This is a genomic window from Spirosoma sp. KUDC1026 (assembly GCF_013375035.1).
Taxonomy (GTDB): domain Bacteria; phylum Bacteroidota; class Bacteroidia; order Cytophagales; family Spirosomataceae; genus Spirosoma.
In genome coordinates this window covers 3522057-3637399 of record NZ_CP056032.1, presented here as the reverse complement: position 1 = coordinate 3637399, position 115343 = coordinate 3522057, and the positions used below count along the sequence as shown (strand labels likewise).

97 protein-coding genes, 1 tRNA gene and 1 pseudogene (1 of these 99 only partly in view) are annotated in these 115343 nt (G+C 52.5%); 55 read left to right on the top strand and 44 right to left on the bottom strand.

From position 1 onward, the window contains the following. Positions 1–154: 154 nt before the first annotated feature. The 3 genes from HU175_RS15220 (at position 155) to HU175_RS15210 (ending at position 3413) form a co-directional block, all read left to right on the top strand. Positions 155–1822: an MFS transporter gene (locus tag HU175_RS15220; protein ID WP_176567408.1), complete on the top strand. Its 1668-nt coding sequence runs from the start codon at positions 155–157 to the stop codon at positions 1820–1822. A gap of 65 nt (positions 1823–1887) precedes the next feature. Continuing rightward, a complete protein-coding gene (locus tag HU175_RS15215) occupies positions 1888–2205 on the top strand; it encodes a hypothetical protein (protein ID WP_176567407.1) in 318 nt (105 codons plus the stop codon). A 32-nt stretch (positions 2206–2237) separates the two neighbouring features. Further along, positions 2238–3413: a glycoside hydrolase family 172 protein gene (locus HU175_RS15210; protein ID WP_176567406.1), complete on the top strand. Its 1176-nt coding sequence runs from the start codon at positions 2238–2240 to the stop codon at positions 3411–3413. 73 nt (positions 3414–3486) lie between these two features. On the opposite strand, the gene HU175_RS15205 is transcribed toward HU175_RS15210, so the two are convergent. After that, a complete protein-coding gene (locus HU175_RS15205; protein ID WP_176567405.1) occupies positions 3487–4995 on the bottom strand; it encodes a DUF4832 domain-containing protein in 1509 nt (502 codons plus the stop codon). A gap of 284 nt (positions 4996–5279) precedes the next feature. On the opposite strand from HU175_RS15205, the gene treF reads away from it, so the two are divergent. The 5 genes from treF (at position 5280) to hemF (ending at position 10842) form a co-directional block, all read left to right on the top strand. Next, a complete protein-coding gene (gene treF, locus HU175_RS15200; RefSeq protein WP_176567404.1) occupies positions 5280–6899 on the top strand; it encodes an alpha,alpha-trehalase TreF in 1620 nt (539 codons plus the stop codon). Positions 6900–7035: 136 nt separating this feature from the next. Continuing rightward, a complete protein-coding gene (locus tag HU175_RS15195) occupies positions 7036–7335 on the top strand; it encodes a hypothetical protein (protein WP_176567403.1) in 300 nt (99 codons plus the stop codon). A gap of 1316 nt (positions 7336–8651) precedes the next feature. Further along, positions 8652–9128: a hypothetical protein gene (locus HU175_RS15190; RefSeq protein WP_176567402.1), complete on the top strand. Its 477-nt coding sequence runs from the start codon at positions 8652–8654 to the stop codon at positions 9126–9128. 128 nt (positions 9129–9256) lie between these two features. After that, positions 9257–9883, top strand: a complete 627-nt coding sequence (locus HU175_RS15185) for an ATP-binding protein (protein ID WP_176567401.1) — start codon at positions 9257–9259, stop codon at positions 9881–9883. 26 nt (positions 9884–9909) lie between these two features. Further along, entirely contained in the window at positions 9910–10842 is a 933-nt protein-coding gene (gene hemF, locus HU175_RS15180; RefSeq protein WP_176569232.1) for an oxygen-dependent coproporphyrinogen oxidase, read from the top strand. Positions 10843–10851: 9 nt separating this feature from the next. Here hemF and HU175_RS15175 read toward each other — a convergent pair whose 3' ends face one another. After that, positions 10852–11958, bottom strand: a complete 1107-nt coding sequence (locus HU175_RS15175) for an o-succinylbenzoate synthase (protein ID WP_176567400.1) — start codon at positions 11956–11958, stop codon at positions 10852–10854. 97 nt (positions 11959–12055) lie between these two features. Between HU175_RS15175 and lpxK the strand changes: the two genes are divergently transcribed. After that, positions 12056–13216, top strand: coding sequence for a tetraacyldisaccharide 4'-kinase (lpxK, locus tag HU175_RS15170; RefSeq protein ID WP_176567399.1), 1161 nt, complete (start codon positions 12056–12058; stop codon positions 13214–13216). On the opposite strand, the gene HU175_RS15165 is transcribed toward lpxK, so the two are convergent. Next, on the bottom strand, positions 13211–13438 hold the full coding sequence (locus HU175_RS15165) for a hypothetical protein (RefSeq protein WP_176567398.1): 228 nt from the start codon (positions 13436–13438) through the stop codon (positions 13211–13213). The two genes, lpxK and HU175_RS15165, sit on opposite strands and share 6 nt — an antisense overlap. A 272-nt stretch (positions 13439–13710) precedes the next feature. On the opposite strand from HU175_RS15165, the gene HU175_RS15160 reads away from it, so the two are divergent. Together HU175_RS15160 and HU175_RS15155 are read left to right on the top strand one after the other, a co-directional pair. Then, a complete protein-coding gene (locus tag HU175_RS15160) occupies positions 13711–15540 on the top strand; it encodes a glycoside hydrolase family 2 protein (protein WP_176567397.1) in 1830 nt (609 codons plus the stop codon). 70 nt (positions 15541–15610) lie between these two features. Then, a complete protein-coding gene (locus HU175_RS15155; RefSeq protein ID WP_176567396.1) occupies positions 15611–17602 on the top strand; it encodes a putative porin in 1992 nt (663 codons plus the stop codon). Here the strand turns inward: HU175_RS15155 and HU175_RS15150 are convergent. Continuing rightward, on the bottom strand, positions 17599–20313 hold the full coding sequence (locus tag HU175_RS15150; RefSeq protein ID WP_176567395.1) for an MGH1-like glycoside hydrolase domain-containing protein: 2715 nt from the start codon (positions 20311–20313) through the stop codon (positions 17599–17601). The two genes, HU175_RS15155 and HU175_RS15150, sit on opposite strands and share 4 nt — an antisense overlap. Before the next feature lie 134 nt (positions 20314–20447). Beyond that, a complete protein-coding gene (locus HU175_RS15145) occupies positions 20448–21257 on the bottom strand; it encodes a glucose 1-dehydrogenase (RefSeq protein WP_176567394.1) in 810 nt (269 codons plus the stop codon). A gap of 457 nt (positions 21258–21714) precedes the next feature. Between HU175_RS15145 and HU175_RS15140 the strand changes: the two genes are divergently transcribed. After that, positions 21715–22323 (top strand): T9SS C-terminal target domain-containing protein, encoded by a 609-nt coding sequence (locus tag HU175_RS15140; RefSeq protein ID WP_176567393.1) that lies wholly within the window; start codon positions 21715–21717, stop codon positions 22321–22323. Between the two features lie 272 nt (positions 22324–22595). Here the strand turns inward: HU175_RS15140 and uvsE are convergent, their stop codons facing one another. Beyond that, on the bottom strand, positions 22596–23537 hold the full coding sequence (uvsE, locus tag HU175_RS15135; protein ID WP_176567392.1) for a UV DNA damage repair endonuclease UvsE: 942 nt from the start codon (positions 23535–23537) through the stop codon (positions 22596–22598). 119 nt (positions 23538–23656) lie between these two features. Here uvsE and HU175_RS15130 point away from each other — a divergent pair, with 119 nt between their 5' ends. Both HU175_RS15130 and HU175_RS15125 read left to right on the top strand, forming a co-directional pair. Beyond that, positions 23657–24562: a hypothetical protein gene (locus HU175_RS15130; protein ID WP_176567391.1), complete on the top strand. Its 906-nt coding sequence runs from the start codon at positions 23657–23659 to the stop codon at positions 24560–24562. Then, a complete protein-coding gene (locus HU175_RS15125; protein ID WP_176567390.1) occupies positions 24543–24941 on the top strand; it encodes a hypothetical protein in 399 nt (132 codons plus the stop codon). Before HU175_RS15130 ends, HU175_RS15125 begins: the two co-directional genes overlap by 20 nt. Positions 24942–25001: 60 nt before the next feature. On the opposite strand, the gene HU175_RS15120 is transcribed toward HU175_RS15125, so the two are convergent. Further along, a complete protein-coding gene (locus HU175_RS15120; protein ID WP_176567389.1) occupies positions 25002–25433 on the bottom strand; it encodes a peptidylprolyl isomerase in 432 nt (143 codons plus the stop codon). Between the two features lie 59 nt (positions 25434–25492). Further along, entirely contained in the window at positions 25493–26128 is a 636-nt protein-coding gene (locus HU175_RS15115) for a thioredoxin family protein (RefSeq protein ID WP_176567388.1), read from the bottom strand. A gap of 147 nt (positions 26129–26275) precedes the next feature. Between HU175_RS15115 and HU175_RS15110 the strand changes: the two genes are divergently transcribed. Continuing rightward, the gene (locus HU175_RS15110) at positions 26276–26644 is read left to right on the top strand and encodes a PadR family transcriptional regulator (RefSeq protein WP_176567387.1); all 369 of its coding nucleotides are present in this window, start codon (positions 26276–26278) and stop codon (positions 26642–26644) included. 37 nt (positions 26645–26681) lie between these two features. Beyond that, positions 26682–27203: a hypothetical protein gene (locus HU175_RS15105; protein WP_176567386.1), complete on the top strand. Its 522-nt coding sequence runs from the start codon at positions 26682–26684 to the stop codon at positions 27201–27203. Between the two features lie 109 nt (positions 27204–27312). On the opposite strand, the gene proS is transcribed toward HU175_RS15105, so the two are convergent. After that, positions 27313–28785 carry a proline--tRNA ligase gene (gene proS, locus HU175_RS15100; RefSeq protein ID WP_176567385.1) on the bottom strand — a complete coding sequence of 491 codons (1473 nt, stop codon included), beginning with the start codon at positions 28783–28785 and terminating at the stop codon, positions 27313–27315. A 265-nt stretch (positions 28786–29050) separates the two neighbouring features. Here proS and HU175_RS15095 point away from each other — a divergent pair, with 265 nt between their 5' ends. Together HU175_RS15095 and HU175_RS15090 are read left to right on the top strand one after the other, a co-directional pair. Further along, positions 29051–30319, top strand: a complete 1269-nt coding sequence (locus tag HU175_RS15095; protein ID WP_176567384.1) for a hypothetical protein — start codon at positions 29051–29053, stop codon at positions 30317–30319. Positions 30320–30473: 154 nt separating this feature from the next. After that, the gene (locus tag HU175_RS15090; protein WP_176567383.1) at positions 30474–32081 is read left to right on the top strand and encodes a hypothetical protein; all 1608 of its coding nucleotides are present in this window, start codon (positions 30474–30476) and stop codon (positions 32079–32081) included. A gap of 93 nt (positions 32082–32174) precedes the next feature. On the opposite strand, the gene HU175_RS15085 is transcribed toward HU175_RS15090, so the two are convergent. The 3 genes from HU175_RS15085 to HU175_RS15075 form a co-directional block, all read right to left on the bottom strand. Next, positions 32175–32681 carry a shikimate kinase gene (locus HU175_RS15085; protein WP_176567382.1) on the bottom strand — a complete coding sequence of 169 codons (507 nt, stop codon included), beginning with the start codon at positions 32679–32681 and terminating at the stop codon, positions 32175–32177. Positions 32682–32804: 123 nt separating this feature from the next. Then, complete coding sequence (locus HU175_RS15080) at positions 32805–33962, bottom strand: BT_3928 family protein (protein WP_228724173.1); 1158 nt, start codon at positions 33960–33962, stop codon at positions 32805–32807. A 92-nt stretch (positions 33963–34054) separates the two neighbouring features. Next, positions 34055–34600 (bottom strand): DUF1599 domain-containing protein, encoded by a 546-nt coding sequence (locus HU175_RS15075; RefSeq protein ID WP_176567381.1) that lies wholly within the window; start codon positions 34598–34600, stop codon positions 34055–34057. Between the two features lie 94 nt (positions 34601–34694). On the opposite strand from HU175_RS15075, the gene folP reads away from it, so the two are divergent. The 6 genes from folP (at position 34695) to HU175_RS15050 (ending at position 42809) form a co-directional block, all read left to right on the top strand. Beyond that, positions 34695–35549, top strand: a complete 855-nt coding sequence (gene folP / locus HU175_RS15070) for a dihydropteroate synthase (RefSeq protein ID WP_176567380.1) — start codon at positions 34695–34697, stop codon at positions 35547–35549. Between the two features lie 79 nt (positions 35550–35628). Beyond that, positions 35629–35701: transfer RNA gene (locus HU175_RS15065), tRNA-Lys, on the top strand. 396 nt (positions 35702–36097) lie between these two features. After that, entirely contained in the window at positions 36098–40726 is a 4629-nt protein-coding gene (gene gltB, locus HU175_RS15060) for a glutamate synthase large subunit (RefSeq protein ID WP_176567379.1), read from the top strand. A 3-nt stretch (positions 40727–40729) separates the two neighbouring features. After that, entirely contained in the window at positions 40730–41059 is a 330-nt protein-coding gene (locus HU175_RS25125; protein WP_410528564.1) for a DUF6883 domain-containing protein, read from the top strand. Positions 41060–41062: 3 nt separating this feature from the next. After that, positions 41063–41308: a DUF4926 domain-containing protein gene (locus tag HU175_RS15055; protein WP_176567378.1), complete on the top strand. Its 246-nt coding sequence runs from the start codon at positions 41063–41065 to the stop codon at positions 41306–41308. A gap of 10 nt (positions 41309–41318) precedes the next feature. Then, positions 41319–42809 (top strand): glutamate synthase subunit beta, encoded by a 1491-nt coding sequence (locus HU175_RS15050; protein ID WP_176567377.1) that lies wholly within the window; start codon positions 41319–41321, stop codon positions 42807–42809. 57 nt (positions 42810–42866) lie between these two features. Here the strand turns inward: HU175_RS15050 and HU175_RS15045 are convergent, their stop codons facing one another. From HU175_RS15045 to HU175_RS15035, 3 genes are all read right to left on the bottom strand, one after another. After that, positions 42867–43316: a RidA family protein gene (locus HU175_RS15045; RefSeq protein ID WP_176567376.1), complete on the bottom strand. Its 450-nt coding sequence runs from the start codon at positions 43314–43316 to the stop codon at positions 42867–42869. A 13-nt stretch (positions 43317–43329) separates the two neighbouring features. Continuing rightward, on the bottom strand, positions 43330–44040 hold the full coding sequence (locus HU175_RS15040) for a DUF2461 domain-containing protein (RefSeq protein ID WP_176567375.1): 711 nt from the start codon (positions 44038–44040) through the stop codon (positions 43330–43332). Positions 44041–44223: 183 nt separating this feature from the next. Beyond that, a complete protein-coding gene (locus tag HU175_RS15035) occupies positions 44224–45156 on the bottom strand; it encodes an AraC family transcriptional regulator (RefSeq protein WP_176567374.1) in 933 nt (310 codons plus the stop codon). A 118-nt stretch (positions 45157–45274) separates the two neighbouring features. Here HU175_RS15035 and HU175_RS15030 point away from each other — a divergent pair, with 118 nt between their 5' ends. The 4 genes from HU175_RS15030 (at position 45275) to HU175_RS15015 (ending at position 48172) form a co-directional block, all read left to right on the top strand. Continuing rightward, a complete protein-coding gene (locus HU175_RS15030) occupies positions 45275–46801 on the top strand; it encodes an aldehyde dehydrogenase family protein (protein WP_176567373.1) in 1527 nt (508 codons plus the stop codon). A gap of 99 nt (positions 46802–46900) precedes the next feature. Further along, positions 46901–47284, top strand: a complete 384-nt coding sequence (locus HU175_RS15025; RefSeq protein WP_176567372.1) for a DUF779 domain-containing protein — start codon at positions 46901–46903, stop codon at positions 47282–47284. A 197-nt stretch (positions 47285–47481) separates the two neighbouring features. Continuing rightward, on the top strand, positions 47482–47676 hold the full coding sequence (locus HU175_RS15020; protein ID WP_176567371.1) for a hypothetical protein: 195 nt from the start codon (positions 47482–47484) through the stop codon (positions 47674–47676). A 79-nt stretch (positions 47677–47755) separates the two neighbouring features. Continuing rightward, entirely contained in the window at positions 47756–48172 is a 417-nt protein-coding gene (locus tag HU175_RS15015) for a DoxX family protein (protein WP_176567370.1), read from the top strand. Between the two features lie 8 nt (positions 48173–48180). Here HU175_RS15015 and HU175_RS15010 read toward each other — a convergent pair whose 3' ends face one another. The 4 genes from HU175_RS15010 to HU175_RS14995 form a co-directional block, all read right to left on the bottom strand. Then, positions 48181–49233: a spore photoproduct lyase family protein gene (locus tag HU175_RS15010; protein ID WP_176567369.1), complete on the bottom strand. Its 1053-nt coding sequence runs from the start codon at positions 49231–49233 to the stop codon at positions 48181–48183. Positions 49234–49415: 182 nt separating this feature from the next. Further along, positions 49416–52619: an efflux RND transporter permease subunit gene (locus HU175_RS15005; protein ID WP_176567368.1), complete on the bottom strand. Its 3204-nt coding sequence runs from the start codon at positions 52617–52619 to the stop codon at positions 49416–49418. Positions 52620–52700: 81 nt separating this feature from the next. Continuing rightward, complete coding sequence (locus HU175_RS15000; RefSeq protein ID WP_176567367.1) at positions 52701–53831, bottom strand: efflux RND transporter periplasmic adaptor subunit; 1131 nt, start codon at positions 53829–53831, stop codon at positions 52701–52703. Positions 53832–53906: 75 nt separating this feature from the next. Beyond that, positions 53907–55247, bottom strand: coding sequence for a TolC family protein (locus HU175_RS14995; protein ID WP_176567366.1), 1341 nt, complete (start codon positions 55245–55247; stop codon positions 53907–53909). 898 nt (positions 55248–56145) lie between these two features. Between HU175_RS14995 and dnaB the strand changes: the two genes are divergently transcribed. The 3 genes from dnaB (at position 56146) to HU175_RS14980 (ending at position 60825) form a co-directional block, all read left to right on the top strand. After that, on the top strand, positions 56146–58788 hold the full coding sequence (gene dnaB, locus HU175_RS14990; RefSeq protein ID WP_176567365.1) for a replicative DNA helicase: 2643 nt from the start codon (positions 56146–56148) through the stop codon (positions 58786–58788). Between the two features lie 91 nt (positions 58789–58879). Next, entirely contained in the window at positions 58880–59455 is a 576-nt protein-coding gene (locus tag HU175_RS14985; protein ID WP_176567364.1) for a DUF2911 domain-containing protein, read from the top strand. A gap of 239 nt (positions 59456–59694) precedes the next feature. After that, a complete protein-coding gene (locus HU175_RS14980) occupies positions 59695–60825 on the top strand; it encodes an erythromycin esterase family protein (protein ID WP_176567363.1) in 1131 nt (376 codons plus the stop codon). A gap of 19 nt (positions 60826–60844) precedes the next feature. On the opposite strand, the gene HU175_RS14975 is transcribed toward HU175_RS14980, so the two are convergent. Continuing rightward, the gene (locus HU175_RS14975) at positions 60845–61435 is read right to left on the bottom strand and encodes an IS630 family transposase (protein ID WP_228724426.1); all 591 of its coding nucleotides are present in this window, start codon (positions 61433–61435) and stop codon (positions 60845–60847) included. Beyond that, positions 61432–61857 (bottom strand): helix-turn-helix domain-containing protein, encoded by a 426-nt coding sequence (locus HU175_RS14970; RefSeq protein ID WP_176567169.1) that lies wholly within the window; start codon positions 61855–61857, stop codon positions 61432–61434. The genes HU175_RS14975 and HU175_RS14970 overlap by 4 nt, the downstream gene beginning before the upstream one ends. Positions 61858–62071: 214 nt before the next feature. Between HU175_RS14970 and HU175_RS14965 the strand changes: the two genes are divergently transcribed. Together HU175_RS14965 and HU175_RS14960 are read left to right on the top strand one after the other, a co-directional pair. Continuing rightward, positions 62072–62443 carry a hypothetical protein gene (locus tag HU175_RS14965; RefSeq protein WP_176567362.1) on the top strand — a complete coding sequence of 124 codons (372 nt, stop codon included), beginning with the start codon at positions 62072–62074 and terminating at the stop codon, positions 62441–62443. 115 nt (positions 62444–62558) lie between these two features. Continuing rightward, positions 62559–63536, top strand: coding sequence for a DUF4238 domain-containing protein (locus tag HU175_RS14960; RefSeq protein WP_176567361.1), 978 nt, complete (start codon positions 62559–62561; stop codon positions 63534–63536). Positions 63537–63696: 160 nt separating this feature from the next. On the opposite strand, the gene HU175_RS14955 is transcribed toward HU175_RS14960, so the two are convergent. Further along, entirely contained in the window at positions 63697–64497 is an 801-nt protein-coding gene (locus HU175_RS14955) for a TIGR00730 family Rossman fold protein (protein ID WP_176567360.1), read from the bottom strand. A gap of 294 nt (positions 64498–64791) precedes the next feature. Here HU175_RS14955 and HU175_RS14950 point away from each other — a divergent pair, with 294 nt between their 5' ends. The 12 genes from HU175_RS14950 (at position 64792) to HU175_RS14895 (ending at position 77899) form a co-directional block, all read left to right on the top strand. Continuing rightward, a complete protein-coding gene (locus HU175_RS14950) occupies positions 64792–66300 on the top strand; it encodes a DUF1593 domain-containing protein (RefSeq protein ID WP_176567359.1) in 1509 nt (502 codons plus the stop codon). A 64-nt stretch (positions 66301–66364) separates the two neighbouring features. Beyond that, positions 66365–67213, top strand: coding sequence for a helix-turn-helix domain-containing protein (locus HU175_RS14945; protein ID WP_176567358.1), 849 nt, complete (start codon positions 66365–66367; stop codon positions 67211–67213). Positions 67214–67378: 165 nt separating this feature from the next. After that, positions 67379–68170 carry a glucose 1-dehydrogenase gene (locus HU175_RS14940; protein ID WP_176567357.1) on the top strand — a complete coding sequence of 264 codons (792 nt, stop codon included), beginning with the start codon at positions 67379–67381 and terminating at the stop codon, positions 68168–68170. A gap of 270 nt (positions 68171–68440) precedes the next feature. Continuing rightward, a complete protein-coding gene (locus HU175_RS14935; protein ID WP_176567356.1) occupies positions 68441–69268 on the top strand; it encodes an alpha/beta fold hydrolase in 828 nt (275 codons plus the stop codon). Positions 69269–69389: 121 nt separating this feature from the next. Next, positions 69390–70127, top strand: a complete 738-nt coding sequence (locus HU175_RS14930; protein ID WP_228724172.1) for an alpha/beta hydrolase — start codon at positions 69390–69392, stop codon at positions 70125–70127. Positions 70128–70241: 114 nt separating this feature from the next. Next, the gene (locus HU175_RS14925) at positions 70242–71183 is read left to right on the top strand and encodes a ring-cleaving dioxygenase (RefSeq protein ID WP_176567354.1); all 942 of its coding nucleotides are present in this window, start codon (positions 70242–70244) and stop codon (positions 71181–71183) included. 311 nt (positions 71184–71494) lie between these two features. Beyond that, entirely contained in the window at positions 71495–72499 is a 1005-nt protein-coding gene (locus HU175_RS14920; protein ID WP_176567353.1) for a type I glyceraldehyde-3-phosphate dehydrogenase, read from the top strand. A gap of 26 nt (positions 72500–72525) precedes the next feature. Then, positions 72526–72819, top strand: a complete 294-nt coding sequence (locus HU175_RS14915) for a hypothetical protein (RefSeq protein ID WP_176567352.1) — start codon at positions 72526–72528, stop codon at positions 72817–72819. A gap of 67 nt (positions 72820–72886) precedes the next feature. Then, complete coding sequence (locus HU175_RS14910; RefSeq protein WP_176567351.1) at positions 72887–73858, top strand: zinc-binding alcohol dehydrogenase family protein; 972 nt, start codon at positions 72887–72889, stop codon at positions 73856–73858. A gap of 69 nt (positions 73859–73927) precedes the next feature. After that, positions 73928–74869 (top strand): DUF5996 family protein, encoded by a 942-nt coding sequence (locus HU175_RS14905; RefSeq protein ID WP_176567350.1) that lies wholly within the window; start codon positions 73928–73930, stop codon positions 74867–74869. A gap of 13 nt (positions 74870–74882) precedes the next feature. After that, the gene (locus HU175_RS14900; RefSeq protein WP_176567349.1) at positions 74883–75452 is read left to right on the top strand and encodes an antibiotic biosynthesis monooxygenase; all 570 of its coding nucleotides are present in this window, start codon (positions 74883–74885) and stop codon (positions 75450–75452) included. 107 nt (positions 75453–75559) lie between these two features. After that, positions 75560–77899, top strand: coding sequence for a histidine kinase dimerization/phosphoacceptor domain -containing protein (locus HU175_RS14895; protein WP_176567348.1), 2340 nt, complete (start codon positions 75560–75562; stop codon positions 77897–77899). Positions 77900–77915: 16 nt separating this feature from the next. On the opposite strand, the gene HU175_RS14890 is transcribed toward HU175_RS14895, so the two are convergent. Next, positions 77916–79493, bottom strand: coding sequence for a Na+/H+ antiporter (locus HU175_RS14890; protein WP_176567347.1), 1578 nt, complete (start codon positions 79491–79493; stop codon positions 77916–77918). Positions 79494–79679: 186 nt separating this feature from the next. Between HU175_RS14890 and HU175_RS14885 the strand changes: the two genes are divergently transcribed. Continuing rightward, a complete protein-coding gene (locus tag HU175_RS14885; protein WP_176567346.1) occupies positions 79680–81992 on the top strand; it encodes a histidine kinase dimerization/phosphoacceptor domain -containing protein in 2313 nt (770 codons plus the stop codon). Positions 81993–81998: 6 nt separating this feature from the next. Here HU175_RS14885 and HU175_RS14880 read toward each other — a convergent pair whose 3' ends face one another. Next, complete coding sequence (locus tag HU175_RS14880) at positions 81999–83423, bottom strand: alpha-L-fucosidase (RefSeq protein ID WP_176567345.1); 1425 nt, start codon at positions 83421–83423, stop codon at positions 81999–82001. Positions 83424–83604: 181 nt separating this feature from the next. Then, on the bottom strand, positions 83605–86133 hold the full coding sequence (locus tag HU175_RS14875) for a sigma 54-interacting transcriptional regulator (RefSeq protein ID WP_176567344.1): 2529 nt from the start codon (positions 86131–86133) through the stop codon (positions 83605–83607). Between the two features lie 231 nt (positions 86134–86364). Here HU175_RS14875 and HU175_RS14870 point away from each other — a divergent pair, with 231 nt between their 5' ends. Then, complete coding sequence (locus HU175_RS14870) at positions 86365–87207, top strand: helix-turn-helix domain-containing protein (protein WP_176567343.1); 843 nt, start codon at positions 86365–86367, stop codon at positions 87205–87207. A 93-nt stretch (positions 87208–87300) separates the two neighbouring features. On the opposite strand, the gene HU175_RS14865 is transcribed toward HU175_RS14870, so the two are convergent. The 3 genes from HU175_RS14865 to HU175_RS14855 are packed head-to-tail and all read right to left on the bottom strand — an operon-like array spanning position 87301 to position 91054. Next, positions 87301–88794: a serine hydrolase gene (locus HU175_RS14865; RefSeq protein ID WP_176567342.1), complete on the bottom strand. Its 1494-nt coding sequence runs from the start codon at positions 88792–88794 to the stop codon at positions 87301–87303. A 1-nt stretch (position 88795) separates the two neighbouring features. Next, positions 88796–89845 (bottom strand): class A beta-lactamase, encoded by a 1050-nt coding sequence (gene bla, locus HU175_RS14860; RefSeq protein ID WP_176567341.1) that lies wholly within the window; start codon positions 89843–89845, stop codon positions 88796–88798. A gap of 21 nt (positions 89846–89866) precedes the next feature. Then, on the bottom strand, positions 89867–91054 hold the full coding sequence (locus tag HU175_RS14855) for a cystathionine gamma-synthase family protein (RefSeq protein ID WP_176567340.1): 1188 nt from the start codon (positions 91052–91054) through the stop codon (positions 89867–89869). 237 nt (positions 91055–91291) lie between these two features. Between HU175_RS14855 and HU175_RS14850 the strand changes: the two genes are divergently transcribed. Continuing rightward, entirely contained in the window at positions 91292–91585 is a 294-nt protein-coding gene (locus tag HU175_RS14850) for a DUF3861 domain-containing protein (protein WP_176567339.1), read from the top strand. Between the two features lie 71 nt (positions 91586–91656). On the opposite strand, the pseudogene HU175_RS14845 reads toward HU175_RS14850, so the two are convergent. From HU175_RS14845 to HU175_RS14820, 6 genes and pseudogenes are all read right to left on the bottom strand, one after another. Continuing rightward, positions 91657–92867 (bottom strand): annotated as a pseudogene (locus HU175_RS14845) (pyridoxal phosphate-dependent aminotransferase). 54 nt (positions 92868–92921) lie between these two features. Further along, entirely contained in the window at positions 92922–93428 is a 507-nt protein-coding gene (locus HU175_RS14840) for a c-type cytochrome (RefSeq protein ID WP_176567338.1), read from the bottom strand. Between the two features lie 72 nt (positions 93429–93500). Then, entirely contained in the window at positions 93501–94532 is a 1032-nt protein-coding gene (locus tag HU175_RS14835; RefSeq protein ID WP_176567337.1) for an MBL fold metallo-hydrolase, read from the bottom strand. A gap of 19 nt (positions 94533–94551) precedes the next feature. Then, complete coding sequence (locus tag HU175_RS14830; protein ID WP_176567336.1) at positions 94552–95076, bottom strand: methylated-DNA--[protein]-cysteine S-methyltransferase; 525 nt, start codon at positions 95074–95076, stop codon at positions 94552–94554. Between the two features lie 69 nt (positions 95077–95145). Next, positions 95146–96291 carry an epoxide hydrolase family protein gene (locus HU175_RS14825; protein WP_176567335.1) on the bottom strand — a complete coding sequence of 382 codons (1146 nt, stop codon included), beginning with the start codon at positions 96289–96291 and terminating at the stop codon, positions 95146–95148. 284 nt (positions 96292–96575) lie between these two features. Then, positions 96576–96806, bottom strand: coding sequence for a hypothetical protein (locus HU175_RS14820; protein WP_176567334.1), 231 nt, complete (start codon positions 96804–96806; stop codon positions 96576–96578). A 335-nt stretch (positions 96807–97141) separates the two neighbouring features. On the opposite strand from HU175_RS14820, the gene HU175_RS14815 reads away from it, so the two are divergent. From HU175_RS14815 to HU175_RS24850, 4 genes are all read left to right on the top strand, one after another. Continuing rightward, complete coding sequence (locus tag HU175_RS14815) at positions 97142–99379, top strand: ATP-binding protein (protein WP_176567333.1); 2238 nt, start codon at positions 97142–97144, stop codon at positions 99377–99379. A 124-nt stretch (positions 99380–99503) separates the two neighbouring features. After that, entirely contained in the window at positions 99504–100538 is a 1035-nt protein-coding gene (locus HU175_RS14810) for an SDR family oxidoreductase (protein ID WP_176567332.1), read from the top strand. Positions 100539–100566: 28 nt separating this feature from the next. Then, positions 100567–101100, top strand: coding sequence for an AraC family ligand binding domain-containing protein (locus HU175_RS24855; RefSeq protein ID WP_228724171.1), 534 nt, complete (start codon positions 100567–100569; stop codon positions 101098–101100). Between the two features lie 9 nt (positions 101101–101109). Continuing rightward, positions 101110–101391 (top strand): helix-turn-helix domain-containing protein, encoded by a 282-nt coding sequence (locus HU175_RS24850; protein ID WP_228724170.1) that lies wholly within the window; start codon positions 101110–101112, stop codon positions 101389–101391. 473 nt (positions 101392–101864) lie between these two features. Here HU175_RS24850 and HU175_RS14800 read toward each other — a convergent pair whose 3' ends face one another. The 4 genes from HU175_RS14800 to HU175_RS14785 all read right to left on the bottom strand — a co-directional run bounded on the left by HU175_RS14800 (position 101865) and on the right by HU175_RS14785 (position 104973). After that, the gene (locus HU175_RS14800; protein ID WP_176567331.1) at positions 101865–102431 is read right to left on the bottom strand and encodes a DUF421 domain-containing protein; all 567 of its coding nucleotides are present in this window, start codon (positions 102429–102431) and stop codon (positions 101865–101867) included. Then, the gene (locus HU175_RS14795; protein WP_176567330.1) at positions 102428–103408 is read right to left on the bottom strand and encodes a mechanosensitive ion channel family protein; all 981 of its coding nucleotides are present in this window, start codon (positions 103406–103408) and stop codon (positions 102428–102430) included. Before HU175_RS14795 ends, HU175_RS14800 begins: the two co-directional genes overlap by 4 nt. Positions 103409–103512: 104 nt before the next feature. Further along, positions 103513–104472 carry a sterol desaturase family protein gene (locus HU175_RS14790; RefSeq protein ID WP_176567329.1) on the bottom strand — a complete coding sequence of 320 codons (960 nt, stop codon included), beginning with the start codon at positions 104470–104472 and terminating at the stop codon, positions 103513–103515. An 18-nt stretch (positions 104473–104490) separates the two neighbouring features. Continuing rightward, the gene (locus HU175_RS14785; RefSeq protein WP_176567328.1) at positions 104491–104973 is read right to left on the bottom strand and encodes a hypothetical protein; all 483 of its coding nucleotides are present in this window, start codon (positions 104971–104973) and stop codon (positions 104491–104493) included. Between the two features lie 190 nt (positions 104974–105163). Between HU175_RS14785 and HU175_RS14780 the strand changes: the two genes are divergently transcribed. Both HU175_RS14780 and HU175_RS14775 read left to right on the top strand, forming a co-directional pair. Then, a complete protein-coding gene (locus HU175_RS14780) occupies positions 105164–105475 on the top strand; it encodes a transposase (RefSeq protein WP_176566244.1) in 312 nt (103 codons plus the stop codon). Positions 105476–105480: 5 nt separating this feature from the next. Continuing rightward, positions 105481–106368, top strand: a complete 888-nt coding sequence (locus tag HU175_RS14775) for an IS3 family transposase (protein WP_176566243.1) — start codon at positions 105481–105483, stop codon at positions 106366–106368. A 77-nt stretch (positions 106369–106445) separates the two neighbouring features. Here the strand turns inward: HU175_RS14775 and HU175_RS14770 are convergent, their stop codons facing one another. The 6 genes from HU175_RS14770 to HU175_RS14745 all read right to left on the bottom strand — a co-directional run bounded on the left by HU175_RS14770 (position 106446) and on the right by HU175_RS14745 (position 114490). Next, the gene (locus HU175_RS14770) at positions 106446–107300 is read right to left on the bottom strand and encodes a YsnF/AvaK domain-containing protein (RefSeq protein ID WP_176567327.1); all 855 of its coding nucleotides are present in this window, start codon (positions 107298–107300) and stop codon (positions 106446–106448) included. Between the two features lie 82 nt (positions 107301–107382). After that, positions 107383–107853 (bottom strand): YsnF/AvaK domain-containing protein, encoded by a 471-nt coding sequence (locus tag HU175_RS14765; RefSeq protein ID WP_176567326.1) that lies wholly within the window; start codon positions 107851–107853, stop codon positions 107383–107385. Positions 107854–108036: 183 nt separating this feature from the next. Continuing rightward, positions 108037–109074 carry a YrzE family protein gene (locus HU175_RS14760; RefSeq protein WP_176567325.1) on the bottom strand — a complete coding sequence of 346 codons (1038 nt, stop codon included), beginning with the start codon at positions 109072–109074 and terminating at the stop codon, positions 108037–108039. Between the two features lie 530 nt (positions 109075–109604). After that, positions 109605–111320 carry an OmpA family protein gene (locus HU175_RS14755; protein ID WP_176567324.1) on the bottom strand — a complete coding sequence of 572 codons (1716 nt, stop codon included), beginning with the start codon at positions 111318–111320 and terminating at the stop codon, positions 109605–109607. A gap of 200 nt (positions 111321–111520) precedes the next feature. After that, complete coding sequence (locus tag HU175_RS14750) at positions 111521–111808, bottom strand: hypothetical protein (protein WP_176567323.1); 288 nt, start codon at positions 111806–111808, stop codon at positions 111521–111523. 195 nt (positions 111809–112003) lie between these two features. Beyond that, entirely contained in the window at positions 112004–114490 is a 2487-nt protein-coding gene (locus tag HU175_RS14745) for a PAS domain S-box protein (RefSeq protein WP_176567322.1), read from the bottom strand. A 533-nt stretch (positions 114491–115023) separates the two neighbouring features. On the opposite strand from HU175_RS14745, the gene HU175_RS14740 reads away from it, so the two are divergent. Then, a protein-coding gene (locus HU175_RS14740) for a chemotaxis protein CheB (RefSeq protein ID WP_176567321.1) crosses the window boundary here: on the top strand, positions 115024–115343 show its beginning. Its footprint extends 790 nt past the window's final position; only the first 320 of its 1110 coding nucleotides appear in the window; its start codon is at positions 115024–115026; its stop codon lies off the right edge, out of view.

Sequence of the window (115343 nt, the reverse complement as noted above, 5' to 3'; positions counted from 1 at the left end):
TATAAGGACCCTGATAAACTCATTTACCACCTAGAACAACTGACCCGCTTCAGTGTTTTTCCGATAGCCCGGTTCCGTTAGCCAACGGGCAGGCCCTTACGACAGGCCATCAGGCAATAGAATCAGGCTGTTACTACCAGTTTTCATCGATTACATGCCACGTATTCAAACGGACGCAACGCTCGAACCCCCGCCTTCCATCTGGGAAGCCTTTCACATTACACTGTTCCGGGCCGTCTGGATTGCCGCCTTCGTTTCCAACATTGGCACCTGGATGCAGAACACCGCCGGGGTCTGGCTGCTGACTACACTGTCTACGTCATCGGTACTGGTTGCCATGATGCAGACAGCCACCAGCCTGCCGGTCTTTCTGCTCAGCGTCCCGTCTGGCGTTATTGCCGACCTCCTCGACCGGCGTCGGTTGCTGCTGGTTACCCAGGCGTTCATGGCGGTTATGGCGCTGACGCTAGCGGTAACGACACTGATGGGCGTAGCCACGGCTTGGTCTACGCTTTTTCTGACCTTCATGCTCGGGGTTGGGGCCGCCTTTAACGCCCCTGCCTGGCAAACCATAGCGTCGGAGCTGGTACCGCGTCGGCTTCTTCCGGCAGCCCTTACGCTCAACGGCGTCAGCATGAACGCAGCCCGCGCCATCGGCCCCGCCCTGGGTGGACTTATCATTGCCTATTTCTCTCCGGGTTACGTTTTCCTGCTCAACAGCCTCTCGTTTCTGGGCACCTGCCTGGTACTTTACCAATGGAAGCGCCCCATTGCGGAGTCGAGCCTGCCCGGCGAAAACTTCGTTAGTGCCCTGCGGGCCGGGATTCGTTACGTCCAGTTTTCGCCGGCGATTCACGCCATTATGATCCGGGCGTCGGCCTTTACGTTCGGGGCCAGCGCGCTCTGGGCGTTGCTGTCGCTGGTGATTGCCCAGCGGCTCCACTTAAGTTCGGGGACGTACGGTATCATGTTATCTTGCCTGGGTACGGGGGCCGTCACGGCGGCACTGCTGATGAATACTATTCAGCAATACCTGGTTATTAGTCAGCGGATCCTGGTTGGCATGATCGGTTTCGCCCTGGCCGAACTGGCGCTGGCAACGTTCACGACTATTTATTTTCTGTACCCGGTCATGTTTATGGCGGGGGTATCGTGGTTGCTGACCCTGACCAGCTTCAACATTTCCGTACAACTCAATCTGCCCAAATGGGTGCAGGCGCGGGTGCTCAGCCTGTACCTACTTGTTTTTCAAGGTGGTACAGCCTTTGGAAGCCTGATTTGGGGAAGCGTAGCGAGTCAGTTTGGGCTGACTACGGCCCTAGTTAGCGCGGCTGGTGCGCTGGTCATCGCCATGCTACTGGCGATCTGGTTTCCTATCCAGCAAACGGCCTCCCTCGATCTGGCGCCCGCCGGGACATGGGATGAACCCGATAATCGCGCCCATGTCGCGCCCGACGACGGGCCGGTCGTTGTTATGATCGAATACCGTATTGATCCCCAGACGCTGGCCGCTTTTCTGCAGGCCACCGAAGCACTCAAGCGGGTTCGGCTCCGCGATGGTGCCCTGCGGGTTGGCGTATTCACCGACATCACCCAGCCCGAGCGGCAGGTTGAGTTCTTTATGGTAGCTTCCTGGGCCGATCACCTCCGCCAGCACCAGCGGTTTACCCAGGAGGATATTGCCGTACAGGAAATGGTGGAACAGTTTCATATCGCCCCGACTCCACCCAAAGTAAGTCACTTCGTCGCGCAGACAGATACGTACAGCGCTATTCCAGCACCGCTGCAGCCCCCCAGCCCGACGACGCTGGAAAGTCAGTAGGAAGCTAAACGGGCTGACTTTCTGAGGTAGTTTTCTCTTACGGTCAACTACCAACGTTAGAAACGATGTCAGAAACGAACCTGTACTCCAATCTACACCAGCTCCGCTGGACAACGCAGTGTTATTGGGCGGCTCTCCTCAACGGAGGAATCTGGCTGCTGGTCCTTGGCGGACTATTCCAGGCTGTCCGGGCCGATACCCTTCCGGATTATTTTGCGTTTTGTCTGCTGCCGTTTTCTTTACTAACAATGCCGCTGGCCGCTATCCTGCTGCTCATCACCCTGCGAAGCCGGAAACACTGGCCTGATCCGCGAAAACGATTCGTTACGCTGTTTTGCACTGGCAGTATGTTGGTTTCCTTCCTGGCCGTACTGACGATGTGATATCCGGTCTGTTATTTCCTGCCTTTATTCCTATGAAATACGTCTTTCTTTGCTGGCTGACTCTTTGCACAACGTACAGCGCGCTGGCACAGCGCTTACCTGGTTTCGACGGGCTGGACATGAATCTCAGTACTCTGTCACGTCTGTCCAACGCGAAGACCCGCTCGATTAGTCCCGAGAATTTTACGGGTGAGCGGGGCAAGGGCGGTATGGCCGACCCTGTTAAGCAGAAAGGGCAACGCAACGTAGCCAATGCTGCCAACGAAGCCCGCGATCTGGGGCAGGGCTGGAAAGTAAATCCGTTTATCATTGTTGAAAAAGGAGAAACGGTCACTATTGCTGAGATGGAAGGTCCTGGTGCCATTCAGCAGATCTGGATGACGCCCACCGGCAACTGGCGCTACTCGATTCTGCGCTTTTACTGGGACGATGAGAAAGAGCCCTCTGTCGAGGTACCCGTCGGCGATTTTTTCGGCATGGCCTGGAACGAATACGCGCTCCTAAACTCGCTGGCCGTTACGGTCAATCCCGGCAGCGCTTTCAACTGCTACTGGAAGATGCCGTTCCGCAAAAGGTGTAAGATCACGCTGGAGAACCAGAACCCCGACGAGTCAATGCGGCTTTACTACCAGATCAACTACACACTGACGGCCATTGGCGAGGACGAAGCGTATTTTCACGCCCAGTTTCGCCGGTCGAATCCCACAAAGGGATCGCTGCACACAATTCTGGACGGCGTGCAGGGCAAAGGGCAATACGTGGGTACATTCATGGCCGTAGGTACCCGTAACAATGGCTGGTGGGGCGAGGGCGAAATTAAGTTCTTCATGGATGGCGATCAGCAGTTTCCGACCATTTCAGGCACCGGAACGGAAGATTATTTCTGCGGCTCGTACAATTTCGAGAACAAGAAAACGCACCAGTACGAAGCGTTCTCAACGCCCTACGCCGGTCTGCACCAGGTTATACGGCCCGACGGTCTGTACAAATCCCAGCAGGCATTTGGTATGTACCGCTGGCACATCATGGACCCTGTTCGCTTCGAAAAAGAACTGAAAGTCAACATTCAGGATCTGGGCTGGCGTAGCGGTGGGCGGTATTATCCGCAGCAGTCCGATATTGCCACGGTGGCTTACTGGTATCAGCGCGAGCCCCACGCCCGCTTCCCTAAACTCCCCTCGCGAGACGAGCTGGAGGTACCGCGCTAAAGCGCAAAAAAAGCCCCGTTCTAATCTGTCCACTACTTTGACAGGTTATTCATCGGTTTTCTAATCGATGTCGTCAGGGCTCCACAACCAGCGTATGATTCAGGCGATTGTACCCAGTAGTCGCTTCCCAGACCGCTTCGTTGGCCAGGCGAATACTGTATTCAGATCGGTTGGCCAGCGACGCGTAGGCATCGGGTAAATTTAGCAGCAGTTCGTATTGACCCGTCTGTAAACCAGCAGGTAACGTAATCGATTCCCGCCACTGAATCGGGCCGCTGAACCATTTCCGAACGTCGGTCTGGCTGTTCAGAACGGTCACCGCTTTCGTCGTTGTGTGTCGCAGCAAAAGCTGAAGGGGGCGCGGGTTATAAGGCGAAGCGTATCCCACGTTTTTCAGGTTGATTTCACAAGTGAGTGCCTGCCCGGCCCGCACCTTTGTGGGTAGGGTTGCTCCTTCCAGCACAAAGCGATAACCCAGGTTCCGGCGGATTTTTGCCATGCATCCGTCCGTATGCCAGTCGTTGTTGACGTCATTATTATACGCAGCATTTAAGTAGCTGTAATGCATAGCAGCCATTTCCTGCTCGGCCCGGCCAATCGGCGCGCAATCGTTTTGCGGGCTGAACGCATCGTCGCACGTTTCTCCGCCAACGGCCGTGTACCGGCTATCGGCTTCAAAATACCGCCGGAGCCACTCGTTGGCGGGGCCGCGTTTAGAGGACGAATTACCGTAATCGTAAAAGGTCCCGTAATCGTCGGCGCTCGCCAGAAAGCAGTCATTGTGAAACCCGATCCGGGCCGTAGTCGATTGACTAAACGCTTCCTTTTCGCTCATTGGTGACATAGCTACCGGTGCCTGCGGGCCGCTCACAAACCGCTGTTTGATCTGCGGAGTGCGAACCTGCACCATGCGCTCTTTGGGGAGCGCATCTAGCAGGGCATTTAACACCTCGTTCCGATCGCGCCAGCTACTATCAGGAACTACGCCCAGGTGATTGAGCGACGCATCGCCAAAGTAATCGGTAAAGTAGTTTTCGCCCCAGATACCAATAAAACCCATCTGCAAAACCGCAATAACATCGGCATTCTTCTGTAACAGCGGCTTGAGCTGGGCAATATGTGCCAGCACCACCGGTTTGCTGGCATCACCGTAGGGCGGACAGATTTTGTACTCATCGGGGCAGTCGCCGGAATGGGTTTTATCGGTGTAGGAAAAACGTAAGATCAACTTCACTCCGGCCGATCGGGCGGTATTGGCATCAGCCTGAATCTTTTGCAGGAAATCGGCGTCAATCGGCGACGTTTTGAAGCGTTCGAGCCGGTAAGCCCGGTAAATCAGCGAGCAGAAAAACGAATAACTGGCTTTGCTGGATTGTTGAGGTTGTCGTCGATAATTCAGCAGAACGGCTTTGTCCAGCGGTTTGAAGTTTTCGGTGCTGGTACCGAATGGAATATAGAAGCCCCGTTCAGGATTCGGGAAATCGGCCAGGCTTTCTTTATATACGATGTGTTTAGTCTGGGAAAAACTGGCATTCCACACCAGAAGTCCACCTAAAACCAGAAATTTTGCTCGGTTCTTCACAGAGTTGAAGGTATAGCGTAACGAAATAGAGAATAAAACATGATCTCGCCCAAATGTAAAGCTCAACTGGACAAGTAGGTACAACCAATTGAGGATTACTGCATATGGCGATCCGGCCAATCATTTTAACCCGTTACCGTGAGCCAGTAGGAGCTCGCCTTGACATGGCTGAATGCCCCATTAGCTTCACCGCGTTCAGGAATGCCTTTTTGAAAAATCCCCCGCCTGTGTATTAGCCGCCCCCAACTGATTCGTTCTACCTAGAATCAGGTTACCCTCAGTTTATGTTTTCCTATAGTCACCGCGTTAGTATTCCCGTTCTTGTCAGTACGTTTTTTCTAGTCAGTTTACTGCTGCCCGATCGTCCGTCGTCGGTAGGCGTCCCTGAACCGGCCGTCGAGTCGTTACAGGGGCCCGATGAGCAGTTTGGCAAGTTATTCGAAGCGGTGCAGATGGGCCGCATTTTTCCGGATTCCAAAACTTTTGCCGACTGTACCCCCAAATTTGCTACGGCTACGATCCTGACCAGCTACGAGCGGGAGCGCACCCAGCCGAATTTCAACTTAAAGACCTTTGTCGACCAAAATTTCACCCGCCCCGTCACGCCGGCTACAGGTTATACCAGCGAAGCGAATCAGTCGGCCGAGGAGCACATCACAGCGCTTTGGCCTGTACTGACCCGCCCCGCCGACGCCCGGCCCAAAGCGGGTGGCCCAACGGGGTCACTGATTCCGTTACCCAAACCATACGTAGTGCCCGGCGGGCGTTTCGGCGAGATTTATTACTGGGACAGTTATTTTACCATGCTGGGCCTGCAGGTATCCGGTCGATCGCAGCAGATCCAGCACATGATCGACAATTTTGCGTACCTCATCGACCGTTTTGGTTTCATCCCCAACGGAAACCGGACCTACTTCCTGGGTCGATCACAGCCGCCGTTTTTTTCGTACATGGTTGGTCTGCTCAGCGAAGTCCGCGGGCGTCGGGTACTACTTCAATACCTGCCTCAGCTCCAGAAAGAACACGATTTCTGGATGGACGGCGAGGATCAACTCACGACCCAGCAACCCGCATTTCGGCGCGTAGTCCGGCTGGCTGATGGTGTATTCCTCAACCGTTATTACGACGACAAAACAAGCCCCCGCCCCGAGTCCTACCGCGAAGACGTCGAATTGGGCCGGCGCAGCAAAGACCCGCAGGTGTTGTACCGCCACCTGCGCGCCGGGGCCGAATCGGGCTGGGATTACAGTTCCCGCTGGTTCCGCGACGGCAAACAGCTTCGTACTATTCACACCACCGATTTCATTCCTGTCGATCTCAATTGTCTGCTCGTTAACCTGGAGCGAACGCTGGCCCAGGCGTACCGTTTAAAGGGCGATGCAAACCGGGAAAAGCTCTACACCCAGCTGGCCAATCAACGGCAGGCCGCTATTCAGCATTATTGCTGGAACGCTAAACGTCAGTTCTTTTTTGACTACGATTTTGTGGCCCGCAAACAGGCAACAGTTTATTCCCTGGCGGCCGTTTTTCCCCTGTTCGCCAACGTAGCAACCACGGCGCAGTCAGTGGCGGTGGCCCGGATGCTGGAACGCAGTTTTCTGAAAACCGGCGGTCTTACGACAACGCTGGTCCGGACGGGACAGCAGTGGGATGCTCCTAATGGCTGGGCCCCCTTGCAGTGGGTAGCTATCCGCGGCTTGCGCAATTATCGACAAACGGCTCTGGCCAATCGGATCAAACGCCAGTGGATGACCGAAAACCTGCGGGTATACAAAGCCTCGGGAAAAATGGTTGAAAAATATGACGTCGTTAATACAGTTTCTGCTAAGGGCGGAGAATACCCTAATCAGGATGGTTTCGGCTGGACCAATGGGGTTTTGCTGCGACTGCTGAAAGAAAAATAAATCGAGAGAGAAAGTCAGTTCAATTAAACGGAAATTAAAGAGCAGCTTCGATCGAAACAAAGCGGTTGAGTTCGGAGTACTATTGTCAGTTCTGATAGTTTATCAGCTTTTTGTCTACTCAACCTTGTGAACAGCTATGCTTAAAATATTGCTCGGTGCCCTGCTGATTTCAACGACATCCCTGGCCCAAACAACCAAACCAGCGTCAAAAACTCCATTAACCGGCTCCAAATCGACCAGACCGGTATCCAAAGCAGAGGCTAAAAAACCAATTCCACAAACCTCGCTCAACGAGAAAATGACGAGTAAAGACAATGCCATTCCCAGCTACCGGATGGCTAAGGAACGGGACAAAGACGCCAGAATGGGAAAAGGACGGCAATTTGAACCCCGCCGAACTTCGTCCGGTGCCCGGAAAGACACCATGAGACACTAACCGTCAGCGGTCGTCTTTCCAAACGAGCCATTGTACATATAACGTTACACCGATGCCGGGGGATTCCAGATTGCTTCGTTTCGAATCTTTTCCAATCTAGGCGCGAATACAGTTGGGCGTACCTCGCAGAATAAAATCGGGGCTGCAGCTCAGCAAAAACTGCAACAATCCCAGCGACAGACGAGCAACTGATTTCATTCGTTTCACGGCTTTAACAGCCGGTTCATTTCAGATTACAACGTAGAAACTAATAGGCATTGCTATGGGCCTTCGCATTTAATGCGAAGGCCCATATTTTTTGTTTGAGTTGAAACGGTTTTTCTGGATAGCCGTTTCTCGCTTATCCATTCGTGGCACTAAATTTACAACTCCCGGTAAACTATTTCCCCTAACGTTCAAGCGCTGCTTTTTTGGGCTTAGTTTAATTCCCAACGTTCGTGGAGCTCATTTGCTTTACTCTGTACAGCCGGCTTGTCGATACGTACTCAATCTATGTGTCAATGCCTACCCGGTACGTGGGTAATGACGTTTAAAACGTTGAAATTATTACGTTCATTACCAGCCATGCAACGTACGGGTCAACCCAAATGTAAAATTAGAATAGACTACTAGGCAGTCTGCGACAAAAAATACAGGCAGTACCTTCAGTTATTTTATAAATAGTAGTAGTTGGCAGACAGTCTCCTCCGTTGATGACAACAGAATAGCCGGGTGATTCATTATTTGATTCATAGCTGGCAGGTGCGTAAAGGCGAGCTCGTGCCCTATAGGTTTATTATTTCCTCCCAGAAACACTACACCTTCATGATCATGTTTTGGTCAAATAAACTTATTTCTTCTTACAATAGCGTACTCAACAAGTTCATCTCATGAAACTGGCGGAACGTCTTCTCGCTTCATTTCCGACCCTCTTACCAATGGCATTGTCATCTGTTCTGAAAAAACGTTTAGTCGTGTTATTCTTGCGTTAGATTAATTCACCTTCATTGCAGGAATAATCACCTGAACAACAAGCTCCTACACACTAGAATAATCCAAATAAATGATTCTCTGTTTCGAAATAATAACCTTTTGATTCAGCTTCTCCGTCCGATTAAGCAAGTTAAGTTTTATCAGTTAACCGGTGTTAGACCAAGACGTACCAGCTAAATTAGTATTCATTTTTATCAAAAAACATAGATACCTACCTTGCTTTTCAGAATGACTTCAAAATATTTTCGCCTATTTTTTTATCAATAAATTGTAATAGCTCATAGGAGTTATTAGTTGATCCCTATATTTGCAAAGAAAGAACATCAATCACTAAGACTCTGAAAATGAAGGCACCTAAAATTCATTTCTTCAAACAGGAAGACAACAGCGAAACGCCAGCAAAGAGTACTCCTAAAGCAAAGGAGGTTCCTGCAACCGGCTATATTTCGTCGACAGGAAAGTTAGTTTTTCCAATAAAATCCGTTACGCAACTGGGCCTTGAACCAGATGGTATTTCTTTTCAAATTGGTACGCAGGAAGGTAAGCGCAAAATTAAATCGTTGTACGTAGTTCCTACTTCGGAAGAAACGAACGAAACCTTCCAGATGGAAAAAGGGGCTAAAAGTTACACGATTCCCCTGCCCGTTATTCTGCAAAAAGGCAAAATTGATTATAGCGGCACAAAATACGTTTTCACCATCAAACCATTTGATTACGAAGGTGATATCACTGGCTATGAACTACAGCTGGAACCCGAAACTAAACCAGAATATACGGGAAAACCACGCGGGCGGAAAAAATCGGTAGCAACGGAAGAGTAATCACCGGGCCTGATTTTACAGCCTCCTTTTATGCTCCGGAAACGTCCATTTCCGGAGCGTTTTTTATGACCGGTACGGAACGATTCAGGGAATTGAAATATTTTTCCGATCTTTCTGTTGAAAAGAATATGACGCGTACCGAACTCGACGATTTGATTATAAAAGGGGAAAGTAATACCCTGGAATTTAAACGCTCCCTTTCATCAGCCCACCGGATTGCCCGCACGCTGGCGGCTTTTGCCAACTGCTCGGGCGGCACGTTAGTAATTGGCGTGTCCGACGACGGTAAAATACTGGGCGTCCCTTCTGAAATCCGCGAACTCCGCAAACTGGAAGAGGCCTCGGATGAACTGGTAGAACCGGCCTTGACTATCAGCTACGAAACGTTGTCGCTTGACGGACGGAAGATCCTGGCGGTGACTATCTCGAAAAGCGACGAAAAACCTCACTATGCCATTGATGAATCGGGCAAACGAATTATCTACGTCCGGTCACGCGATAAAACGGTTCCAACCAATAAGTTCATCATTGGCGATGAATCGGTCGACGCGCGGCTCATCAAATCCCCAACGGCCCGTACGCTGATCCAATACCTGCGTAAGAACGACCATATCACGGCCGATAAATTTGCCAAGCTAATTAACATCTCAGAATACCGGGCTGGTAAACTCCTGCGCCAGCTGACAGAACAGGGATTATTGCTGCTCATCGATAAACCGCGCCCAACGCGCTACGCCCTAAAACTAGCAGAATAATAATTTCCTGCGACCTTTGCGCCATGATGACTTCGGATCAACTCATTACCCAGAATACCATAACTCACTTTTTTCAGGACCTTCAGGACCGAATCTGCCAGGCCCTAGTCGACACAGACCGGGCGGTCGGCCCGCAGCTAACCCCAGATTTTCGGGAAGATACCTGGCAGCGGCCCGGCGGTGGCGGGGGCCGTTCCCGCACGCTTTCGGGGGGCAACGTCATTGAAAAAGGGGGCGTTGGTTTTTCGGCGGTGCATGGCGAGGCTACCGAAGCCACGTTACGGTCGCTGAACCTGACAGAGCCCGCTCAGTTCTTTGCGACGGGGGTGTCTATCGTCATTCACCCGCACAGCCCGATGGTCCCGATTATTCACATGAATGTCCGGTATTTCGAGATGAGCAGTGGCCACAGCTGGTTTGGCGGGGGCATCGACCTGACGCCCCATTACGTAGTGGCCGAAGACGCCCACTGGTTTCATCAGCAACTGAAAACCGTTTGCGACCGGCACGATCCAGCGTATTATGACCGGTTCAAACCCTGGGCCGACGACTATTTCTACATCCCCCACCGACAGGAAACCCGTGGTATTGGCGGTATTTTCTTCGATTATCTGAAACCCGACAGTCCGGCCCATAAAGCTGACCTGTTTGCGTTCGTGCAGGATGTTGGCAACGCGTTCGCGCCAATTTATACGCATTTTATGCGGCAGAATCAGTCGATACCCTACGGTGAACGCGAAAAACAATGGCAGTTTCAGCGCCGGGGACGCTACGTTGAGTTTAATCTCGTCTGGGACCGGGGCACCAAATTTGGCCTGGAAACCAACGGACGTACCGAATCCATACTGATGAGTATGCCCCCACAGGCCAACTGGACCTACGATTTTCGACCTGAAGCAGGAAGCCGGGAAGAAGAAACGCTGGGATTACTGAAAAAAGGCAATAACTGGGCTAACTAAACCAATTAGTCAGGGCAGTTGCAGGTTACTGGTGAGCAGCGGCCCCAGCTGCCAGGGGCGCTCGGGATTGAAGTGGAGATGCCCCTGCTCAATACGGAGCGGGCTTTCGAAATTATTGTGGTATAACTGACCCGTTCCCAGCCCCTGCGGCATCAGGTTCTTAAACTGAGCGGTGTATTGAGCAATGGCGTTCAGGCCAATATTTGATTCAAGCGCCGACGTAATCCACCAGCCGATATTGAGTCGTCCGGCCACTTCGATCCACTCATTGCAGTGGGTAAATCCGCCAAGAAGCCCAGGTTTCAGGATAATGTACTGGGGTTGAATTTTCTTCAACAGCCGGAATTTGTTGACGTATTCCATATGCCCGATCAGTTCTTCGTCGAGGGCAATGGGTACGGGCGAATGCTGGCACAGTTCGGCCATGAGATCGTGCTGACCAGCTTTGATGGGTTGCTCAATCGAGTGAAGGTTGTAACCCGCCAGCCGTTCGAGCTTCTGCATGGCTTCATCCGGCCGAAATGCCCCATTGGCATCGACTCGCAACGTGATTTGTTCGGGTGTGTACCGGTCCCGGATCATGTCCAGCAGCGCACACTCCTGGTCAAAGTCAATCGCCCCGATTTTAAGCTTAATAGTCGTGTACCCCGTCTGTAGTTTTTCTTCAATCTGCTCACGCATGAACTGCGGGCTGCCCATCCAGATCAGGCCATTGATGGGCAGTTCGCGCTCACCAGTTGTGAAGTCCGACGCATAAATGACCCGCTGCCCACCGGCCAGAAAATCGAGCATGGCCGTTTCGAAGCCAAACAGAATACTGGGAAAGTCACGTCCGAAAATCTGGTCTAAAATAATCGATACGTTCCAGCTGAAAATTTCCAGATCAAGCTCGGTAAACTCCCGGCAGGCCCGTTGCAGACAGGCTTCAAAATCAGGCCGGTCGTCGATGCTGAGTCCGGCCAGCGGACCACACTCACCGTAGCCAACGAGTTGTGGGTTTGTTGTGTCGCAAAGCCGAATCAGATAGATCGTCCGTTCTGTGAGGGTGCCGCGCGACGTACCCGCTTCGAAGCGAAAATGCAGCGTGTATTTCAGGTAATCGGCTTTCAGACTCATTGGACCGGTAAACGATGGCGGGCTTTCGGAACCCTAAAAGTACTACTTTTGACCACTTAGTAAAGATGTTATTTCGAAATAATTCCTGCGTTTCTGTATGCTTTCCTGGTTGCTCCTTCCCTTTAGTGGTCTGTACGGATTTATCCTTACTATCCGGAACTGGCTATACGACAATAACTTATTTAAAAGCGTACAGCCCGAAACCTATACCCTCAGCGTTGGCAACTTAACCGTAGGAGGCACCGGAAAAACGCCCATGATTGAGTTTTTAATAGAACGGCAGCGCACGATTTTTGGTCAAATTCCGGATCAAACCGGCCACGACCCAGCCAAACGCCCCCTGGCCACGGTCAGTCGGGGATACGGACGACAAACACGAGGATTTCGCATTGCGACCGACAGCGATACAGCTACTACTATTGGCGATGAACCCCTGCAAATCTACCGCAAATTCAGGGCTGAGGTGCGTGTCTGTGTGGGTGAACGCCGGGTTGCCGCCATTCAGCAGCTGACAGAGCAACATCCGGAAACCCAACTTGTTCTGCTCGACGATGCCTTTCAGCACCGGGCAGTCCGGCCGCATCTCAGCCTAATGCTAATGGATATTAACCGGCCTTTTTACGAGGATCATCCGTTTCCGGCCGGTCGCCTGCGCGAACGCCGACAGGGAGCAAACCGGGCCGACGCGATCATTGTCACAAAGAGTCCACTGGATTTATCTACCGGCAGACAGCAACGTATCACCGAACAAATACGTCGCTACACCCGGCCTGGTACACCGGTATTCTTTTCGGGACTACAGTACGGAAAACCGGCGGCATTTACTGGTACCGTATCATTCCCCTCGTTCAGCTCCGAAGTGGATGCGTCATACATAGGCGCGTTCCGCGAAGCTACGTTCGGTAGCACGTTCCCCGAACGGGTCAGACTGGTTAGCGGGCTTGCCAACGCGGATCCGCTGGAACGTTACGTTCGGCAGCATTTTACGCTGGTAACGCATGATCGCTTTGCCGACCATTATGCGTACACCCGCGCCGATGTTACGCGGCTGATCCGTGATCTGAAGCCGGGAGAAGCAATTCTTACGACCGAAAAAGATTGGGTTAAACTGGCGGCCCTGCTGACACCTGCCGAATGGCAGTTTGTACCGTTCTTTTACCTGCCCATAACCGTGCAGTTCCTGCCGGCTTCTGCAGCGGCCTTCGAGCAGTTTCTTCGCCAGACCGTTGATCTCAGCGCAGATGAGCAAGCCTTATAGATAGCCTTTTTTGGCTTCGTCCAGATCCATCTCGGTCAACTCTCCCATTTGCCCCAGGGTCGTTAGTGCTTCTACCGTGTGCGCCCGGTCGGGGTCCTTTGATTTGTCGGGTTCAATGTCACCGTAAACAACCTGTTCTACGGCGTCCCGAAGCTGCTGAACATTACTTTCCGCAAAAACCTCGTCGGAGTGCTTTTCGTCTGCTTGCTGTCCTGTCTTCATTTTCGTTGAGTCTATGGTGTCATGCTTCGGTTTGAAACCCGCCTGCGTCAGGGTAATAACTGACTTATTACGGTGGGTGTTTGCTCATTTTTGGTCCTTGTTGGTCTGTATGTTGCGAAATATCCGTCGATTATTACCCGCCAAAGCGTTGAGAACCGGGTTGACTGCCGGACAGGCTGTGGCAGCTGGCCAGGATTATTCGCCCGTTCAGCAGTATTTTTGAGTAATGCATCGAGCCACATCACTTTTCGAATAAACCCTGCCAACGCAGTATGTTAAAGCCTTTTCAGTACGTCTATCTAGCCCTTCTTACCGGGATCAACACGTTTATCCCACTACCAGCCTGCTGCCAGAACGCAGATTTACCAACCCGCTGGACAAAAGCGGCCATGACGGCGCCGGTGCCCCTTAGCGACTATCCGCGCCCACAACTTCAGCGAAATGACTGGCTTTGCCTGAACGGACTCTGGAATTATCAGGGTGGTTCGGCAGCTGCTTCCGCCGAGAATCCGGTAACGGCAATAACTTTTTCGGCTAAAGCAGAACAGATACGGGTCCCCTACTGTCCCGAATCAGTGCTGTCAGGTATCAAGCGAAAGCAGGAAATTAATATGTGGTACCAGCGTTCGTTTACACTTCCCGCAGGCTGGAAAGGCAGACAAATCATTCTTCACTTTGATGCTGTAGACCATAATGCTACTGTCTTTATAAACGGCCAGAAAGCAGGCAGCCACTCGGGCGGTTACGATGCCTTTTCATTCGACATCACCGAACTGCTGAAACAGAGCGAAAACAGCATCATAGTAGCCGCTTATGATGCCAATGATGGGCGTACTCCTTCGGGAAAGAACGGTCCGCGTGGTGATTATACCTTTACGTCCGGCATCTGGCAAACGGTCTGGCTGGAACCGGTTTCCAAAGAGCACATTGAAACGATACGGTTACTGCCGGATCTGGCCCGCCGGAGACTGAAACTAGACGTAAATGCCAGCTCTGCGGCCCGCGTAACAGCCGTTGTTTTTGACGGCAAGAAAGAAGTGGCCCGGGCAAACGGCAATTCTGGAACGGCTATTTATCTACCAATCACACACCCAAAATCGTGGTCGCCGGATTCACCCTTTCTCTATGATCTGAAGATTACACTGCAGTCGGCCAATGGCCGGGTAACAGATGAGGTAACGAGCTATTTTGGCATGCGGGATGTTGCCCTCGGCAACGTAGGCGGGGTTATCCGGCCTCTGCTGAATGGTCGGTTTGTAATGCAGCTGGGTCTGCTCGATCAGGGGTACTGGCCCGATGGCATTTTAACTGCACCGACGGAGGAAGCACTGAAATCGGACATCGAGTTTACCAAAAAAGCCGGTTATAACCTGATTCGGAAGCACATGAAAACCGAACCCCAGCGATTTTACTACTGGGCCGACAAACTGGGTCTATTAGTCTGGCAGGACATGCCCGCGATCTGGTACCCTGATGAAGACACGTTAAAAACCAGAACTGCTTTTCGGAAAGAACTTAAAGCCGTGATCGATGATCATTACAATTCGCCGTCCGTTGTTTGCTGGGTTCCCTTCAATGAAAACTGGGGAGCGTTCGACGTAAAGAACATTACCAGCTGGGTTAAAAACTATGACCCGTCCCGACTGGTCAACGGAAACTCGGGATTCAACAATAATCCGTCCTACCAGAAAGCGTATGGCGATCCTAAAAACGGCGACTTTGTGGATACCCACATTTACGTAGGCCCTTACAAAGCCTCGGAACCGGATAGCCAGCGGGCTGCTTCGCTGGGGGAATTTGGCGGAGTAGGTCTGTTCGTGCGGGGACACATGTGGCCGGTCGAAAACAACGCGTATGCCTACGAGCCAACAACGGCTGCCCTTACCGACCGCTACGTTTTTTTATTGGATCAGGTGGAGCAATTAATGCGGTACCGGGGGCTGAGTGTAGCCATCTACACGCAGACAACGGATGTTGAGCATGAAGTCAACGGCCTGCTCACCTATGACCGGGCGGTTGAGAAAATGGACGCAGGCCGTATTCGTGCCGTAAATCAGGCGGTCATCCAGGCAGGTAATACGCTGGCTTCCCCAAAGGACTGACAGGCGTTAAAAATCGTTAAGGGGTAACCAGCCATTTCGGGTATTCGGGTTTTGGCGTATTTTTGACCCGATGAAGTGGAGTTTTCTTGTTCTTACGCTCTTGAGCCTGGTCAGTGCCGCCGTCCGGGCTCAGGTACCCACGGGTTTCCCGAGTGGGTTCGGTGGTCAGCAGAGCCGACCCGGTAGCACGACCGGCGTTACTGGCAACAACGGTATCGACGATTCGACCAAAGTTATTTACGGTCCCAAATCCACTCGCTACGTCCTGGAAGAGGACATTTTCAACAACCGCCGGAAACTGTATACCGTCGATACGACCCTGGACGACGCGCACAAATACACCTACGTGCAACGAAGTAACTTCCTCTACCAGGATCTGGGCAACCTGGGCACGCCCATGCACCCGGTATTTGTATCCATGCCCGATCAACTGGGTACGCAGACGGGCTACTCGGTTTTTGCTCCCTTTGCTTACCAGACCATGGGGGTAAAATATTTCGATACCAAGTCGCCGTTTACCGACATGTATCTGGCCCTGGGGGGGCGCAACCGGAACATCCTGCGTTTCGACTTCTCCCAGAACATCACCCCCCGCTGGAACGTGGGCTTCAATGTACAGCGGTTTACTTCTCAGAAGCAGTTCGGCACCAGCGGCAGCAACGATGCCAACAAACTCCTGGCGCAGAACTGGGGCTTTGTGGGGCACACTAACTACCGGTCGAAAAACGAAAAATACACGATGCTCCTTCATTTTATCAACATGAACCACTCGCTGGCCGAGCAGGGGGGTGTGTTGCCGGGGGTTCGGCTGACCGAGGAAGGCGACTCGATCATCAATCGGTACGACTATGAAGGCAATGCCCGACTCACGAGCGTGAACGGACGCGAAATCCGGAACGACTGGCACCTGTACCACCAGTACGTACTGGGGAATGGCTTTCAGTTGTTCCAGCGACTCGACTACCAGCGGCATAAAAACTACTACCAGGACGATACCCTCCGGCTGAACCAGTCGACCAAAATTATTGGCGACCTCGTTTATCCCGGCTTCTATCCCACGATTCTGGGCGACACGTCACGCATCGAACAGGACGCCCGATTCCGGCTGGTCGAGAACATGGCTGGTATCAAAGGTATTTACTCATTCAACGGTTCAGCCTTCAACTACCGGGCTTACCTGCGCAACCGGATCTACGGGCAGTACACCCGCTATAATTCCAGCCGGACCCAGCACAACGAATACGAAACCCGACGACTCGAAACCTTTGTGGGGGGCTGGCTGGGGTATTATTTTCCGGATAGCCTGTCACAGATCACGGCCGAAGCTGAATACCAGGTAGGAGGTGGCTTCCGGCTCCAGGGCCAGTTCGACAGTAAGTTTCTGACGGGGGGCTACACGGCTATGCTTGTTGATCCCACCCTCCTGCAGGAACGTTACCAGAGTAAGGTATTTTTCTGGCGCAACGAGAATTTCCGGCTGCGGGGCTATAACCACGCCTACGGCAAGCTAAACCTGCGTTACCAGAGTATCCGCCTGGAACCCGGCCTGGATTATTACTTGCTGAGCAACTACATCTATTTCGATACCGACGCCATTGCGCGGCAGGCCAGCGGCTCGTTCAGTGTGTTACAGGCCGGGCTCGGCTACCGCATCCAGGCGGGCAAGTTTCTGGCTTCTGGTCAGACGTACTACACGATTCAGTCCAGAACTGATATCCTCCGCACCCCGCCCTTCTTTGCCAATGCGCAGTTCCAGTACGAATTTCTGTACGCCAAGGCCCTGTACGTACAAGCGGGAGTTGAGCTGAATTACAAGTCCTCGTACTTTGGCGATGCTTACATGCCACTCACGCAGCAGTACTATCTGCAGAACAACCAACGTACCGAAGGTTACCTGCTGACAAACGTGTACGCCAATTTTCGGGTAAACCGCACGCGACTGTTCGTCAAGCTCACCAACGCGACCGAGGGACTGTTTAACCAAGGGTATTTTGCCGCGCCGGGGTACCTGCAGCTACGCCGGGCTTTTGCGTTCGGTGTCGACTGGTACCTGTTCGACTAACCGCAGTTCGGCCCTGACTGCTCATCAACGATAGAGGCACCGGGTTTTACCGCTTGCTGACTCGTGTATTTACGGTCGATGAGTTCAGCAACCAGCCCCGTCCAGCCCGTCTGGTGACTGGCTCCCACTCCTCGTCCGTTATCGCCGTCGAAATACTCGTAGAACAAGATGTGATCCCGAAAATGGGGGTCGCGGTACTTGGGGTGCCCCCCAAACACCGGGCGATTTCCAGTGGGTCCGACCGTAAACAGGCTGATCAGTCGATCGGTCAACTCGCGGGCTACATCGCGCAGGGTTACCAGTTTCCCCGACCCAACCGGATATTCGACCGTAAATCCATCCCCGAAATAGGCGTAGAAGCGTTCGATGCTGTTGATGAGCAGGTAGTTGACTGGCATCCAGACCGGGCCGCGCCAGTTGCTGTTCCCTCCGAACATATCACTCACACTCTCGGCGGGGGTATAGGCCAGCCGGAACGTATTGCCATCCAGCGTAAACTCGTAAGGATGATCGCGGTACACCTGCGATACGGCCCGGACGCCGTGCGGACTCAGGAATTCGTTCTCATCCAGCACACGCGTCAGCAGTGATTTTAGCCGGAACCCCCGTAGCAAACTTAGTAGCCGGGTTTCGTCCTGACCTACTTCGTTGTAACGCGACACCTGGCTGTAGAGATCCGGCCGGTGGCTTTTAAACCAGACCATCCGCTCCAGAAAAGCGGGTCGGGCCCGCAGCAGCGGATCACTCAGCACCTCAACCGCAAACATGGGTATTAACCCCACGAGCGTCCGCACCCGCAGCCGCTCGACACTCCCATCCGACAGCCGTAGCTGATCGTAGAAGAAGCCGTCGTCTTCGTCCCACAGGCCATCACGATTACCGCCCGTGTTGGTCATGGCCCCCGCAATGTACAGGAAGTGATCAAAGAACTTGGTCGCCATCTCGTCGTAAACGGGATCGTGGTTGGCCAGTTCCAACGCAATCCGCATCATGTTCAGGGCATACATGGCCATCCAACTTGTCCCGTCGGCCTGTTCAAGGTGGCTTCCGTTCGGCAGTACCTCATTCCGATCGAATACACCAATGTTATCCAGCCCCAGGAAGCCCCCCTCGAAGATATTATTGCCCATGTTGTCTTTCCGGTTCACCCACCAGGTGAAGTTGAGCATTAGCTTATGGAAAACAGCCCGCAGAAACGTAATGTCTTCCTCGCCCTGAGGCTTGTGCCGTTTCTCCATGTGGTATACGCGCCACGCGGCCCAAGCCTGTACGGGTGGATTCACGTCGCTGAATGCCCATTCGTAAGCAGGTAGCTGCCCGTTGGGATGCATATACCACTCGTTGGTCAGCAGCATGAGCTGCTCTTTGGCAAAGCCCGGATCGATCATACCGAGTGTTACGCAGTGAAACGCCCAGTCCCAGGCTGCGTACCAGGGATACTCCCAGGTGTCGGGCATGGAAATAACCCCCGCGTTGATAAGCTGCAGCCAGCTATGGTTGCGGCCAGCTGCCCGTTCGGGGGGCGGGGGTGGCTGATTGGGATCACCAGCCAGCCAGCGCGATACGTCGTAATAATAGTACTGTTTGTTCCAGAGCATTCCGGCAAACGCCTGTCGCTGCACCCGTTTTTCGTCCTCGCTGGCCTCCCTCGGGTGAATGCTGGCGTAAAAGTCGTCTGTGTCAGCTTTTCGCTGTGCCATAATCGCATCAACGTCGGCCAGGCTTACGGCTACGTTGTCCGGTTGGTCAGCATTCGTCAGGCGCAGTCGGATCTTGATTTCGGACCCTGGCTCAACGGTCAGGACGTAGTGGGCAGCCGCCTTTGTCCCGGTCTGGGTTGGATTGACGGCCTGAGTCCCCTGAACGACGTAATCGTTGATGGCATCTTTAGGATAGGCCGCGCCATTATGGACATCGTACAGCCGGGCTTTGTTAGTTTCATTATCGCAGAATAGCCAGGCCGGTTTTCCGGTTACCGGACTTTCCTCCGCCTGCAGGACGTAACGGCCTAACTGAATATGTTCGGCCCTCACCATCCCATCTGCCTGCAGCGACAGACTGGGCTGTGCGCTGGGAACTCCGTCAGAATCATCGCCCCAAACCCAGGTATTGCGGTACCAGAGCGTTGGCAGCACATGTAGTGGTGCCGCATCCGGCCCCCGGTTCACGACGGTAACAACCATCAATATGTCCTGGGGAGATGCCTTGGCGTATTCTATTGTTACGTCGAAGTAGCGATCCTCATCAAACAGGCCCGTATCGAGTAGTTCAAATTCCGGATCGAGTCGCGTCCGACGCCGGTTTTCGTCCAGCAGCTGCTGGTAGGGAAAAGCCTGCTGCGGGTATTTGTACAACATGCGTTGGTAGGCATGACTGGGCGCGCTGTCGAGCTGAAAATACAGTTCCTTAACGTCTTCACCGTGATTCCCCTCAGGATTTGTCAACCCGAAAAAGCGTTCTTTCAGGATTGGATCCTGTCCGTTCCAGAGCGCCAGCGCCAGACACAGCTGCTGCTGGTCATCGCAGAAACCCGCAATCCCTTCTTCCCCCCAGCGGTACGTGTAACTGCGCGCCATGTCATGCGTGGTGTAGTTCCAGGCATCACCATCAGCGCTGTAATCTTCGCGCACGGTCCCCCACTGGCGGTCAGAGACGTACGGTCCCCACTGCCGCCAGGCGGGGTCGGTTAGTCGTTGTTGTTCGAGGAGCATAAATTAGGAACAAGGAAGAAACGGAGAAAGGAACAGGACAGGGAAAAAGATGCTAAAAAAAGTAGTCCACAACATAACCTTTATACACTCATTAATCTCCTTGTTCCCTTCTCCCCTCCTCCTTTTTCCTTCTTTTATCCATTATCAACAAAACTTTCCAGTACCGTCATGCCCCCGTCGATGAAGATGCTGGAGCCGGTAATGTAATCCGATTTGTCAGATGCCAGAAATACGGCCAGGTTACCAATGTCGGCGGGTTGGCCAATCCGGTTGTAGGGGATGAGCCGCATCAGACTGTTCAGCGCTTCGGGCGTACCCCAGGCGGAGTGGTTGATGGGCGTCTGAATGGCCCCCGGACAGATGCTGTTGACCCGAATGCGCCGGTCGCCGTATTCCTGCGCCAGCGACTGCATCAGGAGCTTGACGCCCCCTTTGGATGCCGCGTAGTTGATATGCCCCGCCCAGGGAATTACTTCGTGTACCGAACTCATACAGATGATCTTGCCAGTCGCGCTGGACACTTCCGGACGCGGTCCCCGGCGCAAAAACTCCCGGATGGCCGCCCGGGCGCAGAGAAACTGACCGGTCAGGTTCACGCCGATCACGGCATCCCACTGCGCCAGCGTCATTTCGTGAAAGGCGGCATCACGCTGAATACCGGCATTGTTTACCAGAATATCAACCGTCCCTAGTTGCGCCACAACATCAGCGAACATCTGGTCGACCTGATCCTCTTTGCTGACATCGCATTGGTACGTAATACCCTGCCCACCGGCATCGGTGATTTCTTTCAGGACGGCATCCGCATCAGCTTTCGTTGCCGCCACGGGATGGTTGACCACAACGATTGCACCCGCATCGGCCAGGCTTTGGGCCACGCCCGCCCCTATCCCACTACTCGCGCCGGTGACTACGGCCACCTGTCCCTGTAATTCTTTCTGCATGTAGCTTCTGATTTTTTAGATAAATCGGTTTAGGCTGGCTTTGGTTTATGGGGCCGGCTCAACTGAACTCACTTTTAAATTAAAATTAATGAACCAGGCCCGACCAGAATCAGGATCGAAACGTGCTTTCAACGACCTAAGCGACCATAGTTGAGATCACCGTTTACTTCATATGAATAAAGTATATATTTTAAAATTATTTAAAATTGTATTATCTGATTGAAAAGTAGGGACCAAAAAAAGGAAAGTCCTAAAAATTAGAATTATTAGAAAAATACAAATCATACGCAATAAATAGGGACTTATTGTACTTTTCCGATAATTACGCGAATTTGCTCATATTGAATATAAATATTAGATGAACATTGCGTAAAACGCTGATCGTCAGCACCTGAACTCTTGCATCGAACGGACTTTATCCCACACCTTTGTCACGGAAAAACAAAATTTCAAGACAATGAAAAAATTCCGTTTATCAATCGCCGTACTGATGTCAGTATGGAGTCTGGCAGGTCTGGGAGAGGCCAAAGCCGACACTGGTTTGGGAGTTAGCAGCGTCAAAATCGAAAAGTCAGATAGCAAGAAAGTTCGCATATACACAAAACCAGGATCGCCTGTCGACCTGACTCTGGTCGACGTTGATGGCTACATTTTGTACAAAGGTCTGACCTCGTCGAGCAACAAAACAGGTGAGCAAATTTTCAACCTGAACAACCTGCCCGACGGACGTTACTTTATCACCGCCGGCAACAATGAATGGTGGATGTCGCAGGGCATTACGATCCGCGGTAACGTTGTATCGATCGACGAGCGTAACCTGCAGCAAATGGCCCAGCCTACGCTGACGACCTACGCGAAAAACAAAATTGAAGTAACGGTTCCGGGTAAAAATCTAGATGACGCCAGCGTATCGATCTACGACGCGAAAAATGAACTGGTGTTCAGCGAAGCTTACAATGGTGGTGCCCAGCGGTTCGATTTATCGACGCTGCCCACAGGTACCTACACGTTCGTGGTTGGTATGGAGCAGAAACACTTCTCGTCGCGCGTTACGGTTGCCGAATAACCGCTTCCTGCATAAAGCCTTCGGGCTGCTTACGTAATATCCAACTGAAAAGTGGTCGACCAAACCGGATCGGCCGCGAACCCCACTCCGCCCGCTACGTTCCCAAACGTAGCGGGCGTTTTTTTGTGGTGACGTTTCCCGGTTTCGTATCGATAGTTTTCCGGTTTTGCAGCAGTCTCGTTCCTTTTTAACCCTGAATCTGCCCGACAGCAAACGTTTTGCCGGTCAGTTCCCGCTCGTTGTGCCGTTCTATATTTTTACGGGAACTGCCATCAGTCATCGCTCTGCTGCTTCATGAGCTTCTGAACGGCGGGCGGAATCTCGGGCTCCTCGCCCCGCAGGCGCAGCAGCGACAATTCCTTCATTTTAGATTCATAGACAATATCTACCTCCTTCCCATACGTATTGACGGGCGCGTAGAGCCAGTCGGCATGGGCTTCTTTCCGGGCGCGGGGATCTTCTTTTTCCTGCCGCGAGTCGGAATAATGGAATACCGGCCGGACATCCCACGTAGCATAGGCCGTCAGGAACGCTTCCTCTTCGGTCTGAGAACCAGGGTTGAGGGAGTGATGAAAGTAATCGAACACGATGGGCGTCCCAATGACTTCGTACAGGGACACTAAGTCGGTTACCGTGTACAGACTGGGGCGATCGTCGTTCTCGACGGTCAGTCGGGCGCGTAGATTCTCCGACAGAAGGCCAAAGTTCTTCGCAAACCGCGCCAGCGTAGCCGACTTATCGCCGTAGGTCCCTCCGGCGTGGATGTTGATTTTGTTCCAGTGCGATGGTTTCAGGCCCATCAGGTCGAAGAGCTCCGACTGGTATTCCAGGTCTTTGAGCGTATTGTCCAGTACCTTTCCCTGACCCGCCAGGTGATTGAACGGGCCGGGGTGCGTTGTCAGGCGAATTGGTCGGCTCCCGATTTCTTCCAGCGTCGCTCGTATCTCCGCAAAATCAGGCAGGTCAGCTATCCGGTATTCTGACGCCCACGGAAACAGATCCGACGAAATCCGAAACAGTCCGATGCCATGCTCCAGATTCCAGTCGACGATTTTCAACAGATCCTGCACGTTTTTCAGCGCTAGTTCCGACGCATAGGCCACCCCCTTTTCGGTAAACGTCTTTTTGATCATCCCCCGATTGGTGGTGATTTTCTGCGCCTGCAGACTCAGATTGATGCAGGCATAGCCCACGTTAGTTGGTGTCAGTGTCATTCGGGGATAACCAGAAACCCTGGCTCACGGTTTGTTTACTAACCGTTTGGTCAAAATCCTGTTCACAATGGCGATTTGATCCGGTCGTCGCCTATATTCCGACGATTCCATACTGACCTATGCATAAATGTGTGCTGTTCTTTATTACCCTCGGTAGCGCCTGGCTCACCGGCTGCGTTAATCTCCGGTCGGTCGAAATGTTCAGTAACTCGACCCTGACCACTGTTCAGCAAGGGGCTACGCTACCCGCTACGTTCTCGTCGGTGTACCGCAACCGAACGCAGACGGACTCCCTCGACCGGCACCCATTTGCCAAAACCCCGGTTATTGGCATCAACTTTACGGACCGCGTTCGGCAGGATTCTTTCCGGTCCTACCGACTGGCCGACAGCCTCACCCTGGCTGGCCGGAACCTCATTCAGTCTTACTTTCAGACACTGCATAATCTCTCAGCCACCGGTAAGTCTTTCGTGCCCGTACAGCTCCAGTCGCCGAGTTTTGAGAATTACCTTCAGAACTCCCGGATCAAGCTCAGTGCCGACGAAGTAATTGCGTTTAACCGGATCGTTAATACAATCGCATCGGCCGCAACCAGTACGTACCGGAGGCAGAAATTAGTCGCCTTTCTGGAAAATAGTTATCCAGATATGCAGCGGTTGCTGGCGGTTGAGATTCTTGCGTATAACCGCCTGGCCGATGTAATTGCCATCAGCCGGGAGCAACAATACAATTCGTACAAGAATCGATTAATCCGTGATCCAAAGCTGGCGTACTCAGAAAAATATGATCTGGCGCAACAGTGGATCAAAACCGCCAGTACCATTGAGCAGACCCGGCAGACGGTGCTTACGTACGTTAAGAGCCTGCGTACGATTCAGGTGGGATACGACGAACTGTACCGGCAGCGCCGGGAGCTGAAACACCGAGAGATTTTACTGTCTTTAAGTACCTACGTAGCGACCCTAAATCAACTCCAGACCGACCTGGAACAACTTAAACCGGTTTATGGAAGACTTTACCCCTGAGCAGCTGGTGGTTCTGGCCAATGGTTACCAGACCATGGCACGATCGCTGAACGAGTTCCAGGTCAGTCACTGGCCCGATCTTACGTTCGAGCAGCACCTCGACCTGAATGCCTATCAGAGCAGCCTCTTGAACCGGGCGCAGGATCTGCAGACCTCCGCCGTTCGACCCGCGTTCAGGGATGCAGCCGGGGTTGCCCTTCGACTTCAGCAGGCGATAGACCAGGCGCAGGAGAGTCTTAAACGCCTTCAGACAATCAACGTGGCCCTCAACATCGGCGCGGTTACTGTGGCACTAGCCTCCTACGTAGCGCGGGCTAACCTGCGGGGCATTGAGACGGCCCTTAGTGAACTAACTGACCTGCTTACCTTTGAAAGGTAAAGAGCGAAAGAGCGATTGGCCTTTAGTGGCATCTCGCTCTTTCACTCTTTCGCTCTTTAATTATTTAACCCCTACCAGTTCAACTTCGAAGATCAGGTCCTGACCCGCCAGCGGATGGTTGGCATCCAGCGTTACGGTTGTTTCCGTCAGATCCCGGACAATAACCGGAATAGGCCGGGGGTTGCCGTCTTCGTGCATGTTCAGCGTAGCGCCCACTTCCAGCGGAATATCGGCCGGAATATCCGAGCGGTTCAGCGTAAAGATCATATCTTCGTTTGCGGGGCCGTATGCATCCTCAACGGGAATATTTATTGTTTTTTTCTCCCCTGGATTCATACCGGCAACGCCATCATCAAAGCCTTTGATGACCTGTCCACTACCCACCGTAAATTCCAGTGGAGTACGTCCCTCGGATGAATCAAAGATAGTCCCGTCGGTCAGGGTACCGGTATAATGCACCTGAACGGTGTCGCCGGATTTTGCTTGTGCCATAAGTTCGTTAGTTTGGTTAACGCGGGGCAAAGGTACCGGAACTTCCGGCTAAAATCAGGCTACACGCTAACTTCTGACCAACTGGCAATGCAGGGCAAAAGTTCACGCTGAAGGGAAAGTGTCCGGTCCGTATTATACCAGCGCTGCGCCCGCTCAATAACCTCCTGAAACGGCACCTGCTCAACTTTCCAGTCGTTCATCAGCGACTGTAATGCGGCTGGTCTTGGCCCCCACGTGCCCAGCTCCTTCGTCAGATCCGATTTGCGCAGACAGATCAGTTTCGGGATTGATTTACCACCGTTTGTCAGGTATACATTCATCACCACCGGGTGTTTATCCCGCAGCAGGAAGCGGATTTCGACCTGTGACGATGCCATGGCCATCTGGTGTAGCACCGGAACGACCTGGGCGGCATCCCCGCACCACGATTCGGTCAGTACCAGCCAGATCCAGGATTCCGGCACTTCCGTCAGGGCAGCTGTAACCTCCGGCAACAGCGTTATCTGCCGGTCGAGCCGGCTCATTCGGGCCAGGTTCAGCCGGGCGTATCCCACGATTTCATCGGTATTATAACTCGCTTCTTCAGATGTGGTTAGCCCCTGCGCCAGCCGCTCGGCCGACAAAGTAATGTACTGTTCGTAGGTCAGTGCCGACGCAATCAGGTCGGGCGTAATAAGTGGAGAAGGTACTGTCATAGCTGCAGATTGGTCAACATGTCCGCAACGCAGAGCGCGGGGTTATTCGTTCGCCCGCATCCGCAAATCAATTCGTAGTCCTTTGGTTGCATATATCGTTTTGTTATATATATATTTAAGCCGTCTTCCTAAACAGCCCGAAGTCATATGGACGCAACAGGCAACGAGTTTCTGCGGGGAACGCTCAAAACCATCGTGTTAAAATTACTGGCCGAGCAGCCGCCCGTTGGTCGGGGGAGCCTGTATGGCTATGAGATTACCCAGGCGGTTAAAGAGCGGACAAAAGGAGAAATTACGCTATCCTTCGGCTCCCTGTACCCCGTTTTGCATAAACTTGAGCAGGAAGGTTATCTGGTTTCGTACGCCCGAGAGGTAGATGGCCGGATCCGAAAATATTATTCCCTTACCCCTACGGGTACCCAGGCGGCCGCCCGGAAGGTGTCTGACTTCGAGCGCTTTGTCGAAGCCATGCGCACCCTGCTGGCGCCCCCTCCCGGCCTGGTTCCCGGTCACTGAAACGCTTACATCCCCTCAACCGATAAGTCACAGTGTTATGGAAAAGCTCACCCCGCAACAACTCGCTACGTTGCACAACCACCTGATCCATACGGGATCGACCGATGCGCTGGTCGACGAGCTACTGGATCACCTTGCCTGCGAAGTCGAATATTACCTCTGGATTGGTTTGCCCTTCGATAATGCGCTGCAAACGGTACTGGAGCAGGCTAATGTAAAAGCCGTGCAGCATTTACGATCTCACTACAATGTCGCACTGTCCATGACCGACGAGCAGTTGCGACAGGCCAGCCTGGACGACATCGTTTTCGAATTTCGAAACAAACTGTACGGTGCATATGACCTTCGGCAAGCTTATCGGGTGACCCTGCGTAACGCGTTTATTATGGCGATTAGCCTCTGCATGATGGGGATGACTATGCTGAACGGCATCTCCCGCCGTAGCTGGTCGTATTTCAGTATGTGGGGTGTTTTCTGGCTGGTAGGTCTGTGTGGAGTTACATTCGCGGCCGTCAGCTGGTATTTGCAGCACCTGCGTCAGCATCAACTGGCGCGTTGACATAAACGTATCGAACAGTTTGAGCCGGCCTCCTAGCAACGGTGGCGGGAAACCGGGACAAAAATAGTCCTGATTCCCCGCCACCGTTTTATTTATTTCCTCTGTTCGTTTAGTAGGCCCGCGCAAATACCACCCGTCCCTTCGACGGTTTACCCGAGAAGAAATCAACGCCTTCTTCGGGTTCCTGATCAAACGGAATACAACGGATTGTCGCCTTAGTGGCTTCTTTAATGGCTTCTTCCGTTTCGGACGTACCATCCCAGTGTGCCAGCAGAAATCCTCCTTTTTCGATCTGCTCGTCAAACTGTTCCCGCGTGTCGACCTTGAATGTATTCTCCTGCCGGAAAGCGAAGGCTTTTTCGTAAATCGTCCGCTGAATGTCGTCAAGCAGGTTTTTAATGCGCTCAGTCAGCCCGTCGAACGGTACCGTTTCCTTACTTTTCAGATCACGCCGGGCGATTTCGACCGTTCCGTTTTCCAGATCACGGGCCCCCATCGCCAGCCGGACGGGAACCCCGCGCAGTTCGTATTCGGCGAATTTCCAGCCGGGCTTATTCGCATCCGAGTCATCGTATTTCACCGAGACACCCGCTTTGCGCAGTTCCTGAATCAGGGGTTTGATTTTCGCCGAGATCGCTTCCAGTTGTTCATCGGTGCGGTAGATCGGCACGATCACCACCTGGATTGGCGCCAGTTTCGGTGGCAGCACCAGTCCATCGTCATCCGAGTGTGCCATGATGAGCGCGCCCATCAGCCGGGTACTAACCCCCCAGGACGTACCCCAGACGTAGTCCAGCTGATTCTGTTTGTTGAGAAACTGCACGTCGAACGCTTTGGCGAAGTTTTGTCCCAGAAAGTGCGATGTCCCGGCCTGGAGTGCTTTGCCATCCTGCATCATAGCTTCAATGCATAACGTATCGTCAGCGCCGGCGAACCGCTCATTAGCTGTTTTGGTGCCCCGTACCACCGGCACCGCCATCCATTCTTCGGCAAACTGCGCGTAGATGTCCAGCATCTGGCGGGTTTCGGCCTGTGCTTCTTCCGATGTAGCGTGAGCGGTATGGCCTTCCTGCCACAGGAACTCCGACGTGCGCAGGAAGATCCGCGTCCGCATTTCCCAGCGTACTACGTTGGCCCACTGGTTAATGAGTAGCGGCAGGTCGCGGTACGACTGAATCCAGTTTTTGTACGTACTCCAGATCACCGTTTCCGACGTTGGCCGTACGATCAGTTCTTCTTCCAGTTTAGCCTCCGGATCGACGATCACGCCGGAACCATCCTCGGCGTTTTTTAGCCGATAGTGCGTTACTACGGCACATTCTTTAGCAAAACCCTCCACGTGCGAGGCTTCTTTGCTGAGGTACGATTTGGGAATAAAGAGCGGGAAATAGGCATTGCTGTGCCCCGTTTCCTTGAACATATCGTCCAGGGCGCGCTGCATTTTTTCCCAGATCGAAAAACCATACGGTTTAATTACCATACAACCGCGTACGGCAGAGTTTTCGGCCAGATCGGCCCGTTTAATGAGTTCGTTATACCATTCGGAGTAGTTTTCGCTACGGGATGGAATTGCTTTGGCCATGGGTACAGAGAGAAAGAAGCGAGCCAGCGGAAACGCAGCGTGACTATCAGCCGCGACAGTCCGGGCTGCTTTTTTTAGAAATATTAACTTTTTCCAGCCTGCGTTTAAACCTTCCGGGCTAAATCGGAATCTAATCAATAAAGACTTGCAAAGATAGGTTTTTCTCCTATTTTTGTAATCAATCGCCCCGAATCTGTGTTTATATGTAAGATATCCTACATAGAGCATATACTCGACCGTTTACATAGTGTAAATCCTTTACCAGATGAATAAACAGCCCTTATATCGTTACCTGACGCTGGCGGCTCTGTTGAGTTTCTGGAGCTGTAGCTCCAGCCTCAAGACGGCACAGCGCTCGGGTGAAATGGACGACCTATACGGCACATCGGCTACGGCAGACGTGTACGTTAGCAACTCGTCCGACGTGGCCTCTGTAGCGTCACGTCCCAGCCGGTACGAACGCCGGAGTCAGTCGTCGTACCGCAACGCTAACCCTGATTACGTTGAAGACCAGCAGGGTTACGACACCAACTCAGATGAGTATTATTCCGACCTAAGCGCCCGTAAGTTAAAGCGAGGAATTTCACCTGATCCAGGATGGAACGAGTCTGAATATCAAGCCTATAACGCAGGTCTGGCATCAGCCTACAGCTGGAACCGCTGGGGTAGTTTCTACAGTGGTATGAGTCCATTTCTGGGTGTAGGTTATACAGGTTTCAACATTGGCTTTGGTAGTCCGTTCTATAATTCGTTCTACTCGCCGTTTGGAGGCTATGGCGCTTATGCCTACAGCCCATTCAACTCGCCATTTGGCTATGGGTACGGAGGATTGTATGATCCATTCTACAGCTCATACGCCTACGGTGGCGCATATAGCCCATTCTATTCGCCATTCGGTTATGGTGGTGGGTATGGTTACGGCTATGGCACCCCCATTTACGCCAGCAATCCTACAATTGTGGGTGCCGACCCGTACCGGAACGCACGTACCTATAATGGAACGGCAAGCCGTGGTTCGGGCCGTTATACCAGCGATTTCGACAACTCGAACCGGTCCTATAACTCGGGAGCTCGTCGGGCTGCGGGTAACTCGACCTACACCAATAGTTCAGGCGCAACGGTTGTCCGGGGTTCTAACGGCAACTATACCTCACCACGGGGCGGTAGCAGTCGGAACGGGGGCAACTATTATTACGACAACAGCAGAGCCGGCAACAGCGCACCTGCCTATAGTAGTGGCTCCAACGTCACAGGCAACACGTATTACTCGTCGCCACGCGGTGGTCGGTCAAATAGTAACGGGTATAGCAACAGCGGAGCCCGGTCGGGATATAGCCAGCCCAGCTATCAGCAGCCACAGCGCACGTATCAGTCTCCCCAGCAGACGTACCAACAGCCATCGTATCAGAGCCAAAGCCGTAGTTACAGCCAGCCCAGTTTCAGCGCACCTTCTTCGGGTGGGTTCAGCGGTGGCAGCCGCGGTGGTGGTGGCGGAGGTTCCGTCGGTGGTGGCGGTGGCCGTGGTCCACGCTAGTCAAAACTTGATTTGAATAAAAAAACCCCGTCAATGTCTTACAATTGACGGGGTTTTTCGTTTTCTATCACGAAGGGATAAACTTATGATTAAACGATCGGGCCTTTTGCTACTCTAAACAGTATACAGTACGTCCCTGAACCAGGCAAACTTTATGAAAAACCATTTTTTATCGACCGCATTTTTGTTACTGATGGCCCAGGCAACATTTGGGCAGGGAGCCGCTACGGACTATGCTGATGATGCCTTTCGGTATTCCGATTTTACGCTGAATGGAACGGCCCGTTTCCGGGGCTTAGGCGGTAATCACGCAGCGCTGGGCGCCGATGCCAGTAATGTTGCTGGTAACCCCGCCGGGCTAGGTTTTTATAACCGGTCGGAGTTCAGTATTAGTCCTTCGTACAATAGCGTCAGTAATCAGAGTGATTATCTGGGTGGACGAACAACCGGCAATAATGGCAAAGTCAGTGTAGGCCAGTTTGGTTTGATCCTGGCCGGACGTGATAACGGGGACCGGCGCTGGCGTCGCTCGACCTTCGGTATCACGTATTCCCAGTCAGTCAACTTCAACGACTACGTGAGCGCCAGGGGCATCAACAACAACCGCAATTCGTCTATTGCGCAGACGTACGTCAATGCCGCTAACGCCGGAGACGCCGACTACCCGAACGGCTATACAGGACCGGGCATCGATAATCTGTACAATTTTAATTTGAATCAGGCCGGATCAGCCGCGGCTGCTGCCTATCAGCTTTTCCTGATCGACCCAACTCAGCCGGTCGGACAGGATTCTCAGGGAAACCAAATCTATGGGGCACCGTTTGCCCGGGGGGATGCCAACACGCAGAAAGAGCAACGGGCAACGCTCAGCCGGTCGGGTGCTAACTCGCAGTGGACATTAGCGTACGCCGGTAATCTGGATGACAAATTGTACATCGGTGGGTCGATCGGTATTACACGGCTGCGGTATTCGTCCGAATACATCTTCACGGAATTACCAATCGGTGGGAATACGTTTTACAACTACGGGCAGAACAACCGGTTTACGGTTACTGGAACGGGCATTAACGCAACGTTGGGGGTGATTTATAAAGTAGCCCCGGAACTGCAGTTAGGTGCTGCGCTGACTACGCCGACCTTCTCCAGCGTGCGGGAAACGTTCGCGCAAACCATTTTTGCCGATCCTTCCGACCCGACCATCATAAACAACAGACCACCAAGCAGTGTCGACGTAGTAACGCCTTACGACAATTTCGATTATACCCTGCAAACACCCTTACGGGCATCAGGGGGCGCTACGTTCTTCCTGGGTAAGTCGGGCTTTATCACCGCAACGGCAGAATACGTAGGGTATGGAGGGATGCGTGTTCGGACGTCGGTCTTCTCATCGGCCAGCGACAATACCGCTTTCCGGAACGACGTACGTCAGGCTGTTCAGGATACGTACCAGAGCGTTGTTAACCTGCGGGCCGGCGCCGAAGTTAGAACGGGCATTTTACGGCTGCGGGCCGGCGTGGGTTACCTACCTACCGCCTATAAATTCAACCTGGATCGTGTCCCGGCGTCGGATCGCGCGAAACTGCTGATTTCAGCTGGCTTGGGCGTTCGTAACGATCGTTTCTTTGCCGATCTGTCGGGCGCTTACCTGACCTACAAATCGGGATTTACGCCCTATTCTTTACCGTCTGACGTCGATACGCCAACGGTGCTGACCAGCGACCGGAATACCAACGTAACGCTGTCGATCGGCACGTTCTTTTAAGGTATCTTACTCGTCAAATAGAAGGGGCCGCCTATAATAGGCGGCCCCTTCTATTTGTTTCAGGGTATTCTTGCTATTCAACAAATTCAGAATCTACAGCCACTCACCGAGCCGACGCAGAATTTCGTCTTCCTGGGTTTCTCCCGTTACAACCACGTTGGCCTGACTATAGAAGGGAAGCCGGTCGACGTAGCGTTTCCGAAGGCTTTCGATCAGCTCGGGATCGGCATGATTGTAATGGGGTCGATCCCCCTGCGCGTGGTCGATAATTCGCTGAGCCAGTACCTCTACGGGTACGTCCAGAAAGATGGAAATGCCTGTAGCATTAATGTACGTCATGTTATCGTGGAAGCAGGGCATGCCCCCGCCCGTCGAGATCACCAGACTGTTACCTGGCAGAATCGTCCGGAGGATGTTCTGCTCAGCCTCCCGGAAATAAGCTTCGCCCGATTCAGCAAAGATTTCGGCGATGGAACGCCCCTCGTCCCGGACAATCAGCTTATCCGTATCGACAAACCGACATTGCAAACTATCCGCAATCCGCTTCCCCAGCGTGCTCTTACCGGACGACGGCATTCCAATTAGAAAGATGTTTTTCATTCACAATGAGTGAATGAGCGAATGAGTGAATGAGTGATTGAGTGAATAGATGCCGCATACTTTTTATTCGTCGCGCCAGCTATTCACTCAATCACTCATTCGCTCATTCACTCATTCATTCTTCTACTCATTCACAATTTTTTTCACCTCCTCCGCGTCCGGGGTTTTGTTGTAATGCCATTTGCCGCGAACGACACCGTTGCTCAACAGCCAGGTGCCGGGATTTGAACGCATGATCGTCTTCAGTACGGTGGCGTCGGCTTTGTAGTACGGTACGTTTTCTAATTGAAACTCTTTGCGGAACGCCTGGATCTCAGCGTCGCTCGTCGAGGTCAGGATGTAGGGCGATACGGTTGAGCCTTTGAGCCCTTCTGCCAGCGAGCGGATGGCAGGAATGCTTCCCGCGTCAATGTCTTTTGTATTTTTAACAATGATGAACAGCTTGTTTCCCTTGAACGACTCCTGCGTGAAATCGCTTTCCAGCTCGCTCCCATCGGTCCAGATCCGATAATCCGTAATTTTGGGCCGGGCGCCTTCATTCACCAGCACCATTTCCTTGAACGCATAACCGGGTTCCGTAGGGTATTTGTCCAGCTTAACCTGTTTGCCGTCTTTCTCCATAATGTATTCATAGCGGAGTGGCTCGGAGGGCTGCATACCTGCCGGAATACTTTTCCCTACGGCGTACGGCAGCATATCGATTGGCGGCAGGAACATGACCGCGTAGACACCCAGACCGAGGGTTAAGGCGGTAGTCAGGCCAACGAGCCAGCCCGTTGGCCGGGCTTTAAGCCGGTTACGGTGCCCAATTATAAACAGAATCAGCACCGACAATACAACGTCCTTGTAGAATGAATGCCAGGGTTTGAGCTTGATTGCATCACCAAAACAGCCACAGTCGGTCACCCGGTTGAAATAGGCCGAATAGAATGTCAGGAACGTGAAAAAAGCGATCAGGAAAAAGAGCAGCCAGACAGTCACTTTGGGTTTATAGCCTGCCAGCAGCGCAACGCCCAGGATCACCTCGGCCGCACAGAACAGTACGGACATAGCCAGCGTGAATGGCACCAGCCCCATGAAGAAATCGTGCAGCAATGGCAGATCCTGCGCAAATACTTCGAAATACTCTTCGAATTTAATCTGCGTTCCTACGGGGTCATTTAATTTGATCAAACCCGAGAAAATAAAGACAACACCCACCACCACACGGGCAATCTGGGCGGCAATAAGCATCGGTTGGGTACCGGTTTTGATTTTAGGAGCGGGAGCAGCAGTTTGCATGACTAAGGGTATCGGGGATATACACAACGTAAAGACGGGTACAATGGCTGGCCAGCAAGCGACAAACAACGTGCCGGACTAACCAGCGTCTGCTACTCCGCCTGCATTTTGATCAAACAGAAAACGGCGTAGTTAATCATATCCATATAATTAGCGTCAACGCCCTCCGACACCAGCGTGTTCCCCTGGTTGTCTTCAATCTGTTTGGTACGTAGCAGCTTCATCAGAATAATATCCGTCATCGAGCTGATCCGCATCGAGCGCCACGCTTCGCCGTAATCGTGGTTCTTGGCAAACAGCAGATCCATTACCTGACCCATCTGCTGATCGTAGAGAGCTTCCAGCTCGTCCGTTGGAATATCCGTGCGCGTATCCCCCCGGAGTTGAAGCTGGATCAGCGCCATTACGCAGTAGTTGACGATACCTACAAATTCGGGTTCCACCCCCTCACCCACTTTGCTGACGCCCGTTTCCTGAAGCGTACGGATTCGCTGGGCCTTGATAAACAGCTGATCGGTGATACTGGGCAGGCGAAGTATGCGCCATGCGGTACCGTAGTCCTGATTTTTTTTAAGGAACAAACTTTTGCAACGCTGGACGATGTCCCGATATTCGGTTTCCGTTTTTGCTACTGTCATTGATTGACAAAAATTGTCATGGCCTGTCACGGATTGTTCCAACCAGAATAACCGGCCTCGCATGACCACCGCTGACGGATAATACTTCAAGTGAATGAACAAAACTACGAAGAAAACCCTGAACTGCCGGGGGCGACTCATCGAATTAGCGAACGGAAGTACCCCGCCCGCCGTCATGGGGATTCTGAACGTAACGCCCGATTCTTTTTTTGCTACGAGCCGGGTCGCCATCGACACCAGCCTGGAAGCGGCTGCCCGGATGCTGACCGATGGCGCTACGTTCCTTGACATTGGCGGTTACTCGACCCGACCCGGAGCCGCTCCGGTTGAAGCGAGCGAAGAAACTGATCGGGTTCTTCCGGTCATCGAAGCTATCCTCGCTGAATTCCCGGACGCGCTCCTGTCCATTGATACGTTCCGGGCCGATGTGGCGCGGCAGGCCGTTGGTGCGGGGGCGTGTCTGGTCAATGATGTTGCCGGTGGCACCCTTGATCCGATCATGTTCGAAACAGTAGCGGGCCTAGGCGTGCCGTACGTACTTATGCACATGCGCGGAACACCACAGACGATGCAGACGATGACCAATTACCAGAACGTAACGCTCGATGTCATCGATGAGCTGGCCATCCGGCTGGCAGAACTACGAGCCTTAGGGCAGAACGATGTTATTCTTGACCCCGGGTTTGGTTTTGCAAAGACACCCGTGCAAAATTTTGAACTATTGAGTCATCTCAGTTCATTCCGGGTATTCGACGAGCCGCTACTGGTGGGGCTTTCCCGCAAAACAACCATCTGGAAAACGCTGGGAATCACGGCCGATCAGGCCCTGAATGGCACTACTGCGTTAAACACAGTAGTCCTGATGAAAGGGGCCACCATGCTGCGGGTTCACGACGTTCGAGAAGCTGTAGAAGCTGTCAAACTAACGCAGCAGCTAACTTTTTTTTAGGCGAATACTTGCGTTCACAAAAACAAACTCCTACTTTTGCAATCCCAAACGACAACGATCTGTTTTCGCTGTGGGAAATGATCTGGTAGCTCAGCTGGTAGAGCAATACACTTTTAATGTATGGGTCCTGGGTTCGAATCCCAGCCGGATCACCGAAAAGGCCAAAATCTGCAACTAAAGCGGACTTTGGCCTTTTTTCTTTTCAACGCTTTTCTATCCCAAAAAACAGCTTTTGTAGTGCTTTTATAACCCGGGAAATTACCTACTTCAATTTATTATTTGTTATATTTTTAAGAATAAATATAATCAAATTCACAATACGAACTACATGTTATTAAATTCTAACAAAGCATACATTTACCAAATTTTTTTAGTAGTATATTGCGTGACTTTATCACAAACGCTCGTTCGCTGGCCATCATCTTCTGATCTGAGTATCCGCCAGGGCTGTTCATTAATTTAGATTTTATTAAAAAACGTCACTGTTTTTTGCGATCTTGTTAGCAGATCGTTTAAAAACCACGGCTTCACCCAACACTGTTACGACTATGTCTGATCAGGTTGATCAAGTAACCGGAACACCGGAACAGCACCCACAGGGCTTCGCACAGCAAGACACGAGTCAATCGGGTCTTTATCGCCCCGAATTTGAACACGACAACTGCGGCATTGGCTTTGTTGCCCACATTAAAGGACGCAAATCGCACCAGATTGTATCCGACGCCTTACAGATGCTCCGCCGGATGGAGCACCGGGGGGCGGTTGGATCAGAACCCAATTCGGGCGATGGGGCGGGGTTGCTGATTCAGCTCCCGCACGAGTTTTTTGTCGATGAAACCCGCAAACTGGGCGTTCACCTGCCCCCCGCGCTGGAGTACGGCGTGGGTATGGTTTATTTTCCGAAGGATGTGTGGCTGCGCGAAGAATGCCGGGCCATTCTGAACCGGAACATGAAGAAAATCGGGCTGGAGCTGCTCTGCTACCGGGTTGTTCCGGTAAATAACAGTGATCTGGGTAACGGATCACGGTCGGCTGAGCCGCAGATGGAGCAGGTGTTTATCAAGCGTCCGGCCAACATTACCAATGCTGAAGATTTTGAACGCAAACTGTACATTCTGCGGAATTACAGCACCCGGATCATCAATGAAACGGTAAACGGCGTCGATCATTTCTATTTCTCCTCACTCTCCTGCCGGACCATTACGTACAAAGGCCAGCTGACAACGCTGCAACTGGAACCGTATTTCCCGGATCTTCAGCAGGAAGAGGTCGTGTCAGCGCTAGGTGTGGTGCATTCGCGCTTCTCGACCAACACATTCCCCTCCTGGAAACTGGCCCAGCCATTCCGGTATATCGCTCACAATGGCGAGATCAACACGGTACGGGGTAACGTCAACTGGATGAAAGCGGCTGAGGGTCTGCTCGAATCCAGCAAGTTCACGAAGGACGAGATGGACATGCTATTGCCCATCTGCGATCCCAAACAGTCGGACTCAGCCAACCTCGACAACGCCATCGAGTTACTCGTGATGAGTGGCCGTTCGCTGCCACACGTCATGATGATGCTCATTCCCGAAGCTTGGGATGGCAACGAGCACATGGACCCTATCCGGAAAGCGTTCTACGAATTCCACGCGGGCCTGATCGAACCCTGGGACGGTCCAGCGTCGATCTCGTTCACCGATGGCCGTATGGTAGGCGCTACCCTTGACCGGAACGGCCTGCGTCCGTCTCGCTTCTGGGTAACGAATGACGACATTGTCATTATGGCTTCCGAAGTGGGCGTACTGGATATTGATCCTTCAAAAGTAGTATCGAAAGGTCGTCTGCAGCCGGGTAAAATGTTCCTGGTCGATATGGAGCAGGGACGAATCGTTTCGGACGAGGAGATCAAAGCCAGCATCAGCACGCGGAAACCGTACCAGCAGTGGCTGGACGAGAATAAAATTCGAATTTCGGACCTGGAAGCGCCTGTTCGGGCGTACCACAAATACGAACCGGCTAAGTTGCTACGAATGCAGCAGGCATTCGGCTTTACGTCCGAGGACCTGCGCATGATTATCGGGCCAATGGTTGAGACGGGGAAAGAGGCCCTTGGCTCGATGGGCACCGACGTACCGCTGGCGGTTTTGTCGGAACAGGCTCAGCACATGAGTCATTACTTCAAGCAGTTGTTCGCCCAGGTAACCAACCCCCCAATCGACTCGATTCGAGAGCGGTCGATCATGTCGCTGATTTCGTTTGTTGGGGCTACCTACAACCTTCTCAGCGAGTCGCCGGAACACTGCCGTCAGGTCGAGCTGGAGCAACCTGTGCTAACGACGCAAGAGTTTGATAAGCTACGGTTTATTGATAAGCCAAAATTCCAGGCCAAGACCATCAACTGTCTCTTCACGGCCGACGGTGACGGTAAATCGCTGGAACGCGCGCTGGCCCGCATCTGCCGGTACGCGGAAGACGCCATCCAGGACGGTTACTCGATTCTGGTGCTGTCTGACCGGGCTATTGATTCGAACCACGCGCCGATCCCATCGCTGCTGGCTACGTCAGCCATTCACCACTATTTGATTCGGCAGGGACTACGCGGCAAAATTGGTATCGTGGTAGAAGCGGGCGACGTTTGGGAAACCCACCACGTAGCAACGCTGATCGGTTACGGCGCATCGGGAGTAAACCCCTACATGGCGTTCGAAACGATCGCCAACATGAAAGAAAAAGGCTTGCTGCAGGTTGATTACGACCTCGACAAGCTGTACAAGAACTATATCAAAGCAGTTAACGGCGAGTTACTCAAGATCTTTTCGAAGATGGGGATCTCGACCTTACAGTCATACCAGGGCGCTATGATTTTCGAGTGCCTAGGTCTTAACGAAGATGTGGTGAGCCGGTACTTTACCGGTACGGTATCACGCATCGGCGGTATGGGGCTGGACGAAATCGCGCGGGAAATTCTGATCCGGCACAGCGTTGCCTTCCCGGATTCGCCGGCGGCAGCACCTCGCCTGGAAGTAGGCGGCATTTACCAGTGGAAGCAAAGGGGCGAAAAACACATTTTCAATCCCGACACCATCCACCTGCTCCAACAGGCTACCCAGCGGAACGATTACGGCATCTTTAAAAAGTATTCGCAGCTGATCAATAATCAGGATCAGAAAGCGATTACGTTACGTGGACTGTTGAAGTTTAAAACGGCAACGCCCGTTCCGATCGACGAAGTTGAGCCCATCGAGAGTATCTTCAAACGGTTCGCGACGGGCGCTATGTCCTTCGGTTCGATCTCGTGGGAAGCACACACCACCCTGGCTATTGCCATGAACCGCATCGGCGGTAAAAGCAACTCGGGCGAAGGTGGCGAAGATGAACTGCGGTATAAACCCCTAGAAAACGGCGACAGCCTGAACTCGGCGATCAAACAGGTTGCCTCGGGTCGTTTCGGCGTAACGAGCTATTACCTGACCAACGCGAAGGAGCTACAGATTAAAATGGCGCAGGGCGCGAAGCCCGGCGAGGGTGGTCAGCTTCCGGGCTTTAAAGTCGACGACTGGATTGGTCGGACACGGCACTCGACCCCTGGTGTGGGTCTGATTTCGCCCCCGCCCCACCATGATATTTATTCGATCGAGGATTTAGCGCAGCTGATCTCCGACCTGAAGAATGCCAACCGCGATGCCCGTATCAGCGTGAAGCTGGTATCGGAAGCTGGTGTGGGTACGATTGCAGCCGGGGTAGCGAAAGCCCACGCCGACCATATCCTGATCTCGGGACACGATGGCGGTACGGGCGCTTCTCCTCTGTCGTCGATCCGCCACGCGGGTTTGCCCTGGGAGCTGGGTCTTGCTGAAGCCCATCAGACGCTGGTCCGTAACAAACTACGGGGCCGCGTAACGGTGCAGGCCGATGGTCAGATGCGCACCGGTCGCGACCTAGCGATTGCCGCCCTGCTAGGTGCCGAAGAATTCGGTGTGGCCACGGCCGCGCTGGTAGCTGCGGGCTGTATCATGATGCGGAAGTGTCACCTGAATACTTGTCCGGTTGGGGTAGCCACGCAGAATAAAGAGCTGCGGGCGCTGTTCACCGGTAAGCCGGAGCATGTCGTGAATATGTTCACGTTCATTGCCATGGAACTCCGTGAGATCATGGCCGAACTGGGTTTCCGCACGATCAACGAAATGGTTGGCCAGGCACAGATGCTCGAACTCCGGTCGAACCTGACGCACTGGAAACATAAGAACCTCAACCTGGATGCGCTGCTCTACAAAGGGCCAACCAACCTGGATGTAGCCCTGTTCAAACAGGAAGAACAAAATCACTACTTGGACGACGTACTGGATCGCAAGCTGATCGACGTAGCGCAACCCGCACTGAACTCAGCCGAGTCGGTTTATGCCGAATTCCGGGTGCAGAATATCGACCGCAGCATCGGCACGATGCTGTCAAACGAAATTTCGAAACGGTACGGCGGACCGGGTTTACCCGATAGCACGATTCATATCAAACTGCGCGGAACAGCCGGTCAGAGCTTTGGGGCGTTCAGCACGAGCGGTATCAAACTCGAACTCGAAGGTGACGCCAATGATTACTTCGGCAAAGGTCTGTGTGGATCGCAGCTAATCGTATACCCTGACCGGGTTGCGACGTTCAAGCCGGAAGAAAACAGCATTGTCGGTAACGTATCGTTCTACGGCGCTACGTCGGGCGAAGCGTTCATTCGCGGTATGGCCGGCGAGCGGTTCTGCGTTCGGAACTCCGGTGCCAAAGTCGTTGTCGAAGGGATCGGTGATCACGGCCTCGAATACATGACGGGGGGGCTCGCCATCATCCTGGGCGCTACGGGCCGTAACTTCGCGGCTGGTATGTCGGGGGGCGTTGCCTACGTGTACGATCAGGACGGTTCGTTTGCCTCGAAAGTCAATACTGAAATGGTGACGCTGGAAACGCTGACCGACGAAGACCAGAGTATCGTCCGGGAATACGTCGAAAAACATTTCCAGTACACGACCAGTAACGTGGCGTTGGCCCTGATCCAGAACTGGCAGGAGCAGCTTGGCAAATTCGTGAAGGTCATGCCGGCCGATTTCAAGCAGGCGCTGGCGGGTCGCGGCATTTCCCTGGCCGACCAGATCCGCGACAAGAACATCGTCTATCAGGACATCACCGTCGACGTAACGCAGGGGTAATTGGTGAAACTGGAACCACCCATACGTATTGACTCTCGAAAAATAACCCATTATTTACTTGTACCTCTGCCTCGATCGGATAAGTCAGCTTATCTGAATCGGGCAGGATACACAGTGGATAACTGGCGTTTGCTGGAACAAGATCTTCTCCAGTTGGCAGCAAGTGAGGAAGCTATCTTTGAGGAAGAAGATCGATACGGTCCGTCATTCAGCATTATAGGAGAGTTGATTGGGCCAGTTGGCCGACCTATCATGGTGAAGACTATATGGAAGCGTGATATCGACGAAGAAATCACTAAATTCATTACGTTGTTACCACAAAAACGAGCGTGAACTATGAAACTGCCCTTGTATAAAGATGTTGCGTTACGAATAGATGTACTCGACAAGGGCTTACAGAAAGGAGATATCGTTACAACAGTTGAATTTCTGGAGGCTCGCCGTGACCTACCCAACGCTTATATCGTTGAAGCTTTCAATGCCATAGGACAAACAATTGCCGTTTTCACCGTTGCCGAAGATGATCTAGAGTTATTGACGGCACATGATGTACTGAGTAAAAGAACGCTGGAAGCAGCCTGATTAGCTTACAATGGGAAAACCTACCGGATTTTTAGAATTCACGCGCGAGCTACCCAAAAAGCGCGATCCGCAGGAGCGGATTCATGATTACAAAGAAATTGAAATGCCGTTCTCGGAACAGGACTCGCAGCGGCAGGCTTCTCGTTGCATGGACTGCGGTACACCGTTCTGCCACAGCGGCTGCCCACTGGGGAATATCATTCCGGAGTTCAACGACGCGGTCTACGAACAGAACTGGGCGTACGCGTACGAGATTCTGAGTTCGACGAATAACTTCCCGGAGTTTACGGGTCGAATCTGTCCGGCTCCCTGCGAAGCGTCCTGCGTACTGGGTATTAATAAACCACCAGTGGCTATTGAGTTCATCGAAAAATCAATCATTGAAGCCGCTTTTGAGAAAGGCTACGTGGTTCCTAAAGCGCCTAAAACCCGTACGGGTAAACGCGTTGCGGTCGTAGGATCAGGACCAGCCGGACTCGCGGCTGCATCGCAGTTAAACAAAGCCGGTCACAGCGTAACGGTGTTTGAGCGGGCCGATCAGATTGGCGGCTTACTTCGCTACGGTATCCCCGATTTTAAACTGGAAAAATGGACCATCGACCGTCGTCTTGCCGTGATGGAAGCCGAAGGTATTACGTTCAAGACAGGCGTTAACGTTGGTGTTGACCTTAAAGCGAAACACCTGCTCGAACAGTTTGATCTCGTTATGCTGACGGGTGGGTCAACCGTTCCCCGCGACCTACCGATTCCAGGTCGTGATCTGAAAGGTATCTATCCAGCTATGGAGTTTCTGAGTCAGCAGAACAAGCGGAACGCCAGCCGTCCCGTTGAAGTTGACCACCAGGGAGTTCCTTATGCTGATGGCGAACTGCTCGCAACGGACAAGCACGTTTTTGTCATCGGCGGTGGTGACACGGGTTCCGACTGTGTGGGTACGTCGAACCGGCATGGTGCGGCTAGCGTCACCCAGATCGAGCTGATGCCAATGCCACCAACCGAACGGGCGTCAAATACCCCCTGGCCAAACTGGCCCATGATGCTCCGGACCAGCACTTCACACGAGGAAGGCTGCGAACGGGAGTGGTCCATCAATACCAAAGCCTTCATTGGCGACGAGAACGGAAACCTGAAAGCCCTGCGGCTGGTGAACCTGGACTGGAAAACCGAAAACGGCCGGATGCAGATGGTTGAGATTCCAGGCTCAGAACGCGACGTGCCCTGCGACCTGGCGCTGCTGGCAGCTGGCTTCCTGCATCCGCAGCACAACGGACTGCTGGACGATCTCGGTCTGGAATACGACGAGCGCGGGAACGTAAAAACGAAAGATTATCAGACGACCAGTAACCCACGCGTATTTGCCGCTGGTGATATGCGTCGTGGTCAGTCGCTGGTAGTGTGGGCTATCTCCGAAGGCCGGGAAGCCGCGCGCGCAGCCGATTGTTACCTGATGGGCGAAACCCAACTGGAAGCCAAAGCAATTTCGATGCTGGAAGTGGCATAAGTGGGTTTGCCTTTTGAGAGACATAAAAAATCCCCGCCGGATCTCGGCGGGGATTTTTCATTTAATTGCTATCACTTCGACCTCGACCAGAACATTGTCCTGCACAATCTTCGGAATGTTCTTGAGTGTTGTCAGACGTGGGCTATTCTGGGTTAGGTACTTGCCGCCTACACTGTTTACCTGCTGCGCGTCCTGTGTACTCACCTGCCCCGTGACACCCCGGAGGTGGTAGGTTACTTGTTTTACGTCTTCCAGAGTCATGCCTACCTGTGCTAGCGCCGTTTTGATGTTCGTAAACGCCTGTTCCGTCTGCGCCAGCAGATTACCTTCACCGACGACATTGCCATCGGCATCAAATGGACGCTGTCCACAAACGTATACCGTCTTCCCGGCCGACCCACCATCAACCTTGTAGGTGTAACCCGGCGCGGACTTTTCGGCGGTTTGCGCCTGCGCCAGCGAAACCGTTAGTCCCATCAGGAGTAGAAAGCTAAAGCAATATTTCATAAGAACAGAAAGATTAGAGCGTAACAGGTTCGTCCTGCTCATCGAAGAACAGATAGTTTAACAGGTCGCAATACGGCTTAATAATCTGGCAGCCCCGCACAATTTCATCGGCAAAATTGGGCTTCAGAACTTCTTTATCGGTGTACCGATGCATGAAAAATAGTTCTTTCCGACGTAACAGCTCAATTTCCGGATGATCGGCAGAATAGCCTTTCGGCGTCGTTTTCATCGTTTCACCGGCTGCTTCCGGAAAATACGCACGAAAGTCTTCCGCTTCGATGATTTCTTTGAGCTCAGCCACGTTGTAATCAACCTCCTGCCGAAACTTGGCTAGCTGGGCCGGCGTGGGCTGCCACATCCCCGCCCCCAGAAACGATTTATTACCGGGCTGAATCTGAACAAAATAATCGATGCGGCCCGAGTGACGGCCACCGGGACCAATGGCAAATGCCAGATTGGGTTTGTAGGGTGCTTTATCTTTCGAAAAACGAATGTCCCGGTTGATGCGGAAAATACAATCTTTTACGGCGGTATTGTGGACCGGTTCGAACGTACTGACACCCGCCAAAACGCGTTCTACCACTCCGCATAATTCTGCCTTAGCCGCATCGTAGCGGCTTCGATTGGCGTGAAACCACTCGCGGTGGTTGTTGTCAACTAGATCCCGAAGGAAGTCAAGCGTAGGTGCTGTTAAGGCAGCTTTTGAACCCGATTTCATTGTCATAACTAACCAAATATACGCAATCGGGCGCAGTCCTGACGGGATGTATGACAAGTTTATTTTATTGACAGGATTGCCGGATTTTGTGGTCGAAGGTCCTTGTCGTCCGGTTAACAAAGGCGTCCATTTTGCATCAGCAATTCAGGTAAATTAAACTTGATCTGCTCCTCCTGATATGGTATACAATCAGTTTGCCCGAAAAAGTTGTTGTTTGAACTGGCGGGGGCCAACGTGCTCTATTGACCGGAAGGCACTGCTAAAGTGCGTGATGCTATTGAAGCCCGATTCATAACAGGCGTCGGTTACGCTTTTGGCCGGATCGCTTAGGATGATTTTGGCCCGTTGAATACGTTCGGTCAGAATGAATTGCGCTGGCGATACGCCAATCTCGCTTTTGAACAGGCGGAAAAAATGGGATTTGGACAAACACGCCTTGTCGCACAGTTCCTCGGTCGACAAAGCCCGGTTTAGGTTTTCGCGAATAAATGCGATCACGTACGCCAGCCGGTTTGTTGTCAGGTGTTTACCCGTATTGCCCAGAAGTCCCGTACGTATCTGCGTCTGCGACAGCCGGATGATCAGCTCCCGCAGGGTATTTTTGATGAAGAATCGCTTGAAGGGATTGTTCTCCCGAAAGAGCCGGATCAGCTTATCGATCAGGGAGCTGATTTCCGGATCATTCTGCATCAGGTAATTATCCGTGTTTAATAGCCATTCGTCCGACGATTCAACGCGTGGCACCTGCTCATTCAGTTCCGCTACGGTCTCCCGAATCAATTCATCCGATATTGTAAGCGCCAGACAGCGGGTTGGTTCATCGGTCGTAGCATCCGGAAAATCGATCTGCATCAACCGATCCGACGGCATCAGGAGGGACTCGCCGGGGCGGTAATTAAACGGATCCATATCGGGCAGGTGCATCACTTTGCGTCCCGTCAGCATGGTCGTCATTACGGGTGCGTTAAACCGCAACTTCACCAGGTCTGCCATCTGGAACGTCTCGTACATGTGCAGTTCTGCCGCATCATGGTGAAGCGTCAGTTTGTTCTCCACCAGGGTTGAAATCTCATTTCCCCAGGCGCTAACAGCTTGTCCTCCTCCTTCGGTCTTCTTTTTCATGGCTGCTTCAATATGAGACATTTACGCAAGTTTATGAGACTCTGACGCAACAACACTTGAACAATTACAGCAAAATTTGTAAAAAAATCAATCAACCATTCTAAAACCTCTTTCCAAAATGCAAACCCTAGAAGCGCCCAGCAAAATCCTGCCCCGGCCTGAATTCAAATCCCAGTATGAAAATTACATTGGCGGTAAATGGGTTGCCCCCATTGACGGTGATTATTTTACGAACTACTCGCCAGTCGATAATTCTGTTGTCTCCCGGGTCCCCCGATCGAAAGCGGCCGATATTGAACTAGCCCTCGATGCAGCCCATAAAGCGTTTAAAACCTGGTCCAAAACCTCAGCGACCGAACGTAGCAACATCCTGCTTAAAATTGCCGACCGTATCGAGCAGAACCTGGAGTTTCTGGCCCGCGTTGAAACCGTCGACAACGGCAAAGCGGTCCGCGAAACCCTGGCGGCCGATTTACCGCTCTGTGTCGACCATTTCCGCTATTTCGCTGGGGTAATCCGAGCCGAAGAAGGTTCCGTAGCCGAACTTGATAAAGACACGGTTTCGATGATCATTAAGGAACCTATCGGCGTAGTGGGCCAGATCATCCCCTGGAACTTCCCGCTGCTGATGGCGACCTGGAAGCTGGCACCGGCTCTGGCTGCGGGTTGCTGCGTGGTGATGAAACCCGCCGAGCAGACTCCAACGTCCATCCTGGTGCTGATGGAAATCCTGGAAGGGCTGATTCCGGATGGTGTTGTCAACATTGTCAACGGCTTTGGTCCTGAAGCTGGCAAACCCCTGGCGCAGTCGAAACGGGTGGCCAAAGTGGCCTTTACGGGCGAAACGACTACGGGTCGACTGATCATGCAGTACGCGTCGGAAAACCTGATTCCGGTCACGATGGAGCTGGGTGGTAAGTCGCCGAACATTTTCATGGAGTCGATTGCCGACGCCGACGATGAGTTCTTCGATAAATGCGTGGAAGGTGCCGTTATGTTTGCCCTCAACCAGGGTGAGGTCTGTACGTGCCCATCGCGCTTGCTGATTCATGAGCGCGTGTACGACCGCTTCATCGAGCGGGTAATTCAACGTACCGAAGCCATTAAGCTGGGCCACCCGCTGGACCCCGATACGATGATGGGCGCGCAGGCTAGTAACGACCAGTACGAAAAAATCCTGTCGTACATCGATATTGGCAAGCAGGAAGGTGCCGAAGTGCTGACGGGCGGTGGTCCGGCGGGGCTGGTTGGCGACAGCCTGGATTCGGGCTACTACATCAAGCCTACCATCCTGAAGGGTAACAACAAGATGCGCGTTTTCCAGGAAGAAATCTTCGGGCCGGTCGTTTCGGTTACGACGTTCCAAGACGCCGATGAAGCTCTCTCGCTGGCTAACGATACGTTGTATGGACTGGGCGCGGGGTTCTGGTCGCGGGACGCGCACGAGCTTTACCAGATTCCCCGTCAGATCGAAGCAGGTCGCGTGTGGGTGAACTGCTACCACCAGTATCCGGCTCACGCCCCGTTCGGTGGCTACAAGAAATCAGGCTTTGGTCGGGAGAACCACCACATGATGCTGAACCATTACCGGCAGACCAAAAACCTGCTGATCTCCTACAGCAAAAGCAAATTAGGATTCTTTTAATCACTTGTGAATGAGCGAATGAGTGATTGAGCGAATAGGCTGACACCGGCTTTGTTCGCGCCAGCTTATTCACTCATTCACTCAATCGCTCATTCACAATTGAACACGCGCATCGACCTCACGCCGGCTGCGGCCGACGTTATTGATCAGCTCCGGGCTCAGCACGGCCCGCTGATGTTTCACCAGAGTGGCGGCTGCTGCGATGGGTCGTCGCCCATGTGTTATGCCATGGGAGATTTTATCATTGGCTCGTCGGATGTCTGGCTGGGTAAGATTCACGGCTGCGACTTCTGGATGTCGGGCGATCAGTTTGAGTACTGGCAGCACACGCATCTTACCGTCGACGTAACGCCGGGCCGGGGAGCCAGCTTCTCGCTTGAAATTCCGCTGGGTGTCCGGTTTCTGATCCGATCCCGGCTCTATCAGCCCGACGAAATGGAACAGCTGAGCCCTGTCCATATCGGGCCGCTGGAAGAAGTCTGACGAGGAGTTAATAAAAGGCTGCCGCCTAACTCTTAGTTTTCAGGGCTTTTGGTAGAAACCAGGCCGCGGATTTTTATGGCACTTCATCAAACCGCGGCCTGGTTTCTACCAAAAGCCCTGTTTTTGTAAACACCGGCCTACTTAATTGAGTTATTTTATCGACTAATCAACAACGATTACGATAAACACTCAACGTCATGGCAGACAAAACCCTGGAGAAAGTAGAAGAAGAATACAAAGATCAGAAAGCCGGAACGGACGGCAACGGAACCCAGCACGGTAGCACCGGATCGGGCGGCAGTTCGACCTCGCACAAAAGCAGCAAACACTCGAAAGGCTCCAGCAGTGCTGGTAGTTCAACGGGAGGTAGCAAAGGCGGGCACAGCAACTAATTAACGTATTACCCAAACGGTCACTTCTCAACGAAGTGACCGTTTTTGTTTACCAATCCTTTATTATATTCTCTTCATTATGAGTCAATTCGTATCAACCCGCTATACTGCCAGCGCTGTAAATGCAGCCTTGTTAGTGCTGCGCCTTGGTGCCGCTATATTGATGATTCCGCATGGCTATCAGAAACTTACTAAGTTTGAGAGCATGCAGTCTCAATTTGTCAGCTTTCTGGGACTGGGGCCGAAAGTCTCGTTGATCCTGGCCATGTCGGCCGAATTAGGCTGTTCGTTGCTTCTGCTGTTTGGCTTGTTTACCCGCCTGGCCACTGTCCCCCTGATTATAACAATGCTGACGGCGCTATTTCTCGCCCACGGTGGAGCCCTTTTCGGAGATGGTGAAAAGAATGGGCTGTTCATACTGATTTTCATCGCTATCCTACTCCTCGGACCGGGAGCCTACAGCGTTGACGCAAGCCTCAACAAACGGCGCTTTTAATCAGGAAACTAAAAGATGTACCGGATGCCGCACCAGGGAATTTCTTCCCGAACCAGTTGCTCAAAAACGGCAATCATTTTGGCCTTGAGCTGGTGATCGTACCGAATGTTCCAGCCGCCATACTGACTGACCTTATTTTCCTGAATTTCGGGTACCCAGAGCAGTTCCTCAGCCTTGGGGTTAATCGCCAGATTAGCCTGGTGCTGGCCCTGGTTATGCGTCAGGAAAATTACTTCACATTTCATCTGTGCCTTTACCTCCGGACGTAGCGTGGCATCCAACTGGCGAAACAACTCCCGGTAATCGTTACGCCACTGTTTACGGTCACCATCGGGGCTGCTGTACACGATCACGGGCGAAAAATTGACGTGCACTTCGTAGCCTGCGTCGTAGAAGTCGTTGATAGCCGCAATCCGTTTTTCCACCGAGTCGGTCCGCACGTCGACCAGTTTGCTCACGTAGGCGGGCAGCAGACTAAATCGGATACGTACTTTCCGTTGCGGGTCGAAAGCCAGCATGTCCGGGTTGACAAACTTCGTTGCGAATGTAGCTTTGGCGCGGGGATGATCCCGAAAAAAAGAAAATGTCTGCTGAATCCCTTCCGAAAGGCTGTAATCGACCGAGATGTCGGAGTTACAGCCGATGTCGTACGTATAGAACTGCGAGTCGGTCTGGTTACCGGCTTTGGGCCACGGCTGGCTCATGACGTGCGTATCCAGCGTCGCCATAATCTCGTCGACGTTTGTAAACAGCGTAATGGGGTTCACCTGTTTGTGGCGATCAACGTAACAGTAAGCGCAACCGCCAAAGCATCCATTGGCCAAGCTGGGCGCAATAAAATCGGAACTGCGACCACTCCACTTGATCACCTGCGATTTCAGTTTCCCCAGCACCAGTACGTCGGACTTGACCTTGAAATGATTCAAACCCAGGTCAGGCAGGCGGTTGTGCTGCTTGATTTCCAGGGTTTCGGCCTGCGGAAAATTAGCCAGTACTGCTTCACCCCGGTCGTTCATGGCGTCGGCCGTATACAGAATATAAGCAGGGTTAAAATCAGGCATTTGTAGAGTCAGGGATGTCTTATTATAACGTCTGATCGTTGATGAAGGTTCATAAATATATCGCCACAATCCTACTGAAAAACAGCCTATTACCCTTATTGCCCAAGCCTGCTACCAAGTAAAAGGCCCGTCTGGATATAACGTCCAGACGGGCCCTCCTAACCAATTCTTTGGTAAACCTATTAGCTGTGCTGTGGCTGCGCGCCAGCTTCACCGGATTTCTTATCTTCCTCGTTTTTCTTAGCGTTCGCTTTCAGTTCCTCCAGTCCTTTCTTGCCGTAAGCCAGTCGGGTAATGCCCACGTAGAGTACCGGCACGACGAAAATAGCCAGCGACGAAGCGGCCAGCATCCCGCCCAGTACGGTACGGCCAATGGTTACCCGGGAGACCGCCCCGGCACCACTGGCAATGGCCAGCGGGAACACACCGAGAATAAACGCCAGTGAGGTCATCAGGATCGGACGAAGACGGAGCCGGACGGCTTCGATGGTCGACTCCAGCAGGTCTTCTCCTTTGTCGACGCGTTCCTTCGCGAATTCCACAATCAGAATAGCGTTCTTGGCCGCCAGACCAATCAGCGTAATCAGACCGATCTGCGCGTAGATGTTATTGGTCAGGTACGGGAATAGCGTCAGCGCCAGGATAGCGCCCAAGGCACCGATTGGCACCGACAGGAGTACCGAGAACGGTACCGACCAGCTTTCGTACAGAGCCGCCAGGAACAGGAAGACAAAGCCAATTGACAGCATAAAGATGTACACCGAGCTGCTACCGGCGTTGATCTCCTCGCGGCTTAGCCCCGCAAACTCGTAGGAGTATCCCTGAGGCAGCACTTTGTTCGCTACGTCCTGCAACGCTTCGTTTGCCTGGCTGCTACTGAATCCTTCCTTGGCCGACCCGTTCAATTCCACCGATCGGAACAGGTTGAAGTGCGAAATTAACGGAGCGTTTTCGATAACGCTGGTTTTTATCAACGTACTGATCGGGATCAACTGACCGCCCGAATTACGCACGTAGTACTTATCCAGGTTCTTCACATCCATTCGGTACGATGTATCAGCCTGGGCAACGACCCGGAATTTACGGCCATAGATGATGAAATCGTTGACATATTGGCTACCCAGGTATGTCTGCATCGTTCGGTAAACGGTACTAACCGATACGCCCAGTTTCTTGGCTTTTTCCCGGTCGACCTCTACCCGATAAGCGGGTGTTTTGGCTGTGAAGTAGGAATATGCCCGGCCGATCTCAGGCCGTTTGTTGGCTTCAGCCAGGAAGTTCTGTACGACATTATCGAATGCCTGTACATCGTCGTTCGTTTGCCGCTGCTGAATCTCAAAGGTGAAACCCGATGATTGACCCAAACCAGGAATAGCGGGCGGCTGTACGACCTGAATCCGGGCATCGTTCAAACCAGCAAACGCTTTCTGGAGTTTGCCCACCAGCGAGTCGGCCTGCATACCCCTGTCTTTCCGTTCGTCCCAGGGCTTGAGCTGAATGAAGACCGTACCGCTGTTCGATTTCGACGCAAACGTCAGCGCGTTCAGACCACCCAGCGCGGAGAAGTGGTTCACGTACGGCTGCTCCTTCAGGATGCCCATCATTTTGTTGATAACCGCCAGACTTCGCTGCGTCGATGAGGCTTCCGGAATTTCGAACGTAACGATCAGTCGTCCTTCGTCCTCGGTCGGAATAAAGCCCGATGGTTTGTACTTAAACAGCAGCCCTGTGCCGATGTAGACAACAATCAGACCCACGATAACGAGGGGCGTTGCCTTGATCAACCGCTGGACAGCATTTGAATACGAGTTCGTTACCTTCTCGAACCACTGGTTGAATTTGTAAAAGAATTTATCCAGCCCTTTCGCGTTTTCGTCGATGTGCTGTTCCCGTAATAGCAGGACGCACAGCGCCGGTGTCAGCGACAACGCCACGAAGGCGGAGATCAGTACCGATACGGCAATGGTAATGGCAAACTGCTGGTACAATCGCCCGACAATACCGGGGATGAATCCAACTGGCACGAACACGGCCGCCAGAATCAGGGCAATGGCGATAACCGGTGCGGAAATTTCCCGCATGGCTTCGCGGGTCGCATCCTTCGGCGACATGCCCTTGTCGATATTTACCTGAACGGCCTCCACCACCACAATGGCATCATCCACCACAATCCCGATGGCCAGTACGAACGCAAACAGCGTGAGGGTATTGACGGTAAACCCGAGGGGTATGAACAGGGCAAACGTCCCGATAATCGATACCGGAATGGCCAGCAGTGTAATCAGTGTCGCCCGCCAGCTTTGCAGGAACAGGAACACCACCAGGATTACCAGCACCAGCGCTTCGACCAGGGTGTGGATCACCTCCGAAATCGACACCTGAATAACCGATACCGATTCGAACGGCACAACGTATTCAATGTCTTTCGGGAACGTCTTTTTCAGCTCATCCATGGCGCTGTAAATCCCTTCGGCCGTATCCAGGGCGTTGGAGCCCGGCAGCTGATACACCAGCAGGTACGACGCCCGTTTCCCATCAACAAAGGAGTTACTAACGTAAGAGAACTTACCCAGCTGCACCCGCGCCACGTCCCGCAGATACACCAGTGATCCCCGCGCCGGATCGCCCCGCACGATGATGTTTTCGAAGTCTTTTTCTTTGCTGAGCCGGCTGTTGGTAAAGACCGTGTATTCAAAGGCCTGCGTATTCGGCTGGGGGGGGGCGCCAATGGAACCACCGGCAATCTGGAGGTTTTGCTCCTGCAGGGCCGCCGTTACTTCTTCCACGGTCATACCCAGTTGGGCCAGCTTGTCGGGCTTCAGCCAGATCCGCATACTGAAATCATCGGCCCGGCTGAAAATATCCCCTACCCCTTTTACGCGCAACAACGCATCCTTGATGTAGATGTTGGCGTAGTTGTCCATGAACGATACGTTGTGGGTGCCATTCGGGGAGAAAATCGCCACCAGCATAAACAGCGATGGGTTCCGCTTCCGGGTAATCAGCCCCAGTCGGGTAACTTCTTCGGGTAGCTGCGGCTGGGCAATACCCACCCGGTTCTGCACGTCCAGGGCGGCAATGTTCACGTCGGTTCCAACGTCGAACGTAACGTTCATGCTCATCCGGCCGTCGTTGGTGGCGTTGGTTTGCAGGTAGCTCATGCCGGGCGTACCGTTCACCTGCGTCTCGATAGGCGTTACCACCGTCTGCTCTACGGTCTGGGCATCAGCCCCGGTGTAGGTACCCGTCACCTGCACCACCGGGGGGGTAATATCGGGGTACTGGCTAACGGGCAGCGTCAGCAGCGCCAGAATCCCCAGCGCCAGAATGACGATGGAGGACACAATGGCCGTTACCGGCCGGTTTATAAATATTTCTGCGAACATGAATCAAAGAGTGAAAGAACGAAAGAGCGAAAGAATGAAAGAGCGACAGGGTGACTAGCACAGCAGAATTCGCTCTTTCGCTTATTCGCTCTTTCGCTCATTGGATACTTTTACCTTCGCGCCTTCGCGTACTTTCTGGGTTCCTTCGGTTACCACAACTTCGCCTTCTTTGAGGCCATCTTTCACGATTACCTTCTCGTTAATGCGCGAGCCCAGCGTGACTTTCTTCTGTGTCACTTTGCTGCTGTCACCTACGACGTATACGAAGTATTCGCTCATCTGCTCGGTTACCGCCTGGTAGGGAATCAGCAACTGGGGCTGGTTGGTACTGTTACGAATGCGGAGGTTGCCGTTCAGCCCTACCCGAAGACGATGTTCAGGATTGGGGAAAGATACCCGCACCCGGATCGTACCCGTCTGAGGGTCAACGGCGCGGTCAACAATCTGAATCTTGCCAGGGTACTTATACCGTTCGCCACCCGGCAGTTCAAATACAAATGTGGAATCGCGGGAATTATTCTTCTGACTCTGCAACATCAAGAACCGGCTGATGTCAGATTCGTCAACCTGGATGTCTACTGAAATTGGATCGTCCTGCGAGACAACGTTCAGTGGTACCGCTCCACCCGGTCCAACGGCGGCTCCCAGACGTACCTGCGATATGCCGATTGTGCCGTCCATTGGTGCAAAGATCGTGGTGTATTTCAGGTTCGTTCCCACCTGCCGGATGCCGGCCTGGGCTGCGTCGACCTGCCGTTTAGCGGCTTCCAGCTCGGCGGTTGAGTTATCCAGCACCTGCCGGGCAATAGCATCCTGCTGGGCCAGCGTTGTGTACCGGTCGGCGTCCTTCTGCGCCCGGGCCAGGTTGGCTTTCTGTACGTTCAGGTTCGCAACGGCCTGGTCGTAGCTGGCACGGTACTGCTGCGGATCGATGGAATACAGTTTTTGCCCCCGTCTGACCCGCTGCCCATCGTCAAAAAAGATACCGGTAATATTTCCCGATACCTGCGGCTGAATTTCTACCTCGCGCAGAGCCGTTACCGTGGCGGGGTAATTGTCGTAATACGTTGCCGTCTGTTTGGTGGCTTTGGCAACAGAAACGGCAGTAGGCGGGGGAGCAGCCTGTTTCTGGTCGTCTTTTTTGCCGCCACAGGCCGTCAGCAACCCAACCATCACAAGTATGGACGGGGACTTGAATAAAGCGCTTCTCATGGAGCTGAGTGGTAATAACTGATAGGATTGCATGTCTGCGGTTGCGGGTCGCCTGATTCGTACCCGAAGAATTAATTATACCTGAATAAGACCAAGCGCCCGCTGTACGTCCAGTTTGCTGATCAGTACCTGATACAGCGCGTTAAATACGTTAAGCCGGGCGGTGCGCAGATCGGCCTCCGCTACGGTTACGTCCAAGTATGTTTTTACGCCAGACCGGTACTGTAAGTTGACGATACGGTACACATCTTCGGCCAGCGCCAGGTTTTCACGCAGGGCCTGATAGGTTGCCAGACTGCCTTTGTAGGTAGCCAGCGCCGTTGCGTATTCGGCATCGATACTACTGGTCAGCGCTGCCAGATCCCAGTTCAGACGCTGCACCTGCAATTCGGCAATTTTTGTCTGCTGGACTCGTCGCCCGCCCTGAAAGATGGGCAGTGCTACAGTGAGTCCAATCAGTGAGTTTGGAAACGTCTGATTATACAGCTGCGGAAAAATGTTGTTCTGGTAGAGGAAATTGTAATTGGCCGTAGCGTTCACCGTGGGCAAATACGCCCAGCGGTTGTATCGTACGTTAGCTTCCAGCAACTGGCCCTGCGTTTGCAGCAATTGGTATTCGATCCGGCTTCTGGGATTAACCAGCAGGGTTGTGTCCAGGTTAATTTCAGCGGCCAGTTGCAACGTATCGTACGTCAGGTTCAGCACAGAAGTGGGCGGGTAACCCATCAGCTGCTTAAGCGTCTGAAACTTGGCCCCGACCAGATCGGAAAACTGTTTCTTTTGCGCCTGTGTGTTGTTGAGTGCAATTCTGGCCCGCTGGGCATCAGTTTTGTCGACCACCCCACTTTGATACTGATTCGTAGCGTCCTGCAGGCTACGCTGCAAGCGAACAATATCTTCGCTCAGGATCTCGATCTGGCGCTGCGTCAGAATGACGTCGTAAAAGGCTTTACTAACGTTGACGACTACATCGATCTTGTTATTGACGGTAGCTTGGCTGGCCTGCGTACGGTATACGTCAGCTGTCCGGCTCGCCAGTAATACATCCCGGTTAAAAATGGCTTGGTTCAGCGAGAAAGATACCGTTGATGTATTCTGAGCTCCCAGCGCGACGGGCCGCCGTTCGCCGGTGACGGCGTCGGGAATCAGGGTTACCGGAAGTTTCAGATAGTGCAGGAGATTGTATCCCCCGTTGATCTGTGGATACCAGGCCGCCAGATTGCTCTTAACGGTACGATCGGCAATCTGCTGATCGATAAGGGACTGACGAATCAGAGGCTGGTTTTCCAGAGCGTATTGCACGCAATCAGACAGATAAGCCTGCCTGGCCAGCGAATCAGAATTTTTTTGCGCAGAAGCGCTGGCAACGGACAAAAAGTAAAGACCGAGGATGGCGATGAACCAACTATTTTTCATGACGCAGCGAATGTCGTGTACACAGGCAGATGTAGTCAACTGTGTGTACCATAGCTAAACTGTTGAATCTCGGCTTTTGGTTCATCAACATTTCGTATTTGGAGACAGGATATGCTTTCTCTGCTAACCCGAACGTAAGGCTACTTACGTATTTTCTGAACTCGGGAGTCAACCTCCTCAGGAAGATATAACCTATCCAGTTTAGTAAAGTTTACAATCAAGGCGCTTTATGAATTACAACCTGTTAGTCAGCACATTACGTTACCTTTATATCAATCTGACGATTATTTTTAAGACCGTTTTAATTAGTCTACGTTCTGACTGAATAGTAATACTACTCACCAGACGAATTGTCATCGGATTTAGAAAAATAACCCTCAAAAAATTTGAAGCTATCGGCCAGTTTGATAGGTAACACGTAAAGAAAATCACGGGGAATGAACAGTGCTGACTATTTACCTTTCTTCTCGTTCGTTAAGCTTGTCCATAAGCTCAATACCAGCCCTAGCCGGGCGTGAACGTACCTCGATCCGGCCACCCAATGCCGCCGTTCTTGTCGTATCAAGAAGCATTTGTTTAAGGCCCGGCAAAACAGTACCCCGTTGAAAAACCTGGACCTGTGTAACCTTTCCTTTATGGAAGCGCCTTTCCGTAGTACTACGGAAAGGCGCTTCTAAACAAAGACTTTCGTGAAGCAGCGCTACACCCCCTTTAGAACAATCCCCAAAATACATTCGGATAATGGCTAAAAAAAGTTATTCCGACTATTTTCTTTCGGGCACTTTCGTAATCTTTACATTACCAGAATGTTACGTCGTTTCGCATTTTTTTAGCCTTTCTTCCGGGCCGAAGGTGCTTGCCTTGAGGGGCCAATATTGCGTAAACTTGCAGTAGACAAATGGAGAACAACGCACGCCCCAACGCACACCTTCGTAAACCCTCAGCTTATGCTGGAGGCCGTCAGCAGGCTGGTAATCACTGGCTTGACACGGGACTTGGCAAACTGCCCCCTCAGGCACTGGACCTCGAAGAAGCGGTTTTGGGCGCGCTGATGATTGAGAAAGATGCCCTTTCGTCGGTCGTCGACATTCTCAAGCCGGAGACGTTCTATAAAGAAGCGCATCAGCGGATTTATAACGCAATCCTGACGCTGTTCGGCAACTCCGACCCCATTGATCTGCTTACCGTTACGCAGCAGCTCCGCAAAACCGGCGAGATCGAACTCGTTGGCGGGGGTGGCTACGTATCAGAACTGACCTTCCGGGTTAACTCGGCGGCCAACATTGAGTACCACGCCCGGATTGTATCGGAGCAGGCGCTGAAACGGGCGCTCATCGCCATGTCGTCAACCATCCTGCGGGATGCCTATGAGGACACCACCGACGTATTCGAGCTCCTCGACCGCACGGAGCAATCGCTCTTCAAGATTTCGGAATCGAATATCAAGAAGAATTACGCCGACATGAGCACCATCGTCCGGATGGCGCTGAACGAACTGGAGACCAAGAAAAACCAGGAAGGTCTCACCGGCGTTCCATCCGGCTTCACCAACCTCGACCGCGTTACGTCCGGCTGGCAGCCCACGGAATTAATCATTCTGGCGGCACGTCCTGCCATGGGCAAATGTCTGGGCAAGGGAACCAAGGTCGTTATGTTTGACGGTTCACTACGTAAGGTTGAAGATGTACAGGAAGGCGATTTGCTGATGGGTGATGATTCAACTCCTCGCCGAGTACTGTCGATTGCCCGCGGGCAGGAACGCATGTACTGGATTCGGCAGAATAAGGGGATGGATTATCGAGTTAACGAGAGCCATATCCTATCGCTCAAACGGTCACGGACGGAAGGCGGTCACCACAAAGGAGACGTAATGAACATTACGGTTCGTGATTACCTAACGAAATCCAATAAGTTCAAGACCAATTACAAGGGCTATAAAGTCGCGGTTGAATTCCCATCACAGGAGCTTCCGCTCGATCCGTACTTTGTCGGCCTATGGCTTGGCGACGGGCACTCCTACAGCTCCCGCCTGACGAATACAGACGCCGAAGTTATTGACTACCTGCAGGAGTACGCCACAGAACTGGACAGCCAGTTAATGACGTACCAGCAGGCTGGCAAAGCACCGAACTACGCCATCACAGCTGGCCAGCGGGGTGGTCGCTCTACCAGTAGTGTACAGTCCCAGCTTCGCAATCTCGCTGTCATTGAGAACAAGCACATTCCCAAGAAGTACCTGATTAACTCGACTGAGAACCGGCTTAAACTGCTGGCGGGCCTTGTTGACAGCGACGGCCATTATCAGGCAGCGTTCAACTGCTACGAAATCACGCAGAAGAACAAAGCTCTGGCAGAACAGCTAAAATACCTTTGCGATACGCTGGGCTTCCGGTGTTCGCTTAAAGAAAAACAAGCTTCCATCGCGTCAATAGGATACACCTGCACGGTATATCGGTTACGTATCTTCGGTAACCTGGATTCTATTCCAGTCAGGATTGAGCGAAAGAAAGCTCGTCCACTTCGGGCTCGGGCGAATCCACGCCGGGCCGACTGGCGTGTGACGGGTATCCAGGTCGAATACGATAAAGTTGACGATTACTACGGCTTCTCTATCGACGGCAATCGGCTGTTTCTCCTTGAGGATATGACCGTGACGCACAACACGGCATTTGTTGTGTCAGCGTTGCGAAATGCGGCTGTTGACCACGGCAAACCCGTAGCTATTTTCTCGCTGGAGATGTCGTCGGTGCAGCTCGTCAACCGTCTTATTTCGGCGGAAGCGGAGATTGATTCGGAGAAGATCCGGAAAGGAACGCTGGCTCCCCACGAGTGGACCCAGTTGCACCACAAGATCCAGCGCCTGACTGAAGCGCCTATTTTCATCGACGACACCCCTGCCCTATCCATTCTGGAACTGCGGGCCAAGTGCCGCCGTCTGAAGGCGCAGCACGATATCCAGATGGTCGTCATCGATTACCTCCAGCTGATGTCGGGGGATTCGTCAAACAAGGGTGGTGGGAACCGCGAACAGGAAATTGCGTCGATTTCGCGAGCCTTGAAAAACCTCGCGAAGGAGTTGAACGTACCGGTCATTGCCCTGTCGCAGTTGAGCCGGGCCGTTGAAACGCGGGGGGGCGACAAAAAACCACAGCTATCTGACCTTCGGGAATCGGGATCTATCGAGCAGGACGCCGACATGGTGTGCTTCCTTTACCGTCCCGAATATTACAACATTACGCAGGACGAAAACGGCAACTCAACCGTAGGGATTGGTGAGGTAATCATCGCTAAAAACCGGTCTGGTTCGTTGGATACCGTGCAGCTTCGTTTCGTCGGCAAATACACAAAATTCTGCGATCTGGATTCGTACTTCGAACCGGTAGCTACGCAGGGCTTTAGTCCGGAGACAAACGGCCTGAGCAGCTTCGACCGGAGTTCTGGACCATTGCCCGAGCCATCGGCCGGTAGTGTCTTCAAGAGCAAAGCGAACAACCTGTCCAACTTCGGCAATGCCGATCCGAGCCAGGAAACCCCGTTCTAAGCCAATTGTTATTGGTTGTTATGATATTTCTGGCCTAGCCGTCAGCCTGTATATCAGTAGCTTACCTTACCGTTCAACCTTATTCGAAACCATGAAATCAATTGGTTTACTTGTCTGCCTGTTTGTAGGTGTTACGTTCGCGGCAGAAGCCCAGAAAATGCGGGGCCTGGATAAAAGCCCGATGGACATGGCGTATTATCCCGACGATTTTGCCCACGATCGCAAATTTGCTCCGGCTAAAGTTGGTGATACCGGCTATGCCAGAGTGATCTACAGCCGTCCGGCTAAAAATGGTCGGGAAGTTTTCGGCAAACTGGTGCCTTACGGCAAGGTTTGGCGGGTTGGGGCCAACGAAGCCACGGAAATCAAACTGCTCAAAGACGCTACGATTCAAGGTAAAACAGTAAAAGCGGGCGTTTACGCCCTGTACGCTATTCCCACTGAAACGGCGTGGACAATTATTCTGAACTCTGACCTCGATCAGTGGGGTGCTTATAGCTACAAGCAGGACATGGACGTACTGCGCGTGACCGCTCCGGTGAAGAAGACGGATGAGCCCGTCGAAAACCTGACGATCCAGTTCAGAAAAGTTGGCGACAACGCGAAAGAGTCAGTCATGATGATTGCCTGGGATACCACGCTGATAGAAGTGCCTATTTCTTTTTAACTGATCTTGCAGTCAAAAAAAACGCCCATTTATCACCAGATAGATGGGCGTTTCGTTTTTACCAGAAGCCGACTTATTTCATAAATAAACTTAAAGCAGTTATATGGAATCGATACAGTTGCGTTGAGAAGGAACATACCAACCTTCTCATTGTATATATGCGGTTTTTGAACAGTGTACTCTTTATAGCTTTATGCTTCCTTTTCGTATCCGTTCCGATTATTGCTCAACCAACAAGGTTGGAACAGCAGAAGTGGCAGCAGGCTTTAACGCCCTTTCAGTACCATCAACTCACGGACACGACCCAGTTTGAACCTATTAGTGAGTTGGTCCGGGGCAAATCGATTGTGGCCGTTGGCGAAGTAACCCACGGCACGAAACAGGTTAATCAGCTCCAGGTGAAGGTGGCGATGGATTTATGCCGACACGATGATTTTCGCACTGTTGTGCTGGGCGAAACCTACACCGCTTCGACGCTGGCGCTGAACCGTTACGTCCTCTTCGACGAAGGCACGCTGGGCGAAGCGCTGCAAGACCTGGCGGATCACCAGGGCGTAGTTGTCGAGGAGACACGCGTGCTGGCCCGATGGATTCATGACGAGAACAGGACCCGGCCGTTCGACCGGCGAATCTGGCTCGTTGGTACTGAAGTTGCTCCGCCCGGTTTACTGGCCGACGTATTGCTTCGGCAAGGAAGCGCTCACTGGTCTACTCCCTTAACGGATAAACTGAGTACTATTGCCCGAACACCCGCTCACCTGATCGCGCAGAATTTTGGTCCTGCCCCCGATCAGTTCATCCGACAGACCTTCGCTCAGGCACTTTCATTACTGCAATCGGGAACGAACCAAGCGGAATCATTGGAACAGCACTGGCAACGCCAGCTACTCAGTCAATACCAGTACGCTACCGATATTTTCGTTCACGATCAGCAGGCACCGCGTGACTTGGGTATATTCGAGAATATAAAATGGCTTAGAGAGCACTTGGCCGACCGCAAACTGGTCATTATTGATGCCCATAACGGGCACGTTGAGCGACACCAATGTTATCATCGGGATGATTTTGTGTACCGACGTATTAAACGATTTGGTCATTTCCTGCACGAAGCTTACCCCGATGATTATTTTGTTATCGGCACGGAGGTACAGCGCGGTTATTTCGACCGGGGCCCAAGTAAAGAGGTTAACCGTATGCCGGAGCATAAAAAAAAGATAGGTACCATTCTGGGAAGAATTACTAACAGTCAATACGGCTTGCTTCCGATGGACAAATGCCGGTCGCTGGGCTTGTTTCAGCACAATAACTATCGGCTAAGTTTCGGGACTTCTGATCAGGTGAAGGGACAAGTGGCCTTGTGTAATAAGTAATGCGACAAAATTAGTTTGACTAAAAATCGCTGAATCGAATGAACAATTCCTGACCCACAGCGGCTAATGCTAACCAGACGGCATAAAACAACGTGTTACTGGTCTGATAATCTTCAGGCCGTAACCAACGCGCTTTCAGCTCTTTCCAAAGTCGTTCAGCCAAGTTCAAATGGGGGCTGTAAGGCGGCAGATAGAACAGGTATAAGCCCCGTTGGTGCCAGTCTCCAAGCCGTTGGCGAACTTTATCGGACGTATGAATCCGGGCGTTATCGAGTACGATTACCGTTGGTTTGGACAGCCGCCAAGACAGTTCTTCTAACTGGTTGACGACAAAAGCTGATGTAATAGAGCCATTTGTGGTCGCATAGTGCAACTGATTCTGGCGCGAAATCATCCCAAAACAATTCAGCCGTTGGCCCTTTGCGACCTCAATATGCACCGATTCATCTTTAAACTGCCAACCGTAGGGCACGTATCCTTCTTCGCTGACGCTGGATTCATCGCCGTAAAAGAGGTCAATAACTCCGGCCTGACTTTGCTCTTCCAGCAAGCTAAGAGCCTCGTAACGAACCTGGTACAACTCAGCATTTGGTTTGCTTTTGGGTCTCAGTCTGATGCGTCGGTAAGAACCGTCAAGTTTTTTAAAAAGCGTTGCAAGGTCTTTAGGCTCATGGAACGACCCGTTTGAGACTCAATCTGCGCTTTAGCCTGATTCAGTCGCTGCCGTTCGTTCTGCACTACCTGTCGTACTAAAGTGGCATCGGTTTGCTTGTCAAGCAGGGCTTTACGCCCTCGTCCGGGTTTGGTCCGCAGGCCGTTGAGTCCCGCTTGTTGATAACGGTTTAACCAGGCATTGACCGAGACATAGTGCTGTTTAACGAGTTGAGCAACTTCTTTGGAGGTACGGCCCTCACTTTTGAACAAGACGATCTGGCAACGTTGGCGAAAGGCATGGGAGGTGTCGCTGCGAAACGCTTGTTCAAGGGCTTGCCGTTCGGCGGGTTGGAGTTCGATAGTGCGCGGTTTTCCCAAAGCTAGCTTGTTTTTAAAGCGAAGAACCGAAACATACTTGTATTAACCTAATTTTGTCTAATTACTTAGCATAGCTACTGCGTTTGATGCACTGGTTTTTATTCGCGAGTCGGAGCCCGCTGCCCGGCTCGATTCGCTGGCGAGCAAACCCATTTTTTCTGTTTACCTAAACGTAGCGCAACCCTTTATCGACTCAGTTGTAGCATCGCGCCGGATGGCGATCGACCTAACGGACATTCAATTTACGCCTGTCTCGTCCAGACCATCGTCGCTGAATTTACAGGTCTATATCCACTCGAAACGCAAACGGTTTCTAAAGCTGGCTAACTTCCGGTTGCAGCCCGGTGATTCGGCATCGGTTGTCCTTCCGGACATGCCTAAATCAGCAAAACTGATTAGTATGATGCTCGTCGGAAAGAATATTGAGCAGTGTCAGGTTAAAAAACTGGCAATCAACGGCCATTCGGTTATGGGGCCGGAATTTTTGCTGATCGATCCAAACGCTCATAAACTAACAGCTAGCCCGAAGGGTGGTTTTAGAGTCGAATCAGCCCAGGCACGTAACTCGCTGAGGAACAATCAGTGAGGTAAATTACTGATACGTACGGATTAGTCAGTACAGTCGAAACTCTTGTCCGGTTAGCATTGTCCGACTAAACGATGTATCTTGATTCAAGGTGTAACTTGCATTCTTCTGTCCCATGCAACAAACTAAATCGCCCGGCTCACATTATGTGCCCAAGGTGTACTTGAAGAAATTTGTTAATAGAAACGGGAAACTTTTTCGAGCAAACAAAGCGAGTAAGAAACAAACAAGATTGAAGGATTTCCATCCTTCAGCGATCTGCTATCAACCAGGCTTTTATGAGTTCAGCAGTAAGCACCCGCTGAAAGGTTATATAGTAGCAGAGCCTAATTACTTAGAGGATAGAGGTTTTTTGTACGAAAATAAACTTAACAAATGGATTGACAAGGTAATAAGCCCTACTGAAGTAGTATCTACGCAGGATGCTTATGATCTAGCTGTCACCCTCTTCAATCTCAAAGTGCGTAATCCATTTTATAGAGAGCACTCGTTTTCCGAACAGAGTATTAATTTCTCTATTGACAAAATTCTAGCCGAAGAGAAGCAAAGCTGGAATTTAGGAGAAAGTGTAGCCCAGTTGCGTAATGTACCTTACGAGCTTTTTACTCAAATAGTTGAGCACCTACGGCATGAGTGGATAAATGATCCAAACTTTAGCAAAGAACTCCATAATAGATCGCTGCTTGAAAATTTAGAAAATCCGAGTCAGATCAGGCTTTGGGTATATTACAAACTCACCGCAGCGAAATGGGTGATTTATAAGACAACGATCAATCATCAGTTCATTTGCTCAGACAACCCAGGCTATTGTATTGACGAAGAGAATAAAGTTCACAATATTAGATTTGGTGGGCGTTGCACGTTTGTATTTCCTTTAACATCCTATCACGCCTTAGCTATTATTGCTGATGATGACGACATCAAAGAGTTGCCTGTTGTTAAGCCCATTCAGCATATTCAAGCTACTTCTGATTTAGTAAAGATTATTAATCAGGCCACCTGGATAGTAGCTAATAAACATGTTTACGCTGCCTATGAACAGTCTATTCTTCAAACCTGGTATGCTATGAACGGTTCGGGACTAATCATTTGATGTCAGTTGTTAATACTATTGGCGTTGGATTAGATTGTAAATTAGTAAGTGAGCAAGCCGGGTATCATTAATAAAAGAAACGCTCTCAATGTATGGAGGGCGTTTCTTTTATTAATGATACTAACTGTCCGTTATCCTACCTGCCTCCAAACATAACAGTCTAGAAATTCGGTTTCAGCAGGTATTTGCTATAGAACTCGTCGATTACGTGTACCGCTTCGGCGGGGGTATCGACAATGCTGATCAGCTTCATATCTTCCGGGTTGATGTTGTGCTCCTGCCCCAGCATCACGTCCGTAATCCAGTCGATCAGACCTTGCCAGTACGTCCGGCCAACCAGCACGATCGGGAAACGGGCAATCTTACGCGTCTGAATCAGCGTAATGGCTTCGAATAGTTCATCGAGCGTACCCATGCCACCGGGCATGACGACAAAGCCCTGCGCGTATTTTACGAACATCACCTTGCGCACGAAAAAGAAATCAAAATTGATACTCTTGTCGGGATCGATGTAGATGTTGCTATGCTGCTCGAAAGGGAGTTTGATGTTCAGACCAACCGATTTACCACCCTGCTCAAAGGCACCTTTGTTACCGGCTTCCATGATACCGGGACCACCGCCCGTAATGACGCCGTATCCATGACGCACCAGCTTGGCCGCGATTTCTTCCGTCATTTTGTAGTATGGACTGTCGGGCTGTGTGCGGGCAGATCCGAAAATGGATACACAGGGACCAATTTTGGCCAATTTATCAAAACCTTCCACGAACTCAGCCATCACCTTAAAGATGACCCACGAATCGGCCGTCTTAATTTCATTCCAGTTGTGATCCTGAAATGCATCCTTGATTCGTTGTTCGTCGGGGGTTAATAAGAGTTCATCTCGTTTGGGTAAATCCTGAGCGATGCGCTCAGTGCTCTGCGTTTCAGAGCGTTGCAGATTTTCTTTTGTTGCTTCCATTGGGTACTTAAAAAGGCAGTGGGCGTAAAAACGGACTCACTATCTGGTAGAAAAAAATGTCCGCCCAAACGACTCAGAAAAACCGTGTTGTCAGCCATGCCAATCAAGTTTTCTCCGGGGCGGATTAGAATAACGAATAAAGCGGTAAAAACGTTTCTAGGTATTTATGTACCTATACAGAAGCTGGCTTCTCCATTTCACCGGCCAACGGCGTTTCGTTACCAATTGCAAATTCGCCTGCTTTTCATCTAATTGACCGCACTTTACAGCTTTTGTACTCCCGAATCAGTTGCTATGCTTAAAATCAGCGCTACATGGTTAGTAGCCGGGCTACTTTCCGTAACTACACAGTCAATTTTTGCCCAGCCAGCTTCCAGCAAACCACGTACCATCGTCACCACTGACGGTGAAGTAGACGATGTCGATACGTTTGTTCGCTTACTGCTTTACAGCAATGAGTTTGACCTGGTCGGACTGGTATACAGCAGCTCACAGTGGCACTACAAAGGCGATGGTAAGGGTACCAAGTTCACGTCCGAAATGGACAATACGGCCAAACGCTACGGCGAACGCACCGAACTGCGCTGGCCGGGCACAACCTGGATGGAGAGCTATATTGATAAGTACGCTCAAGTGTACCCCAACCTGACAAAGCACGCCAAAGGCTACCCCACGCCCGGTCATCTCAAGAGCCTGGTGCGGGTGGGTAATATTGATTTTGAAGGGGCGATGGACAAAGACACGGAAGGCTCGGATTTCATCAAAAAGATTCTCCTCGACGACGATGCCAGCCCCGTTTACCTGCAAATCTGGGGTGGTACCAATACGGTGGCCCGTGCGTTGAAATCCATTGAAGATCAGTACAAAAAGACGGACGATTGGGCGAAAATCCAGCAGAAAGTATCCGACAAAGCCATTATCTACGCTGTACTGGACCAGGACGCTACGTACCAGAAATACGTCGCGCCCAACTGGCCCCGTATCAAAGTTCTCTACAACTCCGATCAGTTCTGGAGCTTTGCCTACCTCTGGCCCCGCGTTGTACCCACCGAGTTGCAGACCTACCTGGACGGAAACTGGTTTGCCAAGAATATCCGCAACCACGGCCCGCTGCTTGACGCCTATTACCTCTGGGGCGATGGCAAACAACTGCCCGGCGACCCGGAGCACACGCACGGTGATATGGCCGAAGCAAAGAAATACAACCGGAGTCAGTACGATTTCATTTCAGAAGGTGACTCCCCGGCGTTTTTCTACCTGATTGATGTGGGCCTGCGCAGTAAAGAAGACGTATCGTACGGTGGCTGGGGCGGCCGGATGGTACAGTCAAAAACCAATCCTTACCGCTGGGAAGACGGCAAAGACGTAACGGATTACGACCCCTACACAAAGAAAGAGGAAACGGCATACCCGCAGGTGCGCTGGATTCCTGCTCTGCAGAACGACTTTGCCGCCCGCGCCGACTGGTGCATAAAACCAGCCAAAGAAGCCAACCACCCGCCGGTAGCCAAACTCAATCACGCCCACGACCTGACCGTCAAACCGGGGCAGACGGTTACCCTCAGTGGTTCGGCGACGGACCCCGATGGTAACGCCGTTACATATCGCTGGTGGCAGTATGAAGAAGTGGACAGCTACCGTGGACAGGTGGACCTGAAAACAGCCAATTCGGCAAAAGCGTCGTTCGTGGTTCCGAAGGAGGCAAAACCAGGCAACACCATTCACCTGATTCTGGAAGTAACCGACAACGGCACCCCTGCCCTCACCCGCTACCAGCGGGTAATTGCAACGGTTACGGAGTAGTCAGGATTAAGTACACGGCAGCTGCGTGTGTTATCTGTCCATCTGAAGTGCCCCTTGGCTAATCATGAAATATTCTGTTGAGGTAAACGATTATCCGGTTCATGATCTTCCTAATCTGCATTTTCTAGCAGCCGACCAGGGCGCGGTATTTGGTGATCACCGGAGTATACACCGGATCAATTTCTATGCGATTGTCTGGTTTTTAGAAAACGGCGGCCTGCACTATGTTGATTTTGAGCCATTTCCTATTCGCAAAGACGATGTTTATCTGATTGGCAGCAACCAGTTGCACGCTATTCCCTCGGCAACAGTCCCCAAAGCGCGCGTGATTGTATTCTCATCCGAGTTTTTCGACCGAATCGAGGAGTTTCATTTCCGGCAGCTTTTTTTACCGATCCATAACGAAGGCACGGCCATTCCGCCCGACATGGTGCAACCCCTCCATCAGCTTTTCGAACTCATTGTCCTTGAATACAAGGGACGTATCAACATTCCGCTTTTACTAAAATACACTACTGCATTTCTGACGCACATTTACCGTTTCAGAACCGAAAATCCGGCAATTGCGCTAAGCGAAGATCACCGCGTAATTCATGTCCTTCGGCTTCTGGAGGAAAACTTCAAAGAGCACCACTCGGCGACATTTTACGCCAAAGAACTGGGACTTACACCCAAGAGGATCAATGAGTTGCTCCGTCAGCAAATGAATACAACTATCAGCCAGCTGGTGTACACCCTCCTGCTGGCGGAGGCCAAACGGACGCTTTTTCATCATGAACTGAGTATCAAGGAAATCGCCTACGACCTGGGGTTTACCAATCAATCCTATTTCGCCAGATTCTTCCGGAAATACACCGGCATGGCCCCGGAAAAATTCCGTGCGCATGCGGCTGATATGCTGCTGACGGCATAAAATTTTCTCGTACCTATGTTCAAATAGTGTCCATTTACGGCGCAAAAATGCGCTTCCCTTATTCCCAGAACCGACAAATTGCATGGCATTAAATCAGCTGACTTACTGGGTCAGCCAAAGAGTGCGAAACGATTTTTGTCCTACACGAGTAACACAGTAAATAAAATGGGAAGCCTGAAAGACAAAGTTGTCGTAATCACCGGCGCTGCTATGGGGCTGGGATACGCAACGGCAGAACAAGCCGCGAAGAATGGGGCCAAGCTGGCACTAGTCGATTACAACGCTGATTCGTTACAGAAAGCAGCGGATGGTTTAAAAGCACACTATCCGGATCTGGAAGTGATTGCTATTGTAGCGGATGTATCCGACGAAGCCGCTGTGAAGAATTACGTAGACGAAACCGTAAACGCTTTTGGTCGGATCGACGGTTTTTACAATAACGCGGGCATCGAAGGTCGGCAGGCACCGCTGACCAGCTACGATCTGGATGTGTTTAAAAAAGTGATCGACATCAACCTAATGGGTGCTTATTTCGGCCTGCGTTACGTCATTCCGGTGATGCAGCAACAACAGCACGGCCGGATCGTAAACGTAGCCTCGGTGGGTGGTATCCGTGGCGTAATGAATCAGACGCCCTACGTTGCTACCAAGCACGCCGTATCTGGGATGACCAAAAATGCGGCTCTCGAATATGGTAAAGACGGCATTGTTACCAACGCAATCGCGCCGGGTGCTATCCTAACGCCCATGGTCGCCGAGGCCTTTAATCAGATCAATCCGGCCGACCCTAAGAAAGCGGAATCTGAGTATGCCCAGTTTAACCCCACCAAGCGCCTTGGCTTACCGGAGGAAGTTGGTAAACTAGTCGTTTTCCTGCTCAGCGAAGACTGCAGCTACGTAAGCGGTCAAACGATCGCTGTCGACGGCGGGCAGTCCAACTCATACGGATTCGCCTGATTTTTAAGTACATAAATCCGAAGGGCCGCCTTATGGTGGCCTTTTCTTTTTTACCACTAGTGTCCAGCTAACAGGGCTTTTGTTTTTGAGTTTAGGTAATCCTTACCTCTACCTGCTCGCAGCCTTTCTCCTGACAAAAACCGCTTAAAGTACCGCATTACCCGCGATTGATACCGCTCCTAATAGGCGACTTCACGTCAACTTTGTCTTGATAATTCGCAGCGAATCTACGTCGATGTGAGCTTCTTTAACCAGCAAAACGCTACAAGTATGCCTACGCTAACGCTTAAAGACGGTACCGAAATCTATTACAAAGACTGGGGCACGGGTCAACCCGTAGTTTTTCATCATGGCTGGCCGTTGTCCTGCGACGACTGGGACGCCCAGATGATATTTTTCCTGAATCAGGGCTATCGGGTAGTAGCCCATGACCGACGGGGGCACGGCCGCTCGACACAAACGACCGACGGCCACGATATCGATACCTATGCCGCCGATGCCGCCGAGCTGGTCGAATTCCTCGACCTGAAAGATGCCATTCACATTGGGCACTCGACGGGGGGCGGAGAGGTAGCGCGTTACGTGGCTAAATACGGACAGGGTCGGGTTGCCAAAGCGGTGTTGATCAGTGCAGTTACCCCCCTGATGGTAGCGCGCGACTCGAATCCCGACGGGGTCCCGATGTCGGTGTTCGATGAGATCCGGGAGGGTACGGCGACCCGGCGACCACAGTATTTCAACGAGTTTACTATACCCTTCTATGGCTATAACCGGACCGGTGCTACACCTCTACAGGGCGTTCAGGACAACTGGTGGCGCCAGGGGATGATGGGCGGCATCAACGCGCATTATTACGGGATCAAAGCCTTTTCGGAGACTGATCTTACCGAAGATCTCAAAAGTATCGACGTACCCGTACTGGTCCTGCACGGGGAAGATGACCAGATTGTGCCCATCGATATTACGGCCCGCAAAGCTATTAAACTTCTCAAAAACGGTCGTCTGATTACGTATCCAGGCTTTCCGCATGGCATGCCGACTACGGAAGCCGCGACCATCAACGCGGACCTGCTGGCGTTCATCAAATCAGACGTATAACACAGCTTTCAGCGCGGTAACAGGGTGTTGAAAATCATAGATCCTGTTACCGTACTCAAACAACATCTGCATCATGAAATCGACAACAAGTGTATTTATCAGCTTATTAGCTTCGTTGATCATGACACTCCTAGAAACCGACGAAACCATGGCGCAGGCAACAGCCAAGGGAATAAAAAATATAGTACTGGTTCACGGTACATGGGCCGATGGATCAAGCTGGTCGAAAGTAATTCCGTTGCTGGAGGCCAAAGGTTTCAACGTACTGGCTGTGCAAAACCCGCTGACCTCCCTCGGTGATGACGTAGCGGCCACGAAACGTGCTATTGAGCTGCAGAATGGGCCAGTTTTGCTGGTGGGTCATTCGTGGGGGGGCGTGGTCATTACCGAAGCGGGCAACCACGAAAAAGTGGCTGGGCTGGTATACGTAGCGGCAGCCGCGCCCGACGAAGGACAATCCTTCCTGGAACTGGTACAGACGGCTCCGGCCACGCCCGGCAACGACCAGATCCGCCCGGATGCATACGGCTTCGTCAGCATGTCACCCAAGGGTATTTATGAGGATTTCGCGCAGGATTTACCCAAGTCCGAGCAGCAGCTGATTCTGGCGACCCAGGGTCCGCAGGCTTTTTCGGCCTTGCAGGAAAAGATCACTAAAGCCGCCTGGAAAGACAAGCCGTCCTGGTACATCGTGGCCGTTAACGATCGCATGATTAATCCGAATCTGGAACGGTTACTGGCCAAAAAGCTCAATGCAACAACGTTGGAGCTACCTACAAGCCATGTAGCCATGCTGGCTCAGCCTGAAAAAGTAGCGACTTTCATCATCGAAGCAGCCACCAACGTCGGTAAAAAATAAAGCCTGACCAGCCCATTCCCGAACAAACGTCGGGAATGGGCTGGTCAGGCTTTATTATCTGCATAAACATCATCTAATACGTGGTTACTCATTTTCCCATTTACCTTTCTTAATATGAATCAGTCCATTCTGGGTCTTCATCACATCACCGCTATCGCTAACAACGCCCAGCGCAACTACGGTTTTTATACTCACGTATTGGGGCTGCGGATGGTTAAGAAGACGGTTAATTTCGATGACCCAACCACGTACCATTTTTATTACGGCAACGAAGAAGGTACTCCCGGAACCATCCTGACCTTCTTTCCTTGGGAAGGTATCGGCCCCGGACGTAACGGGACCGGTATGGCGACCGAAATTGGCTATTCAGTTCCGGCCGATAGTCTGGATAACTGGACTAGTCGGTTTCGGGAAGCGCGCGTATCAATGGACGAACCCGGCGAACGGTTCGGAGAACAATATCTGCCGTTCACGGACCCCGACGGACTGGCCATGACGCTTATTGTGCCCAGGCAGCCCGATGGCCGCTCCGTCTGGGAAACCGATGCTATTAAGCAGGATATGGCCACCCGTGGTTTTCATAGTGTAACGTTGACATTACAGAAGATTGACGCTACCGCCCGGGTGCTGACCGACATCTTCGGGTACCGGCTATTAGCGCAGGAAGGCAACCGCTACCGGTTCCAGACCGATACCGTACCCGAAGCAGCGATTGTTGATCTGCTGGAAGAGCCAACCAGTGAAATGGGGCGTAATGCCGCCGGTACAAACCACCACGTCGCGTTCCGGGTGGCCGATGATACGATTCAAATGGAGTTCCGGGAGAAGATTCAGAGCAGCGGGTTACAGATCACACCCAAGATCGACCGCGACTATTTTTATTCGCTCTACTTCCGCGAACCGGGGGGCGTTCTGTTCGAGATTGCCACTGACAATCCGGGTTTTACGGTCGATGAGCCGCTTGCTGAACTGGGTAGCCACCTTAAACTCCCGAAACAGTATGAGGCTTCGCGGACTAGAATTGAGAAAGCATTACCCATTCTGAAGACTACGTAGCTGACTGTTTGATAGTCACCCATCAAAATAACTTTGTCCGTACGTCCACGCCCAGTTTCGGCGCCATCCGGATCAGTACACTGATATATGGCTGATGTCCTCTTATCTGACTACCGAATCTCATTGTACGGATGCATTCAGAACGGATAGTCACCGGCGGGCAGCCGCTACCAACAGCCACTAAAGTTTTGCTAACGCTGCCCTGTATATGAGCACCGTTACCGAAATGATTTACCTTAACCGGGGCCATATCATCAGTCGGGACGAAAGCAAACAAGTCAATTCACTCATAGTCAAAAACCCATAATTCAATGGTAACCATCGGTTTGTATGGCTTTGGCCGCATCGGGCGGCAGTTTCTACGCATTGGTTTACAGCAGCAGCTATTTGTTCCGACTGCCATTGCCGACATTCGGGACGAATCCACGCTGGCAGCTCTCTTCGCGGTTGATACCAATTACGGTCGCTGGCCGGAGCCGGTGTCGGGCAGTGAGGGTAAACTGACCATTGGCGATCGAGAGCTGGCGTATTACAATTCGGCGAAGGAAGTCCCCGACTGGGGCGCGCTGGGCGTCGATCTGGTTATCGACTGTACAGGGCGGGCAACTACCCGCGCCGGGGCACAGGTGCACTTAGATCGGGGGGCTCGCTACGTGCTTGTCAGCGCGCCCAGCAAAAGCCTGGACGACTGCGATGCGGTGCTGCTGAAAGGCATCAACCTGGATACGTTCGATCCGACCAATCACCATATCGTCAGTATGGGCAGTTGCACTACCAACGCGCTGGCCGCGGTTGTGAAGGTCGTTCTGGAAAACTTCGGGGTTCAGTACGGTCTCTTCTCGACGGTGCATTCATACACCAATACGCAGTCGCTGACAGATCAACCCATGAAAGACCGACGGGATTCGTGGGCCGCGGCCGAAAACATCATTCCATCCTCGTCGGGGGCGGCCCGTGCACTCCAGTTTATCTGGAAAGATCTCAAAATCACCGGCAAAGCCTACCGCGTGCCAACCCGCACGGGCAGCATCGCCGAACTAAACCTGATTACGGAGCGGGACTGTACGGTGGAGGAAGTCAACGACGCCTTCCGGCAGGCCGCAGCAGATGGCCCATTGAAGGGCGTACTGGACGTGCTGGAAGACCAATGGGCATCGTCCCGCATTGTGGCCGACCCCCACTCATCGATCGTCGATCTACCATTGACGGCCAAGGAAGGAAAACTCCTATCGGTAGCTGCCTGGTACGACAACGAGTGGGGCTTTTCCAATCGGCTGGCCGAGGTAGCCGCCTTCCTGGCCAATCGTATTGATTAATTTGTATCAACCTCAACCTACGTTTCATGGAGCAGGCTTCTTTCCTCACCGTTTCTCAGGTTGTTAACGCCCTACACCAGCAGGGCTTTCTTACTATTTTCCGGCTGGATGCAAACCAGTTGACGTGTTCAGCCGGTACGTTCAGCGCCGACGAGTTCGATATCGTTGAACTGTATCGGGTCAGGGGCAACGCGCCAGAAACAGGCGACATGATCGTCTGCGCGATCCGGTCCAGCCTGAAAGGCATCCTGATAACCCGCTGTGATACCTCCGGAAAGCCAACGGCCAGCCTGCTTCAAATGAAACAACCCTCTTTATAAACGACCCATTCACTACACCCTCTTTTTACTCTCGTACAGACGTATTAGCCCACATAGAGTCGCTGTTATGAAAGCTGCCGTATTACATCAACTGGGTGAGGAACCCCGCTACGAAGACTTTCCGGATCCGGTTCCGCAGGAGGGTCAGCTGCTGCTCCGGGTAAAAGCCGCAGCGGTCAAAAACCTCGACAAAGCGCGGGCCAGTGGCAAACATTACGCCAGTCATCAGCAGTTGCCGACCGTGGTCGGGATCGACGGAGTGGGTTTGCTAGACGATGGTCGGCGCGTGTACGCAACCGGCCTTTCTGGTATGCTGGCCGAAAAAGCGCTGGTGTCACTGGCGAATCTCGTGCCCATTCCCGATACTCTATCCGATGCGACAGCGGCCGCACTGCCCAACGCCGTTATGGGGGCTGCGCTGGCCCTGTTGCACCGAGCACAGCTGAAAGCTGGTATGGTGGTGCTCATCAACGGTGCGACGGGCGTAACGGGCCAGGTAGCGGTTCAACTGGCCCGCTACTACGGAGCCAACCGGGTTATTGTCACGGGACGGAATGCAGAATCGCTCGAAAAGCTGAAAACGCTGGGGGCCGACGAAATTATTTCGCTTCGGCAGGACGATGAGTCGCTTATCCATCAGCTCAAAGCCGCTCATGCTGCCACGCCCGTCGACGTCGTAATTGATTACCTGTGGGGGCATCCGATGGAAATGTTGCTCAAGGCACTGATGAGCGGGGGTATTAATCAGTTTACCCATCCGGTTCGGATTGTCACGGTAGGCAGTATGGCCGGCGAGACCATCGGCCTCTCGTCGGGAAGCCTGCGTAGCTCGGCAATCGAAATACTTGGGTCTGGTTTGGGGAGTCTGTCGGCGGATGCGTTTCGGCAGATGAACACCGACATCCTACCCGACCTGTTTCAACTGGCAACAACCGGTGGCCTGATACTCGACACGGACGTCCGTCCACTGGCCGACGTAGCAACGGCCTGGAATCAGGATATTGCGCCGGGTAAACGGCTGGTCATTCAAATTGCTTAATCAAGTCGGACGGAACGACGCCCGTTTCCAGCTGATTGAAGTCCCTGTCAACCACTGATTCAACTCGTTATGACAACCAACACACGTATCCCGGAACGCTGGCCTGCCCTACCCTATGCCGACTGGAACCAGACGCTAGAAACGCTGCACCTCTGGACCCAGATCGTGGGCAAAATCCGGCTCCGGCAAACGCCCTGGATCAACCACTCCTGGCACGTTACTCTGTACGTATCGCCAAGGGGGCTGACGAGCAGTAGCATTCCTTACGAACGAGGAGTATTTCAACTCGATTTCGACTTTGTGAGCCATCAGTTGCATATCAGTACCAGTACTGGGCAACGGGTCGACGTCGGTCTTTACCCCCGGTCGGTAGCTAACTTCTACGTCGACGTGATGGCTTCGCTCCAGCAGGTGGGCATCGACATTACCATTCACGACACACCTAACGAACTACCCAACGTCATTCCTTTTGCCGAGGATCACCTGCACCAGTCGTATGATGCGGTGATGGTGGAGCGCTTCTGGCAGGCCATTGTCAGTATGTATCCTGTTTTCATGCGGTTCCGGGCGGGTTATACGGGCAAGTGCAGTCCCGTTCATTTTTTCTGGGGCAGTTTCGATCTGGCTGTTACGCGTTTTTCGGGCCGCCGGGCACCGCTGCATCCGGGAGGAGCGCCTAATATGTCGACCCGGGTTATGCAGGAAGCGTATTCGCACGAAGTCAGCTCGGTGGGTTTCTGGCCGGGCAACGAACAGTTTCCCGAAGCCGCCTTCTATTCTTACTGCTACCCCACTCCGGCTGATTTTGGACAGCAGCGTGTCGAACCGGCAGGGGCTTATTTCCATCCCAACATGGGCGAGTTTATCCTGCCGTACGAAGTAGTTCGCCAGGCCGCCGACCCAGAGTCGCAGTTACTGGCGTTTCTGCAGACGACCTACGATGCCGCCGTCACGACCGCCCACTGGAACCGGGCCGAACTCGACTGCGACCTGACCAGCTACGAATACTAACCAGCGCGCTTACATGGCCCCGAGCATTTCAATCAACACCAACAGTGCCGTAACAACCATCATTGTCCAGCGGCCTTATAAACAGCAGGTTCAGGCTTACGAAAACTGGTTACGGGAGATCGTGCCGCAGGCCCAGGCGGCAACGGGCCACCGGGGCGTGAACGTGATCCGTCCGCACGGGCAGAACGACGAATACACCATTGTGCTGCATTTTGATTCGGAAGCTAACCTGCGCGACTGGCTGGAATCCGACACACGTAAACAACTGATAGACAAGGTGCGCCCTATGCTGAACGAGGCCGAGAAAATTGACATCAGGACTGGACTTGAATTCTGGTTTACCCCGCCCCGGAGCCACAAAGTGGCTCCGCCTTACAAGCAGTTTCTGATTACGTTGTCGGCCATTTTTCCACTCTCATTCCTGATTCCACAGCTTCTCGCTCCACTTACGCTCTCCCTCCCCTTTCTGGCGATTCCATTGATCAGAGCATTCCTGACCAGCCTAATTATTGTTGGCCTGATGACATTTGTAATTATGCCCCGCTATGTCCGGCTGGTGGCTCGCTGGCTGTATCAATCATAACCATTCAGGAGCGCCGACTACGTCGTTTACCGGCTTATATTTGTCTGATACGCTATAGTTAACAGAGCGTTACCCGCTGCTGGCTTTCCGGATGTCTCTTTGTCTACATGTGCAGTCAGGTGTATAAACCCGTTGGTCAATCGTCGATCCTACCGGTATTGTTTTCCGGGTTTGCCCGAACCTGTTTATTGTTCGGGTTGCTGCTGTATACCCTGGCCGCTGGCGGACAAAACATAAACCGGCAGCAGGTAAACCGTCTTCTCGCTGACTTGCGACAAAGCCGCCCCGACGAGAAACGAATTTCCATTTTACTGGAGCTGAGTAAGTTTCATATTTACAAACCTGGCGAAACGAAGGCGGACCTGGATAGCAGCCGGATATACCTGCGCCAGGCTAGAAAACTAAGCGACTCACTGCATCTACTAACCCGGCAGCACGAAACGGAAAGTTTATCTATCGTCGCCGATCTGGAAGGTGGTGATACGGCTTCCGGACGGGCGCGATTTTCAACGTTGATTACCAACTGCCAGCGTTCGGGAGATAAAGAGGGCGAAGCGATTGCCCGATCTAAGTTCGGTATATGGCTACGTAATTACGCCCCGGATTCGACTATCGTACTGGCCAACTTTCGCCTGGTAGCCGCATTATACCGGTCGATACATAAACCGATCGACGAGATCAACGCCCTAAAGGAAATAGGGATTACTCATCTGTACGAAGGCAAGCTGACAACGGCCGAGTCGGAGCTGTTGCACGTTTTGAAGCGATACAAAGCCATCCGTTATCCTAAGCTCCATTACACCTACAACCTCTTATCGATCATCGGGCGGCTAAAAGGAGATCTGAACGAGGGCCTGATGTACGGACTATTGTGCGTGGAGACGATGAAACGAACAGCCGACACAGCCTCGGCAGCCGCTTTTTACGGCGATCTGGCGCAGGTGTACGAAGTAGCCGGCAATCATCAGAAAAGCATCGACTGGTACAAAAAATCGCTTGTCGTCTGGCGTCGGGAGGGGTTACCGAATTTTGCTCTGTTCAACGCAGCGGGCATGATTGCCAAAGAATTGATCGCGCAGCAACAACCGCAGGAAGCCCTTCGGTTTCTGAAAGAGCTGGTCGCGGAGATTCCGACAAATACGCTTATCCAAAAAGCCTGCGTAGCCCAGAACTTCGCCTACTGCTACGATGCCTTACAGAACTACGGATTGGCAGAGCGTTATTACCAGGAAGCGCTGCTACGGTATGAGAAAAACAACCTTGATTTTGAGCAGTCGTTACGGGTTCGGGAGGATATTGGGGCGTTTTATGTAAAGCAACACAAATACAAAGAAGCGGGGTATTACCTGACGAAAGCCTTGACGATTCTACCCCAGAAAGAAGCCCTGTCAACACTTCGGGATATTCATCTAATGCTATTTAAAGTAGATTCTGCGCAGGGCAGTTACCTCTCGGCTATCGATCATCTGCGCCATTATAAAACCTTTAACGACTCGCTTTTCAACGAAGCCAGGAGCAAACAACTCACGCAGTTACAGATTCAGTACGATACCCGGGCGAAGGAACAGAACATTGCCCTGTTGACCAAGCAGAGTGAACTCCAGCAGTCGGCGCTGAAACGGGCCGAAACCACACGAAATGCCATCCTGATAGGTGCCCTTTTACTGGCGGGTTTGTTGGGAGTTAGCTATAACCGGTACCGGCTTAAGCAACGTAGCAATCAACTGCTGGAGGCCAAGCAGCGAGAGATCGACCAGAAAAACCAGTCGCTGGAACATATGGTGGTCGAGAAAGAAGAATTACTGGAAGAGAAAGAGTGGATGCTGAAAGAGATTCACCACCGGGTCAAAAATAACCTCCAGATCATTAGCAGCCTTTTGAGCGCCCAGTCCGACTATCTCCACGATACTACGGCCCTGGCCGCTATCCGGGAGAGCCAGAATCGGGTACAGGCCATGGCGTTGATCCACCAGCGCCTGTACCAGTCCGACCACCTGGCCCGGGTCAGCATGGTTGACTATGTAAGCGAAGTTGTTGATTATCTGCTAGAATCCTTCAGTCACCAGCCAGCTGTTCAAACCGTCTTGGACGTTTTCCCTGTTCAGCTGGACGTTAACCTGGCCACGCCGATTGGCCTGATTATCAACGAAGCCGTCACCAATTCGCTGAAGTATGCATTCCCTGAAGCTAGGACTCTCCAGCCCCGTATTATCTGGGTAAGCCTTCAGCCCTTGGACGAAGAGACCTGCCGACTTCTTATTGAAGATAATGGCGTGGGGCTACCGACTGGGTTTAACCCCGCCCAAAGTACAACGCTGGGGCTGACTATGATTCAGGGCCTGAGCCATCAGATTGGGGGCCGCCTACAGATACGTTCGCATCAGGAATCAGGCGTGTGTATCCAGTTGGATTTCGATCAGCACCGAAAAACGGACCGAATTTCATAGGCAGGCTGACAGGTCTTCAGCCTACGGGATGCCACTGGATCTCCTCCCGGTCCAGTTCGTTTTCCAGTTCATGAAACAATTCGACGTCGATCTGTTGCCGGTCCCGCAGGTTGATCAGTTCGTCACGCTGCGCCTGAATTCCAGTCAGCATCAGTTTCTGATTGAGCTGATGCTGGTCCAGTAGGGCTGCCGTTTCCATATGCGCCAGTTCTTTCGCCCGCATCTGGTGCTGGGCAACGATCACCTGCACGGCTGCTCCCGTCAGTTTTTCCTGGCAAACTAGTTGCTGTACCTGCCTCAGTGCCCGTTGGGAAAGCTGTTTCCGTACCTCATGCCGGGATAGATAATCGGTGGGTTGCTGTCCGAACGCCAGCGCCCGAATAACAACCGGCAGCAATACGCCCTGTACCACCAGCGTGAACAGAATAACGCAGAAGGTGATGAAAAGAATCAGGTTGCGCCCCGGAAATGGGCTCCCATTGGGCAGGTGTTCGGGGATGGAGAGTACGGCTGCCAGCGACACAATCCCCCGCATACTGATGTAAGCCAGCAAGGTAGTGTATCGGCGAGACGGGAAGATCGGCGGTAAATGCACTAATTTTCGGACCTGGTTGGAGAGTGTATCGGCCATGAAAATGAACCCAAACCGGATAATGACCACCGTCAGGCTGATACCAATGCCGTAGGCCAGAAGATGGTTGGTGGATTCGCCTTTAATGGCGCTCACTACATGTGGCAGTTGCAGGCCAATCAGGATAAAGATTAGTCCGTTCAGCAACACGATGACAAAATCCCAGACGGCCACCGCCTGCATCCGTACAATTGGGCTGTGTATCCGCGATTGCTTATGCCCGATAAACAAACCCGCCGTCACAACGCTCAGCACGCCACTCAGGTGCAGGTGTTCGGCCACCAGATACGCCAGGTAGGCCGTCACAAACGTCAGTATTGTTTCGAGCCCCGGTTCCAGTTTGGCGTGTCTATGAATGCAGTACGAAACAAAGCCCACGACCAGCCCTACGCCAATACCACCCCCAGACAGCAACACAAACTCCAGCAGGGCGTGTCCGAGAGAAAATGCTCCCGTACTCACCGCAGCCAGTGCGAGTTGTAAAAGTACCAGCGCGGACGCATCATTTACCAGGCTTTCCCCTTCCAGAATCGTGACAATCTTTCGGGGTACCGACTGCGTCTTCATGATCGCCGTGGCGGCAACAGCATCCGAGGGCGACACAATAGCTCCCAGCAGCAAACCCATCGCGATAGTGAAACCCGGAATGATGGCGTGAGCCAGCCACGCAACGCCGAGACTGGTTACCAGCACCAGCCCCAAAGCCAGCACGATGACAGGTTCAGCATAGCGCCGGAAGTCGCTCCAGTTTGTGTACCAGGCGGCACTATACAGCACCGGCGGCAGGAATACAAGCAGTACCACCGACGGGTCGAGAACCACCTGGGGTAAGCCCGGTACAAGGCCGATCACCAGGCCGCCTACCGTCAGCAGGATCGGGAAAACCAGGTGAATGCGCCGGGCCAGCATCGCTAGCCCAAGTACGAAAACAAGGAGCAGAATTACCGTTTCCAATGGATGCATCAGTACGAAGAGAAAATCGCCAGTAATGGCACAAGTCGAGGAATGAAGTCAAAAGTAAGGCGTACCGGTGCGCTTGTATCGGTACGAAATGATGATTCTGCGGTACATTAAGCGGAGTTTTCCAGGAACACTCGTCAACTGCGGAGCATTTGCGCGAATTTGCGTTAGACACTTCTCCGTTCGTCCATGAAACGCCTGGTAGCGTTGTGTATTTGTTGGTTATTAACGCAGGCAATAGCCTTTGGGGAACCGCTGTACCCAATGCTTGGCCGCCGGGCGGTCGACAGTCTGCAACGGGCGCTGCTGCACAGGCAGGTGGATACGCAGCGCGTCAATATTCTGCTGGCCCTAAGCGCAGACCTAATTACCCGCCATGAGGAACTGGATGAACCACTGGGCAACGCCTATACGTACAGCCAGCAGGCTGACCACCTGAGCGTATCGCTTCAGTTTACGGCTGGTCAGATACGTAGCCAGTGTGCACTGGGTCGCCTGGCGAGGCTTGCTGGCGACCGACAACAAGCTGAAACCCTTCTTCAGGGCGTACTGGCGTATTACATTCGGCAGGGCAACCGCGCTCAACAGGCGGTAACCTGCTATTTTCTGGGGCAGCTCTACGACCGCACTCCGGCCGGGCTGGTCAAGAAAGTGATGTATTACGAGCGGTCTATGGAGTTGTTTCGGCAAGCGGGGCAGACCGACAAACAGGCCTATATGCTCAAAAACGTAGCCGATATGCACGCGGCACAGGGCAACCCGGCGCGGGCCGAGCAGGAGTTATTTGCCGTACTCCGACTCTACCGATCAATCGGGTATTCGCAGCTTCAGTACACTTACGATCTGCTCAGTTCGGCTTACCACGTTCAGAGTCGGTACGATAAGGCGCTGAAATACGAACTCATGACGGTTGACCTGGCCGTTCAGCAAAAAGACAGCCTGTATCTGGGAAGCTTTTATTACAACCTGGGAATCTTGTACGACGAACTACAGCAATGGACGAAGGCCGTCCCCTGTTACCAGAAGTCCCTGCTCTTTTTCAGTCAGTTAAAGAACCGGTCGATGCTCCAGTTTATCGCGTATCAACTTACCAGTTCACTGATTACCCACCAAAGTCCCGCTTCTGCCCTGCGCTTTTACCAGAATTTTTTACGACAGTATCCGCCCGCCAGTCGTTCGGAACGCTATGGAGCCTGTATGACTCTGGGCGATTGTTACCTGGCGCTCAAGCAATACCCGTTGGCTGAAACGTACTACCAGAAAATGATGGCAGCCCATTCGGGTGAGCTGGCCCCCGACGAACCGACCATTTCAGGGTACATGAAAGTAGGCACGTTTTACAGCACCGTGAAGCAGTACGACAAAGCACGTCGGTATCTGAACCGGGCACTGGGGCTGTTGAAGCAGGTGGGTTATAAACGAGGCACGGCTAGTGTTTATCTGCAATTGTTTAGGCTCGACTCGGCGCAGCAGAACTACCAGGCGGCTATTGTTCATTACCAGACCTACAAAGCTCTCAGCGATTCGATTTTCAACGAGAAAAAAAGCCAGCAAATTGCCCAGCTCGACGCGCAGTACCAGACGCGCCAGCAGGAACAGGACATCGCTCTGCTGACCCGAAAAAATCAGTTGCAGCAGGCCAGCATCCAGTCAAAGGATTTGCAGCGGAACAGCATCATAGCCGGTTGTGTCCTCCTGTTGCTACTGCTTAGTCTGAGTTACAACCGCTATCGGCTCAAGCAACGGACCAACCAGTTGCTGGAAGCCAAACAGCTTGAAATCAGCCAGAAAAATCAGGTGCTGGAGAAACTGCTGGTTGAAAAAGAGCATCTCATTGCCGAAAAGGAATGGATGCTGAAAGAGATTCACCACCGGGTGAAGAATAACCTGCAAATTATCAGCAGTATGCTCAGTGCCCAGGCCGATTATCTGGACGATCCCAGTGCCCTGCTGGCGATCGAAAATAGCCGAAACAAAATCTACGCGATCGGACTGATTCATCAGAAGCTTTACCAGTCCGAAAACCGGTCGCTGGTCAACATGACCGAGTTTATTGACGAAATTGCCCGCTACCTTGCGGAAGCCCTGGCGGCAGACAGCTCGGTAAGCATCGTCACCGACGTAACGCCGGTGGGGCTGGACGTATCGCTGGCCGTACCGCTTGGGCTGATTATCAACGAAGCCGTCACGAACGCGCTCAAATATGCCTTTCCCCAGCAGCGAAAAGGACAAATTCGACTGGAACTGCATGTCAACGAGAACCAAACGTATCAGTTGTCGGTCAGCGACGATGGCGTGGGCCTGCCAACCGATTTCGACGTGCTGAACAGCAATACGCTGGGACTGACGATGATCCGGGGACTGGCCCGCCAACTCAACGGGCGGCTAACCATCCGACAGGATTCCGGAACGCACCTCCAGCTTCATTTCCCACAAAGACGAGCAACCAGCCATACATTGGTAGACGAGTCTGCAACGGGTAGCCATGAAGCCGTTTATTGATTTAGCTTACCGACCGGTTTCCTTGTACACCCCTAATTCGGCAATGGCAGCCGGGGCTGTAAACGAATCGATCAGCACTCGCACCCGGCTCCCCTTAACCATCGAAAATCGATGCACTTTGGCCCGGCCTGGATTGGCCCGGCCTGGATTGGCTTCACTCGTCATCGGAATTGGCTTCCAGGTTTTACCCGACAAGTACTCCAGCCGATAGCCGGTAATGGTAGCGGCAGGCTCCAGGATCGTGATCAGGTTGAACGACGTTTCGATACCCGGTTTATCGCTCAGTACGACTTCGTACATCGGCTTTTTCACACTGGGGTTCGATTTCCAGGCCGTGCGAAAGTTGTCGTCGTTGCCAAAATCCATAATCCACATATCATCGCTCCAGGTCGCATTGGCTGGCTGATGTTTGGCCAGATTATGTGAAATAATTGGCGCGTCGAACGGCGGTAGTTTGGGCTGTTCGGCGTCGGGTTTCCATACCTCTCCGATCTGCTTCAAGGCCGTCAGCGCATTATCGTCGATAAGACCTTCCCGGTTGGGTGCTACGTTCAGCAGGAACGTGCAGTAGGCCCGATTGAACGGCACCAGATTATCGCGCACCAGCACGATAGGGTCTTTGACGGGCCTGGTCGGAAACGAGCTTTTCCAGAACCAGGCATCGTTGATTGGCAGGCACGACAGCGCGGGTAGCTTATTGGTTTCTTTGGAAATGTGCTGCCCAGCCCCCTGCTCATAGGATTTGATGTCAGTGTAGAACAGGGCTTCGGCGGGGTACTTGGCCGCGTTCAAATCCATCACCAGACAATTAGGCTGAATGGACTTAATGTGCCGATAGATCTCTTCAAACGGAATATCGTCGTACGAAATCCGCGACCAGGGTGCATCCCAGCCGTCGATGATAAGCGCCGAAATGGGGCCGTAGTTCGTCAGTAGTTCGGTGAGCTGGGCTTTCACCATGGCGATGTGCTGTTTGGTAATAAAACCGGGCCGCAGCTTGTGGTGAGTGTCCAGAATGGAATAATACAGCATGACGTTCAGCCCGTTAGCCCGGAACGCATCAGTGTACTCCCGCACTACGTCGCGTTTCAACGGACTATTCATTACGTTGTAGGGCGTGGTCTTCGTGTCCCAGATACAGAAGCCGCTATGGTGTTTGGTCGTCAATGCGCCGTACGCCATCCTGGCTGATTTAGCCGCTTTTGCCCATTGAGTACAGTCCAGCCTAGTGGGGTTGAACAGGGTGGGCGACGCATCGGGGTCAGCCCAGTCGTCGCTCATGAAGGTGGGGATGTTGAAATGGATAAACATCCCGAATCGCTGGTCGATAAACGCCTGCTGTAGCTGCGGAAGGGGCAGTTGTTTGGCCGGTTGAGCCCCTAGCAGGAACGGAAGAAAGACGACGGCAACGGACAACCAAAGCAAGCGCATGGGTAAGGGTGTTAGACGAGAAACGAGTAATCAGCACGTAATGTATTGCGGACGCAAACATAACGATGGTAATCAGCACGGTTCCGGTACAAATCGACGATTCTGAAGTATTCAAAGCGGATTTTACCAAAATTGGACGCTGTGACTGGCGAAGTTTAGCCTATTGATAGATTACTCGCTCCTATCGTTTCAGCTGAATTTGCAGCTTTTTCATCCGGGCTTCGAGCGTTGTCGGTTTGAGGTTCAGCAACTCAGCGGCACCACCCCGCCCCCGGATACGTCCGCCCGATTTTGATAGTGCCGCCAGGATAGCCGCCCGCATGATATCATCGATGGGCTGGATGCATTCGACGCTTTGTCCTGCAGCAACAGGACTATCGGTTATGGGTATCGACCGTAAAGGTTCGGCTAGCTCCAGGGTATTGGATCGGGACAGAATAGCGGCCCGCTCCAACACGTGTTCCAGCTCCCGGATATTCCCCGGCCAAGTGTAGGCCAACAATTGATGCATCGTATCGTTGGTAACACCAGTCAGGGGTTTGCCCAGCTTTTTGCTAATCCGTCGTAGAAAATGCAGTGTCAGCGGTTGAATATCGTCCGTGCGTTCCCGCAGGGGCGGCACCACTATCGGAAACACGTTCAGCCGGTAGTAAAGATCCGAGCGAAACCGCCCCTCGGCTACTTCCTGCTGTACATTCCGGTTCGTGGCCGCAATAATCCGGACATCGATGCGGATGGGCCCTTTCCCGCCGATACGTTCAATTTCTTTCTCCTGAATTGCCCGCAGGAGTTTCGCCTGTAGTTCAAGGGGAAGTTCACCAATTTCGTCCAGAAACAGCGTTCCTCCACTGGCCAGCTCGAACTTACCAATGCGCTTTTCAGTCGCGCCGGTGAAACTGCCCCGTTCGTGCCCAAACAGTTCCGATTCGATCAACTGCGCGGGCAAAACGGCACAGTTGATCTTGATAATCGTCCGGTCCTTGCGCGACGACAGCGTATGCACCGCCCGGGCTACCAGTTCCTTCCCCGTCCCGGTTTCGCCCAGAATCAGGACGGTGGCATTGGTGGGTGCAACCTGGCTAATATTAGTAAACACGACCTGCATAGCCGGACTGTCGCCAATGATCTCCCCGAAATTATGACTCGTCTTGATCTCTTCCACCAGGTACGTTTTCTCCTGTTCCAGCCGCTCACTCAGCATTTTGATACGCTCAAAGGCAAATACATTTTCCAGCGCCAGCGACATCTGCACGCTGATGTCCTGCAACGTATGCAGATCATTATAGGTAAACGCATAGGGCGCTTTGCTGGCCAGAATCAGGGAGGCAACCGGCTGTTCGCCACGGAAAATGGGTACGTACATAAATGACTGCAGCCCCAGTTCTCTCCGGTACAGCTCCCCTATCACGTTGTCGGCGGCCTGCTGGGAAAATTGAAATCCCACATTGAGCGTCGGCTTCGTCAGGCAGGTTTGCATCCCGGCTAGGGCAGCCTCCCAGCTCGACGGGCTGATTGTTGAGGACAGCGGCAGGGAGTGCGATTCCAGTGGCTCAAAACGGCCCCGGCTCTTTTGCACCGTACAAAGCGTATCGGCCCCGGCCGGCTGCGGCACCTTGATCCGATAAAGCGCCAGCAGATCAACGGGTAGTAGCTCATTGATCGACTGGGCAACTTGCACGAGTATGGCGCTCATGCTGGCTTCGCTCCGAAAGGCATTGGCAATCGCCAGTTCGATAGCTTTGATCTGTCGGCGCGTATCGAGTTCCTCGTAAGCCAGCAGATTGTCCAGCGTCAGCGCGATTTGCGGACAGATCAGGTTAACGGTCTGGTAATCCCGTTCCGAGAAGCCATCAGCCTGGGTGCTGGACAGCATGATGGTAGTTATGGCATTACGTTTTAACGGAATCGGAAATAGCGCCAGCGACCGAACATTGAATTTATCCCGGCAGGCGCGTGCGGTCACGTAGGTCTGGCAGAGCTGGTCAAACGCGCTCCCGCTAAACACGCCGGTCTGTTCACCCAGTCGGTCCGGTGCTTCCTGATCCAGCTTGTTTAGCAGCGATTCGTCCGATTCGTTCTGGAGCAGGGCCGCCAGGTTAACCTTTTTAAACGCACTGCCAGCTTTCTCCAGCATCAGCCAGTAGAACGACGACTCGTCGGGTAAGCCGATCTGGAGGGTAAAAAACGAAAACGGCACAAACCGATTGATCTGGTCCGCAATTGCCAGGCAGAACTGCTCACGGTCCTGAATATTAATGCTGGCGTTATTGACGGCAATCCGGATACTCTGCTGCTGGCGCAATTTAGCTTCCTCGCTGTGGGCGTGGCGGTAACGGGCAATTTCCAGCGTCGACAGGACGTCTTTTTCCCGAAACGGTTTTGTCAGAAAGCCAAAGGGCTGCGTCACTTTAGCCTCCTCGAGCAGGCCGTCTGTCAGGTTGGCCGACAGAAAAACAAACGGTATGGCCTGCTTACTCAACCAGTGCGCCAGATCGATTCCGGTTTCGTGGCCATCCAGGAAAATATCCAGCAGCACAATGTCAGGCCGTTGGCTGGCAACCTGTTCTTTGGCCTCGTCCACAGATCCGGCGATCCCTCCGATCTGGTAGCCGCCTTTCGTCAGAATACGCCGTAAATCATTGGCGATCAAAAACTCATCTTCCACAATAAGCAGCGACGGCAGTACTGTTGGTTCGTTAGCGGGCAGCATATCGGTTCGTGATGTTGACGACACGTAAAGATACAGCTCCAGCCGGACTCCAATTGAGTTCTCCAATATGTTGGAGCCTCCAACATATTGGAGTGTAATTAACTAACCCAAAGTCTGATAAAGTTATGAATATCAAATAGTTGACTCAAATAAAACCAGATTTAGAAGAGGTGGCACTATGTTGGTCTTAGCGATAGTACCCAATAACCCATACGCCCGACTCCATCACTCATGAAAGACATCATTCCGCAAAGATCCCTGCACATCGAACAGCTCGACCTGAATCAATGGGCAACGCCTATCCGGTTTTCCGATTGTTACGAACTCATTCTGATTCAGTCGGGGAAGGGTCACCATCTGGTTAACGATAAGCGATTCACGTATCAACCAGGGGATGTTTTCTTTCTGGGCGCGCATGACCAGTATAGCTTCCTGACGATGCAGCCGACGAGCCTTTACAGGTTGTCATTCTCCCCGCTCTACATCTCCAGCCTGCTGATAGCGGATGATCAGCCCTGGGCTTATGTTAACAGATCTACTTCGCCCTGCCTGGGCTCAATCGCTACCGATTCTACCGATCAGGACAATTTGCGGGCGCTGGTCACCATGATTCTGTCAGAGGAACGTAGCCTTCGTCACCTGACGGGCAACCCCATTGTCGAATCGTTGATGAAAATCATTTTAAGTCTGGTCGACCGCCTTCTTGGCGAACGGGGAGCTGTTATCCCATCCCGGCAAACCTTTTCGTTGAACCTCACCCGTCAAATCATCGCCTACATCGGCCAGCATATCGGGGAACCGGAGCGCTTGCGGATGGATACCATCGCCGATGCCTTCAATTACTCTCCCGGCCACCTGAGTACCCTGTTCAAGCAACAGGTCGGTGACTCTATTCAGCAGTTCATTATCCGGCACAAACTCAAACTGGTTGCGACAAAACTGCGGCAAACTCCGCTGACCGTTTCCCAGATTGCCGACGAGTTCGGTTTTTCCGACGTTTGCCATCTCAACAAGCTGTTCAAACGATATTACAACCACACGCCTACCGCCTATCGCCAGGTCTTATCCGCCTGATACAGGCTATGTCCTTCAGCAAATCGATACGTACTGGAACCAGGAAAGCCGGTACAGAGGCCTGTACCGACGTTTAATACCTGTCAGCCAGTCTCAACGTTTCTTTTTGAAGTCCATTCCGTTGAACACCAACGTACTAACCTTACCAACTGAACTCAGACTGAACTGGGCAGTTGTTTTCCCCTGCCATGCCTTGTCAAAAGATCCGTAGAATGTGTCGTAGTGCCAGTGCGGCAGAGTTGCTGTCAAGGCGTTGTTAGCATTAAACGACAGGTCATTGCCAGCTAGGCTGACAGTTATCTCGCCATAGAGTAGACTATTGTACGTCCCAGCGTATTCCTGTAAAGCCAGCGACGGTTTCGTGTTTGGGACGCGCTGGGCCACAAAGCTGGCGGTTGCTTTCCTGTTTTGCTCCTTTATGCCCTCATACAGCGTTTTGAATTCTGTACTCCAGTCGCGTGTGCCGCCCAGGGCGAACAGATCGAACGCTTTATAGATCAGCGCATGACGCCCCTCGGCATGATCAACATTACCGAACGCAAAAATGCCCAACTTTTCGTCGGGTAGCTGGGCCGTAATAGCCGTCAGCCCCGCGTGGCTACCGGTATGGAAATTGATTTTATGTCCTTTATAATCATGCTGGTACCAGCCCAGCCCATAGGTGAGCCAGTTGGGTTGCAGAAGCTGCATGGTCGGGTATTCGTCATTGGGCACCAGCGTCTGCGTTTTGAACACCTCCGCCCAGGTTTCGGGTTTCAGCAGTCGACCACCGTTGTATTTACTGCTGTCGAGCATGCAGGTGACCCACTTGCTGATATCATCCGCCGACGACCAGACCGCTCCGGCTGAACCGATTTCACTATCGGGAGTATAATCGATCACGCGGATCGTATCGTTAATAACGTAGTGCGGCCGGACTTGGTTATCATCCTTTATGTATCTCCGTTTAGGAACTGTACGTAACATGCCCAGGGGTCGAAAAATCCGCGCCTGAATCGCTTCGGCCCAGGTTGTGCCCATCAGCCGCTCGATGATACGCCCGGCCGCCGAGTACATAATGTTCTGGTAAATGAACCCGGACCGGATGGAGTAACTGGGTTTCACCAGGGCCATCCGCCGGAACATCTCGTTAACGGGTATGTGCATCGCGCCCGTAAAAAAGTCGGTCCCCCCTACGCCCGTATCGTGGATGAGCAGGTCGCGGATGGTTATCTCCCGGCTGGCTGATGCATCGTAAAGCTGCAATTCGGGCAGGTACTTATAAACCGGATCGCTCCAGGCGAGCTTGCCTTCGTCGACCAGCATACCCATCAGCGCCACGGTCATGGCTTTTGTGGTCGATGCGCAGGCAAACAGCGTCTGGGTATCGACGGGCTCCGGTCTACCCACCTCCCGCACACCATACCCCTTGCTGAAAATAACCTTGTTATCTTTCACGACCACGACCGACATGCCGGGAATAGCCCACTGCTTCTGAACGGTCGCTACGTACTGATCGAACGCCTGTATCTGCTTGACCGTCGGCGTTTTCTGCCCAAAGACACTTCCCGTAATCAGCAGGCACGTAATGAGCTTGAAAACGTTCATCTCAGCGGGCCTGGGTTGTCAGCGTTGGCGACTGAAACAGAAAATAGTCGTAGATGGCGCGGCTTACCTGAGCGATGGTCTGTTCCCGTTCGGCCAGCGGCTGGGGCGACGGACCGACAAATACGGTCAGTGCAATGTGCCCACCCCCGTCGGGCAACGTAATGATCCCTACATCGTCGGTGGCATTACCGTCCAGCGAACCGGTCTTGTGGGCGACCACCGTTCCGGGCGGCAGGAAGCCTTTCATCCGGTTTGCCCCACCCCGGCAGCGCTCCATGACGGCCAGTAACGTATCGCGGCTGGCGGGCTTGATGGCGGTACCCCGGTAAATCTGGGTCAGCAGTTCGGTCATAGCGTCGGGCGTTGCTGTATCGCGCGGGTCGTCCTTAAATTTCGCCTGACTGGCGCGTCGAGATTCGGGCGTGATTTTCTGGTCAAGGGTATTATAAAAGCCTACTTTCCACTGATCTTCGGGGGGCAGGGTTACACCGTCCAGATCCGCGATGAGCTGAATAATGGTTCGGTCGACGGTCATGTCCTGGATACCCAGCGTTTTCAGCCGCTTCGTAACGGCCCCCGCTCCCCCTGCCAGGCGGAGTAGTATATCCGTTGCCGAATTGTCGCTGATGACCATCATCAGTTCCAGCAGGTTCTGCACCGACAGTTTCACGCCAGGTTTGGCGAACAGCACTTCCAGCGTACCGCTGCCCGGATGCAGATCGGCCGGTTGCAGATCGACCATCGTCATCATCGACAGCTTCCCCTCCTCCATCAGGTGAAAAAGTTGCGCAGCGATGGCGACTTTAGCCGTACTGGCCATAGCATAACGATCCTGCCGGTTGATACCGATACGTTGTCCCGTTTCGAGATGCACGGCGCTAACGCCCACTTTCCCTTTAGCGAGTTTGCTGATTCGGTCCAGTTCCTGCGTCAGACGCGGAGCACTGATGTCGGTTGTTTTAGGGGCTGGCTGGGCCAGACTCAGCGTGGCCGACAGCCACAGACCAGCCAGCGTGTACGCCAGCCGGTTCTGGTAAAAAAATGGGTGCATGGGTTGAGTTCAGATTGGTAGTCAGGGGTATACACTTGCCAGCGCCTGGCTCAGGTCATTAATCAGGTCTTCGACGTTTTCGATACCGACCGAGTAACGAATCAGCCCTTCAGGAATACCGAGTTGCGCGCGCTGAGCCTCCGTCAGCTCAACGTGGCTCGTCGTGCGGGGCGGACCCGCCAGCGTACTCACCGACCCCAGACTGGCCGCCAGGTGCACGTATTGCAGCGACGGCAGGAATCGCTTCACCGCATCATAGCCCGCCCGGAGCGAGAAACTCATCACGCCACCGAAACCGGTCATCTGTTCACTGGCGATGGCGTACCCCGCGTGCGTCTCCAGACCAGGGTAAAATACATCGGCAACTTTAGGATGACTTTTGAGAAAGTGGGCAATCTTAAGCGCCGACGCGTTCTGACGTTCGATACGCAGTTCCAATGTTTTCATACCCCGGGCAATGAGATAAGCCGGTTCGGCCTGGAGACTGGCACCGTTGATCTCCCGGAACCGGAAAACTTTCTCTACCAGCTCTTTCTTGCCGCACAGCAGTCCACCCATCGCGTCGGAGTGGCCACAGAGGAATTTCGTGGCGCTGTGCACTACCAGATCAGCCCCCAGTCGCAACGGATTCTGATTGATGGGCGTAGCAAACGTATTATCCACGACCACCACCGCCCCCACCCGCTTGGCTACCATCGCCAGCCGCCGGATGTCCACGATTTTCAGCGTCGGATTGGTGGGGGTTTCCAGGTACAGTACGTCGCAGCCTTTAGCGATTTCGGCCGCCAGCGCGTCGTAATCGGTCGTGTCGCAGAGTGTTACGTTAACCTGGTAATGAGGTAAAAAGTCGAGAAAAAGCCGGCTGGTACCGCCGTAGGTGTCTTTGATGGAGACCACTCGTTTGCCGGGTCCGAGCAGAGAAAACAGTGTATTGCTGATGGCCCCCATACCGGTAGCAAAGGACGTAGCAGCCTCGGCGCCTTCCAGAATCCGGATTTTCTCTTCGAGTACGTGAACCGTCGGGTTGGTGTTCCGGCTGTAGATGTGTCCTTCGGCGTTGCCGGTAGCAACCGAATACCATTCGTCGAGGTCCTTGTAAGCGTAGGTGACACTGTTAACAATGGGCGGGGTGGTTGCGCCGTCGTAAAACGGTTCGGTCTCCCCCGCCCAGACGGCTGCAGTGCCGCGCCGGGTCTTCGAGAAATCCATGTAGTGCTGTAGGAATTAGTTATACCGGAACAAAATAGCGGTTATTCCCTACAGCGGCAATTATTCGCAACACTTAGGCAAGATTTCACCAAACACTACCGATTAACAGAGCCCTGATGGTAATCGTACAAACGGCATCTTCCGGTGGGGCAACTTCTATCTTGTGTTCAATGTTGTTACCCCAAGGCATTGGCAAGACTGGTGCCCAGCCAACGTCACAAGTAAATAATACTCACTATGGAAAAGAAAGTAAACACCTACCATCTGACACTTACGCCCGTCCGACTTGCATCAGGCGAACCCGTATCGAATAAGCAACTGGACCTGACGGTTGACAATCACGACGAGCTATTTAGCATTATCGAACGCCTGCAAGAAAAAGATCCCTTCGGCGACAAAGCGCAGGCGGCAGAATTCGCGCTGGGCCTGAAACTGTTCAGCGAGGTCATGCTCAAACACCGGAACAACCCTTTGTTTGAAGAGTTAAAACCAGCTTTTCAGCCGTTTATGAAACGGCTGAAAAGTCTGTAATAACTATCATCCGTTGAAGCCTGCTCTGTACTAATTCCGGGAAACGTGAAAGCATAATTAATTCATGATAATCACTTTCGGCGGCTTTCCAGGAAGGCTTCGATTCGGTCCAGGGCAATGTTCAGTTCATCAACCGTGGGCAGGCAGACGATCCGGAAGTGATCGTTGTGGATGTAGTTGAAGCCCGTTCCCGCCACAACCAGTACTTTCTGCTCCACCAGCAGATTATACACAAAGTCGTGATCGTCAATCAGCCGGAACTGACTCAGATCAATTCGGGGGAAGATGTACAGGGCACCCTGGGGCTTAACGCACGTAATACCGGGGATGGCGCGCATCCGGTCGTAGGCCAGCATGATCTGTCGGTGCAGACGTCCAGTTGGCAGAATTAAGTCATTGATACTCTGATAACCGCCCAGCGCCGTCTGAATAGCGTATTGGGTCGGCACGTTGGCACACAGGCGCATACTGGCCAGCAATGTCAGCCCCTCGATGTATGATTTCGCCCGCTGGCGTGCCCCGCTCAGAATAAGCCACCCCCCCGAAAACCAGCTGCCCGGTAGTTCTTTGATAAGCCGCCCATGGTGATGCAGAGTGTCTCATGAACCAGCTTGGACATAGGGTGATGCAGCGCTCCATCGTAGAGAATCCGGTCGTAAATCTCGTCGGCGAAAATAATTAGCTTGTGCCGCTCGGCGATGCGGGCAATCCCTTCCAGCACCGATTGATCGTACACCGCTCCGGTTGGATTGTTGGGGTTGATAACCACGATGGCGCGTGTACGGGAGGTGATCTTACTTTCCAGATCGACCAGATCGGGGTTCCAGCCGGCCGCTTCGTCGCAGACGTAGTGAACAGGTTTACCGCCACAAAACGCTACCGACGCCGTCCAGAGCGGGTAATCCGGTGAGGGTAGCAGCACCTCATCGCCCTCGTTCAGCAACGCCTGCATCGACAGCATGATCAGTTCACTGACCCCGTTGCCGATGTAAATATCGTTGATCGTAATGCCGGGAACACCGAGGTTCTGCGTGTAGTGCATCACCGCCTTCCGGGCGGCAAACAGCCCCCGCGAATCGGCGTAGCCCTGCGCGTTCCGGATGTTCAGGATAATATCATGGACAATTTCGTCGGGCGCGTCGAAACCAAACGTAGCTGGGTTGCCAATGTTCAGGCTGATAATTTTATACCCCTGACTCTCCAGTTCAAGGGCTTTTTCGTAGATCGGCCCCCGAATGTCGTATTTAAGGTGCTCAAGCCGATCACTTTTCTTGATTTCTATGCCGGACGGTTCCATGCCGCAAAAGTACAGAATCGTCTGGAATCAATGACGTTTCTACTGACCTCCTGCTACACCATTTGGGGGGCTTGCAGCATTTATATAGGACAAAATAGAATGTATATCAGCATCGGTCAGCATCGTAAAACTGTGCATGGTTATGTTACCGAACTTTTCGTGAGCAATCCGACCGTATAAATCGCCTGACGCAATTACCTGCTGGGAATTTCGAATCCAAGCTCGTAGCCAGGCCTCGCTCGGAACGCGATCGGTAACCCCCATAAGCCCCGGCCCGACAATAATATCACCAGCTACCGAATGGCACTGGGCGCAGTTAGCCATGAATATTTTTTGTCCATGTAGTTGCTCCGTGTTTAAAACTGGAGGTTCCGGTTCTTCAACATATATCTCACATTCTCCAACAGCCCCATTTTTCTGGTGAGAGAAAGTATCGTCCGGCAGGATAAATGCGGATGTAACTAGTAACATAATCCCCAGACTCATTAGAGCCGTAAGCATCATTAAGGCAATGATTAACCGACGAATTTGCACTTGAGTGAACATCCTGGTATGTAGTTAAGCAAACCACAAGATAACTCTACTTAGCTATCCACCTAAGCGTTACGGTATTTTCTGCTAGTTAAACACCATTGCTTTTCCTTCGGTGGGCACAATGAACTGTTTCTCGTCGACCTTCTTTTCCTGTAAGGCTTTTTTCAGATCGGTAACGGGCTCAAACAGGCCATCATCGCCCTGCTGGAACGTACCAAAATGAATACCTACCGCCTGTTCGGCGTTCAGGTCCAGCAGTGTCTGTACAGCACCGGCTGGCGACATGTGCACGGGTGCCATGAACCACTCGGGCCGGTATGAACCGATGGGCAACAAGGCCAGCTTGATGGGTTTACCACTGGTCTGCTGCGCTATTTTTTTAAAATGCGGTCCGTAGCCGCTATCGCCACAAAAGAATGTCAGGCCGTATGACGTATCGAGCATATAACCCGCCCACAGCGTTTCTTCCCGATCGCCGAGGCCCCGGTTACTGAAATGCTGCGCCTGGGTGCAGGTCAACGTAAGTTTATCGTTCACGCGCAGCGTATCGCCCCAGTCCAGCTCCTTCGTAATCCGTCCACCGACTGACTTCGGCAGATAGGATACTCCCAGCGGGGTAACGAACAGCGGATTATGGGCTTTTACCAGTTTTTTAAGCGTCGGTAAATCCAGGTGGTCATAATGGTTGTGGCTTAACAGGACAACGTCGATGGGCGGCAATTCTTCAAACTTCAGTCCGGGTGGGCGGTGCCGTTTGATGCCCAGCCATGACGTAGGACCAACGCGTTCGGACCAGACCGGATCGGTCAGGATATTCAGCCCGTTGGTTTGCAGCAGAAACGTAGAGTGATTAACGAACGTAACGACCAGACTGTCGCCCTCAATCCGGGCGGCCGGCCTGGGCCCAATATAGGCGTCGGGCTGATCGGGCCAGGGACCTTTGTCCCGGTTAAGCAGCCATTTCAGCACCCCGCCCGATGATCGTTCGGGCATGCCGGGATTGAAAAACTTCTTGCCGTCGAAATGGTCGCTTACGGGACCTTTATAACGGGGCGCACAGCTCAGGACAGCCCCCAGTAAACCCAGGCAGGCAACACACTGCAGAATAGTTGACATGAAAACGAGTAGTAGCGAATTAGAATAAGGATAATTGACCGGGAGCCGTTGCACTGGCTTTTCCCTTCACTGAAACCGGCCAGGCACCTTCGTGTTTTAACAACCATTCTTTCCGCCAGAGTCCACCGGCGTAGCCCGTCAGCGACCCGTCTGAGCCAACAATCCGGTGACAGGGTACAACAATCCAGAGCGGATTGCGCCCGTTGGCAGCCGCTACGGCCCGAATGGCTTTTTCGTCGCCAAGGTGGCGGGTCAGCTCCAGGTAGGACTGCGTTGTTCCAAACGGCACAGCACGCAGTAGTTGCCAGACAGACTGCTGAAAGGCAGTGCCGGCCGGACTGATCAGAAAATCGAACGTCTGCCGCGTTCCGGCAAAGTATTCCGTCAACTGCTGAGCGGCCTGCGCAACAGGCTCGTCCAGTGGTAGACCATCCTGCGCCGGGCCACCACAGACACCGTCCAGGCAGGAAATTTGAGAAACGCCTTTCTCGTCGCCTTTAATGAGGGTTAAACCCAGCGGGGATTCGATGTATGCAGTTGTCATATCGGTAAACAGCTGATGGGAATTGACCAAACCAGGTCGCTCGCCTTCCCATTGGCTAAGGTAGTGACTTTATCGGTTTCGTAACGGTCGGAAGAAAGTACGCAGTTCTTCAGCCAGCAGTTCGGGTTCTTCGAGCGCGGCAAAGTGCCCACCCTGCGGCATCTCAGCCCAGTGCTGGACGTTGTAAAACCGCTCGGCAAATGCGCGGGGAGCCGATACAATATCTTTTGGGAAAATAGTAATGCCAGTTGGTACAGCCACTTTGGGTAACTCACCTTCGGTGGACTGTTGTTTATCATCCCAGTAGGGCGTAAACGACGATCGAATGGTGCCGGTCGCCCAGTAAATCATGATGTTGGTCAGCAGTTCGTCTTTAGTGTAACTGTTTTCGATCTGTCCCCGCGTGTCGCTCCAAGCAAAGAATTTTTCGACGATCCAGCCCGCCAGTCCAACCGGTGAGTCGGTCAGACCATAAGCCAGTGTCTGCGGTTTGGTTGACTGCTGCATGGCGTAGGCCCCTTCCTGCATCTGCCACTGCTGCCCGTCCTGCAGGTACTTTTTTTCCGGCTCCGACAGCTCATCGGGCTTCGTGGCAAACAGTCGCCAGTACGGTACGTCAATCAGGTGGATACCGGTCAGCGAGTCAGGATGCAACATGGCCAGGGCTTCGGTGATGCCACTTCCCACATCCCCCCCGTGGGCGCCGTATTGTTCGTAGCCCAGCGTGCTGGTCATGAGTTTATTGAATAGGTTAGACGTCCACTGGTTGTAATTACCCGTTTTTTGCAACTTATCCGAAAAACCAAATCCGGGCAGACTGGGAACGATTACGTCGAACGCATCTTCGGCGCTCCCTCCATGCGCCACGGGATCGGTCAGGAGCGGAATAAGTTTGGAAAACCGGTAAAACGAATCAGGCCAGCCATGACTTAACAGCAGCGGCATGGGATTGTTGCCCTTCCCCCGCTCATTAATCAGGTGTAGTCCATAGCCGTCCACATCGGTTCGGTAGTTAGCAAACTGATTCAGCGCTTTCTCCTGACTGCGCCAGTCAAAGCCAGTCTGCCAGTACTGTATCAGCTGACGCAGATAATCCGGGTCAGTACCGTACTGCCAGCCAGTGTCCGTCAGGTCGTCGGGCCAGCGCGTATTGCCCAGCCGCGTCTGTAGGTCATCGAGTATTTCCTGAGAAACGTTGATCTGAAAAGGTTGCATGATTCGATTGTTTATTGAAACGGCTGAAATACCCCCGGAACTCATTACAACGCGCTTCTACGGATTGTAGATCGGCCGAGAATCTGTGCCGGATATCTGACTTACTCACAAAGCGTTGCGCTAGTATGCTGTGTACCGTCACAGAGTTTAACTTATAATTCGGTATAGCGTAGGGCTGTTACGTTCGGGTTAGCCTTACCCGTAGCCCCCTGAAGGGGGAGCGGTTTATTTGCGTCATGCTCTCTCTTCAGGGGGCTACGGACCAGAGCCTGACGGCCCTGCGGTCAGAGAGTCTTCGTCTCGTGAACAATGAGTCGGTCTACCTCCAGTTCACCAATGCGTAGCTTACGTACGTAGGCCCGCCCAATCAGGAGTTGCCCAACCGCAATTGTTCCAATCGCCAGTGCTCCAACGGCTATGGCGCCCACGGCCAGCGCTCCGACAGCCAGTCGCCCGGCGGCCGCCTGCCCAATTTTCTGACTGCCGATACGTGTCGGCAACTGCCTCTTTTTCATGGATGTGCTCAATAAGTTCTTTGAAAACCGACAGGATATTCCTGAGTCGGCTTCTTCACAGAACCACGCTGATCCAAAAGGGTTTACCGGTTCTGTACGAATGGCGATGCAGCCGGAATCAGGAGTTTATAAAATTTCACCGGTCAGTCGTTACGTAGGGACTTTGTTTATGAAACGCAGATCGAACAACCGGTACCGTTCGTTCAGCCGGAAACGCATTGGACAAAGCGTCAGCTTTCTGCATCTTTGTTGATAATCGCCAATGATGCGGGGTGGGATTCAATACGGAAGGCGGTAAATCTGCCCGCTCCAGGCCTTTTCCCGACAGCCAGCGTATGACTAAATTTTACTGCCTCCTTTTTCTTTACGTCGGCCTTCTGACAGAAGGAGTTGCACAGCGTGGCTGGCCCGCTGTTTATACCATAAAGGCCGATACGGGGCTCGTCAGGCCGGATACTTCCTATTTTCAGGTGCTGGACGATGCCAGTGGTACCCTGACGTTCGATCAGGTACGGCACAGTTCCGGATTTCGAGCCAGCTCCTTTTACAGCCCGGCCCGTAAGGCGCATGTGTGCTGGATTCGGATGCGGGTTAAAAATACGCTGCCTTACCCACTTGATCTGTATTTCTGCGATTTTTCCAGCACCTACCTGGATTTGTACTGGCAGGACTCCAGCCGGTCGTGGCGTCACGGGCGAACGGGGTTGCTGGTTCCTCATAGTCAGCTACCGAACCGTAACGGCAATAAAGAACGGAGCCGACTGCTTTTCCGTCTGTTACCCGGCCAGCAAACCATTCTTTACGAGCGGGCCGAAAACACGTTCTGGCAGGCTCCTTTAATGTATATTTCTCCTCAGTTCCAATCCGAAAGTGACCGAATTAGAGCCGCTTTCACGTACGTCCGGATTGATCGGGGTCTGGAAGATTATTTTTTCGATGGTATTATAATCGGGGGGCTGTTCCTGGCGGTCTGCTACAACCTGTTTGTATTCTTTTCCATTTGGGACAGCGTTTACCTGTATTTCAGCATCTCGCTGTTTTTCTTTATGCTGGACCGAAACCAGTACCGGATCCGGCTCGTCTTTTTTGAAGAACACCCCTATCTCTTCGACCTGATCGGGAGCTTCTTTTTCATTACGTTTTTCATCTTTTTCATTCAGGCGATCCGCAAGTTCATCCAACCGGTAGCGGCACTTTCTCGGCTCAACAAAGCAACCACCCTCTTTCTAGCGCTAACGGCATTGGTTAATGTCTTCCAGTTCTTGGCGCCAAGTTTCCTGCCGCTACCGCTTTTGGAATTGTCGATCCTTACCGAGATTCTGATACGGATTGTCTTCCTGCTCTGCATTGTCATGACCGTGAGCATAATCAGGCGGGGCTCCACCGATGCCCGGTTTGCCCTGCTGGCCACGGGACCGCTGTTTCTGTACTGGATGAAAACGTTGGTCGGACGTTTGTTGTGGACCTACTTTTCGTATGATTTGCCTGAACCAATCCCTGTCAAATCCGAATACATCGAGAGTTTCTGTTTTGCCTGGCTGATTATTTTCTTTTCAATCACCCTCGCCAATCGCTACAATCTGGCCCGCAAGCGGGTCGCTCAGCAGGCCATCGAAAAGGAGCAGCTGGAAAAAGAACGGGAGATCGAGCGCAATCGGATCATGGCCACCCAGAACGAGCGACTGGAGCAACAGGTAAACGAACGAACGGCTCAACTGCTTACGTCTCTCGATGAACTGAAAGCGACCCAGGCCCAGCTTATTCAGCAGGAGAAGCTAGCCTCGCTCGGTGAGCTGACGGCAGGCATTGCCCACGAGATTCAAAATCCACTGAACTTCGTCAACAACTTTTCGGAAGTCAGCGCCGAACTCGTCACTGAACTCACCGACGAGCGCCAGAAACCCGACCGCGACATGGTTCTGGAACAGGAACTGCTGGACGATCTGAAAGTTAACCTGGAGAAGATTACACGCCATGGTCACCGGGCCAGCCGTATTGTCCGGAATATGCTCGACCACGCCCACTCCGGCTCCGGAGAGCGCACGGCCACCAACCTTAACGACTTATGCGACGAATACCTGCGTCTGGCCTACAACGGGATTCGGCGACCCGGCAGTTCTCGGTCCGGCGGTCCGCAGTCCGGCGTTCCGGTAAAGGAACAACTATTCAGCTGTGAATTGGTAACGGATTTCAGTGCTGATGTCACCACGGTAGCAATAGTCCCGCAGGAAATTGGGCGGGTGCTACTAAACCTGTATATGAATGCCTTCTACGCCGTTCACGAAAAGCAGAAAACATCGCTGGCGTCCTACCAGCCGCGGGTTATTGTCAGTACCAGAGCCGTTGGTAGCCAGATAGAAGTTCGCGTAACGGACAACGGCATCGGCATGGACGACAGCGTAAAAGCTAAAGTGTTCCAGCCGTTCTTCACTACCAAACCCACCGGCGACGGAATCGGTCTCGGTCTTTCGCTGAGCTACGACATCGTTACCAAAGGGCATGGCGGGGCTTTGCTCGTTGAGAGTCAGCCGGGGCAGGGAACCGAGTTTATTCTCATTTTACCGGTGCGCTGACGACACATACTTGCTTTTACGGCAGGTTACCAGTCGGCTTGTCTGTGCCGTTTTAGCAAAGTATAAACGACGGGACAACAAAGTCCGCCGTACCGGAGTCGGCTACTTTTGTCCTAAAAAAATAATGGACACATCAAGCACGCAACCAACAGTACTGGTAACTGGCGGCTCAGGTTTTATTGCTACTCATTGCATCATTGCTCTGTTGAATAATGGCTATGCCGTAAAAGCGTCTCTCCGATCGCTTAGCCGGGAAGTGGAGGTAAAGCAGATGCTGACGACTGGTGGCATTCGCGATTTTTCTAAGCTCACCTTTGTGCAGGCCGATCTGTCCAGTAAAACGGGCTGGCGGGAAGCAGTTGAGGGATGTACGTACGTCATTCATCCGGCCTCGCCCACACCTAACCCGGCAGCAAAGCACGAAGACGAATTTATCATCCCGGCGGTCAACGGTGTCCTGTTTGTATTAGGGGCCGCCAGGGATGCCGGGGTAAAACGAGTGGTCCTCACCTCTGCTTTCGGAGCAATCAGTTACGGCATCAACAAGCAGCAGCCTTATACGGAAGAAGACTGGTCGGATCTGACCCAGCCTTTACCAGCCTATCAGAAATCCAAGACCCTGTCGGAAAAGGCCGCTTGGGAATACGTAAACGGGGAAGGCAAGGGTCTGGAACTATCTGTGGTAAACCCAACGGGTGTGCTGGGGCCAGTACTCTCCTCCGACTATTCGCACTCGATCAAAACGATTCATCAGATGCTGAAGGGCGAACTGGCGGGCTGTCCTAAACTCAGCTTTGGCTATGTGGATGTCCGGGACGTGGCCGATCTGCATCTGAAAGCGATGATATCGCCCAAAGCCAGGGGTGAGCGATTCATCGCCGTTGCGGGCGAGTCGATCTCGGTACTGGATATCGCAAAAATCCTGCGGGCAAACCTGGGGAAGCAGGCCGACAAAGTACCAACCCGCGAACTCCCAAGCTGGCTGATTCGTGTCGTCAGTTGGTTTAATCCAGAAGTCAGGCTGATTATCCCGCATCTGGACCTTGTCAAACGAGCCAGCAGCGAAAAAGCCCAGCGACTGCTGAACTGGCAGCCCCGTTCGAACGAAGAAGCGGTGCTCGCCACCGGCGAAAGCCTGATTCGCCTGGGATTGGTATAACTTTGCCGACAGCTAATTCGAACAACCCATGGTACCGTCCGGCGCAGCAACGAAAGGCCGAATCTTTGTTTCCTGCAAACGGGAAAAGCATTACAGTCGGGAGGTAGTACTGGATCAGCACGCTCTGGTTTACGTGTATGCCGGTACGCTGGAGATTTCCTACGCCGATCATAACCAGACGTTTGGTCCTGGTAGCGCCGTACTTATCCCAAGCAATCAGTTGGGACGGCTGGCAAAGTTACCCGCCCAGGGTGAGCCTTTCCGGTCCGTATCCATATTGTTCTCAAAAGAAACCCTGCATCAGTTTTACAGCGACCGCCCGGCTAATCGGGCCGAACAGCGCTGGACGAGCCATCTTACACTACGTCAGCATCCGCTGCTGGAAAGCTTTTTTCAGTCCCTCGTTCCGTATTTTACGTTGCAGAATGAGTTACCGCCGGACCTGGCGGAGATTAAGATCAGTGAATGTCTGACTTTGCTGGATGCGTTCGACCCACAGAGTCGGCGAATTCTAGCGGTCTTACAGGAGCCCGGTAAAATAGATTTAGCTGAATTCATGTAACGGAACTTTATGTTCAACCTGCCGTTGGAGAAATTCAGCTACCTGACGGGACGTAGCCTGACTACGTTCAAAAAAGACTTTAAACAAATTTTCAGGATGACACCGGGTCGCTGGCTCCAGCAGAAACGTCTGGAGCGAGCTCACTACCAACTTACGGTGAAAAAACAAAGGCCCATTGATGTTTACATACACGCTGGTTTTGAGAATCTCTCTCATTTTTCGTTCGCCTTCAAAAAGCAGTTCGGACTGGCCCCATCACAACTCGTCAGCCAGCCACCCGCTGAAACCTAGCCACTGGCTGCTCCTGACTGTTTTCAGCTTGAGACCTTCCACTAGCTGTTCCTAGAGAATACCAGAAAAAATAACCGGTATCGAAAAAAGAGCCCCGGCTTTGAGACACAACCCGGTCTGACCTATGTATACGTGTGGTGTTCCCCTAAAACTGGACAGCAAGGATAACTTAAAAACAATTTACCTTACAATAAAAAATTTCTAGTAATGGCCAGCCCCGAATTCGTTAAGCGGGTAAAAGCAAGTCACTTTCTCAACAAATAAAGGCGCACAGCAACCGAAAAAACTGGCCTGTTGGTGATGAATATTGCTGACCTATCTAGGCGCTCAGTATATAAACAGCGCTCAGCTATGTCAGCTTACACCCTTCCTTTAATATAATAGGCATTGGATTAGCCTTGATTATACTGAGCTTTTCAGACTTGGTATTGGCAATGCTAAATACATTTCGTACGAGCGTGAACGACTTCACGTTATGTTGTCGGATAAGACTCGCCAGTCGCTGGTTGCTGGACGTTCTGAAGGCTGGTAACGCTGTCCTGACTTCCTTTCTGAATGACCGTAAACGAACCATCGGTTTCCAGGACAACCGCCGTTACGTCTTCCAGCCGGGCCGCGCCCGAACTACGTATGGCCGCCAGCACTTCACCCTCGGCAACCCGCTCCCGGCGCAACGCCAGCCGGAGGTACTGCCCCTGGTGAAACAGCAGAGTGGGTTCACTTTTTATTGCCCGCTGGAACCAGGGCCATCGGATGGACAGCCAGGCAACGCTGTATTGAAGGGTAACCAGCAGCGCGAGCGCGGTGAGGCCATCGGCTAAGCCCGTCTGGCGGGAGATGATGATAGTCGAAAAGGTAGAACCAAGCGCCACTGTTATCACTAAATCAAAAGCATTCATTTTCGAGAGAGTACGCTTTCCCGAAATACGCAGAAAAATCAGTAGGCCAATATAGGCTAGTATGCCCACGAACACTACGCGTCCGATGCTTTCCCAGCCCTTGAAAACCCAGTCGTGGAGGGTTGCTGCTATGTCGATCATGTTTTCTGACCATTTAAACGGGGAGCGGCTTTCGCTTTGGCCGGCGGTCGCGATAAGATAGCCGGACCATCGCTGCCGGGCTGGTTTTCCAGTAACACAACCGTATGCGGAAACGGCATATCGATACTGGCTTTGTCAAGGGCCAGTTTAATGCCCGTCACCACCTGGTCGCTTACTTTCAGGGCATTGGCCTGCTGAGACTCGACCCAGAAAAAAACCGTCAGGTTCACCGATGAACCCGCCAGTTCCGTGACGTATACCCAGGAACCGGGGTCTTTCAGAACCCCTTCGATGCCATCCAGTACGTGGTGAATCACATGTCGGGCTTCTTCAATCGAATCCGGGTAACCAATGCCGACCACAAATTTGAGCCGCCGTTTATTGTACGCCGTTCGAACCAGAATAGAACTGGTGTATACGTCGCCATTGGGCAGAATGGCTCGCTCGCCATCGTACGTTTTGAGCCGCGTCGAGCGCATGTTGATTTCCTCGACGGTTCCTTCGTACTCTTTGACTTTTATCTGGTCGCCGACTTTGAACGGCCGACGCCACAGAAGCAGGATACCGGCGAAAAAATTCTGGAGAATGTCTTTAAAGGCAAAGCCAATAGCCACCGACGTAACGCCCAGGCCCGCAATGATGTCGCCGGGCTTGAACGACGGAAAAACTACCACACAGGCCGCCAGAAAGCCAATCACAGTAATGAGCAAACTGACAATTCGGCTTATCAGGCTGGCCAGGGTATCGTCGATGGAATGGCTTTGAACGGCTACCTTATTGATAACTTTTTTGAGCCCTTTCCCCAGCAGCCAGAACAGTAAAAAAACCACCGCGCCAACAATGAGATAAGGTAGTCGCTCAACGGTTCCTTTTAGAAAATCGCGTACCGTGTGCCAGAATAGTGTAATACCGTCATTAAACGTAAATGGTGGCTCGTTGACCCGGGGCGGCTGTAGGAGAAGAAATAGATTAATCATCGTGTGGGTGATGAACAGGTTAAAATGGCGGATCAGTGATTAACTGGGTAAGTAAACGGCTGGCTTGTCAGATCAGCGGTCGGAATTGGTCTGTCAGCCCATTGCTATGACCTTGTCGATTGGGTAGGCTGTTCAGCATCCTTGGCCGCTGATACATCGGCTGACTGAGTTAACTGCTGCTTTTTTAGCGCTACGGCAATGGGGCTGCCGTAGAAATAAAACAGCTTCTGCCGCAACCCACGGGCTTTTTTTACGTCGTTTACCATATCGATAAATTCATGGAAATTGATGTGAATCGGGTTGGCCTTGTTACCGATATTGGTCGTGATGCCGTAGACGGGAGCTTCTTCTTCCGGCTGATAGGTACCCAGCAGCCGATCCCAAAAAATAAAGGTCGCCCCGTAATTTTTGTCGATGTATTTCTCCTGCGATCCGTGGTGAACCCGGTGATTCGACGGCGTGGCGAAGATGAATTCAACCCATTTAGGCAACCGCCGGATGTATTCGGTATGCACCCAGAACTGAAACAGAACCGCGATCTGACTGACGGTAAAAAAAACAATGGGATGAAAGCCAATCAGCGCTACAGGCAGAAAAAAAATGATCTTTAAATTCTGAATCCAACTCAGCCGGAAGGAAACCGTCAGGTTGTAATGTTCGCTTGAATGGTGCACCACGTGAGTTGTCCACCAAAACCGGCGTTCGTGGGAGATGCGGTGGGCCCAGTAGCTGAAAAAGTCAAAAATAACGTAGCAGGGAATGAACGTCCACCAGTTGAGTGCCATCCGCCAGGGGAGCAGGTTGTATATCCAGACGACCCCATACAGCAACGCAAATTTCAGGCCGGTACCAATCACGACGGAGCCGATTCCCACCAGCGTAGACCCAATTGTCTCCTGCCGGTTGTAGTACGGTTTCTCCTGAAGGTACGTAATCAGAATCTCGACGCCCGTCAGTAAGAACATGATTGGCGCAGCCCAGATAATCAGGTTAGGCGCGGCTTTCTCGACGGTCCAGAGTTGCTCCAGTGGAATAACCGGTGCACCAAATAAGGCTTCGTGCATGCTGAGGAAAAGTTATCGTTATTCATTAGTATCCAGTTTGTCACCCGCCTTATCAAATGACCGGTCGAGGGTACGCCCTGCTTTTTTGAAGCCTGCTTTAATGTCCTGCCAGGCATCTTCCGTGGCATTTTTAGCTTTGTCGATGTCCCGGTCCAAATCCTGGTGTTCCCGTTTAAACTCATCCATTTGCCGGTTCATCGACTCTTTTGCTTTGTCAGTGCTACGATCTATTTTTCGTTGAAGCTCGTCGATTTCCTGATCGAGTTCATCCCGCTCCTGTTCCAGATTCGTGACCGCTTTAGCGCGTTCCGTCTGGAAATCCGTAGCCGTCTGGTCCGCTGCTGCTTTGGCGTCTGCCTCAATAGCATCTCCCGTGTTTTCGACCGCTTCGCCGGTGCGGGACTTCTCAGAATCACTGGTACAGGCCTGAAAGCCAGTCAGCGACAGGGCGACGAATGCGGTTGCCAGCAGGGACCGCAGCGAATGTATTTTAATGTTCATATTGTTTGTATTTATGGAATACTACCTGTTTTCAAAGTACGTATTGTGAGCTTAGAATGGACTTAAGCAAACCTTATAAAGGACTTAGAGACACTGTTTTTTTGCCTGCCTGATTATAGAAATTGTCTTAACCCCCTGAATGACTGGACAAAATTGTAAAAACAGTTTAGTCCTTTTACATTCAGATACCATGAGCAAATTAAGGCGGAGTTTTACTCCCGATGACCGCTATTCTATCGTCCAGGAAGCCATTCGTGACGGCCATGCCGAGACTTGTCGAAAATACAATCTATCTCCTTCGCTGCTGCGCAAGTGGAAATTGAAGTATTTGAGTAAAGGCAAAGAAGGCCTCAAAGATTCTTACGCACGCGTCGATCCCCAGCTTCGAGTGCTCGAAGAAGAAAATGAACGCCTGAAGCGGATTGTAGCAAAACAAGCTTTGGAACTGGAGATCAAAAGTGAGCTACTAAAAAAAACTCCTATTCACTCCAGGAGAAGCTAGCACTCATGAAACAGTTTGAAAATCAAGTAAGTCGTACCCTGTTATGCCAGTGGCTTAGTGTACCTCGGAGCGTGTTTTACTACCAACCACAATCAGGTAGACCTGGAGCACGCCCCAGCCAGGTAACCATGAAACGGGATGGATCGTGGGTAGACAACCAACTGGTCGTGGTCAGTATTCGGCAACTGCTGGATGTTGAGTTCAATGCCCTTGGCTACGAATACATCACCCACGAGTTGAAAAAAGAATACTTAATCAATAAGAAAAAGGTGTATCGACTCATGCAAGAGCATAATTTACTTCTGGGCAAAGTGATCCGACCGATGGGCAAGCGGGAATTTGTTAAATTCAGACGAATCGAAGCGACCAAGCCCTTGGAATACCTGTGCTGGGATATCAAATACGTCTGGGTAGAAGGGGAACGGCGGAATTACTATCTGTTGAGCGTCATTGATGTGTATAGCCGCAAAATTCTGGATTGGCTATTCCAAGGCAGTATTCGTCAAATCGACTTAATCAATCTTTTTCGACGAATCAACCGGAATCATGAACTGAAGGGCGTCATTTTGCGCAATGATAATGGCAGTCAATTCATTGCTCACTCGGTACGTAACTTTTTGAAAAGCTCCGAAATCAAGCAGGAATTCACTCATGTGGCCACCCCTGAAGAGAACTCGTACATTGAAGCTTTTCACAGCATTCTAGAACATGATGTGATCGAGCGCAATGTATTTGACAGCTATTATGAGGCCAAAGAAATGTTAGGGCGTTATTTTTTCCATTACAACAATCACCGTCTTCATCGTTCGATTGGTTTTGTAACACCTCAGCAGAAATGGGAGGAAGCACAGGTAATTTACGACACAACCTTTTCAGAAAATTTGTCCAGCTAATAGGGGGCTAAGACAAAATCAGGATACAGCTATTGGAACGACCGTTTCCAGCCGTTCCAATCGTTAAAGGTCTACGATTATTTCGTTGAATAGGTCACCTCATCGCCGTCGCTCAGGGGCTTCTTTGAATCGGTCATGTCGTCAATATCTACCTCCGTTTTACGGACCGTATCCCGAACTACTTCGTCGTGCTCGGTCACATCCTTACCCACCGAAATTTCCTCAACGACCGTTGCTGTTTTCGACACCACGGGTACTTCCTGGTATTCAGTCATCTCGACCTGACCTTCTTTAAAGGCATCCAGGTCGGCAGCCGTAGCCGGCCGGTTGACCGCATTGCGCTGTACGGTGACCCGTTCTTCGCGCAGGCGGATGCTTTCTTCAACGGGCTTAGCCACAATCCGGCTGCGAAGCCGAACACCACCCGTTTCGACGGTACGCTTGCCTACCTCCAGATTTTCTTCGATAACCTTGATGGTCTGATCGCCCGTTGGCTGATCCGTATCGGTGAAGGCGGCCCCCATCGACGCACTGGGTTTGTTGGTCAGGCTGTCAGAGAGGGGTAGCCGTTCATTGACATTGACGGCACCGGCATCATCCAGGATATCGGCCGCTTTTTCAGCTTCATCTTCCGTCTGAACATGAACCGTCACCAGCGAACCGCTTTCAGTGGCCCGGGCGTATCGGTTCGCGTCGTCGTCATCGTCGAAGAGCGAACTGAAAAAACTACCAATACTGCTACCCGAATCATCATCGTCGTCGGTACGGGTTGTCGTATATTGATTCGATGTGGTATCGCCATAGGCGGCCGAGGAATCTGACCGGAGCGATAGATCGATGTTCTGGCGTGTAATACCCGCATTGACCAGGTTTTCAACGGCCTGCCGGGCTTCGGATGCGTTATCAAAAACGCCAAGGACTGTAAGTGCCATAACTTAGATTTGTTTTTACGGGTAAGAAATGAATTAGGGTAACGTATAACCACGGGTGAACCGACGCTGTAAAGGCGTCGGTTCACCCGGGACGTTCGGTTGAGGGTAACGCCGTGCGCTCGATAGTTATCGCTTCCTCCCGGAGCGAAACCGTTTGCGTATCGGTTATTTCAGACTGTCGTCTGGTAATCCGGATTTCTTCCACCAGCCGCAGTCGTTTCAGCACAACAATCTCTTCTTTAAGTACCGGGTAAATCGTTGTATCGCCTTCCTGCCGCACTGCTGGAGCCGCATCGACGAGTTGATCGACGATCACGCGCTCGACCACTATCTCTTCCTGAAGCAGAGGAATCTGAACGGCCTGCTCGTGCTGTTGAACCGTTTTGGTGAGCGTAACGCGGCCCGTTTCAACGACCTGTTTGCCGACCTGAAGCTGTTCGCTGATCAGTGGAATCGTCAGAAACGCGGCCTCGCTGCGCTGTGATGGAATAGCCGGGTCAGCAGCGTTCAACGTTTCGTTACCCGGTTCGTTGGTTGGTTTCTGAGGAATCATAGCATAATCGGTAACAGGCTGCGTTGACCCAACAGCATGGATATGGATGTGTCAGGATAACATCAACCAACCAAATGTCCTGAATGAGTGTCTGCGTCAGGGAAAGGGCGGGGAAGGACTCAAGCTTCTCCCACCAGGTTTGGTTGATCCAGTTGGAAAGCCCCCCTTTTTCGAACCGCTTTTCTATCGTACCGTTTCCTGAACCGGACGGTCGTACGCATTGTAGTCGTCTTTGGAATCGGTGCCCAGTTTGGCACCAAAGCCCGACGCGACTACGCCAATCAACAGCCCGAAAAAGCCGTATATCGCTGCTTTCGACGCGGCAGACGCGGCATCGTCGGCAATGTGACGGGCCTTGTTACCCGCTTCGGCTGTGGTTTGACTGAACTGTGCGGCTGCCTTCTGGTACGTATTGATCCAGTTGTCGACAATCTGTTCTGATTCGGCCCGGCTTTTACCAGTCCGCTTCATCACGACATTGACAGCGTCCTCCCGATCAACCTGATTGACTGTTGCCTGCCCCTGCTTGAAGAGTCGGCTGAAAAAGTTGCCGGCAATGTCGTCGGCGGCCTGTGGATTGGCTGCGGCATCGTCAGCGGCATTGCCGGCCTGATCGACTGCCTGATTCGCCTTACGCTCCAGCGCGTTGGGAGTCAGAGCCGGATCGCCCGTCTGACGCAGCATGGTGTTGACCTCGTTTTTCAGGTCCGTCAGATTCATATCATCCAGATCGATTCCGTTCGCCTGAAGCTGGTCCTGAACGGCGTTACCGATACCGGGAGCGACAGCGGCAATCCCCGATCCGGCCGTCCTGACGATGCCGCCCACCAGTCGCCCAACTCCGCCAATGATGCTGCCCAGCGTCGTAGTTAAGAAATAAATGGTCAGTAGTGTCACCAGGCACCAGGTCAGTACGCCGTGAATCATACCGTCGAACGAGCGGGGTGTACTGGCCAGCCGACCGGCCACCCAGCCGCCGATAAACAGCGAAAGTAAACTGCTGACAATGTACCAGATGGCGCTACCGATGCCCAAACCCGCCATCGGGTCGCGCTCTTCAACGGGGTCGATCGTGCCCAGGCCGATGCCCAGGCCCAGCAGGGTCAGGAGAATTTGGGTCACAATGGCTACCAGCACACCGGCGAAAACGGCGCTCCAGGAAATTCGTTTCATAAAACCCGTCCGGGTCGGGCTGTCGGGGTATACTACTGCTCTTTCCATAACGTATTGATTATTCAGTTGAGTAAGGCAGAAAAACCAGGCCATCCTGCCATTGGCCTTTACGCAGTAATTAGGCTTTCATAGCGTATTGAGTAAATCAGAAAGCAACCGGTATGGGCGCATACGGTTATGCGTCAAATCATTTAAGGTAGTGAAACCCCTGCTGGCTGGTGGTCAGGAACGCGTAGGTAAATCCTGTGAGTGAGATAGAATGCCGATGAGCATTTATCTTCTGAATGATGGTGAAGCCGTGGCAAAACTAATTTCCCTAAATTAACCACCCTATGAGCGTTATCACTATACGCTATGATGGATGTAAGGTCAGCACCTGTTTTTAAACCGGCTGCGTCGTAGCGACTACTCACCGGGCAGCATCGGTACGTTTATCAATGCTGATGTTAGCCAGCGAAACAGCTCGTTGCCGCCAGGTTATACGGAGCAGCCATGGGAAAGGCCCCAAAAATCAGTTGGTGCCCGTTTACAGGCTGTATGGCCGTTCCGGTTCTGATGAAAAACCGGAACGGCGGTTTTTACAACTGGGTCACAACGATCTCGACGCGCCGGTTTCGCTGCCGTCCTTTGGCTGTCTGATTAGTCGCAATGGGTTCATCCTGCCCCTCATTACTGGTTGTAATCCGGTCGGCGCTGATGCCTTCCTTAACCAGCGCGTCTTTGACGAAGGTAGCCCGGGCGGCCGAAAGGGGTTTATTGATCGATTCAGGACCGACGCTATCGGTATAGCCGACGATGCGGATGTGCAGCGTTGGGTACGTTTTCATAATCTGGGCCAGGTCGTTGACTTCGGCCTGGGCATCCGGGGTAATCCGGGCGGTGTTGGTTTCGAATCGGAGTTCGTCGAAGAGAAACGATTTGTTAGGCCGGCTGCCTTTGGTGGCCAGATACCGGGCCAGCTGATACGTAAAGGCTTTATCAGTCAGCAGGAGCTTACGTCCACCGGGTGCATCAACCGCCACGCGCACTTTTGGCCCGGCAGCAGGAACGTCCACACTTAGAACGACCACGTCGATCCGGCGGTTTTGTTCGCGCCCGGCCTCCGTTTTATTGGTGGCTACCGGCATGTTATCACCCCGCTCCCGCGTAGCTACGCGAACCGGCTCGATACCGCCGGCCACCAGGGCCTGTTTGACCGCTTCAGCCCGCTCGCCGGACAGGGCGTCATTCTGGGCGTCGGTACCGGTGTTATCCGTGTTGCCTTCTACGCGGATACGGAGCGAGGGATAGGCCTGCATGATCTGGATGAGGTCGTTTACGTTGGGCCGGGACTCGGCCGTGATGCGGGCCGAACCGGGTTCAAACGTCAGGTTATCGAACGCAAATACCCTTGGGTACTGGCCGTCTTTGGCAGCCAGATACTGAATCAGGGCGTAATTGAAGGAACGTTCGGCCACGTTTACTTTTCGTCCGCCCGGCAGATCAACGCCCACTTTTACGTCGGGTACGGCAGCCAGGCCCGAATCCGCCCCGTTACCGTCCAGATCGCTGGCTAAGGTATCAGTAGGCGCCACCAACACCGGCTGGTCGGCCTGGTCAGCAGTGGTTTTATCCGGGCCACAGGCGCGTAGCAACAACAAAATCAGCAGAATCAGGCCGAGGGCAATCAGCAGCCACTGCCACCACAGTAATCCACCGCTCGGGGCGGCATCCTCCCGAACGGGAACCGCTGGTGTGGGGGCCGTATAAGCCGTACCAATAAACCAGGCCAGTGGGAGGCCAAACACAACCGGCGTGACCGACCGGGTAGCATCGACTCCGCTGTTGAGCATGGCGGCCAGTTGCGCTTCGGTCATATTGTTGCTTACGACCTGTCGGTGCAAAAAGCCCATCAGCACCGAAGCAACCAGCCCGGTCAGGGTAGTAGCCGACCCCAGACTCACGCCACTGTACCGGCTTGTTTCCTGAGCGACCTGGTGAACCCGCTGATCGTATAATTTCCTGAGTAGGTCGTTACCCGATTCGGCGGCTTTCTGACGCTCGCTGCTGGTATCCACCAGTTCCCCAATGGTTGGTTCGGTGGCAAAAGGCGTATTCGTCAGTAGCTGGTACAATGTTGTAGACCCCTCTCTGTCTGTTACCCGGTTCATAACCCCCGCCGTGACGGTGGGCAGCAATCCGTCGATTGCTTTCTGGGTACTTGCCTTATTTTCATTCAGACTGCGGGCCAGGTCATTAACCGCTGACGGGTTAAAAACAGACCGTAGATGGTCCAGTGGGGTTGTCGTTGCCATACGTATTTATAGGGTGTTGAGCTTATGCTTCGGCGTATTACGAACCGATTCGGCAACTGCATAGCGCCATGGTTGACCATGACTAATCGGGGCCGTTGTAGCAAGCAAAAGTAGGCTTGACAACTTCCTGCTACCTATGACCACCATCATTACCGGACCTGATGGTTCACAGTTGAACAACTGATATATAGTTGGGTCAATCAACCGGTGCCCGACCGGATAGCCGTTGCCAGGGCCGGACTTATGGGCAAGCCTTCGATATAGGCGATCCGCAGGATATTCGCCAAACAATAGTTGTCGATGGAATCAGGTTGCTGAATCTGTTCCCAGGCCTTGAGAAGGGTATTTGCTAAAATGGTTTCGGACTCAGATGGAGGCAGGTTAGCGAGTAAAATAAGTCCCCAAAGAGTCGGGGCATACGTATCGTAGAAGTCTGTAAAGTTGCTCAGGGGCTGTTTGGAAGGAGAGGGCAGTATCTTGAATTTCATAGCAGTTGACCAGATATAGCAAAGCTATCCATGGTACATCCCCTGACCTATGACTTCGATTCGACAGCTACTAACCACCATCAGCCAGAAACATGATGGTGGTCATATTATCCGTAACTTACTACCGGTTTTAGTAGCACTTTAGCGTAGTGAGTTTACGCGTGTCCAGTAGGACGTGTAGTATCATTTACTGAATTAGTCAGTCGGCAGGTACACGTCGAAGGTTGCTCCCTGACCCGGCTGGCTGCTGGCGGTAATGGCTCCGCCGTGGTTGGTCACCACTTTTTCGCAGATGGCCAGACCAATGCCCGTTCCGATAAATTCGCTCTTACCGTGCAGCCGTTGAAAGACCTGAAAGATTCGGTCCAGGTATTTTTCGTCAAAGCCAACTCCGTTGTCGGCTACCTGGATGTGGTAATACTGCGGAACCACTCGACTTAATTGCACCGAAGCGGGTAAGTCCCCGGCGTCCACGCGATGAGCCTGGATAAGAATGATGGGCACCGTGTCGGCCCGGCGAAATTTCAGCGCGTTACTCAGCAGGTTCTGAAACAGCTGCCCTAATTGGGAGGCATCACCGGACAAGGTGGGGAGGGCTCCAACCTGTATGCGGGCGCCGGTTTCCCGAATCGTAAACTCTAACGTAGTAAGCACGTTTTCCACGATCGTCTGAAGCGAAACGGGGGCGCTCGTGTCCCGCTGGGTCGAAATGCGGGAGAAATTCAGCAAGTCTTTAATGAGCGTTGACATCCGGCTGGCCGCCGACTGCATCCGATCCAGATAGACCCCTTCATCGCCCGTGGAGTCAGCATAGCGCGTTTTCAGGAGGTCACCGAACTGTTGAATCTTACGCAGGGGTTCCTGCAAATCGTGGCTGGCTACGTAGGCAAACTGTTGCAGATTTTCGTTGGAACGACGCAGCAACCCGTTCGATTCCTGCAATTTAGTCGTCAACTCAGCGTACTCCTGATTCGCTGCCTCCAGTTCGTTGTTGCTGGCGGTCAGTTCTTCCGTGCGCTGCTGCACCTGCTGTTCCAGCGCCAGCTGGAGTTCAAGCTGGAGGGTTACATCCTGAGCCGTGCCCGCCAGAAACAAGGGATTCCCCCCGGCATCAAATAAGGTCTGGCCGTTGGCATGAATAACCCGCTCCTGCCCGGTAACCGCGTTTGTGATGATGTAGGTCTCGTCATATCGCCCCGTGCCGCCTTTCTCCAATGCCTTTTCAATGGCCAGACTGATGCGCTGACGGTCTTTGGGATGAACCCGGGGCGAAGCCTGTCCACCCAGCACGGCACCGGTAACGCCCAGCCAGGTTTGCAGTTGTTCGGAGTAGATTATTTCACCCGTGGCAACGTTTATTTTCCAGGTTCCCAATTCGGCCAGCTCAATGGCATTAAGGAGGGTCGCTTCGCTTTCTTCAATGCGTTGATGGGCCATAACCTGCTCTGTTACCTCGACGGCGGTGCAAATAACTCCCTCTATGGCTCCGCTCCTGTCCCGCAGGGCCTTGTAAATGTAATCATAGTAGCCGATGTAGGGTTGACCCTCTTTCATAAGAAGTATCTGAGCGCCCAATTCGGTGTGCGTTTCGCCGGTGGCTACTACGTGCCGGTATTGCCCCAGCAGCGGAGTAGCGAGCAGTTCAGGAATGGCTTCCATGATGGGCCGGCCAATAATAGTCTGGTCACGGCCAAAAAGGGCCAGCATTTTTTCATTGGCCTGTGTCAGCAGCATGTCAGGGCCTATGCAAACCAGCATGGCTACCGGAGACTCCTCAACCAGGGAGCGGAAGCGGGTTTCACTTTCCGTCAATTGTTGCTGGACCACCTCCTGTTCGTTGATCATGGCCCGCAATTGTTGCTCGCTCCGGACGGCCTGCTGCCGGGTGGCTACCTCAGCATTAATATCCTGAAATATGGCAATCAGGCCATCAATCTGGTGCTCCTGGTTGACCAGTTGAGAGATATTGACCCGCACCCAGCAGATCGACCCATCTTTACGGATATAGCGCTTTTCAAAGTCGACAAACGGAATCTCGCCCCGGCCCAACTGGTCAATCAGGCGTTCATTGGCGGGCAGGTCGTCAGGATGGGTAAATTGTTTGTAGTTCTGCCGGTACAACTCCTCGACGGAATAACCCGTCAATTGACTATAGGCTTCATTAACCAGAAGTATCTGACCGTCCGGGGTGGCAATGACGATGCCCAGAGCCGCCTTCTCAAAAGCGGCCTGAAAGCGTTGCCCCACCAGTTGCCGCGCCGATTCAGCCAGTTTCTGCTGGGTCGCATCCTGAGCAATACCCGAAAAGCGGTAGGCCATGCGATCGGCATTAAAATAGGCTTTACCCTGGCAGTGTAGCCAGCGCAGCAGGCCATTATCGACCCGATGAATGCGGAAGTGGATATCATACTGCCCGTCCGATTCTGAATTGAGCGCCCACTGGATTGCAGTGTTTACCCGCACCTGGTCATCAGGGTGCATGTAGTGAAGCACCTGCTGATAAGGAACCACATCCGCCTGATCAAATCCATATAAGCGTTTGCAACAGTCGTCCCACCAGACCTGCTGATTCGTAATATCCAAATCCCAGGTACCCACCCCAGCCGCCTGCAGGGCAAAGGCCAGCCGTTTATTTTCGGCAGTCGTGTCGTCTGGAGTAAAGGGCGTCGGATCGCCGGTCATAGTGGAAGGATTAGCGCGTACGTAACAAGTTAACGAATTTAGGTCGTACAAGTTTGGCAGAAGACCGACGGAACCCGTAGCCCAGCTTCTATACGGATAGGCAATAAACGGATGGAACGGAGTGGAAGGATTGGCGAAAAGGACTTGTGTAGGCCGGAAAAAGACCAGACTACCCCTTTATAAACTCAGAAGCGGGCCCAAAAGTAGACTTGCCGGTCCGCGAAAAACCAGGATGCCCGTCAGTACCCAACATGACGGTTCATAGGGATACACCTGATCGATGGCCGATATAACAATAGTTTCCTGATGACTCGCTTTTTTTTGATACATTGGCTTCCCTGCCGAATAAGCCGAAGTGCGGATTGACTTGTTGGAAGCCCACCCTTTCCTATTCGCCGAAGGCAATCTTTCAACTACGCTTTCAGTATATTCGTGAGCGAAAGAACGCTTCGGATCGGGTACATAGATTAAGAACGGGTTGAAATCCGCTTTAATCGGTTACATTGGCCGGGTTACCAACCTACACGCATCGGATGGAAAAACGAAATATTATTGTGGTAGGTGCATCGGCCGGTGGCATCGAGGCCTTCCAACAGCTCATGGCCGGCTTACCCCCGGATCTGGACGCAGCCCTATTTATCGTCTGGCACATGGCGCCCACCGTTCGTGGCGTATTACCCCAGCTACTGAGCCGGTTTACCACCATTCCCGTTGCCCATGCCTACGACAACGAGCCTGTTCAGATGGGCCGCATTTACGTAGCGCCACCCGATCACCATCTACTGATCGAAAACGGCCACGTCCGCGTTACCCACGGCCCCAAGGAAAACCGCTTCCGGCCCGCCATTGACCC

Coding starts and splice junctions, on each gene's coding strand:
- HU175_RS15220 (WP_176567408.1), top strand. CDS start 155: ATGCCACGTATTCAAACGGACGCAACGCTCGAACCCCCGCCTTCCATC.
- HU175_RS15215 (WP_176567407.1), top strand. CDS start 1,888: ATGTCAGAAACGAACCTGTACTCCAATCTACACCAGCTCCGCTGGACA.
- HU175_RS15210 (WP_176567406.1), top strand. CDS start 2,238: ATGAAATACGTCTTTCTTTGCTGGCTGACTCTTTGCACAACGTACAGC.
- treF (WP_176567404.1), top strand. CDS start 5,280: ATGTTTTCCTATAGTCACCGCGTTAGTATTCCCGTTCTTGTCAGTACG.
- HU175_RS15195 (WP_176567403.1), top strand. CDS start 7,036: ATGCTTAAAATATTGCTCGGTGCCCTGCTGATTTCAACGACATCCCTG.
- HU175_RS15190 (WP_176567402.1), top strand. CDS start 8,652: ATGAAGGCACCTAAAATTCATTTCTTCAAACAGGAAGACAACAGCGAA.
- HU175_RS15185 (WP_176567401.1), top strand. CDS start 9,257: ATGACGCGTACCGAACTCGACGATTTGATTATAAAAGGGGAAAGTAAT.
- hemF (WP_176569232.1), top strand. CDS start 9,910: ATGACTTCGGATCAACTCATTACCCAGAATACCATAACTCACTTTTTT.
- HU175_RS15175 (WP_176567400.1), bottom strand. CDS start 11,958: ATGAGTCTGAAAGCCGATTACCTGAAATACACGCTGCATTTTCGCTTC.
- lpxK (WP_176567399.1), top strand. CDS start 12,056: ATGCTTTCCTGGTTGCTCCTTCCCTTTAGTGGTCTGTACGGATTTATC.
- HU175_RS15165 (WP_176567398.1), bottom strand. CDS start 13,438: ATGAAGACAGGACAGCAAGCAGACGAAAAGCACTCCGACGAGGTTTTT.
- HU175_RS15160 (WP_176567397.1), top strand. CDS start 13,711: ATGTTAAAGCCTTTTCAGTACGTCTATCTAGCCCTTCTTACCGGGATC.
- HU175_RS15155 (WP_176567396.1), top strand. CDS start 15,611: ATGAAGTGGAGTTTTCTTGTTCTTACGCTCTTGAGCCTGGTCAGTGCC.
- HU175_RS15150 (WP_176567395.1), bottom strand. CDS start 20,313: ATGCTCCTCGAACAACAACGACTAACCGACCCCGCCTGGCGGCAGTGG.
- HU175_RS15145 (WP_176567394.1), bottom strand. CDS start 21,257: ATGCAGAAAGAATTACAGGGACAGGTGGCCGTAGTCACCGGCGCGAGT.
- HU175_RS15140 (WP_176567393.1), top strand. CDS start 21,715: ATGAAAAAATTCCGTTTATCAATCGCCGTACTGATGTCAGTATGGAGT.
- uvsE (WP_176567392.1), bottom strand. CDS start 23,537: ATGACACTGACACCAACTAACGTGGGCTATGCCTGCATCAATCTGAGT.
- HU175_RS15130 (WP_176567391.1), top strand. CDS start 23,657: ATGCATAAATGTGTGCTGTTCTTTATTACCCTCGGTAGCGCCTGGCTC.
- HU175_RS15125 (WP_176567390.1), top strand. CDS start 24,543: ATGGAAGACTTTACCCCTGAGCAGCTGGTGGTTCTGGCCAATGGTTAC.
- HU175_RS15120 (WP_176567389.1), bottom strand. CDS start 25,433: ATGGCACAAGCAAAATCCGGCGACACCGTTCAGGTGCATTATACCGGT.
- HU175_RS15115 (WP_176567388.1), bottom strand. CDS start 26,128: ATGACAGTACCTTCTCCACTTATTACGCCCGACCTGATTGCGTCGGCA.
- HU175_RS15110 (WP_176567387.1), top strand. CDS start 26,276: ATGGACGCAACAGGCAACGAGTTTCTGCGGGGAACGCTCAAAACCATC.
- HU175_RS15105 (WP_176567386.1), top strand. CDS start 26,682: ATGGAAAAGCTCACCCCGCAACAACTCGCTACGTTGCACAACCACCTG.
- proS (WP_176567385.1), bottom strand. CDS start 28,785: ATGGCCAAAGCAATTCCATCCCGTAGCGAAAACTACTCCGAATGGTAT.
- HU175_RS15095 (WP_176567384.1), top strand. CDS start 29,051: ATGAATAAACAGCCCTTATATCGTTACCTGACGCTGGCGGCTCTGTTG.
- HU175_RS15090 (WP_176567383.1), top strand. CDS start 30,474: ATGAAAAACCATTTTTTATCGACCGCATTTTTGTTACTGATGGCCCAG.
- HU175_RS15085 (WP_176567382.1), bottom strand. CDS start 32,681: ATGAAAAACATCTTTCTAATTGGAATGCCGTCGTCCGGTAAGAGCACG.
- HU175_RS15080 (WP_228724173.1), bottom strand. CDS start 33,962: ATGCAAACTGCTGCTCCCGCTCCTAAAATCAAAACCGGTACCCAACCG.
- HU175_RS15075 (WP_176567381.1), bottom strand. CDS start 34,600: ATGACAGTAGCAAAAACGGAAACCGAATATCGGGACATCGTCCAGCGT.
- folP (WP_176567380.1), top strand. CDS start 34,695: ATGAACAAAACTACGAAGAAAACCCTGAACTGCCGGGGGCGACTCATC.
- gltB (WP_176567379.1), top strand. CDS start 36,098: ATGTCTGATCAGGTTGATCAAGTAACCGGAACACCGGAACAGCACCCA.
- HU175_RS15055 (WP_176567378.1), top strand. CDS start 41,063: ATGAAACTGCCCTTGTATAAAGATGTTGCGTTACGAATAGATGTACTC.
- HU175_RS15050 (WP_176567377.1), top strand. CDS start 41,319: ATGGGAAAACCTACCGGATTTTTAGAATTCACGCGCGAGCTACCCAAA.
- HU175_RS15045 (WP_176567376.1), bottom strand. CDS start 43,316: ATGAAATATTGCTTTAGCTTTCTACTCCTGATGGGACTAACGGTTTCG.
- HU175_RS15040 (WP_176567375.1), bottom strand. CDS start 44,040: ATGACAATGAAATCGGGTTCAAAAGCTGCCTTAACAGCACCTACGCTT.
- HU175_RS15035 (WP_176567374.1), bottom strand. CDS start 45,156: ATGAAAAAGAAGACCGAAGGAGGAGGACAAGCTGTTAGCGCCTGGGGA.
- HU175_RS15030 (WP_176567373.1), top strand. CDS start 45,275: ATGCAAACCCTAGAAGCGCCCAGCAAAATCCTGCCCCGGCCTGAATTC.
- HU175_RS15020 (WP_176567371.1), top strand. CDS start 47,482: ATGGCAGACAAAACCCTGGAGAAAGTAGAAGAAGAATACAAAGATCAG.
- HU175_RS15015 (WP_176567370.1), top strand. CDS start 47,756: ATGAGTCAATTCGTATCAACCCGCTATACTGCCAGCGCTGTAAATGCA.
- HU175_RS15010 (WP_176567369.1), bottom strand. CDS start 49,233: ATGCCTGATTTTAACCCTGCTTATATTCTGTATACGGCCGACGCCATG.
- HU175_RS15005 (WP_176567368.1), bottom strand. CDS start 52,619: ATGTTCGCAGAAATATTTATAAACCGGCCGGTAACGGCCATTGTGTCC.
- HU175_RS15000 (WP_176567367.1), bottom strand. CDS start 53,831: ATGAGAAGCGCTTTATTCAAGTCCCCGTCCATACTTGTGATGGTTGGG.
- HU175_RS14995 (WP_176567366.1), bottom strand. CDS start 55,247: ATGAAAAATAGTTGGTTCATCGCCATCCTCGGTCTTTACTTTTTGTCC.
- dnaB (WP_176567365.1), top strand. CDS start 56,146: ATGGAGAACAACGCACGCCCCAACGCACACCTTCGTAAACCCTCAGCT.
- HU175_RS14985 (WP_176567364.1), top strand. CDS start 58,880: ATGAAATCAATTGGTTTACTTGTCTGCCTGTTTGTAGGTGTTACGTTC.
- HU175_RS14965 (WP_176567362.1), top strand. CDS start 62,072: ATGGCGATCGACCTAACGGACATTCAATTTACGCCTGTCTCGTCCAGA.
- HU175_RS14960 (WP_176567361.1), top strand. CDS start 62,559: ATGCAACAAACTAAATCGCCCGGCTCACATTATGTGCCCAAGGTGTAC.
- HU175_RS14955 (WP_176567360.1), bottom strand. CDS start 64,497: ATGGAAGCAACAAAAGAAAATCTGCAACGCTCTGAAACGCAGAGCACT.
- HU175_RS14950 (WP_176567359.1), top strand. CDS start 64,792: ATGCTTAAAATCAGCGCTACATGGTTAGTAGCCGGGCTACTTTCCGTA.
- HU175_RS14945 (WP_176567358.1), top strand. CDS start 66,365: ATGAAATATTCTGTTGAGGTAAACGATTATCCGGTTCATGATCTTCCT.
- HU175_RS14940 (WP_176567357.1), top strand. CDS start 67,379: ATGGGAAGCCTGAAAGACAAAGTTGTCGTAATCACCGGCGCTGCTATG.
- HU175_RS14935 (WP_176567356.1), top strand. CDS start 68,441: ATGCCTACGCTAACGCTTAAAGACGGTACCGAAATCTATTACAAAGAC.
- HU175_RS14930 (WP_228724172.1), top strand. CDS start 69,390: ATGACACTCCTAGAAACCGACGAAACCATGGCGCAGGCAACAGCCAAG.
- HU175_RS14925 (WP_176567354.1), top strand. CDS start 70,242: ATGAATCAGTCCATTCTGGGTCTTCATCACATCACCGCTATCGCTAAC.
- HU175_RS14920 (WP_176567353.1), top strand. CDS start 71,495: ATGGTAACCATCGGTTTGTATGGCTTTGGCCGCATCGGGCGGCAGTTT.
- HU175_RS14915 (WP_176567352.1), top strand. CDS start 72,526: ATGGAGCAGGCTTCTTTCCTCACCGTTTCTCAGGTTGTTAACGCCCTA.
- HU175_RS14910 (WP_176567351.1), top strand. CDS start 72,887: ATGAAAGCTGCCGTATTACATCAACTGGGTGAGGAACCCCGCTACGAA.
- HU175_RS14905 (WP_176567350.1), top strand. CDS start 73,928: ATGACAACCAACACACGTATCCCGGAACGCTGGCCTGCCCTACCCTAT.
- HU175_RS14900 (WP_176567349.1), top strand. CDS start 74,883: ATGGCCCCGAGCATTTCAATCAACACCAACAGTGCCGTAACAACCATC.
- HU175_RS14895 (WP_176567348.1), top strand. CDS start 75,560: ATGTGCAGTCAGGTGTATAAACCCGTTGGTCAATCGTCGATCCTACCG.
- HU175_RS14890 (WP_176567347.1), bottom strand. CDS start 79,493: ATGCATCCATTGGAAACGGTAATTCTGCTCCTTGTTTTCGTACTTGGG.
- HU175_RS14885 (WP_176567346.1), top strand. CDS start 79,680: ATGAAACGCCTGGTAGCGTTGTGTATTTGTTGGTTATTAACGCAGGCA.
- HU175_RS14880 (WP_176567345.1), bottom strand. CDS start 83,423: ATGCGCTTGCTTTGGTTGTCCGTTGCCGTCGTCTTTCTTCCGTTCCTG.
- HU175_RS14875 (WP_176567344.1), bottom strand. CDS start 86,133: ATGCTGCCCGCTAACGAACCAACAGTACTGCCGTCGCTGCTTATTGTG.
- HU175_RS14870 (WP_176567343.1), top strand. CDS start 86,365: ATGAAAGACATCATTCCGCAAAGATCCCTGCACATCGAACAGCTCGAC.
- HU175_RS14865 (WP_176567342.1), bottom strand. CDS start 88,794: ATGAACGTTTTCAAGCTCATTACGTGCCTGCTGATTACGGGAAGTGTC.
- bla (WP_176567341.1), bottom strand. CDS start 89,845: ATGCACCCATTTTTTTACCAGAACCGGCTGGCGTACACGCTGGCTGGT.
- HU175_RS14855 (WP_176567340.1), bottom strand. CDS start 91,054: ATGGATTTCTCGAAGACCCGGCGCGGCACTGCAGCCGTCTGGGCGGGG.
- HU175_RS14850 (WP_176567339.1), top strand. CDS start 91,292: ATGGAAAAGAAAGTAAACACCTACCATCTGACACTTACGCCCGTCCGA.
- HU175_RS14840 (WP_176567338.1), bottom strand. CDS start 93,428: ATGTTCACTCAAGTGCAAATTCGTCGGTTAATCATTGCCTTAATGATG.
- HU175_RS14835 (WP_176567337.1), bottom strand. CDS start 94,532: ATGTCAACTATTCTGCAGTGTGTTGCCTGCCTGGGTTTACTGGGGGCT.
- HU175_RS14830 (WP_176567336.1), bottom strand. CDS start 95,076: ATGACAACTGCATACATCGAATCCCCGCTGGGTTTAACCCTCATTAAA.
- HU175_RS14825 (WP_176567335.1), bottom strand. CDS start 96,291: ATGCAACCTTTTCAGATCAACGTTTCTCAGGAAATACTCGATGACCTA.
- HU175_RS14820 (WP_176567334.1), bottom strand. CDS start 96,806: ATGAAAAAGAGGCAGTTGCCGACACGTATCGGCAGTCAGAAAATTGGG.
- HU175_RS14815 (WP_176567333.1), top strand. CDS start 97,142: ATGACTAAATTTTACTGCCTCCTTTTTCTTTACGTCGGCCTTCTGACA.
- HU175_RS14810 (WP_176567332.1), top strand. CDS start 99,504: ATGGACACATCAAGCACGCAACCAACAGTACTGGTAACTGGCGGCTCA.
- HU175_RS24855 (WP_228724171.1), top strand. CDS start 100,567: ATGGTACCGTCCGGCGCAGCAACGAAAGGCCGAATCTTTGTTTCCTGC.
- HU175_RS24850 (WP_228724170.1), top strand. CDS start 101,110: ATGTTCAACCTGCCGTTGGAGAAATTCAGCTACCTGACGGGACGTAGC.
- HU175_RS14800 (WP_176567331.1), bottom strand. CDS start 102,431: ATGATCGACATAGCAGCAACCCTCCACGACTGGGTTTTCAAGGGCTGG.
- HU175_RS14795 (WP_176567330.1), bottom strand. CDS start 103,408: ATGATTAATCTATTTCTTCTCCTACAGCCGCCCCGGGTCAACGAGCCA.
- HU175_RS14790 (WP_176567329.1), bottom strand. CDS start 104,472: ATGCACGAAGCCTTATTTGGTGCACCGGTTATTCCACTGGAGCAACTC.
- HU175_RS14785 (WP_176567328.1), bottom strand. CDS start 104,973: ATGAACATTAAAATACATTCGCTGCGGTCCCTGCTGGCAACCGCATTC.
- HU175_RS14780 (WP_176566244.1), top strand. CDS start 105,164: ATGAGCAAATTAAGGCGGAGTTTTACTCCCGATGACCGCTATTCTATC.
- HU175_RS14775 (WP_176566243.1), top strand. CDS start 105,481: ATGAAACAGTTTGAAAATCAAGTAAGTCGTACCCTGTTATGCCAGTGG.
- HU175_RS14770 (WP_176567327.1), bottom strand. CDS start 107,300: ATGGCACTTACAGTCCTTGGCGTTTTTGATAACGCATCCGAAGCCCGG.
- HU175_RS14765 (WP_176567326.1), bottom strand. CDS start 107,853: ATGATTCCTCAGAAACCAACCAACGAACCGGGTAACGAAACGTTGAAC.
- HU175_RS14760 (WP_176567325.1), bottom strand. CDS start 109,074: ATGGAAAGAGCAGTAGTATACCCCGACAGCCCGACCCGGACGGGTTTT.
- HU175_RS14755 (WP_176567324.1), bottom strand. CDS start 111,320: ATGGCAACGACAACCCCACTGGACCATCTACGGTCTGTTTTTAACCCG.
- HU175_RS14750 (WP_176567323.1), bottom strand. CDS start 111,808: ATGAAATTCAAGATACTGCCCTCTCCTTCCAAACAGCCCCTGAGCAAC.
- HU175_RS14745 (WP_176567322.1), bottom strand. CDS start 114,490: ATGACCGGCGATCCGACGCCCTTTACTCCAGACGACACGACTGCCGAA.